This window comes from Microvirga arvi (assembly GCF_016892765.1).
In the GTDB taxonomy this organism is placed as follows: Bacteria; Pseudomonadota; Alphaproteobacteria; order Rhizobiales; family Beijerinckiaceae; genus Microvirga; species Microvirga arvi.
The window spans coordinates 56,740-170,285 of sequence record NZ_JAFEMD010000006.1 but is presented as its reverse complement, the minus strand read 5'-3'; the positions used below and the strand labels follow the sequence as shown (position 1 = coordinate 170,285).

106 protein-coding genes, 2 tRNA genes, 1 other RNA gene and 1 pseudogene (2 of these 110 only partly in view) are annotated in these 113,546 nt (G+C 64.6%); 70 read left to right on the top strand and 40 right to left on the bottom strand.

Going from position 1 to position 113,546, the window contains the following annotated elements; genetic code table 11:
• Positions 1-825, top strand: partial view of a lytic murein transglycosylase gene (locus ILT44_RS05965; RefSeq protein WP_204238649.1) — the 3' portion only. It extends 402 nt beyond the left edge of the window; the window shows 825 of its 1,227 coding nt (coding positions 403-1,227); its start codon lies beyond the left edge, outside the window; it ends in the stop codon at positions 823-825.
• A 56-nt stretch (positions 826-881) separates the two neighbouring features.
• Positions 882-2,135, top strand: coding sequence for an SGNH/GDSL hydrolase family protein (locus ILT44_RS05960; RefSeq protein ID WP_204238648.1), 1,254 nt, complete (start codon positions 882-884; stop codon positions 2,133-2,135).
• Between the two features lie 72 nt (positions 2,136-2,207).
• Here the strand turns inward: ILT44_RS05960 and ILT44_RS05955 are convergent, their stop codons facing one another.
• Both ILT44_RS05955 and gltB read right to left on the bottom strand, forming a co-directional pair.
• Positions 2,208-3,629, bottom strand: coding sequence for a glutamate synthase subunit beta (locus ILT44_RS05955; RefSeq protein ID WP_204238647.1), 1,422 nt, complete (start codon positions 3,627-3,629; stop codon positions 2,208-2,210).
• Between the two features lie 19 nt (positions 3,630-3,648).
• A complete protein-coding gene (gene gltB, locus ILT44_RS05950; protein ID WP_204238646.1) occupies positions 3,649-8,367 on the bottom strand; it encodes a glutamate synthase large subunit in 4,719 nt (1,572 codons plus the stop codon).
• Between the two features lie 614 nt (positions 8,368-8,981).
• Here gltB and ILT44_RS05945 point away from each other — a divergent pair.
• Entirely contained in the window at positions 8,982-10,058 is a 1,077-nt protein-coding gene (locus ILT44_RS05945) for a threonine aldolase family protein (RefSeq protein WP_204238645.1), read from the top strand.
• Positions 10,059-10,290: 232 nt separating this feature from the next.
• Here ILT44_RS05945 and ILT44_RS05940 read toward each other — a convergent pair whose 3' ends face one another.
• Complete coding sequence (locus ILT44_RS05940) at positions 10,291-10,749, bottom strand: Hsp20 family protein (RefSeq protein ID WP_204238644.1); 459 nt, start codon at positions 10,747-10,749, stop codon at positions 10,291-10,293.
• A 201-nt stretch (positions 10,750-10,950) separates the two neighbouring features.
• Here ILT44_RS05940 and ILT44_RS05935 point away from each other — a divergent pair.
• Positions 10,951-11,883: pseudogene (locus ILT44_RS05935) on the top strand (alpha/beta fold hydrolase); the annotation flags it as partial.
• A 48-nt stretch (positions 11,884-11,931) separates the two neighbouring features.
• Here the strand turns inward: ILT44_RS05935 and hisN are convergent.
• A complete protein-coding gene (hisN, locus tag ILT44_RS30715; protein ID WP_307826343.1) occupies positions 11,932-12,714 on the bottom strand; it encodes a histidinol-phosphatase in 783 nt (260 codons plus the stop codon).
• 112 nt (positions 12,715-12,826) lie between these two features.
• Here hisN and ILT44_RS05930 point away from each other — a divergent pair, with 112 nt between their 5' ends.
• The gene (locus tag ILT44_RS05930) at positions 12,827-14,086 is read left to right on the top strand and encodes an MFS transporter (protein WP_204238642.1); all 1,260 of its coding nucleotides are present in this window, start codon (positions 12,827-12,829) and stop codon (positions 14,084-14,086) included.
• Between the two features lie 172 nt (positions 14,087-14,258).
• Here the strand turns inward: ILT44_RS05930 and ILT44_RS05925 are convergent, their stop codons facing one another.
• Positions 14,259-15,149, bottom strand: a complete 891-nt coding sequence (locus ILT44_RS05925) for an N-formylglutamate amidohydrolase (protein ID WP_204238641.1) — start codon at positions 15,147-15,149, stop codon at positions 14,259-14,261.
• A gap of 175 nt (positions 15,150-15,324) precedes the next feature.
• Here ILT44_RS05925 and cpdR point away from each other — a divergent pair, with 175 nt between their 5' ends.
• From cpdR to ILT44_RS05900, 5 genes are all read left to right on the top strand, one after another.
• Entirely contained in the window at positions 15,325-15,681 is a 357-nt protein-coding gene (gene cpdR, locus ILT44_RS05920) for a cell cycle two-component system response regulator CpdR (protein ID WP_099509351.1), read from the top strand.
• A gap of 89 nt (positions 15,682-15,770) precedes the next feature.
• Positions 15,771-15,845 (top strand) — tRNA-Val (locus tag ILT44_RS05915).
• A gap of 44 nt (positions 15,846-15,889) precedes the next feature.
• Positions 15,890-16,015, top strand: a complete 126-nt coding sequence (gene ykgO, locus ILT44_RS05910) for a type B 50S ribosomal protein L36 (protein ID WP_009763379.1) — start codon at positions 15,890-15,892, stop codon at positions 16,013-16,015.
• Between the two features lie 72 nt (positions 16,016-16,087).
• On the top strand, positions 16,088-16,693 hold the full coding sequence (locus ILT44_RS05905) for a tetratricopeptide repeat protein (protein WP_204238640.1): 606 nt from the start codon (positions 16,088-16,090) through the stop codon (positions 16,691-16,693).
• Positions 16,694-16,707: 14 nt separating this feature from the next.
• Positions 16,708-17,823 (top strand): alpha/beta fold hydrolase, encoded by a 1,116-nt coding sequence (locus ILT44_RS05900; protein ID WP_204238639.1) that lies wholly within the window; start codon positions 16,708-16,710, stop codon positions 17,821-17,823.
• On the opposite strand, the gene pyk is transcribed toward ILT44_RS05900, so the two are convergent.
• The 3 genes from pyk to ILT44_RS05885 all read right to left on the bottom strand — a co-directional run bounded on the left by pyk (position 17,732) and on the right by ILT44_RS05885 (position 20,775).
• Positions 17,732-19,168, bottom strand: coding sequence for a pyruvate kinase (pyk, locus tag ILT44_RS05895; RefSeq protein ID WP_204238638.1), 1,437 nt, complete (start codon positions 19,166-19,168; stop codon positions 17,732-17,734). The genes ILT44_RS05900 and pyk overlap by 92 nt on opposite strands.
• Before the next feature lie 2 nt (positions 19,169-19,170).
• The gene (locus ILT44_RS05890) at positions 19,171-19,632 is read right to left on the bottom strand and encodes a DUF1036 domain-containing protein (protein ID WP_239467931.1); all 462 of its coding nucleotides are present in this window, start codon (positions 19,630-19,632) and stop codon (positions 19,171-19,173) included.
• Between the two features lie 204 nt (positions 19,633-19,836).
• Positions 19,837-20,775: a DMT family transporter gene (locus ILT44_RS05885; protein ID WP_204238636.1), complete on the bottom strand. Its 939-nt coding sequence runs from the start codon at positions 20,773-20,775 to the stop codon at positions 19,837-19,839.
• Positions 20,776-20,885: 110 nt separating this feature from the next.
• Here ILT44_RS05885 and ILT44_RS05880 point away from each other — a divergent pair, with 110 nt between their 5' ends.
• The 3 genes from ILT44_RS05880 to ILT44_RS05870 all read left to right on the top strand — a co-directional run bounded on the left by ILT44_RS05880 (position 20,886) and on the right by ILT44_RS05870 (position 22,357).
• A complete protein-coding gene (locus ILT44_RS05880) occupies positions 20,886-21,725 on the top strand; it encodes an N-formylglutamate amidohydrolase (RefSeq protein WP_204238635.1) in 840 nt (279 codons plus the stop codon).
• Between the two features lie 4 nt (positions 21,726-21,729).
• Positions 21,730-22,035, top strand: a complete 306-nt coding sequence (locus ILT44_RS05875) for a DUF1244 domain-containing protein (protein WP_239467930.1) — start codon at positions 21,730-21,732, stop codon at positions 22,033-22,035.
• Positions 22,036-22,096: 61 nt separating this feature from the next.
• A complete protein-coding gene (locus tag ILT44_RS05870) occupies positions 22,097-22,357 on the top strand; it encodes a DUF2312 domain-containing protein (RefSeq protein WP_196265023.1) in 261 nt (86 codons plus the stop codon).
• A 61-nt stretch (positions 22,358-22,418) separates the two neighbouring features.
• Here ILT44_RS05870 and ILT44_RS05865 read toward each other — a convergent pair whose 3' ends face one another.
• The gene (locus tag ILT44_RS05865) at positions 22,419-22,865 is read right to left on the bottom strand and encodes an acyl-CoA thioesterase (RefSeq protein ID WP_204238634.1); all 447 of its coding nucleotides are present in this window, start codon (positions 22,863-22,865) and stop codon (positions 22,419-22,421) included.
• A 160-nt stretch (positions 22,866-23,025) separates the two neighbouring features.
• On the opposite strand from ILT44_RS05865, the gene ILT44_RS05860 reads away from it, so the two are divergent.
• Positions 23,026-23,886: an urea carboxylase-associated family protein gene (locus tag ILT44_RS05860; protein WP_204238633.1), complete on the top strand. Its 861-nt coding sequence runs from the start codon at positions 23,026-23,028 to the stop codon at positions 23,884-23,886.
• 29 nt (positions 23,887-23,915) lie between these two features.
• Here the strand turns inward: ILT44_RS05860 and ILT44_RS05855 are convergent, their stop codons facing one another.
• The 3 genes from ILT44_RS05855 to ILT44_RS05845 all read right to left on the bottom strand — a co-directional run bounded on the left by ILT44_RS05855 (position 23,916) and on the right by ILT44_RS05845 (position 27,959).
• The gene (locus ILT44_RS05855; protein ID WP_204238632.1) at positions 23,916-25,694 is read right to left on the bottom strand and encodes a peptidoglycan L,D-endopeptidase MepK; all 1,779 of its coding nucleotides are present in this window, start codon (positions 25,692-25,694) and stop codon (positions 23,916-23,918) included.
• 134 nt (positions 25,695-25,828) lie between these two features.
• Positions 25,829-27,610, bottom strand: coding sequence for a L,D-transpeptidase family protein (locus ILT44_RS05850; protein WP_204238631.1), 1,782 nt, complete (start codon positions 27,608-27,610; stop codon positions 25,829-25,831).
• Between the two features lie 106 nt (positions 27,611-27,716).
• Positions 27,717-27,959, bottom strand: a complete 243-nt coding sequence (locus ILT44_RS05845) for a helix-turn-helix domain-containing protein (protein WP_204238630.1) — start codon at positions 27,957-27,959, stop codon at positions 27,717-27,719.
• A gap of 237 nt (positions 27,960-28,196) precedes the next feature.
• Between ILT44_RS05845 and ILT44_RS05840 the strand changes: the two genes are divergently transcribed.
• From ILT44_RS05840 to ILT44_RS05795, 10 genes are all read left to right on the top strand, one after another.
• On the top strand, positions 28,197-29,978 hold the full coding sequence (locus tag ILT44_RS05840; RefSeq protein ID WP_239467951.1) for a M3 family oligoendopeptidase: 1,782 nt from the start codon (positions 28,197-28,199) through the stop codon (positions 29,976-29,978).
• Between the two features lie 141 nt (positions 29,979-30,119).
• On the top strand, positions 30,120-32,069 hold the full coding sequence (locus tag ILT44_RS05835) for a PQQ-dependent sugar dehydrogenase (protein ID WP_204238628.1): 1,950 nt from the start codon (positions 30,120-30,122) through the stop codon (positions 32,067-32,069).
• A gap of 161 nt (positions 32,070-32,230) precedes the next feature.
• Positions 32,231-33,553, top strand: coding sequence for an adenylate/guanylate cyclase domain-containing protein (locus ILT44_RS05830; RefSeq protein WP_204238627.1), 1,323 nt, complete (start codon positions 32,231-32,233; stop codon positions 33,551-33,553).
• Between the two features lie 75 nt (positions 33,554-33,628).
• Complete coding sequence (locus ILT44_RS05825) at positions 33,629-34,996, top strand: ABC1 kinase family protein (protein WP_204238626.1); 1,368 nt, start codon at positions 33,629-33,631, stop codon at positions 34,994-34,996.
• A 160-nt stretch (positions 34,997-35,156) separates the two neighbouring features.
• Positions 35,157-36,374 (top strand): glycosyltransferase, encoded by a 1,218-nt coding sequence (locus ILT44_RS05820; protein WP_204238625.1) that lies wholly within the window; start codon positions 35,157-35,159, stop codon positions 36,372-36,374.
• Between the two features lie 114 nt (positions 36,375-36,488).
• Positions 36,489-36,782: an aa3-type cytochrome c oxidase subunit IV gene (locus tag ILT44_RS05815; protein WP_204238624.1), complete on the top strand. Its 294-nt coding sequence runs from the start codon at positions 36,489-36,491 to the stop codon at positions 36,780-36,782.
• Positions 36,783-36,851: 69 nt separating this feature from the next.
• Positions 36,852-37,988, top strand: a complete 1,137-nt coding sequence (locus ILT44_RS05810; RefSeq protein ID WP_204238623.1) for a Re/Si-specific NAD(P)(+) transhydrogenase subunit alpha — start codon at positions 36,852-36,854, stop codon at positions 37,986-37,988.
• 20 nt (positions 37,989-38,008) lie between these two features.
• Entirely contained in the window at positions 38,009-38,458 is a 450-nt protein-coding gene (locus ILT44_RS05805) for a proton-translocating transhydrogenase family protein (RefSeq protein WP_239467929.1), read from the top strand.
• Between the two features lie 4 nt (positions 38,459-38,462).
• The gene (locus tag ILT44_RS05800) at positions 38,463-39,860 is read left to right on the top strand and encodes an NAD(P)(+) transhydrogenase (Re/Si-specific) subunit beta (RefSeq protein ID WP_204238622.1); all 1,398 of its coding nucleotides are present in this window, start codon (positions 38,463-38,465) and stop codon (positions 39,858-39,860) included.
• A 229-nt stretch (positions 39,861-40,089) separates the two neighbouring features.
• Positions 40,090-40,569, top strand: coding sequence for a GNAT family N-acetyltransferase (locus ILT44_RS05795; protein ID WP_204238621.1), 480 nt, complete (start codon positions 40,090-40,092; stop codon positions 40,567-40,569).
• Here the strand turns inward: ILT44_RS05795 and ILT44_RS05790 are convergent.
• From ILT44_RS05790 to ILT44_RS05765, 6 genes are all read right to left on the bottom strand, one after another.
• Positions 40,539-41,162 (bottom strand): nucleotidyltransferase family protein, encoded by a 624-nt coding sequence (locus tag ILT44_RS05790; RefSeq protein ID WP_204238620.1) that lies wholly within the window; start codon positions 41,160-41,162, stop codon positions 40,539-40,541. The two genes, ILT44_RS05795 and ILT44_RS05790, sit on opposite strands and share 31 nt — an antisense overlap.
• A 21-nt stretch (positions 41,163-41,183) precedes the next feature.
• Positions 41,184-42,047, bottom strand: coding sequence for a tetratricopeptide repeat protein (locus tag ILT44_RS05785; RefSeq protein ID WP_204238619.1), 864 nt, complete (start codon positions 42,045-42,047; stop codon positions 41,184-41,186).
• Positions 42,048-42,275: 228 nt separating this feature from the next.
• Complete coding sequence (gene rpsU / locus ILT44_RS31405; RefSeq protein WP_204238618.1) at positions 42,276-42,512, bottom strand: 30S ribosomal protein S21; 237 nt, start codon at positions 42,510-42,512, stop codon at positions 42,276-42,278.
• Between the two features lie 169 nt (positions 42,513-42,681).
• A complete protein-coding gene (locus tag ILT44_RS05775; protein WP_204238617.1) occupies positions 42,682-43,779 on the bottom strand; it encodes a 5-(carboxyamino)imidazole ribonucleotide synthase in 1,098 nt (365 codons plus the stop codon).
• On the bottom strand, positions 43,769-44,260 hold the full coding sequence (gene purE, locus ILT44_RS05770; protein ID WP_204238616.1) for a 5-(carboxyamino)imidazole ribonucleotide mutase: 492 nt from the start codon (positions 44,258-44,260) through the stop codon (positions 43,769-43,771). The genes ILT44_RS05775 and purE overlap by 11 nt, the downstream gene beginning before the upstream one ends.
• A gap of 92 nt (positions 44,261-44,352) precedes the next feature.
• Positions 44,353-44,571: a YdcH family protein gene (locus tag ILT44_RS05765; RefSeq protein ID WP_204238655.1), complete on the bottom strand. Its 219-nt coding sequence runs from the start codon at positions 44,569-44,571 to the stop codon at positions 44,353-44,355.
• Positions 44,572-44,857: 286 nt separating this feature from the next.
• Between ILT44_RS05765 and ILT44_RS05760 the strand changes: the two genes are divergently transcribed.
• Entirely contained in the window at positions 44,858-45,040 is a 183-nt protein-coding gene (locus ILT44_RS05760) for a YdcH family protein (RefSeq protein WP_204238615.1), read from the top strand.
• A 77-nt stretch (positions 45,041-45,117) separates the two neighbouring features.
• Here the strand turns inward: ILT44_RS05760 and ILT44_RS05755 are convergent, their stop codons facing one another.
• Positions 45,118-45,876: a sulfite exporter TauE/SafE family protein gene (locus tag ILT44_RS05755; protein WP_204238614.1), complete on the bottom strand. Its 759-nt coding sequence runs from the start codon at positions 45,874-45,876 to the stop codon at positions 45,118-45,120.
• Positions 45,877-45,990: 114 nt separating this feature from the next.
• Between ILT44_RS05755 and ILT44_RS05750 the strand changes: the two genes are divergently transcribed.
• Complete coding sequence (locus tag ILT44_RS05750) at positions 45,991-47,919, top strand: propionyl-CoA synthetase (protein WP_204238613.1); 1,929 nt, start codon at positions 45,991-45,993, stop codon at positions 47,917-47,919.
• 32 nt (positions 47,920-47,951) lie between these two features.
• On the opposite strand, the gene ILT44_RS05745 is transcribed toward ILT44_RS05750, so the two are convergent.
• The 3 genes from ILT44_RS05745 to ILT44_RS05735 all read right to left on the bottom strand — a co-directional run bounded on the left by ILT44_RS05745 (position 47,952) and on the right by ILT44_RS05735 (position 50,391).
• The gene (locus tag ILT44_RS05745; RefSeq protein ID WP_204238612.1) at positions 47,952-48,260 is read right to left on the bottom strand and encodes a tautomerase family protein; all 309 of its coding nucleotides are present in this window, start codon (positions 48,258-48,260) and stop codon (positions 47,952-47,954) included.
• Between the two features lie 215 nt (positions 48,261-48,475).
• Positions 48,476-49,192 (bottom strand): DUF1013 domain-containing protein, encoded by a 717-nt coding sequence (locus tag ILT44_RS05740; protein ID WP_204238611.1) that lies wholly within the window; start codon positions 49,190-49,192, stop codon positions 48,476-48,478.
• Positions 49,193-49,392: 200 nt separating this feature from the next.
• Complete coding sequence (locus tag ILT44_RS05735) at positions 49,393-50,391, bottom strand: NAD(P)H-quinone oxidoreductase (RefSeq protein ID WP_204238610.1); 999 nt, start codon at positions 50,389-50,391, stop codon at positions 49,393-49,395.
• Between the two features lie 100 nt (positions 50,392-50,491).
• On the opposite strand from ILT44_RS05735, the gene ILT44_RS05730 reads away from it, so the two are divergent.
• Both ILT44_RS05730 and rcdA read left to right on the top strand, forming a co-directional pair.
• Positions 50,492-50,698: a DUF1192 domain-containing protein gene (locus ILT44_RS05730; protein ID WP_204238609.1), complete on the top strand. Its 207-nt coding sequence runs from the start codon at positions 50,492-50,494 to the stop codon at positions 50,696-50,698.
• 385 nt (positions 50,699-51,083) lie between these two features.
• On the top strand, positions 51,084-51,614 hold the full coding sequence (gene rcdA / locus ILT44_RS05725; protein WP_204238608.1) for a protease adaptor protein RcdA: 531 nt from the start codon (positions 51,084-51,086) through the stop codon (positions 51,612-51,614).
• A 74-nt stretch (positions 51,615-51,688) separates the two neighbouring features.
• On the opposite strand, the gene rpmE is transcribed toward rcdA, so the two are convergent.
• A complete protein-coding gene (gene rpmE, locus ILT44_RS05720) occupies positions 51,689-51,928 on the bottom strand; it encodes a 50S ribosomal protein L31 (protein ID WP_204238607.1) in 240 nt (79 codons plus the stop codon).
• Positions 51,929-52,091: 163 nt separating this feature from the next.
• On the opposite strand from rpmE, the gene ILT44_RS05715 reads away from it, so the two are divergent.
• Positions 52,092-53,891, top strand: coding sequence for an ABC transporter transmembrane domain-containing protein (locus ILT44_RS05715; RefSeq protein WP_204238606.1), 1,800 nt, complete (start codon positions 52,092-52,094; stop codon positions 53,889-53,891).
• Positions 53,892-53,988: 97 nt separating this feature from the next.
• Positions 53,989-54,162: a DUF3606 domain-containing protein gene (locus ILT44_RS05710; protein ID WP_204238605.1), complete on the top strand. Its 174-nt coding sequence runs from the start codon at positions 53,989-53,991 to the stop codon at positions 54,160-54,162.
• Positions 54,163-54,165: 3 nt separating this feature from the next.
• Here the strand turns inward: ILT44_RS05710 and ILT44_RS05705 are convergent, their stop codons facing one another.
• From ILT44_RS05705 to tkt, 9 genes are all read right to left on the bottom strand, one after another.
• Entirely contained in the window at positions 54,166-55,194 is a 1,029-nt protein-coding gene (locus ILT44_RS05705; protein ID WP_204238604.1) for a peptidoglycan -binding protein, read from the bottom strand.
• Entirely contained in the window at positions 55,194-56,156 is a 963-nt protein-coding gene (locus tag ILT44_RS05700) for a hypothetical protein (RefSeq protein ID WP_204238603.1), read from the bottom strand. Before ILT44_RS05700 ends, ILT44_RS05705 begins: the two co-directional genes overlap by 1 nt.
• Before the next feature lie 213 nt (positions 56,157-56,369).
• Positions 56,370-57,164 carry an inositol monophosphatase family protein gene (locus ILT44_RS05695; RefSeq protein WP_204238602.1) on the bottom strand — a complete coding sequence of 265 codons (795 nt, stop codon included), beginning with the start codon at positions 57,162-57,164 and terminating at the stop codon, positions 56,370-56,372.
• 247 nt (positions 57,165-57,411) lie between these two features.
• A complete protein-coding gene (locus ILT44_RS05690; RefSeq protein WP_204238601.1) occupies positions 57,412-58,311 on the bottom strand; it encodes a tetratricopeptide repeat protein in 900 nt (299 codons plus the stop codon).
• Positions 58,311-58,961, bottom strand: a complete 651-nt coding sequence (locus ILT44_RS05685; protein WP_204238600.1) for a thiamine phosphate synthase — start codon at positions 58,959-58,961, stop codon at positions 58,311-58,313. The genes ILT44_RS05690 and ILT44_RS05685 overlap by 1 nt, the downstream gene beginning before the upstream one ends.
• A gap of 404 nt (positions 58,962-59,365) precedes the next feature.
• Positions 59,366-60,454 carry a class II fructose-bisphosphate aldolase gene (gene fba, locus ILT44_RS05680; protein ID WP_204238599.1) on the bottom strand — a complete coding sequence of 363 codons (1,089 nt, stop codon included), beginning with the start codon at positions 60,452-60,454 and terminating at the stop codon, positions 59,366-59,368.
• 115 nt (positions 60,455-60,569) lie between these two features.
• Positions 60,570-61,760 (bottom strand): phosphoglycerate kinase, encoded by a 1,191-nt coding sequence (locus tag ILT44_RS05675; RefSeq protein WP_204238598.1) that lies wholly within the window; start codon positions 61,758-61,760, stop codon positions 60,570-60,572.
• Positions 61,761-61,774: 14 nt separating this feature from the next.
• Positions 61,775-62,782 carry a type I glyceraldehyde-3-phosphate dehydrogenase gene (gap, locus tag ILT44_RS05670; protein WP_204238597.1) on the bottom strand — a complete coding sequence of 336 codons (1,008 nt, stop codon included), beginning with the start codon at positions 62,780-62,782 and terminating at the stop codon, positions 61,775-61,777.
• A gap of 45 nt (positions 62,783-62,827) precedes the next feature.
• The gene (gene tkt, locus ILT44_RS05665; RefSeq protein WP_307826334.1) at positions 62,828-64,831 is read right to left on the bottom strand and encodes a transketolase; all 2,004 of its coding nucleotides are present in this window, start codon (positions 64,829-64,831) and stop codon (positions 62,828-62,830) included.
• A 277-nt stretch (positions 64,832-65,108) separates the two neighbouring features.
• Here tkt and ILT44_RS05660 point away from each other — a divergent pair, with 277 nt between their 5' ends.
• The 18 genes from ILT44_RS05660 (at position 65,109) to tolB (ending at position 78,498) form a co-directional block, all read left to right on the top strand.
• Complete coding sequence (locus ILT44_RS05660) at positions 65,109-65,420, top strand: DUF4164 domain-containing protein (RefSeq protein WP_204238596.1); 312 nt, start codon at positions 65,109-65,111, stop codon at positions 65,418-65,420.
• A gap of 4 nt (positions 65,421-65,424) precedes the next feature.
• Positions 65,425-65,793, top strand: coding sequence for a cell division protein ZapA (locus ILT44_RS05655; RefSeq protein WP_204238595.1), 369 nt, complete (start codon positions 65,425-65,427; stop codon positions 65,791-65,793).
• 55 nt (positions 65,794-65,848) lie between these two features.
• Positions 65,849-66,037, top strand: coding sequence for a GNAT family N-acetyltransferase, cg3035/Rv0428c family (locus tag ILT44_RS05650; RefSeq protein WP_204238594.1), 189 nt, complete (start codon positions 65,849-65,851; stop codon positions 66,035-66,037).
• Between the two features lie 368 nt (positions 66,038-66,405).
• Entirely contained in the window at positions 66,406-66,621 is a 216-nt protein-coding gene (locus ILT44_RS31855) for a GNAT family N-acetyltransferase (RefSeq protein ID WP_372441140.1), read from the top strand.
• Between the two features lie 75 nt (positions 66,622-66,696).
• Positions 66,697-66,853: non-coding RNA, 6S RNA (ssrS, locus tag ILT44_RS05640), on the top strand.
• Positions 66,854-66,857: 4 nt separating this feature from the next.
• Positions 66,858-67,442: a 5-formyltetrahydrofolate cyclo-ligase gene (locus tag ILT44_RS05635; RefSeq protein WP_204238593.1), complete on the top strand. Its 585-nt coding sequence runs from the start codon at positions 66,858-66,860 to the stop codon at positions 67,440-67,442.
• A gap of 9 nt (positions 67,443-67,451) precedes the next feature.
• Positions 67,452-68,273: a TIGR00282 family metallophosphoesterase gene (locus ILT44_RS05630; protein WP_204238592.1), complete on the top strand. Its 822-nt coding sequence runs from the start codon at positions 67,452-67,454 to the stop codon at positions 68,271-68,273.
• 104 nt (positions 68,274-68,377) lie between these two features.
• Complete coding sequence (locus ILT44_RS05625) at positions 68,378-69,070, top strand: exopolysaccharide biosynthesis protein (protein ID WP_204238591.1); 693 nt, start codon at positions 68,378-68,380, stop codon at positions 69,068-69,070.
• Between the two features lie 60 nt (positions 69,071-69,130).
• Positions 69,131-70,534, top strand: coding sequence for an HD-GYP domain-containing protein (locus ILT44_RS05620; protein ID WP_307826333.1), 1,404 nt, complete (start codon positions 69,131-69,133; stop codon positions 70,532-70,534).
• Positions 70,535-70,632: 98 nt separating this feature from the next.
• Positions 70,633-71,379 (top strand): YebC/PmpR family DNA-binding transcriptional regulator, encoded by a 747-nt coding sequence (locus ILT44_RS05615; protein WP_204238590.1) that lies wholly within the window; start codon positions 70,633-70,635, stop codon positions 71,377-71,379.
• Positions 71,380-71,524: 145 nt separating this feature from the next.
• Positions 71,525-72,028 carry a crossover junction endodeoxyribonuclease RuvC gene (gene ruvC, locus ILT44_RS05610; RefSeq protein WP_204238589.1) on the top strand — a complete coding sequence of 168 codons (504 nt, stop codon included), beginning with the start codon at positions 71,525-71,527 and terminating at the stop codon, positions 72,026-72,028.
• 254 nt (positions 72,029-72,282) lie between these two features.
• Entirely contained in the window at positions 72,283-72,900 is a 618-nt protein-coding gene (gene ruvA / locus ILT44_RS05605; RefSeq protein ID WP_204238588.1) for a Holliday junction branch migration protein RuvA, read from the top strand.
• Between the two features lie 96 nt (positions 72,901-72,996).
• Positions 72,997-74,043: a Holliday junction branch migration DNA helicase RuvB gene (gene ruvB, locus ILT44_RS05600; RefSeq protein ID WP_204238587.1), complete on the top strand. Its 1,047-nt coding sequence runs from the start codon at positions 72,997-72,999 to the stop codon at positions 74,041-74,043.
• A 46-nt stretch (positions 74,044-74,089) separates the two neighbouring features.
• Entirely contained in the window at positions 74,090-74,497 is a 408-nt protein-coding gene (gene ybgC / locus ILT44_RS05595; RefSeq protein WP_239467945.1) for a tol-pal system-associated acyl-CoA thioesterase, read from the top strand.
• A gap of 301 nt (positions 74,498-74,798) precedes the next feature.
• The gene (tolQ, locus tag ILT44_RS05590; RefSeq protein WP_204238585.1) at positions 74,799-75,539 is read left to right on the top strand and encodes a protein TolQ; all 741 of its coding nucleotides are present in this window, start codon (positions 74,799-74,801) and stop codon (positions 75,537-75,539) included.
• Between the two features lie 12 nt (positions 75,540-75,551).
• Positions 75,552-75,995, top strand: a complete 444-nt coding sequence (locus tag ILT44_RS05585) for an ExbD/TolR family protein (protein ID WP_204238584.1) — start codon at positions 75,552-75,554, stop codon at positions 75,993-75,995.
• 28 nt (positions 75,996-76,023) lie between these two features.
• Positions 76,024-77,145 carry a cell envelope integrity protein TolA gene (tolA, locus tag ILT44_RS05580; RefSeq protein ID WP_204238583.1) on the top strand — a complete coding sequence of 374 codons (1,122 nt, stop codon included), beginning with the start codon at positions 76,024-76,026 and terminating at the stop codon, positions 77,143-77,145.
• Positions 77,146-77,172: 27 nt separating this feature from the next.
• Entirely contained in the window at positions 77,173-78,498 is a 1,326-nt protein-coding gene (tolB, locus tag ILT44_RS05575; protein ID WP_204238582.1) for a Tol-Pal system beta propeller repeat protein TolB, read from the top strand.
• Between the two features lie 205 nt (positions 78,499-78,703).
• Here the strand turns inward: tolB and ILT44_RS05570 are convergent, their stop codons facing one another.
• Positions 78,704-79,321, bottom strand: a complete 618-nt coding sequence (locus ILT44_RS05570; protein WP_204238581.1) for an HdeD family acid-resistance protein — start codon at positions 79,319-79,321, stop codon at positions 78,704-78,706.
• 72 nt (positions 79,322-79,393) lie between these two features.
• A complete protein-coding gene (locus ILT44_RS05565; protein ID WP_204238580.1) occupies positions 79,394-80,911 on the bottom strand; it encodes a phospholipase D-like domain-containing protein in 1,518 nt (505 codons plus the stop codon).
• A 248-nt stretch (positions 80,912-81,159) separates the two neighbouring features.
• Between ILT44_RS05565 and pal the strand changes: the two genes are divergently transcribed.
• The 5 genes from pal to glmM all read left to right on the top strand — a co-directional run bounded on the left by pal (position 81,160) and on the right by glmM (position 87,448).
• Complete coding sequence (pal, locus tag ILT44_RS05560) at positions 81,160-81,660, top strand: peptidoglycan-associated lipoprotein Pal (protein WP_204238579.1); 501 nt, start codon at positions 81,160-81,162, stop codon at positions 81,658-81,660.
• A 109-nt stretch (positions 81,661-81,769) separates the two neighbouring features.
• A complete protein-coding gene (gene ybgF / locus ILT44_RS05555; RefSeq protein WP_204238578.1) occupies positions 81,770-82,750 on the top strand; it encodes a tol-pal system protein YbgF in 981 nt (326 codons plus the stop codon).
• 26 nt (positions 82,751-82,776) lie between these two features.
• Complete coding sequence (gene tilS, locus ILT44_RS05550) at positions 82,777-83,802, top strand: tRNA lysidine(34) synthetase TilS (protein WP_204238577.1); 1,026 nt, start codon at positions 82,777-82,779, stop codon at positions 83,800-83,802.
• Positions 83,803-83,947: 145 nt separating this feature from the next.
• Positions 83,948-85,867: an ATP-dependent zinc metalloprotease FtsH gene (ftsH, locus tag ILT44_RS05545; RefSeq protein WP_204238576.1), complete on the top strand. Its 1,920-nt coding sequence runs from the start codon at positions 83,948-83,950 to the stop codon at positions 85,865-85,867.
• Positions 85,868-86,092: 225 nt separating this feature from the next.
• Complete coding sequence (glmM, locus tag ILT44_RS05540; RefSeq protein ID WP_204238575.1) at positions 86,093-87,448, top strand: phosphoglucosamine mutase; 1,356 nt, start codon at positions 86,093-86,095, stop codon at positions 87,446-87,448.
• Between the two features lie 120 nt (positions 87,449-87,568).
• Here glmM and ILT44_RS05535 read toward each other — a convergent pair whose 3' ends face one another.
• Positions 87,569-90,730: an efflux RND transporter permease subunit gene (locus tag ILT44_RS05535; protein WP_204238574.1), complete on the bottom strand. Its 3,162-nt coding sequence runs from the start codon at positions 90,728-90,730 to the stop codon at positions 87,569-87,571.
• Positions 90,731-90,791: 61 nt separating this feature from the next.
• Complete coding sequence (locus tag ILT44_RS05530; RefSeq protein ID WP_204238573.1) at positions 90,792-92,075, bottom strand: efflux RND transporter periplasmic adaptor subunit; 1,284 nt, start codon at positions 92,073-92,075, stop codon at positions 90,792-90,794.
• A 235-nt stretch (positions 92,076-92,310) separates the two neighbouring features.
• On the opposite strand from ILT44_RS05530, the gene ILT44_RS05525 reads away from it, so the two are divergent.
• The 5 genes from ILT44_RS05525 to purU all read left to right on the top strand — a co-directional run bounded on the left by ILT44_RS05525 (position 92,311) and on the right by purU (position 97,463).
• On the top strand, positions 92,311-93,066 hold the full coding sequence (locus ILT44_RS05525) for a hypothetical protein (RefSeq protein WP_204238572.1): 756 nt from the start codon (positions 92,311-92,313) through the stop codon (positions 93,064-93,066).
• A gap of 35 nt (positions 93,067-93,101) precedes the next feature.
• Positions 93,102-93,449 (top strand): hypothetical protein, encoded by a 348-nt coding sequence (locus tag ILT44_RS05520; RefSeq protein WP_204238571.1) that lies wholly within the window; start codon positions 93,102-93,104, stop codon positions 93,447-93,449.
• Between the two features lie 120 nt (positions 93,450-93,569).
• Complete coding sequence (locus tag ILT44_RS05515) at positions 93,570-94,742, top strand: phosphoserine transaminase (RefSeq protein WP_204238570.1); 1,173 nt, start codon at positions 93,570-93,572, stop codon at positions 94,740-94,742.
• Positions 94,743-94,923: 181 nt separating this feature from the next.
• A complete protein-coding gene (gene serA, locus ILT44_RS05510) occupies positions 94,924-96,516 on the top strand; it encodes a phosphoglycerate dehydrogenase (RefSeq protein WP_204238569.1) in 1,593 nt (530 codons plus the stop codon).
• Between the two features lie 74 nt (positions 96,517-96,590).
• Positions 96,591-97,463, top strand: a complete 873-nt coding sequence (gene purU, locus ILT44_RS05505) for a formyltetrahydrofolate deformylase (protein WP_204238568.1) — start codon at positions 96,591-96,593, stop codon at positions 97,461-97,463.
• A 121-nt stretch (positions 97,464-97,584) separates the two neighbouring features.
• Here purU and ILT44_RS05500 read toward each other — a convergent pair whose 3' ends face one another.
• Complete coding sequence (locus tag ILT44_RS05500) at positions 97,585-98,490, bottom strand: DMT family transporter (RefSeq protein ID WP_204238567.1); 906 nt, start codon at positions 98,488-98,490, stop codon at positions 97,585-97,587.
• A gap of 78 nt (positions 98,491-98,568) precedes the next feature.
• Between ILT44_RS05500 and ILT44_RS05495 the strand changes: the two genes are divergently transcribed.
• The 3 genes from ILT44_RS05495 to ILT44_RS05485 all read left to right on the top strand — a co-directional run bounded on the left by ILT44_RS05495 (position 98,569) and on the right by ILT44_RS05485 (position 102,799).
• Entirely contained in the window at positions 98,569-99,432 is an 864-nt protein-coding gene (locus tag ILT44_RS05495; protein WP_204238566.1) for a type 1 glutamine amidotransferase, read from the top strand.
• Between the two features lie 843 nt (positions 99,433-100,275).
• Positions 100,276-101,568, top strand: coding sequence for an adenylosuccinate synthase (locus tag ILT44_RS05490; RefSeq protein ID WP_204238565.1), 1,293 nt, complete (start codon positions 100,276-100,278; stop codon positions 101,566-101,568).
• A gap of 34 nt (positions 101,569-101,602) precedes the next feature.
• Positions 101,603-102,799, top strand: coding sequence for a hypothetical protein (locus tag ILT44_RS05485; protein ID WP_204238564.1), 1,197 nt, complete (start codon positions 101,603-101,605; stop codon positions 102,797-102,799).
• Positions 102,800-102,989: 190 nt separating this feature from the next.
• Here the strand turns inward: ILT44_RS05485 and rpoH are convergent, their stop codons facing one another.
• A complete protein-coding gene (gene rpoH, locus ILT44_RS05480) occupies positions 102,990-103,880 on the bottom strand; it encodes an RNA polymerase sigma factor RpoH (protein WP_204238563.1) in 891 nt (296 codons plus the stop codon).
• Between the two features lie 186 nt (positions 103,881-104,066).
• Positions 104,067-105,065, bottom strand: coding sequence for an RluA family pseudouridine synthase (locus tag ILT44_RS05475; protein ID WP_204238562.1), 999 nt, complete (start codon positions 105,063-105,065; stop codon positions 104,067-104,069).
• Positions 105,066-105,160: 95 nt separating this feature from the next.
• Here ILT44_RS05475 and ILT44_RS05470 point away from each other — a divergent pair.
• The 8 genes from ILT44_RS05470 (at position 105,161) to ILT44_RS05435 (ending at position 112,348) form a co-directional block, all read left to right on the top strand.
• A tRNA-Glu gene (locus ILT44_RS05470) sits at positions 105,161-105,236 on the top strand.
• A gap of 350 nt (positions 105,237-105,586) precedes the next feature.
• The gene (locus ILT44_RS05465; protein WP_204238561.1) at positions 105,587-105,733 is read left to right on the top strand and encodes a hypothetical protein; all 147 of its coding nucleotides are present in this window, start codon (positions 105,587-105,589) and stop codon (positions 105,731-105,733) included.
• Complete coding sequence (locus ILT44_RS05460) at positions 105,723-106,709, top strand: formylglycine-generating enzyme family protein (RefSeq protein WP_204238560.1); 987 nt, start codon at positions 105,723-105,725, stop codon at positions 106,707-106,709. The genes ILT44_RS05465 and ILT44_RS05460 overlap by 11 nt, the downstream gene beginning before the upstream one ends.
• Positions 106,706-107,209 (top strand): hypothetical protein, encoded by a 504-nt coding sequence (locus ILT44_RS05455; RefSeq protein ID WP_204238559.1) that lies wholly within the window; start codon positions 106,706-106,708, stop codon positions 107,207-107,209. Before ILT44_RS05460 ends, ILT44_RS05455 begins: the two co-directional genes overlap by 4 nt.
• A gap of 6 nt (positions 107,210-107,215) precedes the next feature.
• Positions 107,216-107,689, top strand: a complete 474-nt coding sequence (locus ILT44_RS05450) for a YidH family protein (protein ID WP_204238558.1) — start codon at positions 107,216-107,218, stop codon at positions 107,687-107,689.
• A 51-nt stretch (positions 107,690-107,740) separates the two neighbouring features.
• Complete coding sequence (locus ILT44_RS05445; RefSeq protein WP_204238557.1) at positions 107,741-109,297, top strand: arylsulfatase; 1,557 nt, start codon at positions 107,741-107,743, stop codon at positions 109,295-109,297.
• Between the two features lie 24 nt (positions 109,298-109,321).
• A complete protein-coding gene (locus tag ILT44_RS31685) occupies positions 109,322-109,579 on the top strand; it encodes a hypothetical protein (protein ID WP_204238556.1) in 258 nt (85 codons plus the stop codon).
• Between the two features lie 441 nt (positions 109,580-110,020).
• On the top strand, positions 110,021-112,348 hold the full coding sequence (locus ILT44_RS05435) for a calcium-binding protein (protein ID WP_204238555.1): 2,328 nt from the start codon (positions 110,021-110,023) through the stop codon (positions 112,346-112,348).
• 115 nt (positions 112,349-112,463) lie between these two features.
• Here ILT44_RS05435 and ILT44_RS05430 read toward each other — a convergent pair whose 3' ends face one another.
• Positions 112,464-112,874: a hypothetical protein gene (locus tag ILT44_RS05430; RefSeq protein WP_204238554.1), complete on the bottom strand. Its 411-nt coding sequence runs from the start codon at positions 112,872-112,874 to the stop codon at positions 112,464-112,466.
• 437 nt (positions 112,875-113,311) lie between these two features.
• On the opposite strand from ILT44_RS05430, the gene ILT44_RS05425 reads away from it, so the two are divergent.
• A protein-coding gene (locus ILT44_RS05425; protein WP_204238553.1) for a hypothetical protein crosses the window boundary here: on the top strand, positions 113,312-113,546 show its beginning. 4,034 nt of this gene lie beyond the right edge of the window; only the first 235 of its 4,269 coding nucleotides appear in the window; its start codon is at positions 113,312-113,314; its stop codon lies off the right edge, out of view.

Genomic DNA, 113,546 nt, shown 5'->3' with positions numbered 1-113,546 from the left:
TGGGGAATGGAGACGAATTTCGGCAGCTTCACCGGCTCGATCTATGCCATCCGGGCGCTCTCGACGCTGGCCTATACCGGCTATCGGGGCGACTTCTTCCGGGAGGAACTGCTCACCGCGCTCCAGATCCTGGAGCAGGATCACGTGGACCGCTCCAGGATGCTGGGCTCCTGGGCCGGGGCCATGGGCCAGACCCAGTTCATGCCCTCGAGCTTCATGAAGTATGCGGTCGACGGCAACCGGGATGGAATACGCGACATCTGGTCATCGGTGCCCGATGCCATGGCCTCGACCGCCAACTACCTGCGTCAGCAGGGCTGGGAGCCGGGACTGCCCTGGGGCTTCGAGGTCCAACTGCCGAAGAGCTTCGACTTCCGCTCCCTGAGGCAGAATTTTGCCCAGTGGGGATCCCTGGGCCTGCGCCGGGTCGACGGAAAGGCGCTGCCGCGCTCGGGCGAGGCGAGCCTGTTCCTGCCGGGTGGAGCCAACGGGCCGGCCTTCCTGGTGACCCGCAACTACGATGTGATCAAGACCTACAATTCCTCGGACGCCTATGCCATGGGCGTGGCGCATCTGGGCGACCGCCTCATGGGCGGGGCACCAATCCAGGGGGCTTGGCCCAAGGACCAGCCCATGCTGGACAAGGATCAGCGCCAGGAATTGCAGGAACGCCTCGCCCGCCTCGGTTTCTATGAGGGCGATGCGGACGGCAAGCTCGGCTCCAAGACCCGGGACGCCGTGCGGAACTTCCAGCTCCGGCGTGGTTTGATCCCTGATGGCTATGCCGATTATGCTGTCTTGCGCGAACTGCGTGCGACCCGCTGACGGAGCTGCCTTACGGCTCTATAACCAGGCTGGTCCGGATTAGGATGGAACCGCCTATGAAAATAGTGCCGATTCTTCATCGCATGACCCTCGCCCTGCTCCTCGCAGCGGGTGGGATCGATGCTGCCTTGGCGCAGTCCGGCTATTCTCAGCAGCCGGGCTACCGGGATCCCCGTGCCTATCCGCCCGGCTATTATCCTGGAAAGCTCGTACAGCCGGCCCAGCCTCAGCCGCAGCAGGGCTTCAGCCTCCGTCGTTTGTTCGGTGTTCCGGACGAGCCGCCGCCCCCTGCACGCGCTCCCGTCGCGAGACCCCGCAAACCGGCCGCCCCGCCAGCGGCGGTGGCGAAGCAGGAGAAGCCCAAGGTCGATCCGAGCACCCATGTGGTGGTGTTCGGGGATGCGCTGGCAAGCTATGCCCGGCAGGGACTCGACGCCCATCTTGCGGACAACCAGGATGTCGCGGTTGTCTCCAAGGTCAGGAATGACACGAGCCTCGCCCGCACCGATCCGGCCGACTGGCCCAACTTCATCAAGGCGACTCTCGACGGAGGCCAGAAAGCCTCCGTGGCCGTCGTGATGTTGGGAGCGAACGATCGGCAATCGATCAGGGATGGCGAGGAGGGGATAGAACCGCTCTCCGACCGCTGGAAAGAACTCTACCGCCAGCGGGTCGACGCGATCATGGCCGCCTTCAAGGAGCGCAGAATCCCGGTCGTCTGGATCGGCGTGCCGCCCATGAAGAACAGCAAGATCTCGGAAGATCTGCTCGCCATGAACGAGATCTACAAGGAAAGGGTCCAGCGCAACGGCGGAGTCTATGTGGACATCTGGCCTGGCTTCGTGGACGAGGAGAACCGCTACACGGCCGAGGGGCCCGACGTAGACGGCGAACCCGCCAAGCTGCGCACCAATGAGGGCGTCTTCTTCACCCGAGCCGGTGCGCGCAAGGTTGCCTTCTTCGCCGATACGGAGATCAAGCGGATCCTGGGGCAAGGCGGAACCGCCACGGCGGCTGCCCCCAATCCGGCGGAGATCACGCCTGCGGATGGATCGGGAACCCCGTCCGTCGAGGCTGCGCTGCCCCCGCCGCCGGATGCCGCCACTCCGGTTGTTCTGCCATCGAAGCCGCTGGTCGGTCCGGTTCTGCCGCTGACCCGTCAGGACGTGACGCCGGGAGGCACGCTCGTCTCGGCGCCGCCGAAGCTCGCGGGCGACCATGCCTATCCCGTCCAGCGCGCCCTGCGGGTCGGGATCGCACCCGGCTCCCGTCCCGGTCGGGCGGACGATTTTCGCTGGCCAAACCCGTAACGAGGATTTCGCAATAAAAAGCGGCGGCTCATGTGAGATGAGCCGCCGCTTTCGTTTGTCAGGATGCGAGGCTTACACCGGCAGGGTGCTGGAGCCCATGAGGAAGGTGTCGATGGAGCGGGCGGCCTGGCGGCCTTCGCGGATCGCCCAGACCACCAGCGACTGGCCGCGGCGCATGTCGCCAGCCACGAAGACCTTGTCGTTCGAGGTCCTGTAGCTCCTGTCGTCGGCCACCACATTGCCGCGACGGTCCATGGCGACACCCGATTGCTCAAGCAGACCTTCCTTCACCGAGCCGGCAAAGCCGATGGCGATGAAGACGAGATCGGCCTTCAAAATGAACTCGCTGCCGGGGATCGGCTGGCGTCTTTCGTCGACGCGCGCGCATTGTACGCCGATGACGCGGCCCTTCTTGCCTTCCAGCCCAAGCGTCGCGGCCTGAAACTCGCGCTCCGCGCCTTCGGCTTGCGATGAGGAGGTGCGCATCTTCGTCGGCCAGTAAGGCCACACGGTGAGCTTATCCTCCCGCTCCGGCGGCTTGGGGCGGATGTCGAGCTGGGTCACGGAGAGCGCACCCTGGCGGAACGCCGTGCCGACGCAGTCGGAGGCCGTGTCGCCACCGCCGATCACCACCACATGCTTGCCGCCTGCAAGGATCGGCTCGGCGGTGACGTCCTCCCCATTAACACGCTGGTTCGACTGGGTGAGATACGGCATCGCATAGAACACGCCGGCAAGATCCTGCCCCGGCAGGTTAGGATTGCGCGGATCCTCTGCGCCGCCGGCGAACAGCACCGCATCGAACTCGTTGTGCAGCGAGGCGAAACTGCGGTCGGCGCCGATATTCACGCCGCAATGGAAGATCACGCCCTCGGCCTCCATCTGCTTCACGCGGCGATCGATGTGGTACTTCTCCATCTTGAAGTCCGGGATGCCGTAGCGCAGCAGCCCACCGGGCTTCGCTTGCCGCTCGAACACATGCACCTCGTGGCCTGCGCGGGCGAGCTGCTGCGCAGCCGCCATGCCGGCGGGGCCTGAGCCGATCACGGCCACGCGCTTGCCTGTCTGCACATCGGCCGGTTCCGGCTTCACGAAGCCCATCTCCCAAGCCTTGTCGGCGATGGCCTGCTCGATGGTCTTGATGGTGACCGGCTGGTTTTCGAGATTGAGCGTGCAGGCTTCCTCGCACGGAGCTGGGCAGATGCGGCCCGTGAACTCGGGGAAGTTGTTGGTGGTGTGGAGGTTGCGTGCAGCCTCCTCCCAGTCGTCCTGCCAGACCAGATCGTTCCAGTCCGGGATCTGGTTGTGAACCGGACAGCCCGTCGGCCCATGGCAGAAGGGGATGCCGCAATCCATGCAGCGCCCCGCCTGCTTGCGCAGGTCGTTGGTGTCGAGCGGCAGCGTGAACTCGCGGAAGTGGCGGACGCGCTCACCGGCGAGCTGATATTTCTGCTCCTGCCGGTCGTATTCGAGAAAGCCTGTGACCTTGCCCATGGGTTTGCCCCTTCAATCCTTATTCCGCCGCCTGCAGGTTCCGGAGACGATCCATCTCCTGGAGCGCACGGCGATACTCGACCGGCATGACCTTCACGAACTTGGTGCGGTAGGTCGTCCAGTTGTCGAGGATCTCCTTGGCGCGCGTCGAGCCCGTATAGGTGTGATGGTTGGTGATGAGCTGCATCAGGCGCTCTTCATCGGGGCCAGACATGTTGGCCATGATGTCGATGCGGCCCTTGGTCTCCAGATCGCCGCCGTGATGATGGAGGCGGCGCATCAGATCCTCCTCCTCCTCGACGGGTTCGAGATCGACCATGGACAGGTTGCAGCGCTTGGTGAACGTGCCGTCCTCGTCGAGCACATAGGCGATGCCGCCCGACATCCCCGCCGCGAAGTTGCGGCCGGTCTGCCCCAGCACCACCACGAGGCCGCCGGTCATGTATTCGCAGCCGTGATCGCCGGTGCCCTCGACAACGGCGATGGCGCCCGAGTTGCGCACGGCGAAGCGCTCGCCCGCAACGCCGCGGAAATAGGCCTCGCCAGCAATGGCGCCGTACATCACCGTGTTGCCGACGACGATGGAATTCTCAGGCAGAGCCTTCGAAGCAGATGATGGTGCGATGATGATCTTGCCGCCCGAGAGGCCCTTGCCGACATAATCGTTCGCCTCGCCTTCGAGGTTCAGCGTCACGCCGGCGGCGAGCCAGGCGCCGAAGCTCTGGCCTGCCGTGCCCTTCAGCTTCACGGTGATCGTGTCGTCGGGAAGGCCCTCGTGGCCGTAGCGCTTCGCCACCTCGCCGGAGAGCATGGCACCCACCGTACGGTCGGAGCTTTTCACCTTCGATTCGATGGTGACGGCTTCGCCGTTCTCCAGCGCGGGACCGGCCTGTGCGATGAACGCGCGGTCGAGCACGTTCGCGATCGGGTGAACCTGACGCTCCAAGTGCCGGATCGCGACGTTCGGGCCTGCGTCGGGCTTGTGGAAGAGCTTCGTGAAATCGAGACCCTTCGCCTTCCAGTGGTCGATGGCCGCATTCTTGTCGAGAAGATCGGACTGGCCGATCATCTCGTCGATGGTGGTAAAGCCCATCTCGGCCATCAACTCGCGCACTTCCTCGGCGACGAAGAAGAAGTAGTTGATCACGTGTTCCGGCAGGCCCTTGAAGCGCTTGCGCAGCACCGGATCCTGCGTGGCGACGCCGACCGGGCAGGTGTTGAGATGGCACTTGCGCATCATGATGCAGCCCGCCGCGATCAGAGGCGCGGTCGAGAAGCCGTATTCGTCCGCGCCGAGCAAAGCTGCGATCACCACGTCACGACCCGTGCGCAGCCCGCCGTCGGCCTGCAGCGCCACGCGGCCGCGCAGACGGTTGAGCACCAGGGTCTGCTGGGTTTCGGCGAGGCCGATCTCCCAGGGCGAGCCCGCATGCTTGAGCGAGGTGAGGGGGGACGCGCCCGTGCCGCCCTCGAAGCCCGAGATCGTGATGTGATCGGCGCGCGCCTTGGCGACACCGGCGGCAACGGTACCGACGCCCACTTCCGCCACGAGTTTCACCGACACGTCGGCCGCAGGGTTCACGTTCTTCAGGTCGAAGATCAGCTGCGCCAGATCCTCGATCGAGTAGATGTCGTGGTGCGGCGGCGGCGAGATGAGGCCGACGCCGGGAGTCGAGTGGCGCACGCGGGCGATCTTCGCATCGACCTTGTGGCCAGGCAGCTGGCCGCCTTCGCCGGGCTTGGCGCCTTGAGCGACCTTGATCTGCATCATGTCGGCATTGACGAGATATTCCGTCGTCACGCCGAAGCGGCCTGAGGCCACCTGCTTGATGGCGGAGCGCTTGGACATGCCGTTCGGCAGCGGGCGGAAGCGTTCCGGCTCCTCGCCGCCTTCGCCGGTGTTGGACTTGCCGCCGATGGCGTTCATGGCGAGCGCCAGCGTCTCGTGCGCCTCCTTCGAGATCGAGCCGAACGACATGGCGCCCGTCGAGAAGCGCTTCACGATCTCCTGCGCGGGTTCGACTTCGTTCAGTGGAACAGGCGCGCGTCCCGCCTCCTCCGCCTGCTTGATGCGGAAGAGACCGCGGATGGTCTTCAGCTCGTTGTCCTGCTCGTTCACGAGGCGCGCGAACTCGCGGTAGCGCTCCTGCGCGTTGAGGCGCACGGCATGCTGGAGCGTGGCCACCGTATCCGGGTTCCAGGCATGCACCTCGCCGCGCTGGCGATAGGCGTATTCGCCGCCGACATCGAGCGCATTGCGGTAGATCGGCGCATCGCCGAAGGCGTCGCGGTGACGGCGCACGTTCTCTTCCGCCACCTCGTCCATGCCGATGCCTTCGATGGTGGTCGCGGTGCCGAAGAAGTCACGGGCCACGAAATCGGACTTGAGGCCGATCGCATCGAAGATCTGCGCGCCGCAATAGGACTGGTAGGTGGAGATGCCCATCTTGGACATCACCTTGAGCAGGCCCTTGCCGATCGACTTGATGTAGCGCTTGACCGCCTCGTCCGAATCCACTTCCTGCGGCAGCTCGCCGGCCTCATGCATGGCCGCGATCGACTCGAAGGCGAGATACGGGTTGATGGCTTCTGCGCCGTAGCCGGCCAGGCAGGCGAAGTGATGGATCTCGCGCGGCTCGCCGCTTTCGACCACGAGGCCGACCGAGGTGCGAAGCCCTTTCCGGATGAGGTAGTTGTGCACGGCGGCCGTGGCGAGGAGCGCCGGGATCGGAATGCGGTCCGGACCGACCATGCGGTCCGTGAGGATGATGATGTTGTAGCCGCCGTGGACGGCTGCTTCCGCACGGTCGCAGAGTCGGTCGAGGGCGCCGTCGAGCGCAGAAGCGCCTAGTTCCGCATCATAGGTGATGTCGAGGGTCTTGGTGTCGAAGCGGTCCTCGAAATGGCCGATGCAGCGGATCTTCTCCAGGTCCTCGTTGGTGAGGATCGGCTGGCGCACCTCCAGCCTTTTGCGGCGGGAGGTGCCTTCGAGATCAAGGATGTTCGGACGCGGGCCGATGAACGACACGAGGCTCATGACGAGCTCTTCGCGGATCGGATCGATCGGCGGGTTCGTCACCTGGGCGAAGTTCTGCTTGAAGTAGGTGTAGAGCAGCTTGGCCTTGTCGGAGAGCGCTGAGATCGGTGTGTCCGATCCCATGGAGCCCACCGCCTCCTGGCCTGTGACGGCCATGGGCTGCATGAGCAGCTTCAAGTCCTCGGCCGTGTAGCCGAAGGCCTGCTGACGGTCGAGGAGCGACACGTCCGTGCGCGACTCGCGCGCCTGCACGGGCTTCAAGTCCTCCAGCACGATCTGCGTGCGCTTCAGCCATTCCTTGTAGGGATGAGCGTTGGAGAGCTGCTGCTTGATCTCATCGTCGGAGACGATGCGGCCTTCCTCCAGGTCGATGAGGAGCATCTTACCCGGCTGCAGGCGCCACTTCTCGACGATCTTCTCCTCCGGGATCGGCAGCACGCCCATCTCGGAGGCGAGCACCACGAGACCGTCGTCGGTGACGAGATAGCGCGCGGGGCGAAGGCCGTTGCGGTCAAGCGTCGCGCCGATCTGTTTGCCATCGGTGAAGCACACGGCGGCGGGGCCGTCCCACGGCTCCATGAGAGCGGCATGGTACTCATAGAACGCGCGCCGGTCGTCGTTCATGAGCGGGTTGCCGGCCCAGGCTTCCGGGATCAGCATCATCATGGCGTGCGACAGCGAGTAGCCGCCGCGCACCAGGAACTCGAGGGCGTTGTCGAAGCAGGCGGTGTCGGACTGCCCCTCGTAGGAGATCGGCCAGAGCTTCGAGATGTCGTTGCCGAAAAGCTCCGAGTCGACCGAGGCCTGGCGCGCCGCCATCCAGTTCACGTTGCCGCGAAGCGTGTTGATCTCGCCGTTATGGGCGACCATGCGGTAGGGGTGCGCGAGCTGCCAAGTCGGGAAGGTGTTGGTGGCAAAGCGCTGGTGCACGAGGGCGATGGCGCTCTCGAAGCGCGGATCCTGCAGGTCGAGGTAGTAGTCGCGCAGCTGCGTGACGAGCACCATGCCCTTGTAGACGATGGTGCGCGAGGACAGGCTGACGGGGTAATAGCCCTTCGTGCGCGCGTCCTTCATGTCGTAGACGGCGTTGGAGATGACCTTGCGGGCGATGAAGAGGCGACGCTCGAAGGTCTCGGCATCGTCCATCCCCTTGCCCTTGCCGACGAAGATCTGGCGGTGCAGGGGCTCGGTGGCCTTCACACTCTCGCCGAGATCGCTGGAATCGACGGGCACCTCGCGCCAGCCGAGCACCTGCAGGCCCTCATCGGCGATCGCCTTGGTGACGATCTCCTCGACGAGCCTGAAGCCTTCCGGGTCGCGCGGCATGAACAGGTGGCCGACGCCATACTGGCCTTCCTCGGGCAGCCAGATGCCGACCTTGGCGCATTCGGCGGCGAAGAACTTGTGCGGGATCTGAACGAGAATGCCGCAGCCGTCGCCCATCTTGGGATCCGCGCCCACCGCACCCCGGTGATCGAGGTTGTGCAGGATGGCGAGGCCCTGCTCGACGATCTCATGCGACTTGCGGTTTTTCATGTCGGCGATGAAGCCGACGCCGCAGGAATCCTGTTCGTTCGAGGGGTTGTAGAGGCCCTGAGCGGCAGGCAGGCCGGGATCGCGCACGAGATGGACTTTGTTTCCCGTTGCGGCCGTGCGGCTTGGCACTTCGACTTCCAGGCTCTTGGTCGGCACGTCGCTCATGACAGATCCTTACATCCGAACGGGTCTTCCGAGCATCGGGCCCAAAAGTGGACGCCACTTTCGGGATCAACCCGATGCTCCGTTTCTTACCTGCGCATCGCTGGACGCGGAAAACCAGGTCCACTTGTCCGCACGATGCGCTGTTCTTTGAGGCGGCTTTTGGGCCCGCCGGATGAAGGGATCGTCCGGGAGCCCGCCGCTTCGTCAGGTTTCGAGGGGTGGGTCCGGCAGGGGAGCCCGCTCCTCGCGGGCATCCTTTGGGCTTTTCGAGTTCAGCCCAGAGTCGCCCATCCCGCCCACGCTTTGCGGGCGGCTTTCGTGGTATCTCGTTTCGTTCGCGTGGTGCGAAGCATCAAGAAAACCCCAGGCGTCACAGGAAGGGTGCAGGCACCCCAAAAGGGACAGCATCGCTGTCCTATTGGACTTAACGTGCCAGACTTTGCTGCAGGGCACAAGAGCGTTTAGAAAAAATTTAGACGAAAGTTACAAGCCGACGCCGCAGGATGTAACAAAAGCAGCTTTTCAGTCCTTGAAGACGAAAGTCTCCGCCGATGGGTCAATGATCTTGACATGTTGGCCGCCTTCGCCAGGGTGCGCTCCCAAGGAGACAAGAGATGAACTTTGCGAGCGATAACACCGTGGGCGCCAGCGCCCCCGTTCTCCAGGCGATCATGCAGGCCAATGCCGGAGCCATGGCGGCTTATGGAAACGACGAGATGTCGAAACGGGTCAGGACGCGGTTTTCCGAATTGTTCGACCGTGAGGTCTCCGTGTTCTTCGCCACGACCGGGACCGCCGCCAACGCGCTCGCCCTGTCCTCCGCCGTACCGCCCTATGGCCTGTGCGTCTGCCACCGGGAGGCTCACATCATCGATGACGAGTGCGGGGCCCCGGAATTCTTCATGCATGGCGCCAAGCTCGCCGGCCTGCCGGGTGTCGGCGCCAAGCTGAAGGCGGAGGACGTCGCCTCCTACCTGAAGAGTCTGCCTAAAGCGCCGAAGCAGATGCCTCCGAAGGCGCTTTCGATCTCACAGGTGAGCGAATGCGGTCTCGTCTACGGCCTTGAGGAACTCGCCGCTCTGGGACAGGCCTGCCGCGACCACGGCCTGTCCTTCCATATGGACGGGGCGCGCTTCGCCAATGCGCTCGTGGCGCTCGGCTGCACCCCGGCCGAGATGACCTGGAAGCAGGGTGTCGACATCCTGTCCTTCGGCGCCACCAAGAACGGCGGCCTCATGGCCGAGGCCATCGTGGTGTTCCGGAAGGATCTGGCGGAGGCGCTCGACTACCGATCCAAGCGCGCCGGACAGATCATCTCCAAGGGGCGCCTCATCGCGGCGCAGTTCGAGGGCTATTTCGCGGGCGACCACTGGCTCGCCAATGCCCGCCACGCCAACCGGATGGCCAAGCTTCTATCCGACGGGCTGCTGCAGCTGCCTGGCATACGCCTTGCATGGCCGACCGAGGCCAATGAGGTGTTTCCGATCATTCCGCAGGCTCTGGATCGCGCGTTGAAGGCTGCCGGCATCCTCTACAGTCCATGGACCGTGCTGAGCCTGCCGGAAACCGAGCGGGTTGGAGGGAATGAGGTTCTGATCCGCCTCGTCGCCTCCTGGGCCACCCGTGAGGAGGACGTACGCAAGCTGCTGGAGATTGCCCATTCCGGAGTATCGCGCCAGGCCGCGGAGTGATTGCCCTAACCCTGCCGCATTCTCCCGCGATTGATCATCCCAAGAGACCCTTGACCGACGGGGCAGCCTCCAAGCCCCAGCGGGATTGACCAAGAGACCAGGACGTCAAAACAAAAAAAGCGCCCCGGCATGAACCGGGGCGCTCTTCGTTTGGGCCTTAGCGCATCGTGCAAAAAAGTGGATCCCAAAAGTGCAAATCCACTTTTGGGTCCGATGCTCTATTCAGGGATCGTTACGCAGCCTTCTGCGCCTCGATGGTCTGACGGCCATTCGCGGAAATCGGGATGAGCTTCGGCTTCTTGGCCTCCGGGATCTCGCGCACGAGGTCGAGATGGAGCAGGCCGTTCTCGAGGGCCGCACCCACCACCTGCACGCCGTCGGCGAGCTGGAAGCGCCGGTCGAAGCTGCGGGCGGCGATCCCCTGATGGAGAACGTCGGCCTTGCGCTCTTCCGAAGGCTTGCGTTCACCGCGGACGGAGAGGGTATTTTCCTTCACCTCGATGGTCAGGTCGCGATCGGTGAAGCCGGCCACCGCGATCGAGATGCGATAGGCATTCTCGCCGGTGCGCTCGATGTTGTAGGGCGGGTAGCTCGGGGCCGCATCGACGCTGACGAGCTGGTCGAGCATCGAGAAGAGACGGTCGAAGCCGACCGTATTGCGGTAAAGGGGAGCAAGATCAAACTGTCGCATGGCATATCCTCCGCTTGAAGCGACATGCATAAAATGAAGATCCACCTGTTGAGGCTGGATCCGGTTTCCGTGCCGCCGTCATGGCCGGCACAGCCTCGATGTGGGAATGGATAGGGTTGCTTTCAAGAGGCTCGTTCCTTAAGCCCGAGTGCCCTATAAAGAGGCCAGTTTTCGAGCTGGAACCCCGAGTTGGAACCCCCTGTGGAATTCATCACAACCCGCGACAATCCCGTGCCCGGCGAGCCGACGCTGGTCAGCGTGATCACCCGCGACGGCATCGCTCTGCGGGCAGCCACCTGGATGCCGGAGGCGGAGGAGCCGCGGGGGACGGTCTGCATCCTGCAGGGCAGGGCGGAGTTCATCGAGAAGTATTTCGAGGTCGTGGGCGAGCTGCTCGACCGTGGCTTTGCCGTCGTCGCCTTCGACTGGCGCGGGCAAGGCCTCTCGGGGCGGCAGGTGAGCAATCCACGGAAAGGTCATGTCCGGCGCTTCTCCGATTTCCGGCATGATCTGGAAGCGATCCGCGACCAGATCCTGGTGCCACACATGCCGGAGCCGCATTTCGGTCTCGCCCATTCCATGGGCGGCGCCATCGCCCTGAACGCCGCCTACGAGACCTGGCTGCCCTTCCGCCGTCTCGTGACCACGACGCCGATGATTGCGCTCTGCATCGTCAAGCGCACCCGCACCTCCGCATTTTTCGCGCGGCTCCTGCGGCTTTTCGGCATGGGCAAGATGTTCGTGCCCGGCGGCGGCGAGACCTCCATCTCCACCCTGCCGTTCAAGGGCAACCGCCTGACCAGCGACCCCGTCCGTTACGGCCGCAATGCCGAGGCGTCCCATGCGATTGGCGCAGGTGCAATCGGAGCGCCGACAGTCGCATGGATAGACAGCGCCTTCCGCTTCATGAAGCGCTTCGCCGATCCGCGCTATGCCATCAAGATCCGCCTGCCCACGCTCATCGTGGCGGCCGGCGCCGATCCGGTCTGCGCGACGCCAGCCACCGAGCGCTTCGCCTCCCGGCTCAAGGCGGGCCGCGTGATCGTCCTCCCGGGTGCCCGACACGAGATCCTGATGGAGCGGGATGTGATCCGGGAGCAGTTCTGGGCCGCCTTCGACGCCTTCATTCCGGGCACGCCCGATCCGATCCCGTCAGCGCAGCGGAAACTCGCCGAAATGGGCTTAGCGGCTGAGCAGCTCGATGGCGGCGGCGTGGACCCGACGGTCGCCCGCAGCGACGATGCGCCCGCCCTCGGCAGCCGAGCCGCCGTCCCAGGCAGTGACGATGCCTCCGGCACCCTCGATGATCGGGATCAGGGCCGCGATGTCGTAAGGCTTTAGCCCCGACTCGACCACAAGGTCGATGTGGCCCGCGGCCAGCATGCAATAGGCATAGCAATCGCAGCCATAGCGGGCGAGGCGGGCGACGCTCTCCACCCGGTCATAGGCGCGCAGCTCGTCGCCGGCAAAGAGGCGAGGGCTTGTGGTGGAAATCACCGCATCCTTCAGCGAGGTGCAGCGGCGGACCTTGAGCTTGCGCTCGCCGCCCTGGCCTTGGTAGGTGGCGCTGCCGCCGTCGCCGAAGAAGCGCTCGCCGGTGAAAGGCTGGTGCATCATGCCGAACACCGGCTGCTTCTTGTAGGTCAGGCCGATGAGGGTGCCCCAGGTGGGAAGTCCGGCGATGAAAGCCCGCGTACCGTCGATGGGGTCGAGGACCCACACATAATCTGCATCCGGCCGCTCGGCACCGAATTCCTCGCCGATGATGCCGTGGGTCGGGAAGCTGCGCTTGATGAGATGCCGCATGGTCGCCTCGCTCGCCCGGTCGGCCTCCGTGACCGGGTCGAAGGCGCCGCCGCGGGACTTGTCCTCGGTGGCAATGGCGGTGCGGAAGAAGGGGAGGATCGCCTGTCCTGACTGGGTTGCGAGCTCGTTGACGAAATGCGTGAAGTCGATGAGCCCCATGGCGTTCCAATCCCCTTAAAGAATAACGCGGGCGGCCTTGGCCCGCTTGCGCTGAGCTTTTATCAATCGCTTCGCGCGCGGCAAGAGAGCAGCGACAAAGGACGATGACCCGATGAATTTTGCGCCCAAGCTTGGCACGACCCGTTCTGAGACGGCCCTGTTCCTGATCGCGGCGCTGGTTTCAATCTATGCGATCAGCCAGTTTCTGCGCAATTCCATCGGCGTCATCGCCAGCGACCTCGCCCGGGAGCTCAATCTCTCGGCGACACAGACCGGCCTTCTCTCCAGCGCCTTCTTCTTCTCCTTCGCGGCGGTCCAGATCCCTATCGGCATCCTGATCGACCGCTACGGCCCGAAGCGCACCATGCTGGCAACGGCCGTGCTGACCGTTGCCGGCACAGCCCTTTTCGCCCTCGCCCCATCAGCCTCCCTTCTCATCGCCGCCCGGGTGTTGATGGGGCTCGGCTGCTCCACCTTCTTCATGGCGCCCCTCGTGATCTATGCGAGACGGTTCCCGCCGGAGCGCTTTGCCGGGCTCACCAGCCTTCAGATGGGTCTCGCCAACACGGGCACCCTGGCGGCCACGGCTCCTCTGGCTGCTTCGGCCGCCGCCTTCGGCTGGCGCGCCTCGTTCCTGGCCGTCGCGGCTCTGACGGTGGTGATCGCGCTCGTCGTTGTCGTCGTCGTGCCCAAGGATGCTGTTTCGGGAAAGCCGAAGGAAACCTGGGGCGCTGCTTTCCGGGGTGTCGCCGCCGCCCTGAAAGTACCCTCCTTCTGGCCCGTCTTCTTCATGCACTTGTGCACCTATGGGTGCTTTGCCTCCGTCATCGGCCTCTGGGGCGGGCCATGGCTGTCGGACGTGCACGGGGCCGAACTCGCAACGAGGGGAAATGTCCTGCTGCTCGGGGCGATGGCACAGATCGGCGGCATGCTGATGTGGGGGGCGATGGACCGGTTCTGGGGCAGCTACAAGACCCCCGTCCTGATCGGCAGCACGGCGACGATCGTCCTTCTCGCCATCCTGACGGTTACTCCGCTTGCCCAACCCTGGACTACGCTCTGGTTTCCTCTGTTCGGTCTCTGCGTCGCTTACACGCCGATCCTGGCGAGCCATGGCAAATCGCTGTTCCCATCGACGCTGACGGGCCGGGGCATCACGCTCATGAATATCGGCACCATGGGTGGCGCGTTCCTGTCGCAGAGCGTGACGGGCATGCTAATTGATTCCATGGGGCGCTCCGCCCAGGGAGGATACCGCCCTGAAGGCTACAGCCTCGTCTTCGGCTCCCTGGCGTTGGCTCTTCTGCTCAGCCTGCTCTTCTATGTCAGAGCTATCGATCCTCATCCGAGCAGATATGCAACAAAGTCATGACTAAAAGCGAAATTTCCTGTTGCAAATTGTGCGCTGCGGCGTAATTATTGCAGTGCGATATGGCGATGGCGTCGCCTTATCGTAGCCCTTCTTGGGCGTTTCCTCCCTAAACTTCGGGCCGCTGGCAACAGTGGCCTTTTTTCTTTTTCTGGCTTTGCTCCGCAGCCAAGGATCATTCCGCTGCGATCGGCCGAGTCGTCAGCTCGCCCTCGAGATCGGCGATCACCTGAGCGAAGGCCTGGGTCAGGTCGTCTGCCAGAACCGGGAAGGCCGTTTTCTTCTGCATGTTGCGCTCGTCCATATAGAGCGCGCGGTTAATCTCGATCTGCAGGGCATGCCGTCCTAGGGCAGGCTCCCCGTAATGCTCGGTGATGAAGCCGCCTGCATAGGGCTTGTTCCGCACCACCGTGTAGCCGCGCCCTCGCAGGGCGGCCTCCACGAGATCGATCAGGAGCGTGGCGCAGCTCGTTCCATAACGGTCGCCCAGCACGATGTCGGCCTTGGCGCCGACTTCGCGGCTGACGCTGGAGGAAGGCATGGAATGGCAGTCGATCAGGATGGCATGCCCAAAGAGCTGCGCCGTTTGGCGCACGAGGTGGCGCAGGGTGCGGTGGTAGGGCTTGTAGAGCCACTCGATCCGATGAAGGGCCTCATCCACAGGCAGACGCGAGCGATAGATCTCCTGTCCGTCGGCGACGATGCGCGGGATGGTCCCTAGGCCTCCCGCCACGCGCATGGAACGCGTATTGGCGAAGGAGGGCAGGCGCCCGTCGAACATCCGCGAGTCGAGTTCGTAGGGCTCCCGGTTCAGGTCGAGATAGGCCCGGGGAAAGCGCGCCGTCATGACAGGGGCGCCGAGCTCCGTCGCGGCTCCGAAGAGCTCGTCGACGAAGGCATCCTCCGATCGCCTCAGGGCGACGGCATCGAGCCGTGACGACGCCAAGAAGGAGGCCGGATAGATCGCTCCCGCATGCGGCACGTTGAAGACGAAGGGAATCGTCTGCGTTGCAGGTTCGGTGACGGTGAAGGGGGGATCGAACTCGTCGACGATGGCTGGCCGCATCAGGAAATGAACTGTGTTGGAAGCAAAAAACAGATCTCGAAACTAGTGTAAGGCAGCGCCGTCGCCTGTCCATGACAATATGGTATCAGGACTGCGTCCTTCTTTCACGGCTTGTTTACTCCCGATCCGGCATGAAGGTCTGAACCCTTTCGCCACGATTCGGGGCTGGCAACCGATGAAGATCCTTCTCGCCGAAGACGACAACGACATGCGCCGCTTCCTTGTGAAGGCGCTCGAGAACGCGGGCTACGACGTCGCCTCGTTCGACAACGGCCTCTCGGCCTATAACCGCCTGCGTGAGGAGCCGTTCGAGCTCCTCCTGACGGACATCGTCATGCCGGAAATGGATGGCATCGAGCTGGCCCGCAAGGCCACCGAGCTCGACCCGGACATTAAGGTGATGTTCATCACCGGCTTTGCCGCGGTCGCGCTCAACCCGGATTCCCAGGCTCCACGGGACGCCAAGGTCCTGTCGAAGCCGTTCCACCTGCGCGATCTGGTGAGCGAAGTCGATAAAATGATGGCGGCCTAAAAAAGGCCTCCTCAAGGCTTGCGCCCGCGCCCGCTTGTGGGTATATCGCCCCCACAGCCGAGACGGGACGTCAAACATCACCGTTTCCCGGGCGCGTAGCTCAGCGGGAGAGCACTACGTTGACATCGTAGGGGTCGCTGGTTCGATCCCAGCCGCGCCCACCATTTTCTTTTTTCCGGCCTTCCCGAAGGGCCGCAGGAGACCGGATATGAAGATCCGTAACTCGTTGAAGTCGATCCGCGGCCGCCACCGCGACAACCAGCTGGTTCGTCGCAAGGGCCGAGTCTACATCATCAACAAGACCCAGAAGCGCTACAAGGCTCGCCAGGGCTAAGCTCGCGCTGCGGCAATGCCGCACACGATTTTCTGAATTGACCGCGCATGCCGGGACCCTAAAACTCCCGGCATGCGCTTTTTCGCGTCTATATTGATTCTATCGCTGGGTTTCTCCCATCCTCTTGGGGCTCAGGAGCCTGCGCGTCCCAAGGATCCTAAGGACCAAACCCAGCCGGCCCGGCCCGCGCCCCCGCGGGCCTCCAGTCTGGATGAGCTGTTCGAACGGCTCGGCAAGGCTCAGACCGAACGGGAAGCCGAGGGGATCGCCAACCTGATCGAGCGGCGCTTCTCCCGCTCCGGCTCCGACACGGCCGACCTTCTGCTTAACCGGGCAGCCCAGGCCTTCACCAAGAAGGACTTCCCGCTTGCCATCGAACTGATCGACCGCGCCCTGGTGCTCCAGCCCAACTGGGCGGAGGCCTGGTACAAGCGCGCCACGGTTTTCTACCAGCTCGACGATCCGGTGGGCGCCATGGCCGACCTTCACCGGGCCCTGAAGATCGAGCCACGGCACTTCAACGCCTGGACAGGCCTGGGCCATATCCTGATGGCCTCCGACGACAAGGCGCGCGCGCTCGCGGCTTACGATCGGGTGCTTAAGATCAATCCTCAGATGTCCGACGTCAAAACCATCATCGACCGCCTCAGACCGGAGATTGACGGGCAGGATCTCTGATCCGGCTTGCGGGGATGAGCCTGCTACCCTTCGTCGTTGCCGCGCCGTTCATGCTTCTGACTCTGGGAGCCGCCTTCACCTATCTCTATGCCTGGCTCATCGAAAGACGGTTTCCCCCGACCGGCCGCTTCATCGACGTCGAGGGCTGCAGGATCCATTACCGGGAAGAGGGACCGAAGGGCGCTCCGGCGCGCGGAACCATCGTCCTCCTGCACGGCGCCTCCTCCAATCTCGTCGAGTCCATGCTGGGGCTCGGAACGCACTTATCCGGCAAATATCGGGTCATTGCCATTGATCGCCCGGGACACGGATGGAGCGAGCGCAGGCCGGGCCTGAGCGAGGCTGAGCCTGCCCGGCAGGCGGCGCTTGTCGCCGGTGCTTTGCGTCAGCTCGGCGTCGGCAACGCGGTAGTCGTGGGGCATTCCTGGTCGGGAACCATCGTCCCGCATTTCGCTCTCGACCATGAGGATGTCACGGGCGCGATCGTCGTGCTCTCCGGCATCACGTCCCCCTGGCCCGGCGGCTATAGCGGCTGGTTCGAGCGCTTGGTCGATTCCTGGGCTGGCTGGCTGATGTTCCGCACCCTCGCGGTGCCGATCCTCCTTGTGCTCCGGCCTTGGATGGAGCGAACGACCTTCCGGCCGCAGCCGCCTCCACCGGGCATCCTGACAAGGGCCTTCATCCCGCTGGCCTTCCGGCCGAGGGCGTATGAAGCCAACATGCAGGACTTCGCGGTCATGTATCACGCAGTGCTGCACCAGAGCGCACGCTACCGCGACATCCGCCTGCCGACTCTGGTGATTGCAGGCGACAGCGACGAGATCGTCTGGACCGATCTGCACAGCCGCGCCTTCGCCCGCGACGTACCGGGCGCGGAACTGAACCTGATGCCCGGCATCGGCCACATGCCGCAATATGCCGACCAGAAGACGGTGCTCGCTGCAATTGAAGCCCTGGCCGAGCGGATTGCGCCGGCTAAAGTAGGAGCATCGGACCCAAAAGTGCAAGTTCACTTTTGGGTCCGATGCTCTAGGTCGATCAAGCCTGAGCGGCGTGTTCCTGGCTCACGAAGGCGATGCGCACCATGTTGGTGGCGCCCGGCGTGCCGAAAGGCATGCCTGCCACGATGATGATGCGCTCCCCGATCTTGGAGAAGCCTTCGCGCACGGCGAACTTGCAGGCACGAAACGCCATGTCGTCAATGTCGTTGGCATCCTTCGTACGGATCGAATGCACGCCCCATACGAGAGCGAGACGACGGGCGGTGTCGATGCTGGGCGTGAGCGCGATGACGGTCGAGTTCGGCCGTTCGCGCGCAATCCGGAAGGCCGTAGAGCCCGAGAAGGTCCAGGCGGCCACCGTCTTGAGGTTGAGCGTATCGGCGATCTGGTGGGAAGCGGCCGCGATGGCGTCCGAACCCGTAGCCTCCGGCTCGGCGTTCAGGGTGCGCACGATCGACCAGTAGTTCTGGTCCTGCTCCACCTCCTCGGCGATGCGATTCATGGTGGCGACCGCCTCGACCGGGTAATGCCCTGAGGCGCTCTCGGCCGAGAGCATCACCGCATCGGCCCCGTCATAGACGGCGGTCGCCACATCGGAAACCTCGGCGCGGGTGGGCACCGGGGAGGTGATCATCGATTCCAGCATCTGGGTCGCCACCACCACGGGCTTGCCGAAGCGGCGCGCCGTGCGGACGATGCGCTTCTGGATGCCGGGCACCTTCTCCAGCGGCATCTCGACCCCGAGATCGCCGCGGGCAACCATGACCGCGTCCGAGATCTCGATGATCTCGTCCAGGCGGGTGATGGCCTGGGGCTTCTCGAGCTTGGACATCACGAGAGCCCGTCCGCGCGCCACTTTCTTGACCTCGGCCACGTCCTCGGGGCGCTGCACGAAGGAGAGCGCGATCCAGTCCACGCCGGCATCGAGCGCCGCTTCGAGATCGGAGCGGTCCTTGTCAGTCATGGCCGCAACGGGAATGACCGTGTCGGGCAGGCTCACGCCCTTACGGTTGGAGATCTTGCCGGCGACCTCCACCGAGGTGGTGGCGGAGCCCTGCTTCACGCTTTTCACGCGAAGGCGCAGCTTACCGTCATCGATCAGGATCGTATGGCCGGGTTCGAGCGAAGACAGGATCTCGGGATGCGGCAGGTGCACGCGGCTCTTGGTGCCGGGCGTCGTGTCCGCATCGAGCGTGAACGCCTGGCCCGGCACCAGCATGGCGCTGTCGCCCTCGAAGGCGCCCACGCGCAGCTTGGGGCCCTGCAGGTCGGCGAGAATCGCAATGGGGCGCTTGAACTTGGCCTCGACGGCGCGGATCATCGCGACCCGCTCCTTCAGCTTCTCGCGGGGCAGGTGGCTCATGTTGAGGCGGAAGACGTCGGCCCCCGCCTGGAACAGCTTGGCAATCATCTCCGGGTTCTCGGAGGCAGGCCCCAAGGTTGCTAGAATCTTCGTGCGCCGTGCGCGTCTCATGGTCATTGCCCCCCTGGGCGGTTCGTTTCGGTGAGCTGGATCGTCCAGCTCTTCTGTTCACCGGTGTCGACTTCGAAGAAGCCGCTGCGATCAAAACCTCTGGCGAGGCAATCTTCCGTTCCGCGGATCGTGAATTCCCGCTCCCGCGTGCACATGAAGGAGCGTCCGCTCCACTCACCGCCCCGGTCGTAATCGATGGCATAGATATAGTAGAAGCGCCCGGCGAGCTGACCTTTCAGAAGGGTCTCGCAGGCACGCGCGGTGAGATTCCACCAGCCCTCGGTAATCCACCCTTGAGCATCCCGGTAGCCGAGCGCGATGCCGACGCGGCTCGAGGTCATGTTGCACAGGCGCAGGTCTGCCTTCGCGGGCGATGCCGCCAGAAAACACCCGCTCAAGGCAAATGCTGCAAGTGCAAGGCTTCGCCGCCAGCGAGGAGGCGATGTGAGGTTTAAGGCCTTCATGGATGCGGTATGGTCGAATCGAAAGGAATGAAATCGCACAATGCGGTAAGAACTTTGGCGAATCGTTGTCGGCCAGAAGCGCCCCTGGAGCAAGAGCTTCGAGCAGGAAGCCTTCAGAATTTACCCGCCGCATGGCCTCTTCGACACAGCCTGACGGCTCTCGGGCCACTCGTCCTCTCCATCCGAGGAGGGCCTGATGCCGCACTATCCGGCCTCGGCCTCCGATCTCGGACGTGCCACCCAGATGCCGAAGAGGATGAGGGCACCGCCAAGGCTCTGGATCAGCGTCAGCTCCTCGCCGAGGATCGCCCAGCCGAACACGGCCGCCGCGATGGCTTCCAGGAAGATCACCAGGGACGAGAAGGTCGCCGGCAGGCGCCCGAGGGCAATGGCGAGAAGCCCTTGGCCGCCCGCATGGCTGACATAGGACATGGCCAGCAGCGCCGCGATGCCTTGCCCCGTCTGTGGAAGCACCCGGGAGTCGAACAGAAGGGCGATGACGAGAAGGATGGCGGAGGTGATGAGCCCCGCCTCGAACGTGACCCGCGCCGCGCCCGCCGTCTTGCGCGCGCGGCTCGCGGCCAGGAAATACATGCCGAAGAAGAAGGCCGTCGCGATCCCGTAGAGATCGCCTTCGATTCGTGCCGGATCCGCCCGCAGGCTCTGGCCGATCAGGGCAGCCCCGCCCAAGAGACAGAGGCCGAGGCCGAGGAAGGTGCTCCGCTGCACCTGCTGCCTGAGCACGAGCCAGACGACCAGCACGACGAAGAGCGGCGCCATGGTCGCGAAGAAGGTGGCGTTCGCCACCGTCGTCTTGAGAATCGCCAGGTGCCAGAAGAAAAGGTCCCCCGCAAAGACGATGCCGCCGAGGATGCTCGCTTTGGAAAAGACAACCCTCGGGGCATCGGCGGGTGCCCGCCTCTCCTCGATTCGCATCCAGGCATAGAGAAGGGGCAGGCAGAGCGAGACGCGCCAGAAGGCGCTGGCGAAGGGCCCCACGTCGGCAGGCACCCCGCCCATGTCGGCGGAAGCGAAGCGCACGAAGATCGGTGAAATACCCATGGCGACGGCGCCCAGGCAGAGGGCGGCAAAAGCGGAGGCGAAGCCCGGCTCGAGGCGGACCGTGGTCGAGGCTGAAGGCATGGAGCGTTGGGAACTGTGTTGCGCGGAAAGTCGCGTTGTAAGGGTTCGAGGGGCAGGGTAAGGCTTTTCGTCCGTCATTCAATCCACTCTTCTGAAGTCTATCCCTCGCCATGTCCGCTTCCGCCGCGCTCAAGCTCGACGAGCCTTCTCTTGAGCCCCATCCGGTCGAGATCGTTCCCGGTTCCGCCGAATCGGGGATCCTGATCCTGTGCGACCATGCCTCCAATGCGGTGCCGCCCGATCTCGGGGACCTCGGCCTGCCGGAATCCGAGTTCCAGCGCCACATCGCCTATGACATCGGCGCTGCGGCCGTCACCCGTTCGCTCGCCCGCCGCCTGAGGGCCCCGGCGATCCTGACCCGTTTTTCGCGGCTCGTCATCGATCCCAACCGGGGCCGAGACGATCCGACTCTGGTCATGCGCCTCTCCGACGGCGCGGTGGTGCCGGGGAATGCCAGGGTGGACGAGGCGGAGGTGCAGCAGCGCATCGCGCGCTTCTACGACCCCTACGACCACGCCATTGCGGATGCGATCCACAAGGCCATGGCGGCGGGCCATCCGCCGGTCATCGTAACCGTTCACAGCTTCACGCCGGTCTGGCGCGGCTGGCCCCGGCCCTGGCATGTGGGAATCCTGTGGGATGCCGACGACCGCTTCGCCAAGCCGCTCCTGGAGGGGCTGCAGACCGAGGATGGACTCGTCGTTGGCGACAATGAGCCTTATGATGGAGCGCTGGCGGGCGACACGATCGACCGCCATGCGACGGTCCGGGGGCTCGCCAATGCGCTCATCGAGATCCGGCAGGACTTGATTGCGTCGGACGAGGGGGCCGAAGAATGGGCCGAGCGCTTCGCCCGGCTCCTCAAGCCTCTGGCCGCCCGGGCTGACCTGCGCCTGCCGACGAGCTTCGGCACCCGCACCCGGGACCGCCTGCGCCAGCATGGAGGATAAACCCATGAAGGATATCGACGAGAAGACCCAGGTCGAGCTGGAGGCTGCCGCCTTCCGCAGGCTGGTCGAGCATCTGCGCGAGCGCACCGACGTCCAGAACATCGACCTCATGAACCTGGCGGGCTTCTGCCGCAACTGCCTGTCCAACTGGTTGAAAGATGCCGCCGACGAGCGGGGCGTGGCCCTCTCCAAGGAGGACAGCCGGACCCATGTCTACGGCATGCCTTACGAGGAGTGGAAGCAGCGCCATCAGGGAGAGGCCAGTCCGTCCCAGCTCGCGGATTTTGAGAGATCGAAGCCGGGGCATTAAAACGGCTTCAACCAAATGACCATAACACTGGCATCAACGCCATCAATCAGGGGCTTCATTCATGGATGACGCAGCTTTCAATACCGAATCCGTCGCGGCCGACCAGCTGAAGGCCTTCATCGAGCGCATCGAGCGCCTCGAGGAGGAAAAGGCCGGCATCGCAGGCGACATCAAGGACGTCTACGCCGAGGCCAAGGGCAACGGTTTCGACACCAAGGTCCTGCGCAAGATCATCTCCCTGCGCAAGCGCGACTACGCCGAGCGCCAGGAGGAAGAGGCGATTCTCGAGCTCTACATGCAGGCGCTCGGGATGATCGGCTAGTTCCAGGTCTGTCTTATCCGAGACTTTCAAAGGCCCTGCAGAGTGATCTGTGGGGTCTTTATCATTCCTGGGGTGAGTCTGTGAGGCGCAAGGAATGCAGAATATCAACAGTCTGAAGCGGCAGAGGCGTCGAGCGCCGCGTCTCCTTATCCACCATGACGATGGCGGCCTCTGCCGTCGCCACGAGGCGCCCCTCGTTGAAGATGCCCTGGGCCAGAGTGAACGAACTGCGCCCGATCCTGAGAACGCCCGTGCCGATCTCGACGCTGCCGGGCCAGAAGAGCTCGGCCCGGAAGTCGATCAGCAGCCGGGCGATGACGAAGCTCTTTCCTTCGACCGCAAGCGGCTTGTCCGGATCGTACATGAAGGCGACCCGGCCAGCTTCCGAGAAGGTTGCGAAAACCGCGTTGTTCACGTGGCCCTGCCGGTCGAGGTCCGAATAGCGGATGTCGGCGGAGGTGCGGCTCGGATAAGCCTCCAGAGGACGCAGGGCGTTCGGATCGTTCATCGTCATGCAGCCATAGAATACGAAACGCCAAGCGGCTCAAGCGAAAGGAGCGACAGGGCAAGCCTTTTCCTTTGCGATCATCTGCCATGCGGCTCGCGCGCTCGCTCCCGGCGTTCCGATTCTCTATAGATTCCGAGAGATTCGATCGCGGGAGGGATGGATGAAGCGCGCACGACACGAAGTGACGGAACCCGAGGACGCCGATGCGCGCCGGACAATTAGGCCGGTCATCTGCTATCCCGTCGAGACCTTGCCGCGTCCCGATCTCTCAGCATATCAGGCAGTCCGCGACGGCTGGGATAAGGTGGACGAGGTCTTGGTGCCGCCGCGCGAGGCCAGCTGCTTCCACGTGCCGGCCGGCTCGTTCTTTCGCATCGTCAGCATCGAGGGGCCTCAGGTCGGCGACCTCGATCTGTGGTCGGCCGACGACGTCAACGAGCGCTTCTTCTCCGGCAAGACACGGGCGCTGCACGGCACGCATCTCTCCACCGGCGATCAGCTCTGGTCATGCCTGCCTTACTTGAGGCCCATGGCGACGATCACCCATGACACCCTCGACTGGTACGGCTTCGACGCGTTCGGCGGCTCCGTGCACGACGTGATCGGCACGCGGTGCGATCCCTACACCCACAAGCTCCTCTCGGGCCATGAGTACCACCATTGCTGCCACTCCAACCTCACCCGCGCCCTCAGCGAGCGTCTGGGTCGGTCGAAGGAGGATGTGGAGCCTGCCGTGCACGACGTGCTCAACGTTTTCATGTGCACCGGCTTCACCCGCGATACGGGGCAATACTTCATGAAAGCGAGCCCCGTGCGGCCGGGCGACTACCTCGAGTTCTTCGCCGAGATCGATTTGCTCGGCGCACTCTCTGCCTGTCCGGGCGGCGATTGCAGCTCGGAGCATTCCAGCGATGCGGCCGTCTGTCATCCGCTTCTGGTGGAGGTCTACCGGCCGAAGGCCCCGCCCGCCGGGTGGATCTCGCCGCCCCGCAACGGCTACAGCCGCAGGCACGAGGATTGAAACGAAAAGGGCCCCGACGGGGCCCTTTCTTATTGCACCACTTTCAGCGGCTTGACCGCCGGCCCGGTGAACCGGTTGGTCGCCAGATCGGCCACCGGTTGCTTCGAGAAGCCCATATGCAGGCTCGGCTGCGTCGCCATCAAGGCGGTCAGCGCGGTGGCCGGGGGCTTCGCCGCGGCCGGGGGAGCCTTGGGGGCGGCAGCCGTCTGAGGTTTCGGCTTCGTGTCCTTGGGCGTGGAGCCTGTGGTCGCGACTGGAATATCGACCGGAGCGGCGGCGGCAACCTGGACGGGGCGCAGGTCCGGCCGCGGCGGGGGAAGGGGCGCGGAAGGAGCGCTTGCGGCGCTTGTCGTGCCGCGCAGGTCCGCGAGGACGGGGATCGGGTTCGTAGCCGAGAGCGAGCCGGGGCGGGCCGGCGGCAACGGCGCATAGGCCAGGGCGACGGTGCCCCCGATGGCCCCGATGCCGTCGTCATCCGAATCCGGCCGCCGGGGCGGCACCGGCGCGAAGGCCATGCCCTTGGCGATGGACATCTCCGAGCCGCCGGGGCCCTGCTGCCAGGCCAGGCTCGGACCGGACGCGGTCTGGACCGTGCTCGGGGCTCCGTTGATGCGGGTCGGAGGCGACGGCGGGGCCGGCGGCGTCAGGTCTTCGCGCAGGGCCGGTGCCATGGAAGCCATGACGGCAGGAGCCGGCGGTTCGGGCCGCGGCTGGATCGCCACGGGCGCCCGGCGGGCCACCTGTGCTGGCGCCTGAGCCTGCTGCAGCGCAGCAAAGACGGTCGAGTTCGAGTCGCTGGCATAATAGTCCTGCGGCTGCTGCGGCTGCTGCGGCTGCTGGCGGGAGGCCAGGAGCGCGCGGCCGGGCCGCGAGGCGGTGCGGATCTCCTCCGCATCCTCGTCCTCGTCGTCACCACCGCCGAACAGGGTGGCCCAGAAGCTCTTGCGGCGCGGCTGCGCGGCGACAGCCTCCTCCGCATCGGCGTATGCTGTATAGCCGGACACCGTGCCGCCCTTGGCGAGCACCTCGGCGCGCGCTTCCTCGTAGCCGGGCAGGGGCCTCCCGTCGGCCGGGATGTGAACGGTCTTCCCATCGGGGAAGATGCTGGCGAGCTGCGAGCGGGTCATGCGCGGCCAGGCGCGGACGCTGCCCACATCGAGATGGACGAAGGGCGTGTAGGCGTTGGGATAGTAGCCGACGCCGCCGTTCTGAAGCCGCATGCCGATGGCGCGCAGGCGCGCGGTTGACACATCAGGCAGGTAGAAGTCCATGGCCTTGCCCTGCATGTGCTGGCTGTTCTTGGCCACGGCGCTGGAGCGCCGGCGGAGCATCGAGTTGGTCTGCGGAGAACGGTAGGCCGAGTTCACATGGACCGGCTCGCTCGATCCAACCTCGCGATAGACCTCCCACACCGTATCGAACAGGCGCGGATCCATGCGGGTGGATTCTTCCCGCCGCCAATCGCGCAGGAACCAGTTGAGCTGCTGCAGGGCAGCGGAGTCGTACTGCCCGTTGCGCCTGAAGGTGACCGTGAGGCTTTCCTTGGTGTTGTTGTGATAGAAGGTCAAAGTGCGGGTGTCGCCATTGGCGACAGCATCCTGCGTGCCGCGCACTCCACCCACCATCACGGCCAGAAAGGCCGCAAGACCGATGCCTGCGCGATGCGCCAGAGCATCGGACCCAAAAGTGGAAACCACTTTTGGGAGCCATCCGATGCTCCCGTCCTTGAGAAGCGCATCGTCGGGCACGAAAAACCGTGACCACTTTTTCGCGCGATGCGCGAGGCGGTCCGTACGCAATACTCTCACTGTGATACTCGTCTTTACCGGCCCGCATCCACGGATGCGGAAATCCTTATAGTGAAAGGATCTTTGCCGAAGACGGTTACCTTCCCGTTAAGTGAGGATGAGAAATTGGTTTGAAAAGTTGATTGAGGAGGAGGCTATTCGGAGAGGTTCAGGGCGGCGCGAACCTTGCGGTCGAGACCATAGATATCCTCGAACCTCTTCAGCTCGCCCTTCTCGTCCACAGCAAGCGTGAAATAGGCCAGATGCACCGGCAGGGGAGCGGCCAGGTGCACCGTCCGCTCGCCCTTGCCGATAAGGCCGCGCAGCTTCTCCTCGGTCCACTTGCCGTCCTTGCCCACGATCTCTTCTGCGAGTTCGAAAGGCTTGTCGACGCGCACGCAGCCATGGCTGAAGGTGCGCTTGCTGGCGGAGAAGAGATTGCGGTTCGGCGTGTCGTGCAGATAGACCGCGTGCTGGTTCGGGAACATGAACTTCACGAAGCCCAGCGCATTGCGCTCGCCCGGAGGCTGCTGCACCGAGATCCGGTCGCCGCGGCGGATGATCTTATAGCCCTTGCGCGCGGCGTAATACGGGTCCGCGGCGAGTGCCGGAAGGATCTCCTTCTTCATGATCGAAGGCGGAATCGTCCATGACGGGTTCACCACCAAGTATTTCATGTCCTCGGAGAAGATCGGCGTCTGCGACTGTTCCTTGCCGACGATCACGCGGGTCTCGTGGACCACGTTGCGGCCTTCGGTGAGTCGCAGGCGGAACTCAGGCAGGTTCACCATGATGTGCCTTGCGCCCAGATCCCCTGGAAGCCACCGCCAGCGCTCCATGTTGGCGATGATCTCGGATTCCCGCTGCGCGACGGACAAGCCGGAGAGAGCCGCCACCGTCTGGGCATTCAGCACGCCCGTATCCGGCAGGCCGCGCTCCTTCTGGAAGGCCGCCACCGCGGACGCGACGCGCTCGTCATAGACCGTCTGATTGTCCGTATCCTTGAGGATGTTGAATCGGGCACGGATCAGCGGCACGCGCGGGTCCTTCATGCCCACGCGCAGGATCGGTCCCTTGGGCAGGCGTACGCTCGGCTGAGAGGGATGGCTCTCGCGCAGTTTCGTCAGCCTATCCCTCAAGGCTTTGTAGCCGGCATGGGGCGGATTGTACGCGGCAAGGGCTGCACCCGCCTCCTTCGCCGAGGAGACCTTGCTCAGCACCTCATCGATGTCCGGAATCGCGAGCTTCGGGGTTACGAGAGGGGAGAGGCGGGACAGGTCGATACGGGCTCCGCGGGCGTCGCGGGCATACCGAATCGCGAAGAGGGAGAGCTTCACATCGGCTCGGGCCCATTGCGCAGGGGGGGCATCCTTGCGCAGTCCCATGTCATGAAACACGTAGTCGGCAGGATCGAGGCCGTCCTCGTCCGCAGCCTTCAGACGCTCCATCACCGCGCGGGCCGCCGGCGTCCAGGCCCCATCCTGCGTCCAAACCAGCGGATGTCCGGCCTGCGCGTAATAGGCGGCCAGAGCCTGCCGATCCTTAGCCCCCACGCGCAGTTCGCGCATGGCAGCATCGTCGGCGAACAGGCCCTCCACCGCCATGCGGACGATGTCGGCCTGCATGAGGGCGGTCACGGGGGCTGCGTCAGGCAGTGGGATTTCGATGGCAGGAGCAGGCTTCGCATCGGCCGCTTCCATGGAGACGGGCGCCGCCTCGGGAAGCGGGATGGCCTGGGAGGCGATGTCCCTCTGTGCCGGGGCATCCCGGACCACGACGTCAGGCAAGGACGGTTCAGCAGCGCCCTCGACGATGATGGGCCGAGACGGATAGGTATGGGAAGTGAGGATGATGTCTTCCGCCAGAGCGCCGAGAGGCAGGAGAGAGACGGATCCGATAAGACCCAGCCAAATGGCTGTCTTGCGCAATCCACGCATGACCATGCTCCTCGTCGCAATGCAGGTGGAGGATCTCAGCAATCCTCCGTCAAATGAATTTCGTCAGTGTGCGAGCACACACCTGTTACGCTTAACGCGCAAAACGTCATGCGGCTTCATCCTGTAGGCCAAGTTCTTTCAATTTTCTGTAAAGAGTTGATCGGCCGATTCCGAGATGGCGCGAAATCAAGGACATATGTCCTTGATAATAAAGGAGTGCGAAGCGAATCGCCTGCGCCTCCAGGTCGGCCAGCGTGCGCATTTCGCCGGTGTCGTTAATCAAGGGTAAAGCGTGGGGATCGTGGTTCTCGGGCTTGCGGTCTGCGGCAAGGGGCTCGTTGAGGGGCATGATGGCGCCGGATCGCTGTCGGGAATCGCTCGGGCGATGCTGGGCATGAAGGGTAAAGCGTGTCTTAACAGATACATGCCCCATGGCTTGACGGGTTGATCCCGAGGGCGCGCCGGCCAATATGTGTGCAGAACCTATCCGACCCGATTTCCGAACAGGCTTGCGGCCGTGACCTCACAGAAAGCTTCCCCCGTGCATCACCCCTCGACCTCCGGCGCGGCGCAGACCGAACTCGGCATGCTGCCCGAATGGAACCTGTCCCACCTCTATCCCGGCATGGACAGCGAGGAGTTCAAGCGCGATCTCGCCGAGGCCGAAGGCGAGTGCAAGTCCTTTGCCGCGGCCTACCGCGGCAAGCTCGATGCGATGGTGCGGGGGGACCGGCCGGCGCAGGCCCTGGGCGAGGCCGTGAAGCGCTACGAGGCGCTGGAGGATCTTCTCGGCCGCATCATGTCCTATGCGGGCCTTGTCTATTCCGGCGATACGACCGATCCGGTGCGGGCGAAGTTCTACGGCGACACCCAGGAGCGCCTCACCGCCGCCTCGACAGAACTCCTGTTCTTCGGTCTCGAACTCAATCGTATCGAGGACGAGGTGCTCGACAGGGCAATGAGCGAGGAACCCCTCAGGCATTACCGGCCGTGGATCGAGGATTTGCGCAAGGACAAGCCCTTCCAGCTCGACGACAGGATCGAGCAGCTCTTCCATGAGAAGTCGGTGACCGGCCGTTCCGCCTGGAACCGCCTGTTCGACGAGACGATCGCCTCCCTGCGATTCACCGTGCGCGGCGAGGAGCTGGCCATCGAGCCGACCCTCAACAAGCTGCAGGATCCGGACGAGAGCGTGCGCAAGGACGCTTCCGATGCGCTGGCCAAGACCTTCAAGGCCCATCTTCGCACCTTCACGCTCATCACCAACACGCTGGCCAAGGACAAGGAGATCTCCGACCGCTGGCGCGGCTTCGAAGACGTCGCCGATTCCCGCCATCTGGCGAACCGGGTCGAGCGCGAGGTGGTGGAAGCCATGGTCTCCGCCGTGCGCGAGGCCTATCCGCGCCTGTCGCACCGCTACTATGCGCTGAAGGCCAAGTGGTTCGGCAAGGACAAGCTCGACCATTGGGACCGCAACGCGCCGCTGCCCAAGGTGGAGCAGCGCTCCATCCCCTGGAACGAGGCGAGGGATACGGTGCTTTCCGCCTATTCCGCCTTCTCGCCGCGCATGGCCGACATCGCCCGCCGCTTTTTCGACGAGGGCTGGATCGACGCGCCCACCCGCCCCGGCAAGGCGCCGGGCGCCTTCGCCCATCCAACGGTGCCCTCCGCCCACCCCTACGTGCTTCTGAACTACCAGGGCAAGCCGCGGGACGTGATGACCCTCGCCCACGAGCTTGGCCATGGCGTGCATCAGGTCATGGCCGGGCCCAACGGCGCGCTCATGGCCCCCACGCCCCTGACGCTCGCCGAGACCGCCTCCGTCTTCGGCGAGATGCTCACCTTCCGCCGCCTTCTCGACCAGACCACCAACCCGGTGCAGCGCAAGGCGATGCTCGCGGCGAAGGTCGAGGACATGATCAACACGGTGGTACGCCAGATCGCGTTCTATTCCTTCGAGCGCAAGGTCCATCTGGAGCGCCGCAACGGCGAGCTGACGGCGGACAAGCTCTGCGAGCTCTGGATGTCGGTGCAGGACGAGAGCTTAGGCCCGGCGATCCGCTTGGGCCCGGGCTATGAAAGCTACTGGACCTACATTCCGCATTTCATCCACTCGCCGTTCTACGTCTATGCGTACGCCTTCGGCGACTGCCTCGTGAACTCGCTCTACGGCGTCTACGAGCGCTCCAACGAGGGCTTCGTGGATCGCTACTTCGCGCTCCTTTCGGCGGGAGGCACCAAGCACTACTCGGAGCTCCTCGCTCCCTTCGGCCTCGATGCGAGCGATCCCTCATTCTGGCAGATCGGCCTGTCGATGATCGAGCGGCTGATCGGCGAGCTCGAGGCGATGGAGACGGCATCGGCCTAGGCGCTGTCTCCAAGGCATGGAGCGATAAGGATCGTGAAGGAGGCTGCTTGCCGCCTTGACAAGGGAGGGCGAGAGGACGAACTGTACCGACACAAGATTATATGACGATAACTGTATGGGGGCCGGATCTGGAGGTCGGCCATGGCAGTTCGTATCGGCAGTCCCACAGCGGATCGGCTGGTCGGCACCAATGCCGCAGATTCGATCTACGGATACGATGCCGGCGCTAGAACCCCGGCCACGATCGCGGCCAACATGATCGTGTCTGGTCTGGAAAATCCTCTCTATCTCACCTCGGCGCGGGGCAACGCCAAGCACCTTTTCATTCTCGAAAAGCGTGGGCTGGTGAAGGTCTATGACACCAGCACAGGCCAAACTCTCGGCAGCTCGTTTCTCGACGTGTCGTCCGATGTGACGACCGGTGGAGAACAAGGCCTTCTCGGCCTGGCCTTCGCTCCGGACTTTGCAACGAGCCGGAAGTTCTACGTCTACCTCAGTACACAAGATCAGGACGTACAGATCCGCGAATACAAGACCTCGGCGGCCAATCCCTTAGTTGCCGATCCTGGTACGATGCGGCTCATCACCGAGATCGACTACCCTTCCTCGACGACAAACCATCGTGGCGGATGGATCGGCTTCGGCCCTGACGGCTATCTCTACGTGGCGACCGGCGAAGGCGCGATCGCAGCCAATTCGCAGAGTTTGGGCAACCAGCTCGGCAAAATCCTCCGGATAGACGTGAACGCCGATGCTTTTCCCACCGATGCCAACAAAAATTATGCCCTACCGGCCGACAACCCGACGTCCATTGCCGGCATCGAAGGCAGCGCAGTGGGAACAGGGATCTATGCGGCCGGTCTGCGCAATCCATGGCGGGTGAGCTTCGATCGACTCACCGGCGAAATGTATATAGGGGATGTGGGTGATAACACCCATGAGGAGATCAACCTCGGCAGGCCCGGCGCCAATTATGGATGGAGCGTCACGGAGGGACCTTTTAACCCCGGAATATTCCCCAGCTACACCAATCCGATCTATTCCTATCGGCACGATCAAGGCCAGTCGGTCACGGGAGGGTATGTATACCGGGGCCCCGAGAAAGATTTTCAGGGGACCTACTTCTTCTCCGATTTCGTCAGCCACAAGATCTGGTCTCTGCAGCGGGCGTCAGGCTCCTGGACGTTCACCGATCTGACCGGACAGGTTTCCGTCGGCGGCGGTCCGATCGGCAACGTGCCATCCTGGGGCGAGGATTCATCCGGAAATCTCTACATCGTCGACTTCGGAGGCAAGATCTACCGCCTGGATCTCAGGTCCCGAACAGGCCCCGATCCTGATGCGGATGCCGCCGACTTCCTCGATGGCCGGGGCGGCAACGACAGGATCTATGGCGGTGGCGGCAATGACACGCTGGTTGGCGGCAGCGGCAGCGATATCCTCAGAGGCGGATTCGGGGCCGATCTCCTCTCGGGCGGCAGCGGCTTCGACTATGCCGACTATCGCGACGCCCCGGGACGTGTGGTCATCGACCTCATGAAGAGAACCCAGTCCGGCAGTGATGCCTCGGGCGATCGTCTCTCCAGCATCCAGGGCGTGATCGGCGGTGCGTTCAACGATGTTCTGAAGGGCTCGACGGGAGACAACACGCTGCGCGGAGGAGCGGGGAACGACAGCCTCTCCGGCAATGCCGGCGACGACAGACTCTACGGGGAAGCCGGCCGGGACACCATCATCGGGAGCGCCGGGAAGGATTGGCTCTCCGGCGGGGCGGGGGCCGACATCTTCCGCTGGCAATCCGTCGGCGCTGTTGGCGCTGCCCTCGATCGCGCCGACGTGGTGCGTGACTTCAGCCATAGGGACCATGACCGCTTGGATTTATCCCGGATCGATGCCACAAGCCTTCGCGGTGGCAATCAGGCCTTCTCCTTCATAGGCAAGGAGGCGTTCACGGCGGCAGGCCAGGTTCGGTACGAGATCGCGGGATCCGAGACGCGTGTTTTCCTGAACACCGATGCGGATCATGACGCGGAAGGCATCATTCGCATTTCCGGTCTGCACAGCTTGAACACTGCCGATTTCCTTCTGTAGAGCGGCGGCTTCAAACATTTTGCTTTCGAGGAGGCAGCACGGCCCCCCTGATCCGCCACCTTCGCCGCACAATCTCCTGGTAGCGTTGCCCGGTCCGATCTTCTCACCTGACCGCCGCCTGTTCCTGGGTCGAGGGGGGATCCCGGTTCGGGAGCCGTACCATGCCGATCGACACATATTACGCCAAAAGCGGCGATGTCCGGATCGCCTATCAGGTCATTGGCCAAGGACCTCTCGATCTGGTCTTCGTCCCGGGGTTCATCTCCAACCTCGATCATTACTGGGACGAGCCGAACATGGTTCACTTCCTGTCCCGGTTGAGCGCATTCAGCCGCCTGATCCTGTTCGACAAGCGGGGAACGGGCCTCTCGGACCGTCTTGGGAACCTGCCGTCCCTTGAGGAACGCATGGATGACGTGCGGGCAGTAATGGATGCGGTGGACAGCAAGAAGGCCGCTCTCTTTGGCATCTCCGAGGGAGGCGCGATGAGCATGCTCTTCGCCGCGACCTATCCGGAGAGAACCCAGGCGCTGATCCTTTATGGCACCTATGCCGATTTCCACACCTGGGTTCTGCCGCACGACCGGTTCGAGAAATTCCTGGAGAAGATCGACCAATCCTGGGGGCAGGGCGAGAGCCTGGCCGCCTTCGCGCCGACGAAGGTCGCGGACGAGCGCTTCAAGCAGTGGTGGGCGCGCTTCGAGCGACTGGGAGCCAGTCCTTCGTCCGTCATCGCGCTCATGCGCATGAACAGCCAGATCGACGTTCGCCATATTCTCCCGGCGATCCGCGTCCCGACGCTTGTGCTCCATCGCTCGGGAGACACGCGGGTCAACGTCGAGGGCGGGCGCTATCTTGCGGCCCAAATTCCTGAAGCAAAGTACGTCGAGTTCCCGGGTGTCGACCACGTGCTGTGGGCCAATGACGTGAATCCAGCGGCTGATGAGATCGAGGAGTTTCTCACCGGCACGCACAGCGAGAGCGAGCCCGATCGCGTGCTGGCCACCGTTCTGTTCACGGACATCGTGGACTCAACCGGAAGGGCCGAGCAGATGGGGGACCGGGGCTGGCGGGTTCTCCTGGATCAGCATGACAGGATCGTCCGAGGCGAGATCAGCCGCTTCCGGGGCCGGGAGATCAAGACGCTGGGCGACGGATTCCTGGCGACCTTCGACGGCCCCGCGCGCGCCGTTCGGTGTGCGGGCACCATCATTGAGGCATTGCGTGTCCTTGGCCTGGATGTCCGCTGCGGAGTCCATACGGGCGAGGTCGAGATGAAGGGCGAGGATATCGGTGGGATTGCGGTTCACACTGCGTCCCGCATTGCCGCCCTGGCGGGCGGCTGCGAAGTTCTGGTGTCCCGCACCGTGCGCGATCTCGTTGCCGGCTCAAACCTTCATCTGGAGGATCGGGGCGCCTTCTCCCTCAAGGGTCTGAGCGAGCCGATGGCCCTTTTCGCCGCTATCGGCAGCCAGAGGGCCTGAAGCCGCAGAGGCCTAGCGTTTGGCACGGCCCGCCATATCTTAAGCTCTCCAGTTCAGAGCAAGAGATCTCACGATATGGCTGAGTCCGACCGCGAAGCGAACCGCTTCTCCGCGCGCGCTGCCCGCTATGCCCGGGTCGGCGCCAATATGGGTGGGGTTGCAGCCCGCATGGCAGGATCGCGCCTGTTCGGGGGTGATGACCGCGATGCCTCGAACGCGGCGGTGCTGGCTCAGGCGCTCGGCGGCCTGAAAGGGCCGATTATGAAGGTGGCGCAGCTGCTCGCCACCATCCCCGACCTCATCCCGCCGGAATATGCAGCCGAACTCCAGAAGCTGCAGAGTGAGGCGCCGCCCATGGGCGCGGCCTTCGTGAAAAGGCGCATGCAGGCGGAGCTGGGGCCGCAATGGCAGAGCCGGTTCGGCTCCTTCGATCTCAGCCCCGCCGCAGCCGCATCCCTGGGGCAGGTCCACCGCGCGACCACGAAGGACGGCGAGGCGCTCGCCTGCAAGCTCCAGTACCCGGACATGCAATCCGCCGTGGAGGCGGATCTGAGCCAACTCGAATGGGTTTTCGCCGTTCACCGCCGCATGGATCCCGCCATCGACACCCGGGAGATCGCCAAGGAGATCGGCGAGCGTGTGCGCGAGGAGCTCGATTACGAGCGCGAGGCCAAGCATGCCGCCCTCTATGCCCGAACGCTTTCCGACGTGGGGGAGGTCCGGGTGCCGCGGGTCCACCCGGAGCTGTCCACCAAGCGGCTCCTCGCCCTCCAATGGCTGGAGGGCGAGAAGATCCTGACCTTCACCGAGGCTCCGGTCGAGATCCGCAACCGGCTGGCAGTCGCCATGTTCAAGGCCTGGTGGCATCCCTTCAGCCATGCGGCCGTCATCCACGGCGACCCGCATCTCGGCAACTACACGGTCTTCTCCGAGGACGGGGAGGCGAGGGGCATCAACCTCCTCGATTACGGCTGCGTCCGCATCTTCCATCCCCGCTTCGTCGGCGGCGTGGTCGATCTCTACCGCGGGCTGCAGACTGACGACCGCGCCCGCATTGTCCATGCCTATGAGACCTGGGGCTTCAAGGATCTCTCGAACGAGCTGATCGACATCCTCAACATCTGGGCCCGCTTCATCTATGCCCCGCTCCTCGACGACCGGATCCGCACCGTGGCGGATGGGGTGAAGCCCGGCGAATACGGCCGCCGCCAGGCCTTCGAGGTGCACAAGGCCCTGAAGGAAAAGGGTCCTGTCACCGTGCCCCGTGAGTTCGTCTTCATGGACCGGGCCGCCGTGGGCCTGGGAGCCGTCTTCCTGCACCTGAAGGCCGAGCTGAACTATCACCAGCTCTTCGAAAACGAGATCGAGCGCTTCTCCTTGGAGAACCTGGAGCATAAGCAGGCGGAGGTGCTGGCAGCTTCCGGTTTACCAAATCCTGTGTAATGAGGTTGCATCCCTGGCCGCGAGGCTTTAGGTCATAACGATAGGTAAGAGCATTTCCAGGCGAAGTGGTTTCCGGTTCGCCATCAGGAAATGACCAAAGAAGAAGACTCGAAGTCGCTTGCGGGCCTCAGGGATCGTAAGCGACTTGAGGGGGCAGCCGATGAAGATCGCTTTCGTTCACCAGAATTTCCCGGGCCAGTTCCTGCGCCTGTCCCGGTCCTTTGTCGCCGAGGGGCATGAGGTCGTGGGCCTCGGGATGGTCAAGCAATGCTCCATCCCGGGCGTGAAGTACTTCTCCTACGAAGCCGTTCCCGGACCTGAGGATGCGCCCTACCAGAACCGCTATTCCCCCGTCATTCCACGCCTGCGCCGTGCCTATGGCGTTGCCTATAAGGCGAGGGAGCTCGCCAAGCAGGGCTTCGAGCCGGATGTGGTCGTGGTCAACACGGGCTGGGGCGAAAACCTGTTCTTGAAGGACATCTGGCCGAAGGCCCGCCATGTGGCCTATTTCGAATATTACTACCACTCCAAGGGGCAGGACCTCGATTTCGATTCCGAGTTCCCGGTCACCAACGAGGAGGTGATCTGGCGGCTGCGCGCCAAGAACGCCATGCAGCTCGGGGCCCTGGATGCCGCCGACCTGGCCGTGGCGCCGACCCGCTACCAGCGCGACACCTTCCCAGCCTATCTGCAGGACCGGCTCGCCATCATCCACGACGGCATCGATACTCCAGGGCTTCTTCCGGACCCGAATGTCAGGATCAAGCTCGGCCAGGACGGGCCGCACCTCACCCGCGAGAAGCCAGTCGTCACCTATGTCACCCGCAACATCGAGCCGATGCGGGGCGCCCATATCGTCTTCAAGAGCCTGCCCTACCTGCTCGACATCGATCCCGAGCTCCGGGTGGTGATCATCGGCGGCAAGGGCACCAGCTATTCCGGCTCAGCGCCGAATGGGCAGTCCTGGTTCGACGTGTTCAAGTCCAAGATCGAGCGACCGGTGGACTGGTCGCGGGTCCATTTCGTCGGAAACCTGCCCTACGACCAGTTCGTGAAGGTCCTGCAGGTCTCTTCCGCCCACATCTATATGACCTATCCCTTTGTGCTGTCCTGGTCCTCCATCGAGTCCATGGCGCTGGAGTGCCGGATCGTGGCCTCCGATACGGAGCCGGTGCGCGAGATCATCGAGGATGGGGTCAACGGGCGCCTTTTCCCCTTCTTCGACGAGAAGGCCCTGGCCGAACGGGTGCGCGAAACCCTGACAGACAAGGAAAGGTCCGCGGCCATGGCGGCGGAGGCCCGCCGCATCGCTGTTGCGAAATACGATTACGAGACGGTGTGCCTGCCCCAGTGGCGCGAGTTCCTGGGGATCAAATAATCACGCGAAACATTCATAAAGTTTCCTTCGGGAGCCATTCGAAAGATTGCGGCTCCTCACCGCATGCGTTAAACGCAGCAATTAACACGTGACGCTCAAACAGGGCTCTGAATCATGGCCAATACAAAACATGCGCCGCATGGGGGCTATAGTCCGGATATGGACGGCCGCACTCATGAGGCGACCTACAGCGGATTCATCAAGTTCGCCGAAATCAGCACCGCCGTCGTGATCTGCCACGTTCTCGCGCTGGCTGTCGGCGGCATCAAGCATGCCTGGCTGACTGCAATTTTTGGTGTTGTCCTCTCACTTGCGGCCGGCGCAGTAGGAGCCATGGCTCCCTCGATCGGAGTGCGCGCTCCGGCCGCTGTCGGCGTTCTCCTCCTCCTGGCGCTCATCTTCTACTGAGCAGCGGGAGTCGACCGAAACAGAAAAAGCTTGATCTCAAGTCATTGACCAGATCGCAGGGGGGCTAAAATGCGGATTGCCGTTCTCTCCGAAACCGATGGAGCGGAGACCCGTGTTTCCGCCTCCCCTGAGACGGTCAAGAAATACAAAGCCCTCGGCGCGGATGTGGTTGTCCAGGCCGGGGCGGGCGCCAAGGCCGGCATCCCCGATGCCGAATTCGAGGCCGCAGGCGCCTCGATCGCGGCAGGCGCCGCCGATGCCCTCAAGGATGCCGACGTCGTCCTCCGGGTCCGCCGCCCGGCTGAAGGCGAATTGTCAGGCGCCAAGCCCGGCGCCCTCGTCATCGCCATCATGGATCCCTACGGCCAGGACGAAGCCCTCAAGGGCCTTGCCGATGCCAAGGTCGCTGCCTTCGCCATGGAGCTGATGCCCCGCATCACCCGCGCCCAGGTGATGGACGTGCTCTCCTCCCAGGCCAATCTCGCCGGCTATCGTGCCGTGATCGACGCCACCGCCGAATATGGTCGCGCCCTTCCGATGATGATGACCGCAGCCGGCACCGTGCCGGCCGCCCGCATCTTCGTCATGGGCGCGGGCGTTGCCGGCCTCCAGGCCATCGCCACGGCCCGCCGCCTCGGCGCGGTGGTTACCGCCACCGATGTGCGCCCCGCCGCCAAGGAGCAGGTGGAGAGCCTAGGGGGCAAGTTCATCGCGGTGGAGGACGAGGAGTTCAAGCAGGCCGAGACCTCCGGCGGCTACGCCAAGGAGATGTCGGCCGAATACCGGGCCAAGCAGGCCGAACTCGTCGCCACCCACATCGCCAAGCAGGACATCGTCATCACCACGGCCCTGATCCCCGGCCGCCCGGCGCCCAAGCTCATCACCCGTGCCATGGTCGAATCCATGAAGCCCGGCTCGGTCATCGTCGATCTGGCGGTGGAGCGCGGCGGCAACGTCGAGGTAGCGGTGCCGGGACAGGTGGTGGAACACAACGGCGTGAAGATCGTGGGCCACCTCAACATGCCCGGACGCCTCGCCGCCACGGCCTCCAGCCTCTACGCGAAGAACCTCTACGCCTTCGTCGAGACGCTGGTGAACAAGGAAACCAAGGAACTGGCCGTGAAATGGGACGACGAGCTGGTCAAGGCCACCTGCCTGACCCGCGACGGCGCCATCGTCCACACCGCCTTCCAGCCGACCGCTTAATCCGTCCAGGGGAGGACACCATGGCAACGCTTACGCCCGAACAGGCTGTCGAGCAGGCCCGAGCGGCGGCCGATGCCGCCCGCCGTGCCGCCGATGCGGCCCAGATGATCGCCGACCAGGTGGCGGATGCGGCCGGGAACGCCGCCGCCGCCGTCACCCACGGGGCGGTCGACCCGACGGTGTTTCGGCTGGCCATCTTCGTCCTGGCGATCTTCGTCGGCTACTACGTGGTCTGGCAGGTGACCCCGGCCCTGCACACGCCGCTCATGTCGGTGACCAACGCCATCTCGTCCGTGATCGTGGTCGGCGCCGTCCTGGCGGTGGGCGTCAATGTGGCGCCGGCGCTTGGCGAAGGCCCGATCTGGGCGCGGGCGCTCGGCTTCATCGGCCTCATCCTGGCGTCCATCAACATCTTCGGCGGCTTCCTGGTGACCCAGCGCATGCTCGCCATGTACCGCAAGAAGGGGTGAGGCGATGTCGGCCAATCTAGCCTCGATCCTCTACCTCGTCTCGGGCGTCCTGTTCATCCTGGCCCTGCGGGGCCTGTCGCATCCCACCACCTCCCGGCAGGGCAACCTCTACGGCATGGTGGGCATGGGGATTGCCATCCTCACCACCCTGTTCGTCTCGCCGCCGAGCGGCTTCGGCGGCTGGGCCCTGGTGATCCTGGGCCTTGCCATCGGCGGCGGCATCGGCGCGGTGGTGGCCCGGCGGGTTCCCATGACGGCCATGCCCCAGCTGGTCGCAGCCTTCCACTCCCTTGTGGGTCTCGCGGCGGTGCTGGTGGCGGCAGGCGCGCTCTACGCGCCGCAGGCCTTCGGCATCGGCGCGAAGGGCACCATCCATGGCGGCTCGCTGTTCGAAATGGCCCTGGGCGTGGCCATCGGCGCCATCACCTTCACCGGCTCCGTCATTGCGTTCTTGAAGCTTGACGGGCGCATGTCCGGCAAGCCGATCATGCTGCCGAGCCGGCATCTCATCAACCTCGGCCTCGGGCTGCTGCTGCTGGTGCTGCTCGTGGCCTTCATCCGCACAGAGAGCCATGCGGCCTTCTGGATGATCGTGCTGGTCTCATTCGTGCTGGGCGTCACGCTCATCATTCCCATCGGCGGCGCGGACATGCCGGTCGTGGTGTCGATGCTCAACTCCTATTCGGGCTGGGCGGCGGCGGGCATCGGCTTCACGCTGGGCAACCTCGCGCTCATCATCACCGGTGCGCTGGTGGGCTCCTCGGGCGCGATCCTGTCGTACATCATGTGCAAGGGCATGAACCGCTCCTTCATCTCCGTGATCCTGGGCGGATTCGGCGGCGAGACGGCTGGGGCTGCGGCAGGCGCCGTCGAGACCCGGCCCGTCAAGCAGGGCTCGGCGGATGACGCGGCCTTCATCATGAAGAACGCCTCCAAGGTCATCATCGTGCCGGGCTACGGCATGGCGGTGGCTCAGGCCCAGCATGCCCTGCGCGAGATGGCGGACGAACTGAAGGCCGAGGGCGTCGAGGTGAAGTACGCCATTCACCCGGTGGCGGGCCGCATGCCCGGCCACATGAACGTGCTGCTCGCGGAAGCCAACGTGCCCTACGACGAGGTGTTCGAACTCGAGGACATCAACGGCGAGTTTGCTCAAGCGGATGTCGCCTTCGTCATCGGCGCCAACGACGTGACCAACCCGGCCGCCAAGACCGATCCGGCCTCGCCGATCTTCGGCATGCCGATCCTCGACGTGGAGCGGGCGAAGACCGTGCTGTTCATCAAGCGCGGCATGGGCTCGGGCTATGCGGGCGTGGAGAACGAGCTGTTCTTCCGCGACAACACCATGATGCTCTTCGGCGATGCCAAGAAGGTGGTCGACGAGATCCTCAAGAACCTCTGATCGAACGATCCATAGATGGTCTGATGCCCGGCCTCGTGCCGGGCATTTTGCTGAGAATCCTTTGCTCCTTCGTCATGCCCGCACTTGTTGCGGGTATCCACGTCTTGGAACCGGTTAAAACGTGGATGGCCGGGACAAGCCCGGCCATGACGTCCAGGGGAAGCGATGACGGCAGGCAGGAAATCTGCTTTAAGGCGAGCGCCTGACGCGCACGACCCGGATCCCTCGCATGCCCTCCATCACCCTTCGCACCGCTTTTCCTGCCGACCGGGGTACTGTCGTCGAACTCATCCATCAGCTCAACGTCTTCGAGGCCGATCTGGTGGGCGACCGGCGCCGGGATTACGGCGCGGCCGCGGAGTATTACGACGAGCTGATGCAGCGCCTGTCCCGGCGCAACGGCCGCATCGTCCTGGCGGAAGCGCAAGGGCTGGTCGTCGCCGCGATGGGTTTTTCGCTCGATCAGGATGCCGCCTATGTGACGGACGATGTCCGCAACCACGGCACGGTGACGGACCTGATCGTTCACAACGACTGGCGCGGGCGCGGCATCGGCCAGATGCTGCTGACCAAGGCCGAGCGCCTGACGAAGGAGGCGGGGCTCAGGCGCCTCGTCATCGGCGCCCTCGTGGCCAACGAGCGGGCCGAGCGAACCTACCGCGCCTTCGGCTTCGAGCCCTACGTGTCGATTCTATCGAAGGAGTTGTGAGGTGTCGGGTAAGCCTCCTTCCATGTCATCAGCATCGTCAGCCGCGGCCAGCGAGCGGACCAATCCTTGCTGGCCAACCGCTCGCGATAGACATCCATCTTGTTCTTGAAAGACGGCGTCGGCCTCACGATCAGGCTCAAGAGATCAGTGCTTCCATGGGGCAGCATCACCTCGATCTTGCCATTGCGGGATCGGGCGGCCACGGCCGTCGCGGTCTCCGCCCAATGAGCGATTGCATCGAAGGTGTCATGATACGGCGCGTCGCCGTTGCGCAGGTGCATGCGCGCCTGGTTCTTCACCGACCAGGGAACGTTCGGGGCAAGAGTGCGGAGCCGACGCTCGATGTCAGCTTCGTGCTCCTTTCTTAGATCATCGGGTTCGAAGAACAGCACATCGACATCGTTGAGACGCGATGCGTCGATCTCGCGTCCGTGCAGGACATCCCAGACGCTGTTGCGGATGAAGCCCGCGCCGATCCAGGCATCGGGCAGCTCGAGGATCTCCACATGGACAAGAAGCGCATGCAGGTCCGCATGCGCTTCGAGAAGCCGTTCGATATCGGAAATCGTCTTCAGGGGAGGGGCGGAAGTCATGCCGCCGCGCTCCGGAGGTTTTTAAGAGCGGAACAGGCCCGTGACGCCGCCCTGCAGCTTGGAGCTGCCCTGGCGGGCGACGCTGTTGGTGTTGTCGATGGCCAGAGCACGCTGATAGCTCTCGATGGCCTGGCTCTTGTCGCCCTTGCGCTCAAGAGCCACGCCGCGCCACGCCCAGGAATTGGCGTCCTTGGGATCGACGTTCAGCGCCGCGTTGAAGTCCTCGATGGCCTTGTCGAACTGGTTCGTCGCCACGAAGCTCTGGCCGCGGGCTGCATAGGGGGCGCCGACGAAGGGGTTGCGGTCGATGGTGGCGTCGAAATCGAGGATGGCCTGCTGGTGCATGCCCTGGCGCTGATAGAGCAGGCCGCGGGAATGCAGCGCCTCGGCCGATTCGGGCAGGAGGCGGGTGGCCATGTTCAGGTCGCTGAGAGCTTCCTGGAATTGGTTCTGGGCGCGGTAGAGATTGGCGCGGCCGATATAGGCCGGGCCGTAGTTCGGATCGGCCTGAATCGCGCGGGTGAAGTCGGCGAGCGCCTGATCGTTGCGGTTCGTCTGCCGCAGCGCCAGCGCCCGGTTGGCATAGGCCGGCGCATAGTTCGGATCGAGCTGCACGGCCTTGGCGAAATCCGTCATCGCGCTGCTGTAGTTCCCCACGCGGGCATAGGCCGCGCCGCGGGTGTTGTAGGCGCTGGGATCATTCGGGTTGCGCTGGATCACGTCCGAGAGGGACGAGATGTTGACCGTGCTCGTGCCCTGCGTGTCCTCTTCCACCACGGCGATGCGCTGGGCGGGGCCGCTGCTCATGGTGCCGCAGGCGGACAGGCCGAGGGCGACAAGGGTGAGGCTCAAGGGGGCAAATCGGCGAATCGATGGGGCGAACACCTTCGTCTCCAGCTTCTTACTCAGTACCAAGAGGCGGCACTCTGGCGGGGAAATCTTAACAGCCGTGAAACAAGGCATCAAAAAGGCGTGCTGCCGGAGAATTGGCTGAATGGTGCATTGGGTCGCGGCAGGGGATGGCTCAGACATGCAAACAGCGCCCCGCTTCACGCGTCGGGCGCTGGTTCACAACCGATAGGTCAGGCCCTGAAAGAGCCTGTTCAGAACAGCTTAGCGGCCTGTCGTGGGGCGCGGCTTCGAGGGCAGCAGGCCTTCGCGCTGCATGCGCTTGCGGATCAGCTTACGGGCGCGGCGAACGGCCTCAGCCTTCTCGCGGGCCTTCTTCTCGGACGGCTTCTCGTAATGGCCGCGAAGCTTCATCTCGCGGAAGATACCTTCACGCTGCATCTTCTTCTTGAGAGCGCGGAGCGCCTGATCGACGTTGTTATCCCGGACAAGAACCTGCACGCGAATTCCTCGTATTTGAACCGTTTCGATTGTGATAAAAAACAAAGGAGGCGCGTCAGGCGCACCTCTATCTGGCCGGCGTCGATATCAGAAGAAGCCTTGCCTGTCCAGGCTTGCTTCCCAAGAAAAGCGCCGGGCCAGAGAGATAACGGCCTCGGTTCAGGAAGGTTCAGGCCTGCTCCGGAAAAACCCGCGTCACGTGCCCCATCTTGCGGCCCGCACGGGCCTCGGACTTGCCGTAGAGGTGGAGATGCGTGCCCGGCTCGCCCAGGATCTCCTCCCAGGCATCCGCATCGTGGCCGATCAGGTTCTTCATCTCGACCCGGCCGAGGCGAGCCGTCTCGCCCAGAGGCCAGCCGCACACGGCTCGCACATGCTGCTCGAACTGCGAGGTCACGGCGCCGCCCAAGGTCCAATGACCCGAATTGTGCACCCGGGGAGCGATCTCGTTCACCACGAGGCGTTCGCGGCCGCCTTCGGTGACGAGAAACATCTCGACGGCCAGGACACCCACGTAGTCCAGGGCCTCGGCGATGGAGCGGGCGATGCGCACCGCGTGCTCCTCGGTCTCCCGCGAGACGCCGGCCGGAACCCGCGTGGTGTCCAGGATATGGTGGCGGTGCTCATTGGCGCACAGATCATAGGCCGCGAAGGCGCCAGAGGCGGTGCGGGCCGCGACCACGGAGACCTCCCGCTCGAAGGGCACGAAGCCCTCGATGATGGAGGAGGCGCGCCCGATCTCCGCCCAGGCGGCGGCGGGATCGGCATCGGACCCGATCATCACCTGCCCCTTGCCGTCATAGCCGAAGCGCCGAGTCTTGAGCACGGCGGGCCGGCCGATGCGCTCCAGCGCCTGGACGAGCTCGGCCTCGTCCGTAAAGGCGGCAAAGGGGGCAACATCGATGCCGAGGCCTGCGATGAAGCTCTTCTCCAGGAACCGGTCCTGCGACACGGCCAATGCCTGCGCATTCGGGGCGAGCAGGGTATGAGCGCTCAACGTGGCGGCAGTCTCGCTCGGCACGTTCTCGAATTCGTAGGTGACCACATCCACGGCCTTGGCGAAGCGCACCAGATTCGCTTCGTCCTCATAGGCGGCGGTGGTGACCTCAGCCGCCACCTCGAAGGCCGGGCTGTTCTCTTCCGGCGCATAGATGTGGGTCCTCAGACCCAGCTGCGCCGCCGCCATGGCGATCATGCGGCCGAGTTGTCCGCCACCGAGGATACCGAGGGTGCAGCCGGGGCGGATCATCGAATTGTCAGCTCTCATCGGAAGGGCGCTCGGCCACGCTCTCGCTCTGGCGCGTCCGCCAATCGTCGAGGCGCTGGGCGAGGGCTGAATCGTGCAGGGCGAGCACGGCGGCTGCAAGCAGGGCGGCATTCACCGCGCCGGCCCGGCCGATGGCCAGCGTCCCGACCGGAACGCCGGCGGGCATCTGCACGATAGAGAGCAGGCTGTCCTGGCCTGAGAGCGCCTTGGATTCCACCGGCACGCCGAAGACCGGCAGGGGCGTCATGGCGGCGGTCATGCCGGGAAGGTGCGCCGCCCCTCCAGCACCCGCGATGATGACCTGGAAGCCGTCCGCTTTGGCGTCCCTGGCGAAGGAGTAGAGCCGGTCCGGGGTACGGTGGGCGGAGACGATGCGGGCATCATAGGCAATGCCCAGAGCCTCAAGCGTCTCGGCGGCGTGACGCATGGTGGCCCAGTCGGACTGGCTGCCCATGATGATGGCAATGGGGGGTCCCGCCATGGCGTGGCTCCGGCTTCAGGGCCTTTGATGTCCTGCGGGAATAGCGAAGGCTCCCCTCACAGGCAAGGGGTACGGGCGCTAAGGCGAAATTCTCAGGCGATGATGTCCGGGGTCAGCTGGTCTTCCAGCCGGATGATCTGGTCCTTCAGGGCGAGCTTGCGTTTTTTCAGGCGCTGGACCTGCAGCTGGTCGCCCGCGACCATGCTCTCGAGGGCATCGATCGCCATGTCGAGATCGCGGTGTTCCTGCTTGAGGCGGGCCAATTCCGCTTCCAGTTCAGCCAATTCGGTCATTAAAAAAATCCAGAGCATCGGACCCATAAGTGGTCTCCACTTGAGGGACTGATCCGATGCTCAATCCCTCAAGCGGCGCATCGTTCGCTGCGGAAAGCAGGGTCCACATTTCCGCACGATGCGCTAGATGCCAAGCCGCCTATGGGTGCCGGGCCACGAGGGGGCAAAGTATGCTCTCGAGGCCTGTGGAGAGCAAGATCATTACAGCATCTTCTCCTCTCGATTCTTTGAATTTCGCCTTCGACTCGCCACACTCTGTCTGCCACAATGTTCCGGTCAGTAGATCACAATAGGAGGAACTGACATGCCGCTGCAGAATCACCTGACGGAACTGGAACGGAAGCATCGGGCTCTCGAGCGTGAAATCCAGGATACTCTCAACAGACCCTCCGCAGATGACATGAGGCTGGCAGAACTCAAACGAAGGAAGCTTCAGCTCAAGGACGAGATCACACGGCTGAGAAGCTCCGAATCGGCGGTGCATTAGCCGCCCGGTTCCGCACCAATCCCACCCCCAGGAAGCCGTCGCTTCATACCGAAGCGGCGGCTTTTGCTTTGAGCCCTTCAGAAAAGCGCGTTGGCTCCGTCATAGACAAGCTTGGCGCCCACGAAGACCAGCAGGACGTAGACCGCCGTATAGAAGAGCTGGCCGGAGACGCGCCGCACCAGCAGCACCCCGGCCCAAGTGGAGGCGATCGCCACGGGAAACAGGGCCCCGGCGGTCGCCATGTTCTCGACCGTCATCTGGCCCAGCGCCAGATAGGGCGGCACCTTGATCCAGTTGATGAGCGCGAACACGACGGCGCCCGTGCCGACGAAGACGTCGCGCGGCAGGCGCTGCGGCATCACATAGATCTGGAAGGGCGGCCCGCCCGCGTGGGCGATCATGCTGGTGAAGCCCGTCACCCAGCCCCAGAACATACCCCGCGGCACGTCGGCGGGGGTCGCTTTCGGCTCCCGTCCGCCCCGCTCCAGCACCAGGCGGCGAGCGGCGAAGGCGATGGAGATGAGGCCGACCGCGAGCTTGATCGCCGCGTCCGAGACCTGGGCTGCCAGGAGATAGCCCGTGAGAATGCCCGAGGTGGCGCCCACGACCAGGATGACGACATTGCGCCGGTCCCAGGTGTACCGGTAGGCCCAAACCGACACCACGTCCTGTACGATCAGCGTCGGCAGCATGATCGCGGCCGCCTGCACGGGCGAGACCACTAGCGCCATGAGGGGTAGGGAGAGCATCCCGAGGCCTGAGAAGCCGCCCTTGGCGAGACCTAAGAGCGTCACGGCCGGGATGGCAGCGGCATAGAACAGTGGATCTGTAATCACGCAGGAACTCGCCCAAAGTCGGATCGCCGAAAGTCTCCGCTGACCACGACGTTAACGCCTGCTACCACAGCAGCCGCTTCAAGTCTCATGCAGTGAACGCAACGGGGAAACGCCATGTCATCGACCCAAAGCCGCTATCATGAGGTCTATGCCCGCTGGAAAGCCGATCCGGAAGGCTTCTGGGCGGAGGCCGCACGCGAAATCGACTGGATCAAGCCTGCCGACAGGATCTTCGATGCCACGGCCGGCGCGTATGGCCGTTGGTTCGCCGGAGCGGTCTGCAACACCTGCTACAACGCCGTCGACCGGCATGCGGCCACCCGCGGCGATCAGGCCGCGATCATCTACGACAGCCCCGTCACGAACTCCAAGCGCAGCATCTCCTATGCCGAGCTGAAGGACGAGGTGGCGACACTCGCCGCCGTGCTGCAGGACATGGGCGTCCGACAAGGCGACCGGGTCATCATCTACATGCCTATGATCCCGGAGGCGGCGTTCGCCATGCTGGCTTGCGCCCGCATCGGCGCCATCCACTCGGTGGTGTTCGGCGGCTTCGCCGCAAAGGAGCTCGCCACCCGCATCGACGATGCCAAGCCGAAGGCGATCCTCTCCGCCTCCTGCGGCATCGAGGGCGCCCGCACCATTCCCTACAAGCCGCTCATGGACGAAGCGATCACGCTCTCGATTTCGAAGCCTGATGCGTGCCTCGTCTATCAGCGGCCCCAATGCGCGGCGTCTTTCGTCGAGGGCCGGGACCAGGATTGGCAGGAGGCGGTCGCAAAGGCCCGGCAGGCCGGCAAACAGGCCGAATGCGTGCCGGTGGCGGCGACCGATCCGCTTTACGTGCTCTACACCTCGGGCACGACCGGCAAGCCCAAGGGCGTCGTGCGCGACAACGGCGGCCACATGGTCGCGCTGAAATGGTCGATGGGGAATTTCTTCGGCGTCGCGCCGGGCGAGGTGTTCTGGGCCGCTTCCGACGTGGGCTGGGTGGTCGGCCATTCCTACATCGTCTACGGCCCGCTGCTGCACGGCTGCACGGCGATCCTCTATGAAGGCAAGCCGGTGGGCACACCCGATGCCGGCGCCTATTGGCGGGTCATTGCGGAGCACGGGGTCGTGACGCTGTTCACGGCGCCGACTGCCTTCCGGGCAATCAGGAAGGAGGATCCCGGTGCGGATCTCCTGACAAAGTACGATCTCTCAGCCTTCCGCGCCCTGTTCCTCGCCGGGGAGCGGGCGGATCCCGATACGGTCAAATGGGCCGAGGACATCCTCAAGGTTCCGGTCATCGACCATTGGTGGCAGACGGAGACGGGCTGGCCGGTCGTCGGCAATCCGCTGGGCTTAGGTAGGCTTCCGGTCAAGCATGGCTCGCCTACCGTGCAGCTCCCGGGCTATACGGTGGAGGTCTTGGACGAAGCTGGGAAGCCGGTTACCCCCGGCACCATGGGTGCCATCGTCATCAAGCTGCCGCTCCCCCCAGGGGCGCTCCCAACCCTGTGGCATGCCGAGGAGCGGTTCAGGCAAGCTTATCTCTCCGTCTATCCCGGCTACTACAACACCTCGGATGCGGGCTATACCGACGAGGACGGCTATGTCTGGGTCATGGGCCGCACGGACGACATCATCAACGTCGCGGGCCATCGCCTTTCGACGGGCGGCATGGAGGAGGTCCTGGCCTCCCATCCGGCGGTTGCTGAATGCGCCGTCATCGGCGTGAAGGACGCTCTCAAGGGCGAGATCCCCTGCGGCTTCGTGGTCCTGAAATCCGGTGTTCAGAAGATGCCGGAGGAAGTGGAGAAGGAACTCGTCGGCCTCGTGCGCGAGAAGATCGGCCCCGTTGCCGCCTTCAAGCTCGCCATCACCGTGCCGCGGCTGCCGAAGACACGCTCGGGCAAGATCCTGCGCGGAACCATGAAGAAGATCGCCGACGGTGACCCGTGGACCACCCCCGCCACTATCGACGATCCGATCATTCTCGAGGAGATCGGGGAGGTGCTGAAGGCGAGGGGGCTTGTCGGGGCACCCGATCGGGCCTGAGCCGCGGCATTGATGTGAGACGCCGATTTATCTCATCGTCCGATTTCGCTGGCAGGGATGCCCTGGAGACCCCAATTCACCGGCGCAACCTCGATCAGGACCGTCTGGATGTCGCTTGCAGGCACTCCGAATGCGCTGAGCTCTTCCACGAGGGCTGCATAGAGGCGTCGCTTGATGTCCAGTGAGCGGCCAGGGAAGAGGGTGATTTCCACCATTAGATACGACGGCCCCTTGCCCGGCGGAGCGATCATGGCGCTGTCATCGTATTCCACCAGCCGGATGCATCCATGATCGGGAATCTCGAGGCCGGTTTGCAAAGCGCGTTGCACCGCTTCGACCACCTCACGTCGGCGAGGCCCAATCCAACCGCGGCGTGTGTCAATTCGAGTTGCTGGCATAGGGTCGAAACCTAAAAACAGAGCTGTTCCACTCGTGAACATCCGACACGGCAAGAGCATTGGACCCAAAAGTGGCATCCACTTTTTGAAGCATCATGCTCTGGACGGCCACACAAATGAAAAAGGCCCGGAGGAGACCCGGGCCTTTTGCGGAAAGCTTATTCCTCGTCGTCGTCGCGCTTGAGCTGCTTGAGCTTGGCGAAGACCGAGTTGACGTCGATGGCATCCTCCTGAACCGGCTTCGGGCGGCTCATGTCGGCGAATGGGTCGGCGGGCCGCTCCGGTGCCGTGGAGACTTCCGCCGGCATCAGGGTGCCGCCATGCTCCTGGGGCTCGACCTGAGGGCGGTCCTTGGCAGCGCGCTGCACCTCGAAGTCCAGGTCGATCTGCGAGCACAGGCCCAGCGTGACCGGATCCATGGGCGAGAGGCTGGCCGAGTTCCAGTGGGTGCGGTCGCGAACCTGCTGGATCGTGGTCTTGGTGGTGCCCACGAGGCGCATGATCTGCGCATCCTTGAGTTCCGGATGGTTGCGCACGAGCCAGAGGATCGCGTTCGGGCGGTCGTGGCGGCGGGAGACGGGGGTATAGCGCGGCCCCTTCTTGACCCGCTTCTGCTCCGGCAGCTTCACACGCGACTCGGCGAGCCGAAGGCGATGATTCGGGTCGGCTTGCGCCTTCTCGATCTCTTCACGGGTCAGCTGGCCCATGGTGATCGGGTCCGAGCCCTTGATGCCCGCGGCCACCTCACCGTCGGCAATGCCCTTCACCTCGAGAGGGTGAAGCTTGCAGAAATCGGCGATCTGATCGAACGACAGCGATGTATTCTCGACGAGCCAAACGGCTGTCGCCTTAGGCATCAGCGGTCCCTGGGACATGTAAGCGAACCTCCTTCAGGCCGGGCGCCGGATGTTCGGCGCCGCACGGCAAAACTCTCTTGCGCTCCGAACCGGTGCGGACCGGAGCATCTCGTCTCACGATGTGAGGGAAACGAGATGATTATAGGGATCGTGCCGCGATGTTGCAAATATTAGAGCATCGGACCAGAAAGTCGGTTTCACTTGTTCAGTCCGGTGCCCTAGAGGGTCAGCACGATCTTCCCGATATGCTCGCCCCCATCCATGCGGGCATGGGCCTTGGCCACATCCTCGAAGGCAAAGGTTGAATCCATCACCGGTCGGCAGCGCCCTTGGGCGAGCAGTGGCCAAACCTTGTCCTCCAGTGCGCGGGCGATGACCGCCTTTTCCGCCGGCGAACGGGGGCGCAGGGTCGAACCTGTATGGGTCAGACGCTTGACCATGAGGCGACGGAAATCGACCTCGACCTTGGGGCTCTGGAGAAAGGCGATCTGCACGATCCGTCCGTCCTGGGCGGCCGCGTCGTAGTTCCGCGGGATGTAGTCGCCGCCCACCATGTCGAGGATCAGGTCCGCGCCCCGGCCGACGGTGGCCTCCTTTGTGGCCGCCACGAAGTCCTCCTGACGGTAGTTGACCGCTACGTCGGCGCCGAGCCGCAGGCAGGCCTCGCATTTCTCCTTCGATCCGGCGGTGGCGATGACCTTCGCCCCGAAAGCCTTGGCGAGCTGGATCGCCGTGGTGCCGATGCCGGAGGTGCCGCCATGGACGAGGAAGGTCTCGCCGGCCTGCAGGCGGCCACGGTCGAACACGTTGGTCCAGACGGTGAAATAGGTCTCCGGGATGGCGCCCGCTTCCTCGAGGGAAAGGCCGGGGGGAATGGGCAGGGCATTGTGCTCATGGACGACCGCGTAGTCCGCATAGCCGCCGCCGGGCACCAGGGCCATGACGGGCTGGCCGATGGAGAAACGCCCGGCGCTGGGGCCTGCGGCCACCACCTCGCCCGCGATTTCAAGACCAAGGATGTCCGACGCCCCGGGCGGCGGCGGATAGCCGCCCTGGCGCTGGATGACATCGGGGCGATTCACGCCCGCGACCTTCACGCGCACTAGGATTTCACCGACTCCGGGCCGGGGAACGGGGCGCTGCACCACCCTGAGGACTTCGGGTCCGCCGCTTCCTTCCGCAACGACCGCGCGCATCATCTCCGGATTCTGCCCCATTTTTCCCTCCTTTGGTCAACACTCTCCCGGGATATAGGCTCCGTTGGCAAGGAATGCATGCCGGATTAACGTCACGACCAAACCTGAAGAGGAGAATGCCATGGCCCTCGATCCTTTCGCCGATGAACCCCGCCCTCTCTTGAGCGGATATGAGATCGGCCAGGACCTGTCGATGCTCTCCATCGACGAACTCGACGAACGCGTCGAGATGCTCGAACGGGAGATCGCCCGCCTCAAGGAGGCGAGGGCCAAGAAGGAAAGCTCTCTTGCCGCCGCGAGCGCCTTCTTCAAGCTCGGTCAAGGATGAGGGAAATGGCCTGACAACATGCTTAACGGCGCGTTAACCATTTGAGCTCATAAAAGGGCATCCAGGTCTCTCCCTGGGTGCCGAGTGGCTTTCGAGCCCACTCTGTTTGACGCTTCCCTGTTAGACTTGAAGAGCCGCCACGAGCGGCTCGATTTTTGTGGAGCCTCGGACCCAAAAGTGGACACCACTTTTGGGATCTATGCGATGCTCATCTTTTAATCTGCGCATCGTTCAGCGCGGAAAACCGGGGCCACTTTTCCGCCTGATGCGCTGGCTTAACCTTAAGAAGAGGTTACCGAGGCAAGACTTCCCGTAACGTCCTATAATCGTCTCATGAGTTGAAGCCCTCCGCCCAGGCGGGGAGCGGGTCTTTGGGAGACGACGCGTGAACGAACCCGACGTGATCCAGATTGGCGTCGACCCTGTCCGGTTCGGGCAGAGCTTCGTGGGGTCCGACGCCTTCAGGGCCCTGTTCCAGGAAGGCATGGAGCTCATTGAAGAAACGGCGGCTTATCTCGACGGCCCCGGACGGGAGGAATCCCGCAACCTGCAGCGCCAGGCGAGCCTCGTCTATGCCAGCGAGAGCATGCGGCTCACCACCCGCCTGATGCAGGTCGCCTCATGGCTCCTGGTGCAGCGGGCCGTGGCCGAAGGAGAGATTTCTCCCGATCAGGCCCAGAGCGAGAAGAACCGGGTCCGCCTGTCCTCGCATGACACCCCGACGACCATTGCCGAATATGAGGAACTGCCGGCCCGCCTGCGCGAACTCATGGGCCTCGCAACCCGGCTCCATGCGCGGATCCTGCATCTGGAGCGGCTGATCTCCGAGGCCGGACCTGCTCCCCGTCCGGCGGCGCACAATGCGGTCGCGGACCAGCTCGGGATGCTGCAGAAAGCCTTCGGACCAGCCAACTGAAACGCCAAGAAAAAGCCCCGCCGAAGCGGGGCTTTTCGCATTCCGGTTTGAAGCAACCAGCGCGAGGCGCCCGGTTACTTCTTGGCGCCGAGGCCCAGGCCGCCGAACTTCGAGTTGAAGCGCGACACGCGGCCGCCGCGGTCGAGCAGCTGCTGCGTACCGCCGGTCCAGGCCGGATGGGTGTTCGGGTCGATGTCGAGGTTGAGGGTGTCGCCCTCTTTGCCGTAGGTCGAGCGGGTGGTGTACTCGGTGCCGTTGGTCATGACCACTTTGATGAAGTGGTAGTCGGGATGATCGGTGTCTTTGCGCGCCATTGCCATAGTCCTTCTTGCGGCCAGCCAAGTCTGGTCAGCCCGCAATGTGAGATCGAGCCTGAATTGATGAATGCGCGCCTATACCTCACTTAAGACCTTGAAACAAGCCGGCGCAAAGGTGCTAAACCATCCCACGACCAGATTTCGGATGACGAAGGGTAACATGGCCGATCAATCCCAGGAGCAGAACCGCCCCAAGGCTGCTCTGAGCGCCCTGAGGCCGCTCGTTCCCTACGGCCTCGCTTACAAGGGCAGGATCGCCGCGGCGCTGGCGGCTCTCGTCATGGCATCTGCTGCCACGCTCGTCGTTCCCATCGCCGTGCGCCGGGTGATCGATTTCGGCTTCTCGGACGAGGGCAGGGCCTACATCAATGCCTATTTCGTTGTCCTGATCATGGTGGTCGGCGTCCTGGCCCTGGCCAGCGCCCTGCGCTATTACTGCGTCATCACCCTCGGCGAGCGGGTGGTGGCGGACTTGCGCTCCGCCGTGTTCCGGCACTTGACCTCCCTCGATCCGGCCTTCTTCGACCAGACCAGGAGCGGCGAGATCGTCTCGCGGCTCACCGCCGATACCACCCAGGTCAAGGCGGCCTTTGGGGTCAGCATCTCGATCGCGCTGCGGAATCTCTTTCTGTTCCTGGGTGCAACGGTGCTCATGATCATCACGAGCCCGAAGCTTTCGGCCCTCGTGCTTCTCGCCATACCCGTCATCGTCCTGCCTCTCGTCTTTTCGGGCAGAGCCGTGCGGCGGCGGTCGCGGGCCGCGCAGGATCGTCTGGCCGACGCCGCGGCGTATGCGGCGGAGGCCATCGGCGCCGTGCGCACCATGCAGGCCTTCGGCATGGAGAGCGCCACCGCGTCCCGCTTCGCGGCAGCCGCCGAGGAGGCGTTCGGCGCGGCACGGCTCTCCACCACCATGCGGGCCTTTTTGACGGGCGCGGGCATCTTCCTGGTCTCGGCGAGCGTCGTGGGCGTGCTCTGGTATGGGGCTCAGGACGTGCTGGCGGGCACCATGACGGGTGGGCGCCTGTCGCAGTTCGTGCTCTACGCGGTCTTTGCCGCAAGCTCCCTCGGCCAGCTGTCCGAGGTCTATGGCGAACTCGCCCAGGCCGCCGGCGCTGCAGAGCGCTTAGGGGAAATTCTTGCCGCCAAGCCTGCCGTCGAAGCGCCGCGCGATCCAAAGCCCCTGCCGGAGCCGCCGCTCGGCACGGTGGCTTTCGAAAATGTGCATTTCGCCTATCCGACCCGCTCGGAGCAGCGAGCCCTCCACGGCTTGAGCTTTACGGTGGCGTCCGGCGAGCGGGTTGCCATCGTCGGGCCCTCGGGTGCGGGCAAGAGCACCATCCTCCAGCTTCTACTTCGCTTCTACGACCCGCAAAGCGGCGCGATCCGGGTCGATGGCGTCGCCATCACCGAAGCGGACCCGTTTGCAGTTCGCGCCCGCATGGCCCTCGTGCCGCAGGAGCCGACGATCTTCGCCGCGAGCGTCCTCGACAACATCCGCTACGGCCGCCCCGAGGCGACGGAGGAGGAGGTACGGCGCGCGGCCGAGCTTGCCTCCGCCGAGGGCTTCATTCAGGCCCTGCCCAAGGGCTACGGGACCCTGATCGGCGAACGCGGCGTGACTCTCTCCGGCGGCCAGCGCCAGCGCCTCGCCATCGCCCGCGCCATCCTCAAGGACGCGCCGATCCTGCTCCTCGACGAGGCGACTTCGGCGCTCGATGCGGAGAGCGAACGCAAGGTGCAGACGGCCCTCGACCGGCTGATGGAGAGCCGCACCACCCTGGTCATTGCCCATCGCTTGGCCACCGTCCGCTCCGCCGACAGGATCTTGGTCATGGACCAGGGGCAGATTGCGGAGGAGGGGACCCACGAGACTTTGCTCGCTCAGGGCGGTCTTTATGCCCGCCTGGCGCGGCTGCAGTTCACAGGTGCGCAGGAGCACAGCGAGGCTGCGGAATAAGTGGTTTTCGTCGAAAGAGATTGCCGGGGTGGCTGACATTCGATCACCCGCCCCCATCTGATCAGGTTCAAGCCTTAGGATCGGTCGGGAGGACGGCATGGCCGTCAGCAAGAGACATCCGCAGGATTCGTCCCGCATCAACGTCCACGAACCCTGGGATCTCCAGTACTGGTCCAACCGCTGGAACGTCCCCCGCCATCACGTGGTGGAGGCGATCCGGCGCGTCGGCGATCAGGTCCAGGATGTGGCGCAGGCGCTGGGGAAGGCCTGAGACTTACCGCTCCGTCAGCTTCAGCTCGATGCGCCGGTTGCGGGCGTAAGATTCTTCCGTCGTGCCGTTATCCAGCGGCTGGAATTCGCCGAAGCCGGCGGCGACGAGGTGCTGGGGCTGGATGCCCCGGGCGACCAGGGCCTGCACCACGGCGATGGCGCGGGCGGACGAGAGGGCCCAGTTCGACGGGAATTGCGATGTCGCGATGGGACGCTGGTCGGTGTGGCCGTCGACGCGGATCACCCAGGGAATGTCGGGCGGAACCTGACGTTCCAGCTCGATCAGGGCGCTGGCGATGCGGTCGATCTCGCCGGAGGCCTCGGGGCGCAGCGTCGCCTGGCCGCCGGGGAAGAGCACCTCCGACTGGAAGACGAAGCGGTCGCCGACGATGCGCACGTCCGGGCGGTTGCCGAGAATCTGCCTCAGGCGCCCGAAGAAGTCGGAGCGGTAGCGGGCCAGTTCCTGCACCCGCTGGGCCAGCGCCACATTGAGGCGGCTACCGAGATCGGCGATGCGGGCCTGGCTCTCCTTGTCCCGGTTCTCCGAGGCTGCGAGCGCATCCTCCAGCGCCGCCAGCTGGCGGCGCATGGCGGCGATCTGCTGGTTGAGGATCTCGACCTGGCTTAAGGCGCGCCCTGTGGCCTGGCGTTCGGTTTCGAGCTGCGTGCCCAGTTGCTGCGCCTGGGCCTGCGCTGCGCCGCCGCTGTCGAGAAGGCTCTGGAGGCGCGCCCGCTCGGCCTCGTTGGCGCGCAGCGTGGTCTGCAGGGAGGTGACCGTATCCTCGATGGTGCGCCGGCTCGAACGCTCCAGGGAGAGAAGGTCGGTGAGTTCGGAAATCTGGCGGTTGAGGCGGTCGAGCACCGTGTCGCGGCCCGACAGCTCGCGCGACAGGAAGAACTGTCCGACCGTGAAGACGGAGATCAGGAAGATGATGGCCAGCAGCAGGGTGGACAGGGCATCCACGAAGCCCGGCCAGTAATTGATCTGGCCGCCGCGCCCGCGCCGCCGTCCGCCCGCGCTCGAGATCGGCATCAGGGCAGCCTTTCACGGGAGAGGCGGTCGAGCACCTGCTTCAGCTCCTTCTCGCGGGTAGCCTGGGCCTCCACCCAGTCGCGGATCATCTGCTGCTCGGCCCGCATGTGCTGGACGAGACCCTGAACGCCCTCCGCCAGATTGGCCATGGCCTGCGTCGCCGCGCGGCCGCCGCCGCCGTCATTGACGGCAGCAGTCAGCCGGTTGAGGGCGATCGCCAGGTCCGGGCTGGCGCCGGGGCGCAGGGAGGGCTCGGAGGGCGTGTCCATGGTGGAAGTGGCGAGCCAGTCCTCCAGCTCAGTGTAGAAGCGGTTCTGGGCCTGACCGGCCTGGAGATCGAGAAACCCGAGGACGAGGGAGCCTGCCAGGCCGAAGAGAGAAGCCGAGAAGGAGAGGCCCATGCCCTGCAGGGGGCCGGCGAGCGAGTTCTTGAGTTCGTCGAACAGAACCGCCGAATCCTGGCCGGTGCGCAGCGAGGAGATGATGCGCCCGACCGAGCCGACCGTGTCGATGAGGCCCCAGAAGGTGCCGAGCAGGCCAAGGAAGACCAGGAGGCCGGCCAGATAGCGCACGATCTCGCGGCTCTCATCGAGGCGGGCGCCGATGGAATCGAGGACCGAGCGGGTCGCGGCGACGGAGAAGCCGGACTGGCCCGGCCGGTTGCCGAGAAGGGCGGAGAGGGGAGCGAGCAGCACCGGCTGCTCGGGAGCCACCAGTCCTTCCTCGGTTCGCTGGAGGGTATTGACCCAGCGAACCTCGGGAAACAGGCGCCAGACCTGGCGGATCGCCAGCACGATGCCGATGAACATCACGCCCAGAATCAGGGCATTGAGCCCGGGATTGGCCTGGAAGGCCTCCCAGATCTGCCGGTACAGGATGAAGGCGACAAACCCTGCCAGAACCAGAAAGACCGCCATGCGGATGAGATAGATCCGCGGTGGGGTAAGGGGTTGGTCCGCCATCGTTATCCTGTGCATTCGTGCTTCGGGACTGACCTGGAGCCTCGGCCCAAAAGTGGAAACCACTTTTGGGATCGATCCGATGCTCCCTTAAGGGGTGCATCGCTCGGCGCGGAAAACCTGGGCCACTTTTCCGCACGATGCACTAATGTGACCGCGCCCGCTCAAAGGATCAAGCGCGAGCATGGTTGGCTTGAACCGGCACGAACAGAAATATCAACCCTTCGCCTTCTTCAGGAGCTTGAGAAGCTCCCGGTGCATGATCTCGTTGCCGCAGGCGATCGAACCCTTGGCCATCGGATCGCTGCCGCCATCGGCATCGGAGACGAAGCCGCCTGCCTCGCGGATCATGAGGATGCCGGCGGCAATGTCCCAGGAATTCAGGCCCCGCTCCCAATAGGCGTCGAAGCGGCCGCAGGCCACATAGGCGAGATCGAGGGCCGCCGCGCCCCAGCGGCGCATGCCGCCCACATAGCCCATGACGGTGGCGGTCTCGCGCAGGAAAAGGCCATGATCGCCTTTGCCGATATGGGGCAGGCCGCAGGCCACCACCGCATCGGCGAGGTCGCCGCGGGCCGCCACGCGGATGCGCCGGTTGTTGAGATAGGCGCCCTTGCCGCGCTCGGCAATGAAGAGCTCGTCCTTGGCCGGATCGTAGATCACGCCGGCGACGATCTGGCCGTCGCGCTCCAGGCCGACGGAGATCGCGAATTGCGGCAGGCCGTGCAGGAAGTTGGTGGTGCCGTCGAGCGGGTCGATGTGCCAGCGGTGGCTCGTGTCCGTGCCCTCGATGACGCCCCCCTCCTCCATGACGAAACCATAGCCGGGACGGGACTTCTCGAGCGACTCGCGCAGGATCGTCTCGGCCTTGCGGTCGGCTGCCGAGACGAAGTCGCCCGGACCCTTGCGGGAGACCTGCAGGTTCTCGACCTCGCCGAAATCGCGCTTCAGGGAGCGCGAGGCCTTCATCACGGCATCGGTCATGACGGTCATGAGGGGCGAGCGGATCATCGTACAGGTCCTGGCAAAGAGCGGTTTTCAAAGAAGATGTGGTCGATGGACCACGGATGGGTTCGCGTCAAGCGGTGGATAACCGGGCGGGAGGCCCGATTGATCCGTCGCCGTGCAGTTTTGTGCGGTTTGCCATCTGTTTCTCGTCATGGCCGGGCTTGTCCCGGCCATCCCGATAAGAAGAGCATTGCGCTCAGAATATTCGAGATCACCGGCACAAGGCCGGTGATGACGGTAAGAGCAATTTTTACCGCATCCCGAGGCGCTCGGCCGCCAGACGCTCGGCGCGGGTGCGCTCGTCGGCGGTCAAATTCTTGAGCGCATTGTCGAGCCAGGGGTCGCTGAGTCCCTGGGCCGCCGCCAAGATATGCCAGGCGGCTGCATCGATCTTGTTGGCGGGAACTCCGCGACCTGCCACGAGCAGGCGGGCGAGGCGGTTCTGGGCGATGGCGCTGCCCTTGGCGGCGGCGCGGCGGAAATAGCGGGCGGCCTGGGACTCGCTCGCTGGGACCCCATCGCCGTTGAAGAGCAGGATGGCATATTCCACCTCGCCGACCGAACTGCCGTTGCGGGCCGCGCGCTCGAACAGGCGGGCGGCCTCGGTGGCATTGCGTTCGACACCGCGACCCTTGAGGTAGAGCACACCGAGCGCATGCTGCGCGTCGGGGATCTCCGCATCCGAGGCCTTCTTCAGGAGTTCGACCGCCCTCTGCAGGTCCGTGTTCGTCTCGCTCGTGAGCAGGAGCAGGGCAAGGTTGTGGCTGGCGAGCGCGTTGCCCTTGGCGGCCGCTTCCTCAAGCCAGGCTTTTCCTTGAGCCGTGTTCCTTGCCATGCCGCGTCCGTCGAGGGCCATCAGGCCAAGGGCTGCCAGCGCATGGGCATCGCCGCGCTGAGCGGCGAGGCGGTACCACTCGGAGGCCTTCTTCGGGTCCACGGGGATGCCGAGGCCCTGGTTATAGAGTTCGCCCAAAAGGGTCATGGCGGCGGCGTCGTTGTTGTTCTTCTCCAGCCGCAAGGTCGCCTCGCGAAAGGCCATCTGATACAGGCCGCGCTGGTAGGCGCCATAGGCGAGATCGGGTTGCGCCGCATGGCCTGCCGTGGCGGTCGCCGCGAGAAACACACCACCGATGATACATGAGAGACGCATCAGCGCGACGCCCCCTCGCGCTCGAGGATCTCGGCCGCCGCCTTCACGCCAGCCCCTGCGCCATCAGGGTGGTACCAGACCGCGTCGCCGAGGGCGATGAATTCAGCGTTCGTGGCGGCCAAGGGTTCGACGGCCTCAAGGCTCGGTGCATAGGCCGCGCAGGGCGTCTCGAAGATCTCGGCCCACCAGGCAGCCCGCTCAACCACGCTCTCCAGGGAGGGAAGGGACCCGTCCGGTCGCGGCTCGCCGAAGAGCAGGTAGTCGGCTCCGGCCTCGCCGAAAGACATGGCATCGTCCTTGGTGCGGATGCCGCCGACCCCGATGGCGCGCTCGGATTTCAGCCGGTCGCGCATTTCCCGCAGGAGGGCGGGACCGCCCGTGAGATGGACGCCGTCTGCTCCGCCCCGCGCCGCGATGGCAGCGAGATCGGCCTTGGCTTCCGTGGTGACGATCACGGCCGCGCCGTGCTCCTGGGCGACCGGGGCCAGCGCCTTCACCTGATTGATCAGGGTGCGCTCGTCGGCGGGAGCCAGTCGCAGCAGGATTGCGGCCACGGCTTTGGTCGCGCAGGCCTCGGCGAGCTGCGGCGCGAAGGAGGCGTCCTCCAGGACAGGGGTGATGAGGTAGAGGCGGGCGGCGGTATCGGCCATGGATCCAGGTCACGAGAAAGGAAAGACAGCGTTCCCATAACGAAAACGGGGCCATCTTGCGAGGCCCCGCTTGTCGATCATGATTGAGGCGAAAGCCAGATCGATGAAATGCTTTGTGCAACTGCCTTTTCCCTCCCCCTTGCGGGGAGGGGCAGGGATGGGGGTCGGACGACCGGGTGAGACCGCCCCGTTACACCTGCACGTCATGGCCGGTTGTGCCGGCCATCCCGATGCTGTGAGGCTCAGCGCTTCAATCAATCGGGATCACCGGCCCAAGGCCGGTGATGACGGGGCGGGGAGAGTGGCGCCTAAACATCCAGCATAGCGCTTTGACTTTGCGACCCCCACCCTCAATCCCTCCCCGCAAGGGGGAGGGAAGAGAGAGCGGTGTCTGAAGGCCCTCTTTACTCCGCTGCTTGGCGGGTCGCCCCGAAGGTCGGATCGAGCTCGCCGGAGGCGTAGCGCTTGGCCATCTCGGCCAGCGTATAGACGCGCTTGATCTTCGAGGCCTGGCCGGCGGTGTTGAACTCCTGCAGGCGCTGCTTGCAGAGCTTCGTCATCGCCTCCATGGCGGGCTTCAGATACTTGCGCGGATCGAACTCGCCCGGGTTCTCCTGGAGAACCTTGCGGATCTGGCCGGTCATGGCCATGCGGTTGTCGGTGTCGATGTTGATCTTGCGCACGCCGTGCTTGATGCCGCGCTGGATCTCCTCCACCGGAACGCCCCAGGTCGGCTTCATCTGGCCGCCGTACTGGTTGATGATGTCCTGCAGATCCTGCGGCACCGAGGACGAGCCGTGCATCACCAGGTGCATGTTCGGAAGCTTCTTGTGGATCTCCTCGATGATGTGCATCGCAAGGATCGCGCCGTCGGGCTTGCGGGTGAACTTGTAGGCGCCGTGCGAGGTGCCCATGGCGATGGCGAGCGCATCGACCTTGGTCTCGGCCACGAACTTCACGGCCTCGTCGGGATTCGTCAGGAGCTGGTCGTGGGAGAGCTTGCCCTCGGCGCCGTGGCCGTCCTCGGCCTCGCCTTCGCCGCTCTCGAGAGAGCCCAGCACGCCGAGCTCGCCCTCCACCGAGATGCCGCCGAGATGGGCCATCTCGACCACCTTCTTGGTGACGCCGACATTGTAGTCCCAGTCGCCCGGGGTCTTGCCGTCAGCCTTGAGAGAGCCGTCCATCATCACCGAGGTGAAGCCGGCCTGGATGGCAGTCATGCAGGTGGCGGGCTCGTTGCCGTGATCGAGATGCACGCAGACAGGAATCTGCGGATAGATCTCGGTCACCGCGTCCATCATGTGCTTGAGCATGACGTCGTTGGCATAGGAGCGCGCGCCGCGGGACGCCTGGATGATCACCGGCGCATCGACCTCACCTGCCGCCGCCATGATCGCGAGCGCCTGCTCCATGTTGTTGATGTTGAAGGCAGGCACGCCATAGCCGTGCTCGGCTGCGTGATCCAGAAGCTGCCTCATGGTGATGCGGGCCATTCTCATCCTCCGATTGGTTTTGCTTTTAAACAGCGCAGAAGCTGAACCTCAGCTTAAGCCATCTAGGCCATGTTTGCGTTCGGCAAAGTGGTTACCCACTTTGCCGTGACTGCCTTCAGGCTCTCAGGGCTTCCACGCCGGGGAGCGACTTGCCCTCGAGCCATTCGAGGAAGGCGCCGCCTGCCGTCGAGACATAGGTGAAGCTGTCCGCAACGCCGGCATGGTTGAGGGCCGCCACCGTGTCGCCGCCGCCGGCGACGGAGACCAGCTTGCCGTCCTTGGTGCGCTGGGCCGCGTGGCGGGCCGCCGCCACAGTGCCCTGGTCGAAGGGCGCGATCTCGAACGCGCCGAGCGGGCCGTTCCACACCAGCGTCGCCGCATCGTTGATTGCGGAATTGATGCGCTCGACCGATTGCGAGCCGACATCGAGAATCATCTGATCCTCGGGGATCGCGTCGATGCCGTAGGTGTGGTTGTGCGCGCCCGCCTTGAACTCATAGGCGCAGACGCCGTCGACCGGCAGGATGATGGCGCAGTTGGATTCCCGCGCCTTCTCGATGATGCGCATGGCCGTCGCCGCCAGGTCCTTTTCCGCCAGGGACCTGCCGATGCCGAGGCCCGTGGCGTGCACGAAGGTATTGGCCATGCCGCCGCCGATCACGAGGGCGTCTACCTTGGCGACGAGGTTTTCGAGCAGGTCGATCTTGGTCGAGACCTTGGCGCCGCCGACAATCGCGACGACCGGGCGCTTCGGTGCTTCCAGGCCCTTGGTGAGGGCGTCGAGCTCCGCCTGCATGGCGCGGCCGGCATAAGCCGGCAGCCTGCGAGCGAGGCCTTCGGTGGAGGCATGGGCCCGGTGGGCTGCCGAGAAGGCGTCATTGACGTAGAGGTCGCCGAGCTTCGCCAATTCCTGGACGAAAGCCGGATCGTTCTTCTCCTCGCCCGCATGGAAGCGGGTGTTTTCGAGGAGGATCACGTCGCCGTCCTTCAGGGCGTTGACGGCGCTGCTTGCACCTTCGCCGATGCAGTCATCGGCGAAGGCCACGGGTTTGCCGAGGTGCTGCGAGACCGCTTCCGCGACAGGCTTCAGGGACTCTTTGGGATCGCGTCCCTTCGGGCGGCCGAAATGGGCGAGAAGGATCACCTTCCCGCCCTTGTCGGAGATTTCCCTGAGGGTGGGCAGGACGCGCTCGATGCGCGTCGCGTCCGTAATCCGGCCGTTCTCCATCGGGACGTTGAGGTCCACCCGGACGAGAACGCGTTTGCCCTTGACGTCGGCCTGGTCGAGCGTGCGGAAGGCGGTCATTCGCGAGCCTCCCTTTAGATGAGCTTCGCCATGGCGACGGCGGTGTCCGCCATGCGGTTCGAGAAACCCCACTCGTTGTCGTACCAGGACAGCACGCGCACGAAGTTGCCCTCCATCACCTTGGTCTGGTCCAGGTGGAACACGGAGGAGTGCGGATCGTGGTTGAAGTCCGAGGAGACGTTAGGCTGGTCCGTGACGCCCAGGATGCCCTTCAGCTCCTGCGCGGCGGCGCGCTTGATCGCCTCGTTGATCTCCTCCTTCGTGGTCGCCTTCTTAGCCACGAACTTGAAGTCGACCACGGAGACGTTCGGGGTCGGCACGCGGATCGACGAGCCGTCGAGCTTGCCGTTGAGGTCGGGCAGCACGAGGCCCACCGCCTTGGCGGCGCCGGTCGAGGTCGGGATCATGTTCAGGGCCGCCGCGCGGGCGCGGTAGAGGTCCTTGTGCATCTGATCGAGGGTCGGCTGGTCGTTGGTGTAGGAGTGGATCGTGGTCATGAACCCCTTCTCTATGCCGACCGCATCGTGAAGCACCTTGGCCACTGGGGCGAGGCAGTTCGTGGTGCAGGAAGCGTTCGAGATGACGACATGGTCCTTCGTCAGCTTGTCGTGGTTGACGCCGTAGACGACCGTGAGGTCGGCGCCGTCGGCGGGAGCCGAGACGATGACGCGCTTGGCGCCGGCGGTCAGGTGAGCCGAGGCCTTCTCCTTCGAGGTGAAGATGCCGGTGCACTCCATGGCGATGTCGACGCCGAGCTCCCGGTGCGGCAGGGTCGCCGGATCCTTGATCGCCGTCACGCGGATCTTCTTGCCGTTGATGACGAGGAACTCGCCATCGACCTGCACATCCGCCGGGAAGCGGCCATGGACGGAGTCGAAGCGGAGCAGGTGAGCGTTCGTCTCGACCGGGCCGAGGTCGTTGATCGCAACCACCTCGATGTCCTTGCGGCCGCTTTCCACGATGCCGCGAAGGATGTTGCGTCCGATGCGACCGAATCCGTTGATCGCGACCTTCACCGTCATAGTCTTAGCTCCCTTGTATAACGAGGCCTGAGGGGTTCCCGAGCCTCAGAGATTGTGTGTCCGGAGAACCTTTTCGGCGACCGCTTCGGCGGTGATGCCGAAGTGCTTGTAAAGGTCCTTGTAGGGCGCGCTGGCGCCAAACCCATGCATCCCGACGAAAATTCCGTCCGGGCCGATGACCGAATCCCACCCGAAGCGCACGGCCGCCTCGACCGCAACCTTGATCGGCGCATCGCCGATGATGCGGGCGCGGACGGATTCGGGCTGAGCGAGGAACAGGTCGAGCGAGGGCACCGACACAACGCGTACGGCGAAGCTCTGGTCTTCCAGAAGCTTCTGGGCCGCGAGCGCGATCTCGACCTCCGAGCCCGAGGCGAAGAGGGTGGCGCGGGCCTTAGCCGAAGCGGGCGACAGCTCGTAGGCGCCCGTGGCCGAGAGGTTGCCCTGGCCAGCTTCCTTGCGGACCTGCGGCAGGTTCTGGCGCGTGAGCGCCAGCGTCGAAGGGCCGTCGGTGCGCTCGAGCGCCATCTGCCAGCATTCGGCCGTCTCGATGGCATCGGCCGGGCGGAAGACGCGCATCTTCGGCATGGCGCGAAGCGCCGCCAGATGCTCCACCGGCTGGTGGGTCGGGCCGTCCTCGCCGAGGCCGATCGAGTCGTGGGTCATCACGTAGACCGTCGGAATGCCGGCGAGCGCCGCGATGCGCATGGCGGGACGGGCATAGTCCGTGAAGACCAGGAAGGTCGCGCCGGCCGGCACATAGCCGCCATGGAGCGCGATGCCGTTCATGGCAGCCGCCATGCCGTGCTCGCGGATGCCGTAATGGATGTAGCGGCCGGCATAGTTGCCCGGCGAGATCGCGGTGAGGTTCTTGGTCTTGGTGTTGTTGGAGGGCGTCAGGTCCGCCGAGCCGAGCACCAGTTCCGGCACGGCCTCGGTGAGGACCTCAAGGGCGATCTCGCTGGCCTTGCGGGTGGCAACGGCCTGCGGCTCGGCCACAAGCCGGTTCTTCAGCTTGGCGACGGCATCGGCCAGACCCTGCGGGCGCACGCCCTTGACGCGGCGCTCGAACTCGGCGCGCTTGTCGGCGGGAAGAGCCTTGAGGCGGTCCGTCCAGGCCTTGCGCAGGCGGCGTCCCTTCTTGCCGGCCTTGGCCCAGGCGTCGCGGATGGTGTCCGGGACCTCGAAGGGGCCATGGCCCCAGCCGTAAGCGGCCTTGGCGCCGGCGAGTTCCTCGGCGCCGAGCGGCTCGCCGTGGGCCTTGGAGGTGCCGGCCTTCTTCGGAGCGCCGTAGCCGATGGTGGTCTTGCAGGCAATAAGGGTCGGGCGGTCCGACTTCTGGGCGCGGGCAATGGCGCGCTGGATCGCCTTCGGGTCATGGCCGTCGACGCGGACCGCATTCCAGCCGCAGGCCTGGAAACGCTTCACCTGGTCGACGGAGTCGGAGAGCGACAGGGGGCCATCGATGGAAATCTCGTTGTCATCCCAGAGGACGATCATGCGGTTGAGCTTCAGGTGGCCGGCCAGCGCGATGGCCTCGTGGCTGATGCCCTCCATCAGGTCGCCGTCGGAGGCCAGCACATAGGTATGGTGGTCGACGAGGTCGTTACCGTATTCGGCATTGAGCATGCGCTCGGCGAGGGCGAAGCCCACCGCCGTGGCGATGCCCTGGCCGAGCGGGCCGGTGGTGGTCTCGACGCCCGGCGTCATGAAGTTTTCGGGGTGGCCCGGGGTCTTGGAATCGAGCTTGCGGAAATTCCTCAGCTCGTCGACCGTCATGCCCTTCACGCCCGTCAGGTGCAGGAGCGAATAGAGCAGCATCGAGCCGTGGCCGGCCGACAGGATGAACCGGTCGCGGTCGGGCCAGGTCGGGTCGGCGGCATCGTATTTCAGGAACTTGGTGAACAGCACCGTGGCGATATCGGCGGCGCCCATGGGCAGGCCCGGATGGCCGGATTTGGCTTGTTCGACGGCATCCATGGCGAGGACGCGCACGGCGTTCGCCAGATCGGAATGGGTGACGCGATCGGCGGGGGCGATATTCAGCACGGCGTGATCCACAAGTCTTGAGGCCCCGCAACGGGGCGGTCTGTCTGGAAAAGGCGTGGGCTCCTTATCACGCGGCTAAGGCGAGTCAAAGGCTCGAAGGGGCATAATCCCCTTGAGGACCGTTGCTCCCCAAGGTCCGATGCTCCTTCTTTGATGGGTGCATCGTTCTTCGCGGTCCCGAAGGGCCACGCTCGTGACCCGCAGGGCCGCGTTAGCGAAAACCGGGTCCACTTTTCCGCACGATGCGCTAGTCTCGTGCCCGATTCCCGGAGGCATGATGGCGCCCACACTCGACGAAGCGATGAAGCGGCTGGACATGGCCCTGGGCCTCCTCGAGGCGTCCGTATCGCGCCGCATGGAGGCCGACAGGAGGCGTGGCGGCCTGGAAACCGAACTCCAGCTCATGCAGGACGACAGGGCCCGCCTCGCGGTGGAGCTCGACGGGGCGCTCACCCGCCTGCACCGCTTCGAGGCTGCCACCGATGACGTGAGCCGGCGGGTGCGCCAGGCGATCGGGGCCGTCGAGTCCGTTTTGGCCGAGGCCGGCCAACTGGCCCAAGCCGGGCAGCTCGAACCCGAGGAAGGCTAGAGGCATGTCCCAGGTGACGGTGACCATTGCCGGCAGAACTTACCGGATCGCCTGCGCCGAGGGCGAGGAGCGGCATCTCGAAGGGCTGGCCGCCGCCTATAACACCCGGATCGAGGAGATGCGCGCCACCTTTGGCCAAGTCGACGACCTGCGCCTTCACGTCATGGCGGCCATCTCCCAGGCCGACGAACTGCACGAAACGAAAAAGCGGATCGCTGCGCTTGCGGAGGAAGTGGCGTTGCTCAACAGCGTCAACGTCTCCCGGGACGAGCGCCTCGAACGGATCGAGGCAAGGCTCGCCGATGGCCTCCAGCGGGCAGCCGAGCGCATCGAGGAACTGGCCCGGAACCTGAACGGGGTGGGGCAGGTTTAGACGGACCCCAGGTGATCCTGTTGCGATGGCGCAGGTGTTCTGCTCTCATCCAAGAATGAACTCTCTCCCGGACATTCGCCTTGCCAAACGAATCGAGGAGGCCTGCCTGAACGGCTGGCCGGCACTGCGCGAGGTGGTGTTCGACGGCTGGCTGATCCGATTGGCCGACGGCCATACCCGGAGGGCGAACTCCGTCAACCTTCTCTCCTCCGGTACGCTGCCGCTCGATCACAAGATCGCCTAGTGCGAGGCTCTTTATACCTCCCAGGGACTGCCGCCGATCTTCTGCATCCCCACCACCGCCGACCCTGCCCTGAGCCGGGCTCTCGACCGGGGAGGACACGACCCGCCGGAGGATGAAAGCTGCGTCCTTTTCGCGGATTTCGCCGAAACCTCGCCTCACTCGGCTGCCGATGTCGTGCTGGAAGAAGGTTTTCCAGGGGAGGTTTGGTTGGGAGCCTTGGCCCGGCTCCATGAGCAGAGCGCGCCCGCGCAGGATGCGCACCGGAAGATCCTGAAAAGCCTGTCGGTTCCCGCTGTCTTCGCGGCCGTCCCGCTCGATGGCGGGCGCTTGGGTGCCCTTGCCTTTGGGGCGGTCCACGACGGGCTCGTCTGCGTGAATTCCGTCGTGACCGATCCCGCCTTCAGACGGCAGGGCCTGGCGCGAAGGCCGTCGCCGCCGTTCTGGCATGGGCGCAGGAGCGCTGCGGCGCCACCGGAGCCTGCCTGGCGGTGGTGGCGAGCAACGCTCCCGCACGATCCCTGTACCAGGCTCTCGGCTTCCGACGCGAGGTGTACCGCTATCATTATCGACGCCGGGAGTTCTGATGCTGCCGGTCGGTCCTTGCCGATTTCCCGAACTTTCCCCTTCCCCCCGCGCGTCCCAATCCCTACATAGGAAAGGCGGGGCTGCGGGGCGCGTTAGGAGTTCATATTCCCCGGGGCCTTATCGATCCCAACGGGAGCTGTCCCTGCCCGGTCCGTGGACCGGAACATACGGCGCCCACCTACTTTGTAGGTTCCCGGGATCGCTTCTCCGACGGCTTTTCGTGGCTCCGCACCTGATGACCTCCCTACCCCCTCCCGAACTGAAAGAGCGCCTCCGCCAGGAGAGCTTTGCGCGCCGTGACGCGCTCGAGAAACAGTTTCGCGAGGAGGCCGCGCAGCGTATCGCGGCCCAAGCCCTCGACTGTCCCGATTTCAAGGATGTGACCCCGGTGGGCGGCTACTGGCCGATCCGAAGCGAGGTCGATCCGCGTCCCCTGATGGAGGCGCTGCTCGATCGCGGACAGGACGTGGCGCTCTCCCAGATTCTCCACCCCCATCTGAGTTGGCGCCTCTGGCAGCCCGGCGACATGCTGATCAAGGGCGGCTTCGGCGTGCGTGAGCCCGGCCCCGACGCGCCCGAGGTCTTTCCGAAGGCGCTTCTCGTTCCCCTCGTCGTTTTCGACCGCCGGGGAGGGCGCATCGGCTACGGCAAGGGCCATTTCGACCGCGCCATCGCGGCGCTGGAGGAAAAACATTCCGTCTTGACCATTGGGCTTGCTTATGCGGTTCAGGAGATCGACGAGGTTCCGGTCGAGCCCCATGACCGGCTTCTCGACATTGTCATCACCGAAGCCGAACTCATTCGGACGAAATCCGCGTAAGGACTCATCATGCGTCTTCTTTTCCTCGGCGACATCGTCGGGCGGCCCGGCCGCAATGCGGTGATCGAGCGCCTGCCGGGTCTTCGCGACCGCTGGCAGCTCGACTGCGTGGTCATCAACGGCGAGAACTCCGCCGGGGGCTTCGGCATCAACGAGGCGATCTGCGACGAGATCTTAGGTGCGGGCGCCGATGCGATCACGCTCGGCAACCACACCTGGGACCAGCGTGAGACCCTGGTCTTCATCGAGCGCCAGCCGCGGCTCCTGCGCCCCGTGAACTACCCGCCGGGAACGCCGGGGCGGGGTGCGAACCTCATCGATACCCGCTCGGGGGCCCGCGTCCTCGTGGTGAACGTCATGGGCCGCCTGTACATGGATCCGCTGGACGATCCATTCGCCGCCGTCGACCGGGAGCTCGAAACCTGCCCCATGGGTCAGGTGGCGGATGCCGTCATCATTGACGTGCATGCGGAGGCCACGAGCGAGAAGGAGGCCATGGGCTACCATCTCGACGGGCGGGCGAGCCTGGTCGTGGGCACCCACACCCATGTGCCGACCGCCGACCACCGGATCCTCCCCGCTGGTACGGCCTACATGACCGATGCGGGCATGTGCGGCGACTACGATTCCGTGCTCGGGATGCAGAAAGAGGAATCGATCCGCCGCTTCCTCCAGAAGACGCCGGGGATCCGCATGGAGCCGGCCTTGGGCGAGGGCACGCTCTCCGGCATCGCGGTCGAGACCGACGACCGCACTGGCTTGGCCAGGCGCGTGGCGGCGGTGCGGCTCGGGCCGAATCTGGAAGAGACTTGGCCTCTGTTCTGGGATTGAGGCGCAATTCTCCCTCTCCCCTTAGCGGGAGAGGGCGACGCTCCATGGCCATCCCTTGGCGTGGAGCGTTGCCGTTCCCATCTCTCCTGCCACGGAGGAGATCGGTGGAAGCCAACACGAAGTCGACCAGATCCAGGATCAACGTCTACCGCCAGGAGAGCGAGTTCCATCGGGCGCATGAGCACCAGAGCGCCTCGGCCGTCCTGCGCGCCGTGATCGACGAGGCCGAGGGCGAGACGATCTCGATCCGTGAGATTATCGAGGCCTTCGGCGAGCGCGCCTTCGGCTTCGTGCTGATCCTGTTTTCCCTGCCGAACTGCGTGCCGAACGTTCCCGGCATTGCCGGCATCGTCGGCACTCCGGTCCTGATCTTCGGCATCCAGATGATGCTGGGCCACAAGCGCCCCTGGCTGCCGGGCTTCATCCTGCGGCAGACCGTCTCCGTCGCGAAGTTCAAGCGTCTCATCGACGTGGCGGAACCCAAGCTTCAGAAGCTCGAAAGCTACTGCAAGCCGCGCCTGCTCCAACTCTTCGGTCCACTCGGAGACCGGGTGGTCGGGTTTTTCGCGTTCCTGGTCGCCGTGTCGGTCCTGATCCCGTTCCCGGGCACCAACTTCCCGCCCTCCATCGCCCTCGTCATCGCCTCCATCGCCATCATGGAGGAGGACGGCTATCTTCTCATCGTCGGCTATCTCATCGGCTTGGCCGGGCTGGCCTATACGGCCACGGTGCTCGGCGCCTCCTACCACCTCATCCTGGCGGCCTTCCACAATCTGCCCGGATGGCTCGGGTTCTAAGCACGATCTTTTAAGCGGCGTCGTCTTATCCTGCTCCGGGAAGAAACCGAGGGGCAGCGGGTGGGCGTACAGTCACGCGAATGGAGCAGCGCGTCTGCCGAAGGGGTTCAGGCCGTTCGCCTGTCGGAGGTGCTGGGAGCGCTGAGCCATGCGTTGGACCTGACGGAGGGCCAGCCCGCGGGCCATTGCGTGCGGGCCTGCTGGATCGGGGTTCATGTGGGACGGGAGCTGGGCCTGAGCGAAACTGCTCTGTGGGAGCTCTACTACACGCTTCTCCTGAAGGATCTCGGCTGCAGCAGCAACGCGGCCCGCATCTGTCAGCTCTACCTCACCGACGATCTGGCCTTCAAACGGGACTTCAAGTCCGTCGGCGACCGCCTCCCGCAGGTCCTGGGCTTCGTGCTGTCTCATACCGGGTTGAAGGCCGGGCTGGCGGAGCGCTTCCGTGCGGTCGTCAACATCGTCCAGAACGGCGGCGAGATCGCCCGCGAACTCATCGAGACACGATGCCAGCGCGGCGCCGAGATCGCCCGCCAGCTCCGCTTTCCCGAAGGCGTGGCACAGGGCATCCAGGCCCTTGACGAGCACTGGAATGGCGGCGGCAAGCCGCTGGGTATCGCCAGGGCCGAAATCTCGATCTATTCGCGCATCGCGCTCTTGGCTCAGGTGGTCGATGTGTTCCACACGGGAGCCGGAGAGGCGGCGGCCCGGCGGGAGGTGCGGGCGCGGTCGGGAACCTGGTTCGATCCCCAGGTTGTCGAGGCCTTCGAGCGCATCGCCGGAAGCCGTTCCTTCTGGGACACCCTGGCGTCGGAGGAGGTGGAGAACGCCATCTTCGCCCTGGAGCCTGCCCTGCGCATCGAGATCGCCGATGAGGATTATCTCGACGACATCGCGGCGGCCTTCGCGCGAGTCGTGGATTCCAAAAGCCCCTATACCAGCGGCCACAGCGACCGGGTCGCGTTCTTTGCTGATCTGATCGCAGGGGAGATGGGGTTCGACGAGGCGGGACGGCGGCGGCTGCGGCGGGCAGCCCTTCTCCACGACATCGGGAAGCTCGGGGTCAGCAACGAGATCCTCGACAAGCCCGGCAAACTGGATGAGGCGGAGTTTGCCGCCATGCGCCATCACGCCCTCTACAGCGAGACCATCCTGTCCCGGATCGGGGCTTTCGAGGAATTGGCCCGCATCGGCGGAGCTCATCACGAGCGCCTCGACGGCAAGGGCTATCCCAGGGGGCTCACAGGAGACGAGATCGGCCGGGAGACGCGGATCATCTCGGTGGCCGACGTCTTCGACGCCCTCACCGCCGATCGGCCCTACCGCGCCGCCATGCCGGTCTCGAAGGCCATGGGGATCCTCGAAGCGGAGATCGGGACGGCCTTCGATCCGGTCTGCGTGGATGCGCTTCGGCGGGCTCTGGACCGGATCGAGGGCGGGCAAGTCCAAAGGGGCTTTGCCTGAAACCGTTCGCCGCCTTATAAGCCTGCCATCGTCAACTTCTCCGGCCTGACGGGCGCTTCCCAATGAGGCGGCTCTCGGCCGAAAATCCGGAGGCCCCCATGGCCGGGCATTCACAGTTCAAGAATATCATGCACCGCAAGGGCAAGGTGGACGCGGTGCGGTCCAAGGTGTTTTCCAAGCTTGCCCGCGAAATCACCGTGGCCGCCAAGATGGGCATGCCCGATCCCAACATGAACCCGCGCCTGCGCGCCGCGATCCTCGCCGCCCGCGCCGAGAACATGCCCAAGGACAACATCCAGCGCGCCATCAACAAGGCCTCCGGCGGCGACGCGGAGAGCTACGACGAGATCCGCTATGAGGGCTACGGCCCAGGCGGCGCGGCGATCATCGTCGAGGCCATGACCGACAACCGCAACCGCACGGCCTCCGACATCCGCTCCTATTTCACCAAGAGCGGCGGCAACCTCGCCGAGACCGGCGCCGTCTCCTTCATGTTCGACCGGGTCGGCTACATCGAGTTCGGTCCCGAAGTGGCGGATGCCGACGCCATGCTGGAGGCCGCCATCGACGCGGGCGCGGACGACGTGGCCTCCTCCGAGAACGGCCATGAGGTCTATTGCGATCAGGGCAATCTCAACGAGGTGACCAAGGCGCTCGAGGACAAGTTCGGCGAACCCAAGGCCTCCAAGCTGGTCTGGAAGCCCCAGACCCCCGTCGCCGTGGACGACGAGACCGGCGAGAAGCTGATGAAGCTGATGGAATCGCTGGAGGAGCACGACGACGTCCAGAACGTCTACGGCAATTTCGAGCTGTCCGACGCGCTCATGCAGAAGATGGCTGGGTGATTCTTAACCCTCTCCCCGTAGCGGGAGAGGGTGGCGAACGTCAGTGAGCCGGGAGAGGGGGGAGTCGTGGGCCGAGAACGGCCCCTCTCCCGACCCCTGCTATCGCAGTGGTCCCCCTCTCCCGCAGAGGGGAGAGGGTTAGAAGTTGAGCCAATCTATTCGCATCCTCGGCCTCGATCCCGGCCTGCGCAACACCGGCTGGGGGGTCATCACCGTCGAGGGGACGAAGCTCTCGTACGTCGCCTGCGGGGTCGTGACCTCCGACGGCGACCTTGAACTGGCTTTGCGCCTCAAGCAGCTCCACGACCGGCTGACGGACGTGATCAGGACCTGGACCCCCGACGAGGTTTCCGTCGAAGAGACCTTCGTCAACAAGGACGCGCAGGCGACCCTGAAACTTGGCCAGGCCCGCGCCATGTCCCTGCTCGTTCCGGCCCTGCATGGGCTGCCGGTGGCGGAATACGGCGCCAACCAGGTGAAGAAGACCGTGGTGGGCGTCGGGCATGCCGACAAGGATCAGGTGCAGGCCATGGTCAGGATCCTCCTGCCCAAGGCGGACTTCAAGAAGGCCGACGCGGCGGATGCGCTGGCCATCGCCATCGCCCACGCCCACCACCGCAAGGCTCGCGCTTTGGCGGCGAGCTATTAGGGTGTTACAGAAAAGCACAGCGTCATCCCGGACGGCGTCAGCCGATCCGGGATCGTTGGACGAGTGAAGCGTCTCCTCCCTCCCCCCTGCGGGGAGGGGTAGGGGTGGGGGTGGTTCGACTGGGTGAGTGGTCAGGTAAGAACGGCGCTGTATTGACCTCAATGCTTGGATGATGAGGCGCAGCGTCCCGACTTTTCGACCCCCACCCTCAATCCCTCCCCGCAAGGGGGAGGGAAGCAGGAGCGACAAAGAACGTGATCGGCAAACTCAAGGGCGTGGTGGATTCTTACGGCGAGGATTTCGTGATTCTCGACGTGCATGGGGTCGGCTACGTGGTCCACTGCTCCTCCCGCACCCTCCAGAACCTGCCGCCCACCGGCGAGGCGGCGGTGCTCTCCATCGAGACTCATGTGCGCGAGGACATGATCCGGCTCTTCGGCTTCCGCTCGGATTCGGAGCGCGAGTGGTTCCGCCTGCTCCAGTCGGTCCAGGGCGTGGGCTCCAAGGTGGCGCTCGGCATCCTCTCGGTGCTCGACCCTGGCAGCCTCGCCACGGCGATTGCCACCGGCGACAAGGCCTCCGTCGCCCGCGGCCCCGGCGTCGGCCCCAAGCTCGCCCAGCGCATCGTGTCGGAACTCAAGGACAAGGCCCCGGCCTTCGCCTCCGTGGATCCGGCCCTCATCCGCCTCACCGGCGCGGTGGAGGACAGGAGCGCGCCCGCTCCGGTGACGGACGCCATCTCGGCCCTGGTCAATCTCGGCTATCCCCAGGTCCAGGCCTCCGCCGCCGTCGCCGCCGCCATGAAGCAGGCCGGCGATGAGGCCGAGGCGAAGACCCTGATCCGGTTAGGGTTGCGGGAGCTGGCGCGATAGGCGAACCGCAGGGACGAATGTTCCTGTTTTGATCTTGTTGAAGATGGCGTATGACACGCAAAACGCCTATATGAAGCCTTTGGAAGGTAAGCCTCTTTGACCGATTCCCGCCGCCTGATCAGCCCCGAAAAGCGCGAGGACGATGTCGATGCATCGATCCGGCCGCTGTCGCTCGACGATTTCACGGGCCAGAAGGCCGCGCGGGCTAATCTTCAGATCTTCATCAATGCCGCCAAGTCCCGTGGGGACGCCCTCGACCACGTGCTCTTCGTGGGCCCTCCGGGCCTCGGCAAGACCACACTCGCTCAGATCGTCGCCCGCGAGCTGGGCGTCAATTTCCGCTCGACCTCGGGCCCGGTGATCGCCAAGGCCGGCGACCTGGCGGCGCAGCTCACCAACTTGGAAGAGCGCGACGTGCTCTTCATCGACGAGATCCACCGCCTGAATCCTGCGGTCGAGGAAATCCTCTATCCGGCCATGGAGGATTACCAGCTCGACCTCATCATCGGCGAGGGTCCGGCGGCCCGCTCGGTGAAGATCGAGCTGCCGAAGTTCACGCTTGTCGGCGCGACCACCCGCGCAGGCCTGCTCACCACCCCCTTGCGCGACCGCTTCGGCATTCCGATCCGGCTCGAATTCTACACCGTCGACGAGCTGGAGCTCATCGTCCGCCGCGGCGCCCGGGTGCTGGGCCTCGGCATGAGCGAGGAGGGCGCCAACGAGATCGCCCGCCGCTCCCGCGGCACGCCCCGCATCGCCGGGCGCCTCCTGCGCCGGGTGCGGGACTTCGCCATCGTGGAAGGGATGCAGACCGTCACCCGCGACCTCGCCGACCGGTCGCTGCGCCTCCTCGACGTGGACCCGATCGGCCTCGATCTGATGGACCGCAAGTACCTGACTATGATCGCCAGTTCCTTCGGCGGCGGCCCGGTCGGCATCGAGACCATCGCGGCGGCCCTTTCCGAGCCGCGCGACGCCATCGAGGACATCATCGAGCCCTACCTGATCCAGAAGGGCTTCGTGCAGCGCACCCCCCGCGGGCGCATCCTCACGCCCCACGCCTTCAAGCACCTCGGCATCCCCGAGCCCACCCGCGAGACGGTGGCGCAGTTCGGGCTGTTCGGCGGGGATGCGGATGAGTGAGAAGCGGGACCAGGGAGGTGTGGTCGGCTCCCATCTCTCCGGCTTCATGCAGGACGGCGCCCACGTCCTCCCCATCCGCGTCTACTACGAAGACACGGATTTTTCGGCGCGCGTGTATCACGCGAGCTACCTGCGCTTCATGGAGCGCGGCCGCACGGAGCTGCTGCGGGCGGTCGAGGTGGCGCAGTCCGATCTTCACGCGAGGATGGACGGGTTGGCCTTCGTGGTCCGCAAGATGAATATCGATTTCCGCGGCGCCGCCGTCATGGACGACGTGCTCACCATCGTGACCCGGCCCAAGGAGATGCGCGGCGCGTCGATGACGCTCGCTCAGGAGGTTCGGCGCGGAGACGAGGTGCTGGTGACAGCCGATGTCATGGTCGCGGCCGTCAGGGGAGGGCGGGCCGTGCGAATCCCGGACGAGCTGCGGGCGGCGCTGAGCGTGAATCCGTAGGACCGGACTTACCCTATGGTCAGGGTGCGCGGGAGCCCTGCCTCCAGCGCATACTAGCCGGAATTTCCATATCAATTTCAGACAATTCGCCTCTGCGGGGCCGCACTTAAACCAGACCTTAACCTTACTCTGTGCCTAACAGGGTACGGTCTGGGACGATTGTGCGTCTGACTGCCCGGTGCCCTTATTTTCGACAGATTCGGGGGCGAACGAGCAGTAATACAAGAACAAATCTTTCCAAACCAATCTGCGGTGGGTCTCAGGCATCCCTGGGGCTGCTCGAAGAGCGAGGACGAGTTTCATGAATCCGGCTGATGTGGCCCAGGCCGCTCCTGTGGCCCACGACCTGTCCCTCCTGGGCCTGTTCTGGCAGGCGCATTTCGTCGTCAAGCTCGTGATGATCGGCCTGCTGGCGGCTTCGGTCTGGTGCTGGGCCATCATCGTCGACAAGACCCTGCTCTACAGCCGCACCAAGCGCGCCATGGACCGGTTCGAGGACGTGTTCTGGTCGGGCCAGTCGCTGGAGGAGCTCTTCCGCAACCTCCAGAGCCGTCCGGCCACGGGCTTGGCCGCCGTGTTCGTCGCCGCCATGCGCGAGTGGAAGCGCTCCTTCGAGGGCTCGGGCCGCTCGTTCCAGACCCTGCCGCAGCGCATCGACAAGGTGCTCGACGTCACCATCCAGCGCGAGGTGGAGCGGCTCAATGCCCGCCTGACGGTTCTCGCCTCCATCGGCTCGGCGGGTCCGTATATCGGCCTCTTCGGCACGGTGGTGGGCATCATGAATTCCTTCACGTCGATCGCCGCCTCCAAGAACACGAGCCTCGCGGTCGTCGCCCCCGGCATTGCGGAGGCGCTGTTCGCCACCGCCATCGGCCTTTTCGCGGCCATTCCGGCGGTGCTCGCCTACAACAAGCTGAACTCGGAAGTCGGCAAGCTGCAGTCGCGGCTCGAGGGCTTCGCCGACGAGTTCTCGGCCATCCTGTCCCGTCAGGTGGACGAGCGCATCGGCCATGCGGGCCGCTCTCCGGCCAACGCGGCTTAAGGGAGATCCGGCATGGCGATGATGGCAGGATCGGCAGGAGGCGGACGCCGCCGCAGGCGCGCCCGGCACTCGGGCGTGATCAACGAGATCAATATGACGCCGTTCATCGACGTCATGCTGGTGCTGCTCATCATCTTCATGGTGGCGGCGCCCATGATGACGGCGGGCGTGCCGCTCGATCTGCCGCAGACCAAGGCCGCGCCGCTCAATTCCGATGCGACGCCGGTGACCTTGTCGATCAAGGCCAACGGCCAGGTGTTCCTCGGCGAAGCCGAGCTGACGGACGAGGCCATCGTCGGCAAGCTCGCGGAAGTGTCGAAGACGGGCTTCGACGAGCGCATCTTCGTGCGCGGCGACAAAAAGGTGGATTACGGGCGGGTCGCCCAGGTGATGTCGATCGTGACGACCGCCGGCTACAAGCGCGTCGCCCTCGTGACCGAGGTCGATCAGCGCTGAGCCGGATGAGAGCAGGGGGCAAACACACGTGGCGTTGACATGGAAGTTCAACACCTCCGAGCCGGGCTTCTGGGTCTCGGGCGTCGCGCATGCGGCGTTGTTGGCGGCCGCCATGGTGGGATTGTCCTCCGTCGCCGAGTTTCCCGAGGCGCAGGAAGGCATCCCGGTTGAGGTCATCACCGACGCTCAGCTCTCGCAGATCACCAGGGGCGAGACGAACGCCAAGGCGCCGCAGCCCAAGCCCCGCGCCGAGCGCGTTGCCGACAAGGCCGAGCTGAAGGATCCCGGCGAGGACAAGCGCGATGCGCCCGCGCCGCCGAAGCGCCCGGCCGAGATGAAGGTCGCCGACAAGGAAGAGCCCGTCGCCGCCCAGCCTCCGCCGCCCGCGCCGCCGACCCGCTCGCAGGAGGACAAGGCCGCCGAAGCCAAGGCCGAGGCGGAAAAGAAGATGATCGAGAAGGCCGAAGCCGAGGCCATCGAAAAGGCGAAGGCCGCCGAAAAGGCCAAGGTCGAGGCTGAAGCAAAGGCCAAGACCGAAGCGGAGGCGAAAGCCAAGGCCGAGGCCGAGGCCAAGAAGATTGCGGAAGCCAAGGCGAAGGCCGAGGCGGAAGCGAAGGCAAAGGCTGAAGCCGAGGCGAAGAAGCTCGCGGAAGCGAAAGTCAAGGAAGAGGCCGAGGCCAAGGCGCGCAAGGAGGCCCAGGTCGCCAAGAAGCTCGACATGGGCGACCTGAAGCAGTTCCTCGACACCAAGGACAAGCACCAATCCACTGGCTCGACGGGCGCGGAGGTCCAGAAGACCGCCTCGCTCGGCACCGCGACGGGATCGGCCGCGAAGCTCACCCCGAGCCTGCGCGACGCCCTTATCGGCCTTCTCGTGTCGCAGATCGAGCGCTGCTACAGTGCGCCGATCGCGGCTTCGGGCGGACAGGTCACAGCCCCGATTCTCGATATCCGCCTGAACCAGGACGGTTCGCTCAGCACCGACCCGCGGATTCTTCAGGCGGGAAGCACTTCGACCGACCGTGCCGTTGCCGATGCCGCCGTCAGGGCCATCCGCAAGTGCCGCCAGTTCGAAATCCCGGCGAAATTCGTCCCCTATTACGCGGACTGGAAGGTTTTGAACGTCCAGTTCGATCCTCCTCTCTCTTAAAGCCCTTCAAGCTTGAGACAGCATCCCATGATCACTCGTTTCGTTTCCCGTCTTCTCATTGCGCTGGCTGTCGTCCTGCCCATAATGGCGCTCGCTCCCGCGGCCCAGGCGCAGCTCTCGTTCCGCGTCGGCCCGGGCGGGCAGTTCCAGCCCATGCCCATCGCCGTCGCCGACTTCTCCGGCGAAGGCGACATGGGGCAGCGCGTCTCCGGCATCATCAACAACAACCTGCTGCGCTCGGGCTATTTCGCGCCCCTCGACAAGTCCCGCTTCCCCGAGCGGCCGTCCTTCGACGCCGCCCCGCGCTTCGACGCCTGGAAGATGGCGGGCGCCCAGGCGCTGGTGACGGGCCGCGTCTCGCGCGATCCGTCGGGACGGCTTCGGGCCGAGTTCCGCCTGTGGGACATTGAGACGGGCCAGCAGCTCACGGGCCAGCAATATGTCACGGATGCCAATTTCTGGCGCCGGGTCGGCCACATCATCTCGGACGCGGTCTACACCAAGATCACCGGCTTCGGCGGCTTCTTCGACACGCGCATGGTGTTCGTCGATGAATCGGGCCCGAAGGAAAACCGCCGCAAGCGCCTCGCCATCATGGATCAGGACGGCGCGAACGTGCGCTACCTGACTCAAGGAGACACCTCCGTCGTGGCGCCGCGCTATTCGCCGGCGACCCAGGACATCACCTACATGTCCCAGGTCGAAGGCCAGCAGCCGCGCGTTCAGGTGATCAATCTCGAGACCGGCTCGCGCCAGGTTCTCGGCAACTTCCCCGACATGGCGTCCTCGCCGCGCTTCGGACCCGAGGGGCAGCGCATCGTCATGAGCCTGCAGCAGGGCGGCAATGCCAACATTTTCATGATGAACCTGGGGTCGCAGGCCACCACGCGCCTGACCTCGACGGGCGCCATCGACACGTCGCCGTCCTTCTCGCCGGACGGCAAGCAGATCGTGTTCGAGAGCGACCGCGGCGGCAAGCAGCAGATCTACGTCATGAACGTGGACGGCTCGGACCAGCGCCGCATCTCCTTCGGCGACGGCTCCTATTCGCAGCCGGCCTGGTCGCCGCGCGGTGACTACATCGCCTTCACCAAGCAGCGCGCCGGGGGCTTTGCCATCGGCATCATGAAGCCGGACGGCTCGGGCGAGCGCATCCTCACCGAGGGATTCCACAACGAAAGCCCGACCTGGGCGCCCAACGGCCAGTACATCCTGTTCTTCCGCGATCCGGGCGGACAGGCCGGCGGCAAGCTCTACATGGTCGACATCACCGGCCGCGTCGAGCAGCCCGTGCCGACCCCGTCCTTCGCCTCGGACCCGACCTGGTCGCCGCTCTTGAGCGAGGCGCGGTGAACGAGCGATCTCTCATTCTCCCTCCCCCTTGCGGGGAGGGCAGGGGTGGGGGTGTTATGACCGGGTGAGTGATCGCTGAGTTGGGCGCTGTAGCTGCCTCGTGCATTCATCAAGAAGCGCTGCGCCTCGACTTTGCAACCCCCACCCCTACCCCTCCCCGCAAGGGGGAGGGAAGATAGGGCGCCCGAGGCGCCCTTTTCGTTGGTCAGGCCTTCAGCGTGCCTGCGCTATCGGTGGAACTGTCCTTCCGCCCCTTGAGCTTGAAGGCGAGCACAAGAAGGCCGATGCCGAAGATCAGCGCATAGGCGCCGAGCCACCAGGTCAGCACCACGGCGCCGACGAGCGGGGCGATCAGCAGCGCGACTCCGAAGAGCACCGATACGACGCCGCTGAAGATCAGCCAGCCTCGGCCGAAATCCGGGTTGAGCTTGAAGGCGGCTACGACCATCAGGATTCCGGTGATCAGCGACCACACGGCCATGAGGGTGACGAAGAACAAGACCGTCAGTCCCGGCATGATGAAGGCGATGATGCCGACCAGGATGTTGAGGATGCCTTCCAGGATCAGAAGGCCCCAGCGCTGGTTGTTGGACGCGGCCCTGATGCCTGAGACGATGCCGAAGACCCCGTCGACCAGCATGTAGGCCGAGAAGAACAGCACGAGGGAAAGGATCGTCGCGCCCGGTGAGAAGAGAGCGATGAGCGCGAAGATGATGGCGAAGACCCCGCGCAGGGCCACAGCCCACCAGTTCTGCGCCAGAAGCGAACTCATGGCGTGGGTGCGGTCGAAGAGTTCGGATGAACCGGAGGTGCCTGATGCCATGGGAGTCTCCTCGCAAAAGGGACGCGTCTGCCCTGCATGACGTCAACGCCAAGCTTGGCCTCCGGTTTCCTTTTACTCTCCGGGCGAGGTTTCGCCCTGCCTGGTCCTGGCGAGCTTGCGCCGCAGGGCGAGCTTGCGGCGTCTCAGGCGCACGCGCCGCTTGAGACGGAAGGCGCGGATGAGGAGTGCGAGGCCGAGCCAGACCAGGACGATGACCACCGGAGAGATGACGAGGACCGGGAAGTACGTGACCAGCGCTGCCAGCGCCAGAAGCGTGAAGCCGATGATGGCGACGCTGCTGGCTTCCGTTGCCGTGAGCGAGCGCGATCCTGAGCCGACCGCCTTGCCCACCGTGCTCGAGAGAGCCAGGGCACCGGCAGCGAGCCTTCGGACGCCACCCCTCGTGTAGCGGTGTCCCCGGCGGGAGCGCATGTTCCTCGCCTGCCGGCGGCGGGACTGCCAGCCGGGAACGATCTCCGTGGCATTGGCGAGATCCTCCAGATACATCGCCTCCATGGCCTCGGCGAAGCCCGCATCCTCGACTACGACGTCGAGCTCCCAGTTGGTCGCCCAGCTCGCCAGGTTGAGGTTGGTGGAGCCGACCCGCGCCCAGCGTCCGTCCGCGACGGCGGTCTTGGCGTGGAGCATCGTGCCGTTCCACTCGAACACGCGGACCCCGGCCTCGATCAGCGAGCGATAGCCCGCCCGCACCACCGGCTGCAACGCCAACACGTCGCTCGATCCGGGCACGAGGAGGCGTACATCCACGCCGTCCCGGGCAGCCTCCCCAAGGGCCTGCACATAAGAGGTGGTGGCGACGAAATAGGCGTCGGTGAGCCAGAGATTACGCTGCGCGGTCGCCGCGATGAACTGATCGACCCGGTAGGTGCGGAACATGCCCGGCTCGCCGCTGATGACCCGAGCTGCGATGGAGCCCGCATGCGGGATCAGGTCGGCATGGGACAGCTCCGATTTCGGGATCGCCTTCATGCCGGCGAGGCTCCAGCTCTCGGCGAAGGCGGCGTCGAGGTCCGCGACCAGCGGGCCTTCGACGGAGAGGCCCGTGTCGCGCCAGGGCTCAAGGCCACCCTTGCCGACCCAGTTGTCGGAGATGCAGAGCCCCGAGACGAAGCCGATGCGCCCGTCGACGGTGATCAGCTTGCGGTGGTTGCGACGGATCCAGAACGGGTCTGTCAGCCGGGGAGGGTTGAAGACCTTCGTCTCAACGCCCGCTTCGCGCAGCCGCCGCCAGTAATGGGGCAGGGCACGCATGGAGGAGCCGAGCCAGTCGTAGAGCACCCGAACCCGCACGCCGGCCTGCGCACGCTCGATCAGGGCGTCGGCGAATTCGCGTCCGGTCTCGTCGTCGGCGATGATGAAGTTCTCGAAATGAACCACCGTTTGAGCCGAGCGGATCGCCGTCAGCCAGGCCGGGTAGTTCTCGCGCGAGTCCCTCAGCAGGGCCATGGCGTTGCCGTGACGCAGATCGCTGTCGGCAATGCGTGCGAAAGCCCGCTCCAGACGGAGGTCGTCGAGAGCTTTGCGATAGGGCTGTCCGAGGCTTCCGGGCGGGGTCGTCACGATGTTCATGACCTCTCAACGCTTGAGACGGGCAATCGGCAGCAGCTCAGCTTGGTTCCGGTTCCCAAACGGCATGGATCCTAGGATCACCGGAAGTTCATTTACGGTCGATTAACCCTGACGCCAACTTCCACAACTTGGCCGTAATTCACCTTAATCCCAGGTCTCTCCTCTCGGTTGACGGAACTCTCCCTTAACCATCCTCCCGATATGAAAGACACAACGTTCGGCAAACGTATGTGTAAGGAGTATTGCCCATGATGACGCTGCGCGCCGTCAAATTCGCCGCTGCCCTCGTCCTCGCCCTCGGGGCGGCGGCGTGTTCGTCCAACAAAGATGAGATGGCCGGCGGGGCCGGCGGCTTCGGCGCCGGTGGTGCTGCCACCCCCGGCAGCGCCCAGGACTTCGTCGTCAATGTGGGCGACCGCGTGTTCTTCGAGACCGACTCCACGGACCTGACCCCCACCGCCGTCGCGACCCTGGACAAGCAGGCCCAGTGGCTGCAGCGCTATCCGCAATACACCTTCCTTCTCGAAGGTCATGCGGACGAGCGCGGCACCCGCGAGTACAACTTCTCGCTCTCCGCCCGCCGGTCCCAGGTCGTCCGCGACTACCTGATCTCCCGCGGCATTCCGGGCAACCGCTTCCGCACCGTGTCCTACGGCAAGGAGCGTCCGGTGGCGGTCTGCAACGACATCTCCTGCTGGTCGCAGAACCGCCGCGCGGTGACGGTGCTCGGCGGCGCTGCCGGGGCATAAAGCCTCATCGGGCTCAAGTCCTGTGAAATCGCAAAGCGCCGCCACATTCTCGCCGTGGCGGCGCTTTTGTGTTATCGGCCCCTCATTCGAGGATCTCACGGTATCCAGCATGTTACGACGTTTGTTTGTCTTTTTCGCCTTTGCCCTGGCTGCCACGTCGGCTCTCCCTGCCGCCGCGCAGGATGCGGCCGACGCGATCGTGCGCCTGAACCGGCTCGAGAGCCAGTTCCGGCAGCTGTCGGGGCAGATGGAGCAGCTCCAGTACGAGAACCGCCAGCTGAAGGACCAGCTGCGCAAGTTCCAGGAGGACGTGGAGTTCCGCTTCCAGGAGGGGCGTGGCGGCAGCGGCTCCAGGCCCGCTCCTGCACCGTCCACCGCAGCGCCCTCGCGTCCGGCCCAGCCACCCGCACAACCGACGCCGGCTCAGCCCCAGCGCCGCAGCGACGTGTTCGATCCGTCTGAGACGCCGGGTGCTCCCGGCGCGCCCCGGCCGCTCGGCTCCACGCCGCCATCGGCACCGCTGGCCGATGCGAGCCGGCCGATGCCGCTTCCGGGCGGGCAGCTGGCCGGAATCGGCGAGCTGATCGAGCAGGACGATGCCGAGGGCGCTCCGCTCGACTATGGCGAAAGCGGCCGGGCAGCAGCCATGCCCCAGGGCGCCATCGTCGAGCGCCCCGGCCCGAGCGTGGCGGCGACCAGCGTCGGCAGCCCGCGCTCGGACTTCGACTCGGCTTATGCCTCCTTCACGCAGAAGCAGTACGATCAGGCCGAAATGGGCTTTCGCCGCTTCCTGCAGTCCAACCCGCGCGACAAGCTCGTGCCGGAAGCCACGTTCTGGCTCGGCGAGACCTATCTCCAGCGCAGCCGCTATCGCGAGGCCGCGGAGCAGTTTTTGAACGTCTCCGCCGAGCATCCCGATGCGGCCAAGGCGCCCGACGCCCTGCTGCGGCTCGGCATCTCCCTGAACGGACTGGGCGCCAAGGATCGTGCCTGCGCCGTCTTCGCCGAGCTCGACCGCAAGTATCCGCAGGCGTCGGCCCCCGTCCGTCAGTCCTCCGAGCGCGAGCAGAAGCGGATCAAGTGCAGCTGATCCGCTGAGCTTTAAGGCCCGCTGCCGTGGCCCCGTCCTCGCCCCCCGATGATCCGCTCTCGAATGAGGGGCTCGATTGTCTTTTTTCCCCGCTGAACCAAGCCTCGGGTATTCTCGCCGCCGTGTCGGGCGGGCCGGACTCGATCGCCTTGATGCATTGTCTCGCCCGCTGGGCTTCGACAGGGCGGCATCCTCCCATCTTCGTCGCGACGATCGATCACGGCCTGCGGCCTGAGGCCGCCGATGAGGCTGCCTTCGTGGCAGCCGAGGCGTCTGCCTTGAACCTGCCGCACCGGACGCTCCCCTGGACTGGGGAAAAACCGAAGGCGGGGATCCAGGAAGCTGCCCGCGAGGCACGCTACCGCCTCCTCGTCGCCCACGCCCGCGAGGCCGGAGCCTCCCATCTCGTCACGGCCCATACCCTGAACGACCAGGCCGAGACGGTGCTGATGCGCCTCTCGCGGGGCTCGGGCCTGTCGGGCCTTTCCGGCATGCGCCGCGAAACGGACAGGCAGGGGATCCGCCACGTGCGGCCGCTGCTCGATCTGCCGAAGTCGCTTCTTGTCGAAAGCTGCAGGGTGCGGGGCTGGCGCTTCGTCGTCGATCCCTCGAACGCGGACGAGCGCTATGCCCGCGTCCGCTGGCGCAGGCTCATGCCTCTCCTCGCCGAGGAAGGGCTCACCGCCGGGCGACTGGCCCGTCTTGCGGAGAGGGCCGCGCAGGCCGATGAGGCCCTCGCCATCAAGGCCAGGGAAGCTCTGGCCCGCGGCGAGCCGCATCTTGAGCGCGAGGGCCTGTCGTTCCAGGCTGCGATCCTTGCGGAGGAGCCTTTCGAGATCGCCCTGCGGGTGCTGGAGCAGGCCCTGTACCAGGTTGGCCTTGGGCTGGAGAACATCCGTCTTCACCGCCTGGAAGCCTGCGTAGAGCGCCTGCGGCAGGCCGCCGGAGCAGGGGAGGCGTTGAGTCTCACCATTGCCGGCGCCCTCGTACGCCTCGACCGGTCGGGACGGGTGTCCGTCGGGCCGGAACCGCCACGCCGACGCGGCCGTTAGCCTAATCTCGCAGCTAAGGCTATCGGATGATGCCGCACGGGCGCCGCATTCCCTTGGCAAGGCGAGACGGTGTGCCTACATTGAGTTTAGCCGCGCGGGGAGATCTCCTCACGCTTCATCTCCCTCTGGGGCAGAACCTGATCAGATGAATTCAAATTTCCGCAACTTCGCCCTGTGGGTGGTTATCTTCCTCCTGGTGCTGGCGCTCGTGACCCTTTTCCAGAGCCCTGGCCAGAGGGGTGGAGGCAGCGATATCGCCTACAGCCAGCTCCTCAGCGAGGCGGATGCGGGCCGCATCACCAGCGTCGTCATCTCCGGTCCGGAGATCAGCGGCACCTATACGGACGGCCGCACCTTCACGACCTACTCGCCGAGCGACCCGATGCTGGTCACGAAGCTGCAGCAGAAGGGCGTGCAGATCACAGCCCGTCCGCAGTCGGATTCGACTCCCTGGTTCATCGCGGTTCTCATGAACATCCTTCCCATCGCGCTCTTCATCGGCGCCTGGGTGTTTCTGTCGCGGCAGATGCAGAGCGGCGCCGGCCGGGCCATGGGCTTCGGCAAGTCGAAGGCGAAGCTTCTCACCGAAGCGCATGGCCGCGTCACGTTTGACGATGTCGCCGGCATCGACGAGGCCAAGGAAGATCTGCAGGAGGTCGTGGAGTTCCTGCGCGATCCCCAAAAATTCCAGCGACTCGGCGGCCGCATTCCCCGCGGCGTGCTGCTCGTCGGCCCTCCCGGCACCGGCAAGACCCTGACCGCCCGTGCGGTGGCAGGCGAGGCCAATGTGCCCTTCTTCACCATCTCGGGCTCCGACTTCGTCGAGATGTTCGTGGGCGTCGGCGCCTCCCGTGTGCGCGATATGTTCGAGCAGGCGAAGAAGAACGCCCCCTGCATCATCTTCATCGACGAGATCGACGCGGTCGGCCGTCATCGCGGCGCCGGCCTCGGCGGCGGCAACGACGAACGCGAGCAGACCCTCAACCAGCTGCTCGTCGAGATGGACGGCTTCGAGGCCAACGAGGGCGTGATCATCATCGCTGCCACCAACCGTCCCGACGTGCTCGATCCGGCGCTCCTGCGTCCGGGCCGCTTCGACCGCCAGATCGTGGTGCCCAACCCCGACGTGGTCGGCCGCGAGAAGATCCTGCGCGTTCACGTGCGCAAGGTGCCGCTGGCTCCCGACGTGGACCTGAAGGTCATCGCCCGCGGCACCCCCGGCTTCTCGGGCGCCGACCTGATGAACCTCGTCAACGAGGCGGCGCTGCTCGCGGCGCGGCGCGGCAAGCGCATCGTGACGATGAAAGAGTTCGAGGACGCCAAGGACAAGGTGATGATGGGCGCCGAGCGCCGCACCCTGGTCATGACCGACGACGAGAAGCGCCTGACCGCCTATCACGAGGCCGGCCACGCGGTGGTGGCGCTCAACGTCCCGGCCACCGATCCGGTCCACAAGGCCACGATCATTCCGCGCGGCCGGGCGCTGGGCATGGTCATGCAGCTGCCGGAGCGGGACAAGCTGTCCATGAGCTACGAGCAGATGACCTCGCGGCTCGCTATCATGATGGGCGGGCGCATCGCCGAGGAGATGATTTTCGGCAAGGACAAGGTCACCTCCGGTGCCCAGTCGGACATCGAGCAGGCCACGCGCCTGGCCCGCATGATGGTCACCAAGTGGGGCTTCTCGCCCGAACTCGGCACCGTGGCCTATGGCGACAACAATGACGAGGTGTTCCTCGGCATGCAGATGGGCCGGCAGCAGAACGTGTCCGAGGCGACCGCCCAGAAGATCGATTCGGAAGTCCGGCGCCTCGTGGAGGGCGGCCTCAACGACGCCCGCCGCATTCTCACCGAGAAGGAGCACGAGCTCGAGGCGCTGGCCCGCGGCCTTCTGGAATACGAGACCCTCACAGGTGAGGAGATCCGCAACCTCCTCGACGGCCAGCCCCCGGTTCGCGATACCGGCGATCCCGTCACCCCGAACCGCGGCTCGGCTGTCCCGACCACGCGCCCGGGCCGTCCGCGGGAGACCGACGGGGGCATGGAGCCCCAGCCGCAGGCTTAAAACGTCAGTATTTGTGAAATTCAAGAACGCCCGCTTTCCCAGCGGGCGTTCTTTTTTGTTTACCTCAAAGTACTAATACTACACATGAACTAGGCGTAAGGGTTGTAACAATCGCTTATCACTTGTGATGCGCGGATCGGCCTCCATGCCTTGACCGAAGTGGGGGAGGTTGCTTTGAAAAAGCAAAGGCGCGGATCGGCGCATCGGAATGCGGAGACAAAGCACGTGCGGAAATACTTTGGGACCGATGGCATTCGCGGCCGCGCCAACGGGATCATCACGCCGGACCTCGCCCTGCGGGTGGGGCAGGCGGCCGGGCTCATGTTCCAGCAGCGCGGCGATTACCGCCACCGGGTGGTCATCGGCAAGGACACGCGGCTGTCCGGCTATATGATCGAATCCGCGCTCCAGGCGGGCTTCACCTCGGTCGGCATGGACGTGCTGCTGCTCGGCCCGATCCCGACCCCGGCGGTCGCCATGCTCACCCGCTCCATGCGCTGCGACCTCGGCGTGATGATTTCCGCCTCTCACAACCCTTATGAGGACAACGGCATCAAGCTGTTCGGCCCCGACGGATTCAAGCTCAGCGACGACATGGAGCTTCAGATCGAGGCCCTGATCGATTCCGACCTGACGCGGCGTCTGGCCGATTCCGCCACGCTCGGCCGCGCCAAGCGCATCGAGAGCGTCCAGGCGCGCTATATCGAGTTCGCCAAGCGCACCCTGCCGCGTCAGATCGACCTGGAGGGCATGCGTGTCGTGATCGATTGCGCCAACGGCGCCGGCTACAAGGTGGCGCCCGAAGCCCTGTGGGAGCTCGGCGCCGAGGTCGTCTCGATCGGCGTGGAGCCCAACGGCTTCAACATCAACCACGATGTCGGCTCCACCGCGCCCGACGCCCTGATCCACAAGGTGCGGGAGCTGCGGGCCGACGTGGGCATCGCCCTCGACGGCGATGCGGACCGCGTCCTGATCGTCGACGAGAAGGGCCACAAGGTCGATGGCGATCAGCTCATGGCCGTTGTCGCCCGCTCCTGGAAGGAGGACGGCCGCCTGTCTCAGCCCGGGGTCGTCGCCACGATCATGTCGAATCTCGGCCTGGAGCGTTTCTTGGGCGGCATGGGTCTCGGCCTCGTGCGCACCGCGGTCGGCGACCGCTACGTGCTCGAGCACATGCGGGCCAACGGCTTCAACCTCGGCGGCGAGCAGTCCGGCCATATCATCATGTCCGACTACACCACCACCGGCGACGGCCTGATTGCAGCCCTCCAGCTTCTCGCGGTGGTGAAGAGCCTCGGGAAATCGGTCTCCGAGGTCTGCCACTGCTTCGATCCCCTGCCGCAGGTGCTCAAGAACGTGCGCTACAAGGCCGGCAAGCCCCTGCAGGAAGCCTCGGTCATCAAGGCCATCGAGGCCGGCCGCGAAACCCTCGGCAATGCGGGACGCCTCGTGATCCGCCCCTCCGGCACGGAGCCCGTCATCCGCGTGATGGGCGAGGGCGACAACGAGGATCTGGTCAATCGCGTCGTGGACGACGTGGTGGCCGCCGTGACGCAGGCGGCTTCGAAGGTGGCTGCTTAAGACACGACGATTCTATCTACTTCAAACGAAAGCCCCGGCGAGATGATCGCCGGGCTTTTTGTTTCGCACATCTCCCTCTCCCGGATGGGAGAGGGGAAACGCATTCTGCCTCTCGCCCATTCACTCCGCCGCCTGGGCCGGAGGAACCTCCTTCGTGCGCGACGGCAGGTCCTCGCCATGGGCGCGCAGGCCCGTCTGCGCGCGGAGCCTGTCGATCATCTCGCCCACGTAGGTGGCGGGCTTGGTGAAGCCTCCGATCAGCAGGTAGATCGAGGGGACCACCAGCATGGTGAGCATGGTCGACACCGTCACGCCGCCGACGATCACCGAGCCGATGGCGTTGCGCGCCTCGGCGCCCGCGCCGGTCGACCAGGCGAGCGGAACGGCGCCGCCGATCATGGCGATCGAGGTCATCAGGATCGGCCGCAGGCGCATCACGGAGGCTTCGACCACCGCGTCCCGCACCGAGTAGCCGCGTTCGCGCAGCTGGTTCGAGAACTCGACGATCAGGATGCCGTTCTTCGTCATCAGGCCGATGAGCAGGATCATGCCGATCTGGCTGTAGATGTTGAGCGTCTGTCCGGTGACGAACAGGGCCAGCAGGCCACCTGTGACTGCGAGCGGCACCGTGAGCATGATGATGAACGGGTTGATCCAGCTCTCGAACTGCGCCGCCAGCACCAGGAACACCACGAGCAGCGCCATGGCGAAGGTCACGTAGATCGCGCCGGTCGAGTCGAGGAAGTCTTTCGATTGCCCATTATAGCCGATGCGCACCTCCGCCGGCAGGTTGTCGCGCACGATCTGCTGGAGGATCTCCAGGCCTTCGCCGATGGAGACGCCCGGCGCCAGCGAGGACTGGATCGTGATCGACCGCAGGCGGTCGAACCGGTTCAGGGCCTGAGGAGCCGCCGATTCCGTCAGGGTCACGAAGGAGGAGAGAGGCACCAGTTCGCCGTTGGCGGCGCGGATGAAGGTGTTGGTGAGGTCGTTCGGCGTCGCGCGGTCCTGGGCGCGGGCGCGCATGATCACCGGATATTCGTCGCCGCGGCTGACGAAGGTCGAGACCTCGGTCTCGCCGAACATCAGCTGGAGCGTGCGACCGATATCCTCCACCGAGACGCCGAGATCGGCGGCGCGCTGGCGATCGATCTGCACCCGGATGTCCGGCTGCGACTCGCGGTAGTTCGAATCCATGTTGACGAACTTGCCCGTCTCCTGGGCCTTCTGCATGACGGTGTCGCGCCAGCCGCGGATCGTGTCGTAATCGGGGCCGCCGAGCACGAACTGGATCGGCTGGCCGAAGCCGCCGGCGCCGCCGAAGGCCGGCGGATTGACCACGGATACGCGCGCGCCGGGGAAGTTCGACACCTTCGGCGTCAGCTGGCGAACGATGTCCTGCTGGTTCTGGGTCCTCTCCTCCCAGGGGACGAGGCGCACGATCACGATGCCCTCGTTGACTGGGGAGGGACGGGCAAAGCCGGGGGCCACCTGGCTCAGCATGGAGGAGACAAGGCCCTGCTCCTGCAGGGGCATGATGGCCCGCTCGACCTCCTTCACCCGATCGCGGGTGTAGTCGAGGCTCGCGCCTTCCGGCGCCTGGAGACGGACGATGATGGCGCCCCGGTCCTCCTGCGGCGCGAACTCTTTCGGCAGGGACTGGAACAGTCCATAGGCCGAGAGCGACACCAGGAAGCCGATGAAGAGAATGACGACCGGGATCCTCAAGGCACGCGATAGGAGCCAGCGGTAGCCCTTGTTCATGCCCTCGAAGAGCGGCTCCGTCATGCGCTGGATCCGGCCGTGAGCCGGGACCATCAGCTTGGAGCAGAGCATCGGGGTGAGCGTGCGCGCCACTACGCCCGAGAAGAAGATTGAAGCCGCGAGGGTGATGCCGAATTCGCGGAAGAGCTTGCCGGTATTGCCGGTCATGAAGGCAAGCGGCACGAAGACCGCCATGAGCGTGGCGGTGGTGGCGATCACCGCGAAGCCGATCTCGCGGGCGCCGTCGAAGGAGGCAAGCAGCGGCGGCTGCCCTTCCTCGATGCGCCGGTGCACGTTCTCGATCTCCACGATGGCATCGTCCACCACGATGCCGATGGCAAGCACGATGGCGAGCAGGGTCAGCACGTTGATGGACGCGCCGAAGAAGGCCATCACCATGAAGGCCGCGATGATCGAGACCGGAATCGCCACCATGGCCACGATGGTCGAGCGCCAGTCGCGCAGGAAGACCAGGATCACCAGGATGACGAGCGCGACACCTTCCACGAGCGTGCGCAGCACGCCTTCGATGGAGGCGCGGATGAACTGGCTCTCATCATAGGACACTTCCGCCGTGGTGCCGGGCGGCAGGGAATTCTTGAGCTCCTCGAGTTCGTTGCGCACCCCGTCGACGACCGAGAGGGTGTTGGCGGTCGACTGGCGTACGACGCCCATGCCGATGGCGGTTTCACCCGATTGGTAGAATTCGAAGCGCGTGTCCTCCGGGCCCACCTCGACCTGAGCGACCTCGCCGAGCCGGACCAGATAACCGCTCTTGTTGGTGACGATCACCTGCGCGAATTCCTCGGGCGTCGCAAGCCGGGAATCGGTCTTGACGGTGAACTCGCGCTGGCTGGACTCGATCCGGCCGCCGGGCAGTTCGACGTTCTGGCGCTTGATGGCCGTCTCGAGGTCCTGCACGGTCAGGCCGCGGGCGGCGAGCGCCGGCCGGTCGACCCAGATGCGCATGGCAAAGCGCCGCTCACCGCTCAAGTTCACGTTGGCGACGCCGGGCACGGTGGACAGGCGGTCCACATAGACGCGCTTGAGGAAGTCGCTGAGCTCGAGGGCATCGAGGGTCGTGGAGGTGACGCCGATCCACAGGATGGCTGAGGCGTTCGCATCGACTTTTCGCACCACCGGCGTATCGGCGCCGTCCGGCAGGCGGCCGGTGATGCGGGAGACGGCGTCGCGCACGTCCGAGGTCGCAGCTTCCGGCTCGCGGGACACCTCGAACTCGATCGAGACCGACGAGCGGTCGTTCTGGCTCTGAGAGGTGATCTGGCGAATGCCTTCGATGCCGGCGATTGCGCCCTCCACGATCTCCGTCACCCGGCTTTCGATGACCTCGTTCGAGGCGCCGCGATAGACGGTGGAAACCGAGACGACGGGCCGGTCGACCTGCGGGTACTCGCGAACCGGCAGGTTCATGAGCGCTGCAAGGCCGCCCACGATCAGCAGCAGGCTGACGACGACGGCGAAGACGGGGCGGCGGATGAAGAGGTCTGAAACCTGCATGACGGTTCGGCTCTGGTCCTGTCGGTCAAATGAAAACCTCCCGCCAGGGCGGGAGAGAAAACTACTTGCGCTCGGCAGCCTGCGCGCTGCCGATGGCCTGCGGCACGTTCAGGGAGGAGCGGGAGGGCTGCTCCCGATTGGCTGCGGGAACAGGGGCGGCAGGGGCGCCGGATCCCGCTGGGCGGGCGATGACCTCGGCGCCGGGCCGCACGCGCTGGACGCCGAGCACCACGATGGTCTCGCCGGCCTTCAGGCCTTCCAGCACCTCCACCTTGCCGCCCTGGCGCTGGCCGATGGTGATGACGCGGCGTTCCACCTTGCTGTCCTTCACCGGATAGACGATGTGGCGCAGGCCTTCGCTGACGACGGCCTCCTCCGGCACCACGACGGCGTCGTCCTTGGTGGAAACCTCCAGGGCCACGGACAGGAACATGCCGGGCTTCAAGGCTTCATCCTGGTTTTCGAACTCAGCCGTCAGGCGCGCCGTGCGGGTCGTCTGATCGACGCGTGTATCGATGGTCGCAACGGTGCCCTTGAAGGTGCGGCCGCGATAGGCCGCAGAGACGGCGTTGACCGTCTGGCCCGGCTTGAGGCGGCCCAGCAGGTTTTCCGGCACGGCAAAGTCGAGACGCACCTTGGACAGGTCGTCGAGGGACGTGATGCGGGTGCCCGGAGCCACATAGGCGCCGAGCGACACGGAACGGGTGCCGACGCGGCCGGCGAAGGGCGCACGGATCGTCAGTTCCTCGAGCCGGGCCTCGGCGGCCTTGCGCTGGGCCTGGGCGGAAGCGATCGAGCCTTCGAGCGATTTCATCTGGGCCGTCAGATCCTCGACCTGGGCGCCAGTGCCGGCGCCGGTCCGGCTCAGGGCCTGGGCGCGCTCGAGCTTGATCGCGATCTCGTTCCGGAGCGCGGTCGCGCGGTTGGCCTCGGCGACGGCCTGCTCGATGGCGGCGCGGCGCTCGGCGGCATCGAACTGGACCAGCGTGTCGCCGGCCTTGACCTTCTGGCCTTCCTCGAAGCCGATCTCGCCGATGATCCCTGCCACCTTGGCGGTCACCATGATCGATTCAAAGGCACGCACGGTGCCCACCGACTCCCGCACCTCGACGATGCGCCCGGTCTTGACCGTATCGACGTCGACGGCCGCCGGACCCGCAGGGCCGCCACGGCCGCCGGGACCCCCAGGACCTCTTGGAGCGCCGGCCTGCTGACCGGAAGGCTGGCTCACATAGGCGCCGATCACGGGCACATTGGCCAAGTGGCCGCCCTTATAGGCGTACCAGCCGCCAAAGCCTGCTGCCCCCAGCACGGCGATGACAGCGAGTTGACCGGACACACGCATGCTTGCTCCTTAACACATCAGTCTTTGTCGTTTGGAATACAGGAACTTGTCCTAGCACAGTATATGCCAATTACCTCGAAGAGGTCCCTGTGAACACGATGTTTTGTATTACGATTTCGTAATCTGTCCCTCCCTCTAAAAAGGGAGGTTCCTTTGTGAAGCCTCAACCCACGGCAAGCTTGACAATGTTCTCTTTTTGTTCTAGGAAAACATCCATATTTTGATGGATTGTTTTATGGGATTGTCAATTTCGCAGGAGCGGGAATGGAGGGCAGTTCGCCAAGCCTTAGCCCGCGCTCAATTCGAGCTCCGGCATCTGCGCCTCTCCCTCAGCCTCAAACGTTTCAATCCAAGCCAGCCGCGCGTGCCGGCAGGACATTCCGATGGCGGACAATGGACGGATGGTGGAGGGGGCGGGCATCCGCGCGCCACCTTCGTGTCGGCGCGATCTCGCGGGGGCGGCACACGCAACATTGGTGGACGGAACTACGCGACCACGCCCGCCCAGGAGGTCCGTCTCGACGTCGCAGCGGCACGGGCGCGTGCTTTGACGCGGGAGGTGCAGCGGCACGATCCGAACTGGCGCCCGACACCGAGCATGTATGAAGGCGTGGAAGGCGCGATCCTGGCCAGCGAGTCGCAGGCATTGCAGGCTGCAGCTCGGTTGCGGGAGTTGCAGAGGCGGGAGCCGGTTAGCGGTCCGATGGAGGAGATCTTCCAGCCGAATGGGCAGCATGTCGGTATCCGGCACAGAGGCACAGATGAACGGACGCGTACGGTGACACCTTCCGAATTCAACAACCTGCTTGAGTCCCTAACACCGGGCTCACAGATTGTTCAGTCCCCTCTAGGATATCGCGGTTTCTGGTATCGGCGCCCAGATGGATCAATTTTTGGCGTCAGGCGAAGTGAACGAAATGGAGTCACGGTTGATGTCATTCAAAATAATCATCCTGACATTCGTAACGGATACAAGGTACATCAGAAATGAGTATGGAACCTAGACATCTGCGATATGACTACCCTATGAGCGAATGGATCAAAATGGTGGCCAACGAATTGCCGGACGATGCTGTCGGCATGTGGCAGATCGTTCCCGGTGGGCGCCATGGCTTCGGTCTGGAGGGCGATGCGCTGACCGACTGCGTCCGCCGCTGCATCGCCGAGCTTCTGTCGCGTGGTGCCGTTCCGGTCGTCGGCGGTGGACTCGAGGGCGAGCACGACTGGATCGCGCAGCCGCAATACGGCTCGGAGCCGGGCGAGATCATAGAGAACGTGGTGCGCGAATGGCTTGCCAACGGCGGCAAGGACGAGGATCCCGGCGGGCTTTGGTTTGCCTTGCGGGAGTATACCTGGTTCCCTCCGGGCTCCTGAGCGGCAGTCCCCGGCCAGGTGAGCGGCGAATCCTGTTGACCGTCGCCCGGGGCTCCGGCATACCGGTCGGCGGGACACCTCTCCCCACCGAGAGGCGCCCATCTGTAAGGATGGATTACAATGACAAATCTGCCCGCCGCGCGTCCGCGCGCGCCCTTCTTTTCATCCGGCCCCTGCGCCAAGCGCCCCGGATGGTCTCTCCAGAACCTGAAAACCGACAGTCTCGGCCGCTCGCACCGCGCCAAGCTCGGCAAGTCGCGCCTGAAGCTCGCCATCGACCTCACCCGCGAGGTGCTGGAGGTGCCGGCCAATTACCGCATCGGGATCGTGCCCGCCTCCGACACCGGCGCCGTGGAGATGGTGCTATGGTCGATGCTGGGCGCTAAGCCAGTCGACATGCTGGCCTGGGAGAGCTTCGGCGAGGGCTGGGTCACGGACGTGGTCAAGCAGCTCAAGCTCGCGGACGCCCGGGTGATCAGCGCGCCCTACGGCGAGCTTCCCGATCTCACCCAGGTCGACACGAAAAATCGCGACGTGGTCTTCACCTGGAACGGCACCACCTCGGGCGTACGGGTACAGAGCGCTGACTGGATCGCGGCCGACCGCGAGGGCCTGACCATCTGCGACGCCACCTCGGCGGCCTTCGCGCAGAAGATGGACTTCTCCAAGCTCGACGTGGTCACCTTCTCCTGGCAGAAGGTTTTGGGCGGTGAGGCGGCCCACGGCATGCTCATCCTCTCGCCGCGCGCGGTGGAGCGGCTCGAGAGCTACAAGCCCGCCTGGCCGCTGCCGAAAATCTTCCGCATGACCAAGGGCGGCAAGCTCATCGAGGGCATCTTCGAGGGCGAGACCATCAACACCCCGTCCATGCTCGCGGTCGAGGACTACATCGATGCGCTGGAATGGGCGAAGTCCATCGGTGGCCTGAACGCCCTCGTTGCCAAGGCCGATGCCAACGCGAAGGTCATCACCGATTGGGCTGCCAAGACCCCGTGGATCGCCAACCTCGCCAAGGTGCCGGCGACGGCTTCGAACACCAGCGTCTGCCTCGTCATCGCCGATCCTGATGTCGTCGCAAAGGGGCCCGAGGCCGTGGCGCAGGTCGCCAAGGGCATCACGACGGCGCTCGAGAAGGAGAATGTGGCCCTCGACATCGGCGCCTATCGCGATGCCCCTCCCGGCCTTCGCATCTGGTGCGGCGCCACCGTCGAGCAATCCGATCTCGAAGCCCTGACGCCCTGGCTCGACTGGGCCTTCGCGCAGGAAAAGGCGAACCTCGCGAAAGCGGCGTAACCTCTCATCCCTCTCCCCTTTAGCGGGAGAGGGTGCCCTGCAAAGCAGGGCGGAAGAGGGGCCGTCCTTGTCACGAGCGTCGCCCCTCTCGTTAAGCTCTCAACAGTTCTTCCCCTCTCCCGACCTCGCTCCGCGAGGCCACCCTCTCCCGCAGAGGGGAGAGGGATTTCAGAGGTGCACCATGCCCGCTCCCCGCGTTCTCATTTCCGACGCTCTCTCTCCCGCCGCCGTGCAGATCTTCAAGGATCGCGGCATCGATGTCGATTTCCAGCCCGACCTCGGCAAGGACAAGGACAAGCTCGCCGCCATCATCGGCGAGTATGACGGCCTCGCCATCCGCTCCGCCACCAAGGTCACGGCAAAGATCCTCGAACAGGCCAAGAACCTGAAGGTGATCGGCCGCGCCGGCATCGGCGTCGACAATGTCGAGATCCCCGCCGCCACGGCGCGGGGCATCATCGTCATGAACACGCCCTTCGGCAATTCCATCACCACCGCCGAGCATGCCATCGCCATGATGTTCGCGCTCGCGCGCCAGATCCCGCAGGCCGATGCCTCGACACAGGCGGGCAAGTGGGAGAAGAACCGCTTCATGGGCGTCGAGCTCACGGGCAAGGTTCTCGGCGTCATCGGCTGCGGCAATATCGGTTCCATCGTGGCCGACCGCGCCATCGGGCTGCGCATGAAGGTCATCGCCTACGATCCCTTCCTGTCGCCCGAGCGCGCGCTCGAGCTCGGCGTCGAGAAGGTGGAGCTCGAGGAGCTGCTGCGCCGCGCCGACATCATCACGCTGCACGTGCCGATGACGGAGAAGACGAAGAACGTTCTCTCCGCGGAAAACATCGCCAAGACCAGGAAGGGCGTGCGCATCATCAACTGCGCCCGCGGCGGCCTCGTCGACGAGGCGGCTTTGCGCGCGGCGCTCGATTCCGGCCATGTGGCGGGAGCTGCCTTCGACGTGTTCATCGAGGAACCGGCGACCAGCAATCCGCTCTTCGGCCATCCCAACGTGGTCTGCACGCCGCATCTGGGCGCCGCCACCACCGAGGCGCAGGAGAACGTGGCGCTGCAGGTGGCCGAGCAGATGTCGGATTATCTCCTGCAGGGCGCGATCCAGAATGCGGTGAACTTCCCGTCGATCACCGCGGAAGAAGCGCCGCGCCTGAGACCCTTCGTGGCGCTCGCCGAGAAGCTCGGCTCCTTCCTAGGCCAGCTCACGGAAGCTCCGATCAAGGGCATCCGCATCGAGTACGAGGGCGCGGTCGCCGAGATGAACACCCGCGCGCTCACTTCTGCGGCAGTGACAGGCGTCCTGCGTCCTTTCCTGCAGGACATCAACATGGTGTCGGCGCCGCTCGTCGCGCGCGATCGCGGCATCATGGTGGAGGAGGTCAAGCGCGAGAACGCGGCGCGCGACTACGAGAGCTTCATCCGCATCGTCGTCGATGCCGAGGACATGGCGCGCCACGCCGGCGGCACCGTGTTCCAGGACGGCAAGCCCCGCGTCATCGAGATCCGCGACATCGCGGTCGATGCCGAGTTCGCGCCGCACATGATCTATGTGAGGAACGACGACAAGCCCGGCTTCATCGGCCGCTTCGGGACGCTGCTCGGCGAATCCGGCGTGAACGTCGCAACCTTCGCACTCGGCCGCGACAAGCCCGGCGGCGATGCGATCTGCTTCGTCTCGGTGGACGAACCGGTGTCAGACGACCTCCTGCGCAGGATCGAGGAGATCCCGCAGGTGAAGCGCGCCCGCGCCGTGCGGTTTTAAAAGCATCTTCCGGAGAAGTGGATACCGGTTCTCCGATCAGAAGATGCGACATGCTAGAAGTTGAGGAACCCATCATGGCTTCGCCCCTGCGACAGCGCTTCGTCCTGACGCTCGCCTGTCCGAACCGCCCCGGCATCGTAGCAGCGGTGGCAGGGCACCTGTCGGATGCGGGCCTCAACATCCTCGACGCCCAGCAATACGACGACACGCAGACCGATCGCTTCTTCATGCGTGTCGTCTTCAATCCGGTTGCGGGAGAGGGTGATCTCGATGCACTCAAGATCGGCTTCGCGCCGCTTGGCGAGCGCCTGGGTATGACGTGGAATCTGCGTGATCCCAGCGAGAAGCGCCGGGTCATGCTGCTGGTCTCGAAGTTCGATCACTGCCTGGCCGATCTTCTCTACCGCTGGCGCATCGACGAGCTCGCCTTCGAGCCCGCCGGCGTGATCGCCAACCATCCGGTGGAGACCTACAGCCATGTGGATCTGGGCAACGTCCCGTTCCATTACCTGCCCGTCACCAGGGACACGAAGCTCGAGCAGGAGGCGAAGGTCTGGGAGATCATCCGCGACTCCAAGGCCGACCTCGTGGTGCTCGCCCGCTACATGCAGGTGCTCTCGGACGGATTGGCCGCGAAGCTCTCGGGCCGCTGCATCAACATCCATCACTCGTTCCTGCCGAGCTTCAAGGGCGCCAAGCCCTATCATCAGGCCCATGCCCGCGGCGTGAAGCTGATCGGCGCCACGGCGCATTATGTGACCTCCGATCTCGACGAGGGTCCGATCATCGCGCAGGACGTGGAATCGATCACGCACCGGGACACGGCGGAAGACCTCGTGCGCAAGGGCCGCGACATCGAACGCCGCGTGCTGGCGCGCGCCGTGCGCCAGCACCTGGAGGATCGCATCCTGCTCAACGGCCGCAAGACGGTGGTGTTCGCGGATTAACAATCACAACCGTCATGGCCGGGCTTGTCCCGGCCATCCACGTCTTCAATGGCGGCAAGACGTGGATGCCCGCAACAAGTGCGGGCATGACGGGCAGAGAAGGGCATCTGAAGAACAGCTCCTACCGCTGCCGCTCGGCGAGCCAGATGCCGCCGAGCACCAGCACGAGGCCGAGGGCGTGATAGGTGGCGAACGGCTCGCCGAGCAGCACCACCGCGAGCAGGGCGCCGAAGACTGGCACGAGATTGACGAACAGGCCTGCCCGCGCCGGGCCGATGAGCTCCACGCCGCGCATGAAGAAGACCTGCGAGAGCAGCGACGGCAGCAAGCTCACATAGAGCAGGATCAGCCAGCCTTTCGGGGTTGGGAATTGCAGGCTGCCCTGGGCGGCCTCGATCCAGAGAAGGGGCAGCGAGGTCAGGAAGGCCACCGCCGCCAGGGCCGCGAAGAAGATGAGGCCCGGAATGGCCGGGCGATGGCGCAAGCCCAGCGTGTAGCCGGCGTAGAACACGCAGGCGATCAGCGTCCAGACGTCGCCGATGTTGAGCGCCAGCGTTCTCAGGATCTCGAAGTCGGCCTTCACCGAGATCAGGATCACGCCGAGGATCGTGATGGCCATGCCGATGACCTGGAGCGGGATCACGCGGGCCTTGAAGAACAGGGCGGTGCCCAGAAGCACGAGAACCGGGATCGCGCCCTGGAAGATCGTGAGGTTCACGGCGGTCGTGTAATGCGCAGCCGCATAAAAGAGCGCATTGAAGCCGGTGAAGCCGAAGGCTCCCATGAGGATCGTGAAGACCCAGCGTTCCCTGATCTGCGGCCATGCCGCAACCACCTGCCGGCCGACCAGCGGCAGCAGCACGATCACGACGATGACCCAGCGCAGGCAGGTGAGCATCATGGGCGACACCTCGCCCACGGCCAGCCGCCCGGCGATGGCATTGCCGCCCCACATCAGCGTGGTAAGGGTCAGGAGCACATAGGCCTGCCCCCAGACTCCCTTCCAAAGCGCGTGCAGGATTTTCATCGGAGGCCGGACCTTATTGCACTTGTGCCGCTGCGTGCGGTTTGGCTAAACCGACACGAAAGCAAGCGGGTGGCATGCATGGCCTTAAGGTTTCTGGTGGTTGAGGGCAATACGCGGGGCGCAAGGCAGGCTCACAGGCAAGCCTATGGACTCACGCTCTCCGAGTCCTATGCGGAGGTGATCCAGGGGATCGCCCGGGATGCCGTCTGCGACATCGCCTTTCCCACGGACGAGGGCGCCAACCTGCCGGATGCGGCGGGGCTCGAATCCTATGACGGCATCGTGCTCACCGGCTCGCATCTCAACATCTACGACCGCACGCCGGATATCTTGAGCCAGATCGATCTGATGCGGGCGGTCTATGCCTCGCAAACGCCGTCCTTCGGCTCCTGCTGGGGGCTGCAGATCGCCGCGGTCGCGGCGGACGGAGACGTGCGGCCCAACCCCCTCGGCCGCGAGGTAGGCATCGCCCGCAGGCTCGTGCCGACGGAGGCCGGCCGCTCGCATCCGCTTCTCGAAGGCCGCCCCGCCGCCTACGACGCGCCCGCCATCCATCTCGACATGGTGACAGTCGTGCCGGAGGAGTGCACGGTCCTGGCGAGCAATGCGGTCTCCCCGGTTCAGGCGGCCGAGATCCGTCGCGACGGCGGCACGTTCTGGGGCGTGCAATATCACCCGGAATTCTCCTTAAGCGAACTCGCCGCGATCCTGAGCCGCCGCACCGACATCCTCGTGCGGGAAGGCTTCTGCCGCACGCCGGAGGAAGCCCTCTCCTATGCGGAGGATCTGGCTGCCCTGGACAAGGAGCCGAGCCGCTTCGATCTCGCCTGGCGCCACGGCATCGACGCGGAGGTTCTCGAACCCGCCCGCCGCACCCGCGAGATCCGCAATTTCATCGAGCATCGGGTGCGGACGGAAAAGAGTGCACGCGGCCGGGCTTGAGCGCTGCGGCGTTTGGAATGCCACCTGCCGCGTCATCCCCGGACTTGGTCCGGGGATCCACGTCTTGTGTTCCTCAACCCTCATCCTGAGGAGCAGACGAAGTCTGCGTCTCGAAGGACGGTCCAGTGGTCTCTCCCTCCCCCCTGTGCGGGGGAGGGTGGCGAACGAAAGTGAGCCGGGAGAGGGGGGTGTCATCGGTCTCGCACGGCCCCTCTCCCGACCTGCTGCGCAGGTCACCCTCTCCCGCACAGGGGAGAGGGCAGGTTATTCGTTCTCATTTTGTTCTTGACAATCATCCTAAGCTGGGCTATATCGTTGTCTTAGATCTGGTCCTGTCGAGGGGCGCGCTCGCGAGGCGTCGCAGTGCGGGAGCAGACACGGTCCTGTGCACGCGCTTGACGCAGGCGGGTGTGACAGGAGGCCCAGGCTGTGTGCCGGTGGTCGGAATCGGTTCAAGGCCCCCGTCGAGCAGACGGACCCCGCCTTAAACGGTCACCGGGCTGGCACCGCTTGTCCGCCTAAAGAAACCGTGCGCGAAGAGGCATCTCGGCTCTTCCATCTCACACCATCCATCATCGAGCCGGGCTGCCCGTCGCGCCACCCTCGATCACCCATCAGGCTCGCAGCGCAACGCTGCGGGCCCCAAGGTGCTGGCCCTTTGATCAATCGTACATGAGGCCGAATTTGCAAAACCACATTCCCGCCTTTCACGAAGCCTATCATGCAGGGGAGCAGGGCTCATTCCGCCTTGACCTGAGGCGCATGATCCACCATGAGGGTTTGCAAGGTTTTTAACCCAGCCCTGGCCTTGCGCCGGGGCTTTTTCATGTGAGGGTTTGAGCGATGGCGAACGTGGTTGTCGTGGGCGCCCAATGGGGCGACGAGGGCAAGGGCAAGATCGTCGACTGGCTGTCCGAACAGGCGGACGTGGTCGTGCGGTTCCAGGGCGGACACAATGCCGGCCATACCCTCGTGATCGGCGACAAGGTCTACAAGCTCTCGCTCCTGCCCTCCGGCGTCGTGCGCCCGAACAAGCTGTCCGTGATCGGCAACGGCGTCGTGCTCGATCCGCATGCCTTGGCCGGCGAGGTGGAGCGTCTGGCCGAGCAGGGCGTCTCGATCAGCCGCGAGAACCTTCGCGTCGCCGAGAATGCCACGCTGATTCTCTCCATTCACCGCGAGCTCGACGCCCTGCGCGAGAGCGGCAGCGCCGGCACCAAGATCGGCACCACCAAGCGCGGCATCGGCCCGGCTTACGAAGACAAGGCAGGCCGCCGTGCCATCCGCCTCATGGACCTTGCCGATCTCTCGGCGCTCCCCGAGAAGATCGACCGGCTGCTCACGCACCACAATGCGCTGCGCCGCGGCTTCGGCCTCGAGGAATTCGAGCCGAAGGCCATCTACGAGGAGCTGGCTTCCGTCGCGCCGAAGGTGCTGCCTTACATGGACGCCGTGTGGCGCCTCCTCGACGAGCAGCGCCGGGCCGGCAAGCGCATCCTGTTCGAGGGCGCTCAAGGGGCGCTGCTCGACGTGGATCACGGCACCTATCCCTTCGTTACCTCCTCCAACACGGTGGCGGGCCAGGCGGCGACCGGTTCGGGCATGGGGCCGGGCAGCGTCGGCTATGTGCTCGGAATCGCCAAGGCCTATACGACCCGCGTGGGCGAGGGGCCGTTCCCGACCGAACTCTTCGACGAGACTGGCGAACTGATCGGCCAGAAGGGCAAGGAGTTCGGCGTGGTGACGGGCCGTAAGCGCCGCTGCGGCTGGTTCGACGCGACGCTCGTGCGCCAGATGGTGCGCACCTCCGGCATCGACGGCATCGCGCTCACAAAGCTCGACATCCTCGACGGCTTCGAGACGATCAGGATCGGCGTCGGATACAGGCTCGATGGCCAGATTATCGACTACTTCCCGGCGAGCCAGGGCGCACAGGCCCGCGTAGAGCCGGTCTACGAGGATTTCGAGGGCTGGAGCGGCTCGACCGCAGGCGCGCGCTCCTGGGCCGATCTGCCGGCGCAGGCCATCAAATATGTCCGCCGCATCGAGGAACTGATCGGCGCGCCCGTGGCGGTGCTGTCCACCTCGCCGGAGCGTGACGACACAATCCTGATGAAGAACCCCTTTGAGGGTTGACGGCGAAGCCTCATCGGGTCATTCCGAAGGGCAAATGGCAGATTATTACCCTCTCATCGCTCGGGCCGTCGAAGGTCTGCCCGAGCAGACCCCCGACAGGCGGCACGCCGTCTATGAGCGCGCCCGCACGGCTCTGATCGCCCAGCTGCGCTCGCTCAACCCGCCCCTGTCCGAGACGGAGATCCAGCAGGAGAGCCGCTCCCTCGACGAGGCCATCACGAGGGTCGAGGCGGATCATGCCCCGCCGCCCACCGGGTTCGATGCCGATGCCTTCCCAACCATGCTGGCCGATGAGCCGCCTGCCCGCGGGTCCGAGGCCCAGCGCGGCACAGGATCGGTTCACGGCCTGCGGGCGCCGGCTCCTCCGCCGGCCCAGGACGATGAGGGTGAGGATGCCTATGCCGAGCCTGCGGTGTCCCGGCCCAAGATCGACAGCCGGCCCCACCCGGCCATGCAGAACAAGGGGCGCACGCGCACCATCATCTTCGGATCGGTGCTCGCTCTGGTGATTGCGGCCATCGCGGCCTTCGCCTTTCTGTGGCGCGACAAGCCTGAGGATCTGGCCCCCGAGACGCCCGTCGCGCAGGCGCCGCAGCCGGCGCCGGCGGATTCCAAGATCAACGAACGCGTCGGGGGCCAGGCTCCTCCGGCCGCCTCCCCAGCCAATCCGGCTCCCCGCCAGGAGACCGGCGTCGTCCAGCGAGCGGTCTTCTACGAGGAGGATCCCTCCAATCCCCAGGCTCCAAAGGCGCAGGTCGGGCGCGTGACGTGGCGCCTCGAGAACGTCAATCCGGGGCAGGGCCAGCCGCTGGAGCGGGCGGTCATCGCCAATGTGGAGGTTCCCGATGCCGGGCTCTCCATGAGAATGGTGCTCCGGCGCAATCTCGACACGACGCTGCCGGCGTCGCACACGGTCGAACTCACCTTCACGACCCGCGAAGGCGACACCGCCCGGGTGATCCGGGATGTGGGCCTCCTGCAGTTCAAGAGCGAGGAGGCGGCCCGCGGCACGCCGGTCGCGGGCCTGCCGGTGCCGGTGCGCGAGAACCTGTTCCTGATCGGTCTCTCCAACCTGCAGGCCGACATAGCGCGCAACACGCAATTGTTCGTGCGCCGCAACTGGATCGACCTTCCCGTGCGCATGGCCTCGGGCCAGCGCGCCATTCTCAGCTTCGAGAAGGGCGGCTCCGGCGAGCAGATCATCAACGACGCCTTCAGCCAGTGGCAGTAGGCTGACAAAGGTCCAACCAGCAAAAAGCCGCGCATCGAGCGCGGCTTTTTTCATGGCTTCGATGTCGATGGAATTTTAGAGCATCGGACCCAAAAGTGGATTTGCACTTTTGGGATCAACCCGATGCTCCAACTCTTGGCTGGCGCATCGTTGAGCGCAGAAAACCGGGTCCACTTTTCTGCACGATGCGCTAGGCTTCGGCCGACGAGGTCTCGATCTGGGTCAGGTTCTTCTTGACCGCATCCTGGATCTTCTCGAAGGCGCGCACCTCGATCTGGCGGACGCGTTCGCGCGAGACGCCGAACTCCGTCGAGAGCTCCTCCAGGGTGATCGGGTCGTCCGAGAGCCGCCGCGCCTCAAAGATGCGGCGCTCGCGCGGGTTGAGGACCGAGAGCGCGTTGCGCAGGGCCTTCAGCCGGTTCTGGCCTTCCTCCTCCTCGACGAGCACCTGCTCCTGGCTCTGGCCCTGATCGACGAGCCAGTCCTGCCACTCGCCGCCGCCTTCGCCTTCATCGCGTAAGGGGGCATTGAGGGAGGAGTCGCCGCCGAGCCGGCGGTTCATGTCCACCACGTCCTGCTCGTTCACCCCGAGCTGGGTGGCGATCTGCTTGACATGGTCGGGGTGCAGGTCGCCCTCCTCGAAGGCGGAGATGCGGCCCTTGGCCTTGCGCAGGTTGAAGAACAGCTTCTTCTGGTTCGCGGTGGTGCCCATCTTCACGAGGGACCAGGACCGCAGGATGTATTCTTGAATCGCCGCCTTGATCCACCACATGGCATATGTGGCGAGGCGGAAGCCCTTGTCGGGCTCGAAGCGCTTGACGGCCTGCATCAGGCCGACATTGCCCTCGGAGACCACCTCGCTGATCGGCAGGCCGTAGCCGCGATAGCCCATGGCGATCTTGGCGACCAGGCGCAGGTGGGATGTGACGAGCTTGTGGGCCGCTTCGCGATCTCCATGCTCACGCCAGCTCTTGGCGAGCATGTACTCCTCATGCGGCTCAAGCATGGGGAAACGACGGATCTCGTCGAGATAGCGCGAAAGGCCCCCTTCATTGGCAAGCACAGGAAGCGCTGCAGCCATATTATCTCCTCCTTTGGCTCCCTCACCACGAGGCAAGCCTGAGGCGGCCCCCAGCATGGCCGGCCGCCTTCACAACACTATAAGCGGTTCAACCCTGTCCGAATAGAGGCGTCAGGCTTCAAGACGTGGTGAACGCATCAGCCTGCTAAGGGTGCCAGCGTGGCTGAATTTTGCGACCGATTGACGCTAAATTCCCGCCTGTAACGCCTGAAGGAGGGCGGCCATGTCAGCCGGCAGGGCACTCTCGAACCGCAGGAACTCACCGCTGCGCGGATGCTCGAAACCGAGGATCGCGGCGTGCAGGGCCTGCCGGTCCAGGGCATTCAGCGCTTCCCTCTGCGGCTCCGACAGGCGGTTCGCCTTGGTCTTGAAGCCGGAGCCATAGGTTGCATCGCCCAGCAGCGGATGGCCGAGATGGGCCATGTGAACCCGGATCTGGTGCGTGCGCCCGGTTTCCAGCTCGCATCGGACGAGGCTTGCGAGCGGCAGGGCAGGAGGCAGGCTCTCCAGGAGCTCATAATGGGTGATGGCGTAGCGGCCGCGCTCCTCTCCCACCACGACGATCTTCTCGCGGTTGTGCGTGGAGCGGGCCAACGCCGCCTCGACGGTTCCGCGCCGCCGCTCGGGCACGCCCCAGACAATCGCGAGATAGGCGCGCTCCAGCGGGCCTGTGCGGCCATGATCGGCGAACTGCGCCGAGAGGGCCTGATGGGCGAGGTCGTTCTTGGCCACCACGAGCAGGCCCGACGTGTCCTTGTCGAGCCGGTGAACGATGCCCGGCCGCTTCACGCCGCCGATGCCCGAAAGGCTCTCGCCGCAATGAGCGATGAGGGCGTTCACCAGGGTGCCGGAATCGTGTCCTGCCGCCGGGTGGACCACGAGGCCGGGCGGCTTGTCGATGACGATGACGTCCTCGTCCTCATAGACGACGCTGAGCGCCATCGCTTCGCCTGCCGGCTCCGCCGGCACCGGCGGCGGGATGTTCAGCCCGACGCTGGCTCCACCGGCCACCTTGCGGTTGGGGTCCAGGACCGGCGTACCATCGACGGTGACCTGACCGTCGCGGATCAGTGCCTGCAGGCGGCTTCGCGACAGATCGCCCTGAAGCCGTGCCAGCACCCGGTCGAGCCGCTCGGGCGCCAGGCCATCCTCTAACGTCCATTCCTGCCGGGTCGCGTCGTTCACCGCATCCTCATTTCCAAACGGCCCTTCGCTTTTTTGGGCAAAAGGACTTGAAGCAAATCAGAAGGGTGGTTATACGAGCGGCCTCCACCTTGCTAGCTCCCTTCGTCTAGCGGTCTAGGACGTCGCCCTCTCACGGCGAAAACAGGGGTTCGAGTCCCCTAGGGAGCGCCATTGGTTGCAATGGCTTACAGGTTCTAGCCCATCAATCTCACAGAACCGTGTCGGATGCTCGAACGTGAAGAGCTTGCATCCGGGTGGGGTGAACGCTGCTTGGCATCATACCATTAGATTCCCTGTTAAACCGAGCCCTGCCGGTGCCCGACAATCCGTTGTGATCGTTCCTGCGGGAACGTTGTCCCGCCCCCCCTTCTCCACCTGCCGCCGCCGCCCTAGGTCATGTTTCGTTAACATAGATCAATCGTCCTGCGTCGAACCTAGGTCCCGGCGGGCCTCTTTTGATCGGCAACGCTGCCGACGTCGCTTCCTGACCATGTGACGGGCTTGTCCGTCGGAGGGGGCACATGAATCCGCGCGAGATGCCGGCATGGCTGATCCTGCGATGGCCGTTCAGATGTTACCCTGAGCGGAACTCGGGGAAACACCCGATGGCCTTCGTCCGGCTTGTGACGATGATGCGCCGGCAAGGGGGCAGCACCGATGCCGCGTGAGCTTCATACGGACGGCGTCAATCCCGTTCTCGACACGGAACCTGTGTCCGGCATGATCCAGATTGCAGGCGGCACGTTCCGGATGGGCTCGGAGGAGCATTATCCTGAGGAGGCTCCAGTCCACCGGGTGACCGTCGGCGACTTCTGGATCGACCGCACACCGGTCACCAACAGACAGTTCCGAGAATTCGTACAGGCGACGGGCCACGTCACCGTGGCCGAGAAGGTGCCGGACCCGAGGGACTATCCGGGAGCCCTGCCGCACATGCTGAAGGCGGGCTCGCTCGTGTTCGACCCTCCACCGCATCCGGTTGATCTCCAGGATTGGAGCCAGTGGTGGGCCTTCACCTTCGGGGCAACCTGGCGTCGGCCCTACGGTCCCAAGTCGTCGATCAAGGGCCTCGACGACCACCCGGTGGTCCATGTCGCTTACGAGGACGCGAAGGCCTATGCGGCATGGGCCGGCAAGGATCTGCCCACGGAAGCGGAGTGGGAGTTCGCCGCCCGCGGCGGCCTGGACGGCGCCGAGTATGCCTGGGGCGACGAGCTCACGCCGGACGGGCGGCACATGGCCAACACCTGGCAGGGATCCTTCCCGTTCCAGAACAAGCGCGAGGACGGATTTGATCGCACCTCGCCCGTCACCGCTTTCCCGCCGAACGGCTACGGCCTGCACGACATGATCGGCAACGTCTGGGAGTGGACCTCGGACTGGTACGCGCCCAAGCATCCGGCCGATGCGCCCAAGGCCTGCTGCATCCCCGAGAACCCGCGCGGTGGCCGCGAGGCCGACAGCTACGACCCACGCCAGCCGCAGATCCGAATCCCGCGCAAGGTGCTGAAAGGAGGCTCGCATCTGTGCGCGCCGAACTACTGCCGCCGCTACCGCCCCGCCGCCCGGCATGCGCAGCCCGTCGACACGTCGTCGAGCCACATCGGCTTCCGGTGCGTGTCCAGACAGGGGCCGGAGGCATGAACGTGCAGACGGCGCCACCGGGAGCCCAGGTCATGGCTTGGCTCGTGGTGGTGCTCGCGGCCGCTCTGATCGTGCTCGGGGCGGCTTGGTACGGCTTCTCGGCCGAGGTGCACCACCGTATCTGGCGCGACATCGCCGAGCGGCCCGGCGGCCCGATGTCGTTCCGTTTTCTGCTCCAGCCGACCATGGCTTTCGTCGCTGCGCTGCACGACGGCTTCCGGGACGCACGGATGGGCCGGGCACCGTATTTCTGGACCGTCCTCAGCAGCCCCTCCGAGCGTGAGGGCCGTCTCCGCGAAGGGCTGCTCGCGACGTCGCGCCTCGTCCTGATCGGCCTCGTAATGGACGTGGTCTACCAGTGGCGCGTGCTCGGCACCTTCTATCCCGGGGAGGCGCTGCTCGTCGCGCTGCTGCTTGCCGTCCTGCCGTACTTCCTGCTTCGCGGTCCGATCTGCCGGATCGCCCGTCGCTTCGTCCATTCCTCCGACGGCACGAGGTAACGCGTCATGGCCACCGACAACAGTGCCCCGGTCACAGCAGGGTCCGACGCCGATCGGATCTCGGTCGAGCTGTCGTCGCGCCGCACGGGGATGTCGTTCCAACGCACGCGCATGAGCGCCGATCGCACGCTGATGTCGGTGATCCGCACCTCGCTGTCGCTGATCAGCTTCGGCTTCACGATCTACCAGGTGTTCGACAAGCTGCGGCAGGCGGGAACCATCGCCCATGCCGCCGCGCCCCGAAATTTCGGTGTCGCCCTGGTGGCGCTCGGCATCGCGATGCTCGTCATCGGCATCGTCTACCACGTGCAGTTCATGATCGGCCTGCGCCACGAGCGCGAGGCGATGAAGGCCGCCGGACTTGTGCACGGCGAGAGCCGTTTTCCCGTCTCGCTCACGCTGATCACCGCCGCCGTCCTGCTCGCCATCGGCGTCGCGGCCATCGTGAGTATGGTCTTCCAGGTCGGGCCATTCGGTTGAGGAGGCGCCAGCCCGTCCACTTGCAACGCCTTCACGTCCAGGGAGCCAGACATGGCACAGCAGCCTAGGAAGCAGAACGGCAAGCCCAACATCCTCGTCATCTGGGGCGACGACATCGGCATCTCGAACCTGAGCTGCTACTCACAGGGGTTGATGGGCTACCGCACGCCCAACATCGACCGGCTCGCCAAGGAAGGCATGATGTTCACCGACTCCTACGGCGAGCAATCCTGCACCGCCGGACGCGCGGCCTTCATCACCGGGCAGAGCGTCTACCGCACCGGACTCTCGAAGGTCGGGCTCCCCGGCGCGCCTGTCGGCATGTCGGAAAAGATCGTGACCATCGCGGCGCTGCTCAAGGAGCAGGGCTACGCCACGGGCCAGTTCGGCAAGAACCACCTCGGCGACCTCAACCACATGCTGCCGACCAACCACGGCTTCGACGAGTTCTTCGGCAACCTCTATCACCTCAACGCCGAGGAGGAGCCGGAGATGGACGACTATCCCTCGTCCAAGGATTTTCCCCATTTCCGGGACAAGTTCGGCCCCCGCGGCGTCATGCATTCCTGGGCAACGGACACGGACGATCCGACCGAGATGCCGCGCTGGGGCCGTGTCGGCAAGCAGAAGATCGAGGACACCGGACCGCTCAACCGAAAGCGCATGGAAACCTGCGACGATGACTTCGTCGCCGCGGCGCAGGATTTCATCAAGCGGCAGGAAGAGGCCGGCAAGCCCTGGTTCGTGTGGCTGAACACGACCCACATGCACCTCTACACGCACACCAAACCCGAGAGCCGCGGCCAGGCGGGACGTTGGCAATCACCCTACCATGACACCATGATCGACCACGACAAGAACGTCGGCCAGATGCTCGACTTCCTCGACGAGCTCGGCATCGCCGACGACACCTTCGTGCAGTACTCGACCGACAACGGCCCGCACCGCAACTCATGGCCGGATGGCGGCACCACCCCGTTCCGGAGCGAGAAGAATACTAACTGGGAAGGCGCCTTCCGCGTGCCGCTGCTGGTGCGCTGGCCGGGGAAGATCGAGGCCGGCTCGGTCAGCAACGAGATCGTCCAGCACCATGACTGGATGCCGACCTTCCTGGCCATGGCAGGCGCCCCGGACGTGGTCGACAAGCTTAAGCAGGGGTATCAGGCCATCGGGCGCACCTACAAGAACCATATCGATGGCTACGACCTGCTGCCGTACCTGACCGGAGAGGAAGAGAAGAGCCCGCGCAACTTCTTCGTCTATTTCAGCGACGACGGCGACGTGCTGGCCATTCGCATGGACAACTGGAAGATCACGTTCATGGAGCAGCGGACTCCGGGCACGCTGGCCGTCTGGCGCGAGCCGTTCACGCGGCTGCGGGCCCCAGTCATCTACAATCTCCGCACCGATCCGTATGAATTCGCGACCGTCACGTCGAACACCTACAACGACTGGATGATGAATCACGCCTACCTCATCTACGCAGTGCAGGCGGTCGCGGGGAAGTTCGCGGAAACCTTCAGAGACTTCCCTGCCGTGCAGAAGCCGAACAGCTTCACCATCGACGACGCGATGGCGAAGATGTCGGAGGCCGCAGGCGGCGATTGAACGCGACCTGCCGGGCGGTGGGCGATGGCTCTCCGCCCGGTTGAATCATCCAGGCACCCGGAGGGTACGGCATGGACGCGATGTGCTTCCGTCCTGGAACGATGGGGCCGCCAGGTAGGCGATCATCAAATTCGTCCCCGTCGCTTCACGAGCATCGTCCATCATACCGATGCCGAGCGCGAGTGGGCCTACGGCTACCAGTCCCATATCGGCCGGCTCGATAAGGCATGGGACAAGCCGACGGCCACGGGCCGGACCCTCTTCGACATGAAGCGGGATTGAAAGGTAGTATTCAACGCCGGACCCAGGGCCCCATGACCCAGCCATGAACCCAGGGACAGGAGGAGGCAGATGAGCAGATCGGGTTTGTCTGCATGCATTTTTGCCATGCCCATGGCCGTCCTCTCGACGGTACCTGCCGCGGCGCGGGCACCGCCGCGTGCGGGGCTTTTTGCATTTGGTCCTATATTCTGTCGTGAATGCGGGGCGAGCGTGACCGCCCAGCATCGGATGCCAGCATAATGCCCTATATAATCCTAACCCGGATTCAATATAGGGAAAGTATGCTCACATTTAATATGAGTCATTATCAGCATTCATGCTCGATGATGCGTCGAGGTTGTCGCACAAGATCTAAATATACTTATGTGCGATACCCCCGATGCGCATTCGATCGGGAATCTGCAATTGCTATGCTGCACAGCCTTCAAGGGGAGAGCAGAAATGGCAGCAGAGCCCATTCTTGTTGCGCCGCCCTCGACCAATGCTCGAGCAAACACAGATGCCATTAATGCCGCGATCAAGGCAGCGAACGCAGCTTACCTGAAGAACCCATCCGCCGGCCCGGTCACCGTTATGCTGGCCAAGGGCACGTACCTCGTGACCGGCGATCCAAACAACCCGTCGACGGGTGCCGTCGAACTGATGTCGGGCGTTGCGCTCGTCGGTTCCGGGGCCGCTGGTGCGCGTGAATCGACCATCAAGCTGGTCGACCACTTCGACGCCAGAATAAACGGCATTGTGCGCACCAAGTTGGAAAATGTCGACAACGTGACGGTCTCTAACCTTGTCATTGATGGTAACCGCGCCAACAACACGGGGCATCAGGCCGGGTTCATCTGCGGCATCAAAGAGGACGGCTCCGGTCGCACGCAGACGAACATCACTCTCGACAACGTAGAAGTCCAGAATTGCACGGCCTATGGGTTCAACCCACATGAACTGACCTACAACATGACGATCAAGAACTCCGTCTCCCACCACAACGGCCTCGACGGCTTCGTGGCAGACGCAGTGGTGGGTGGAGTCTACGAGAACAACAAAGCCTACGAGAACGACCGTCACGGCTTCAATATCCAGAACGAGACCAAGAACCTCGTCCTGAAGGACAACGAAGCCTACAACAACGGCTTTCGTTACATGTACAACGGCGCCTGGGCCGGTGGAGCCGGAATCACCATTCAGCGCGGAAACATTCCTCCCGCGAACTCGACGGAGATCCCTTGGGTCACCGACGTCCAGATCATTGGCGGCTCCTATCACAACAACGGCAAGGAAGGTGTCCTGGTCAAGCTGTCCGATCACGTCACGATTGATCAGGTCAACATCTATGGAAACATGCGTCAAGGCGTGAAGATCGAAGGCTCGACCTACACCATCGTTCAGAACAGCCGCGTCTCCAACAACTCGCAGGAAGCCGATAATATCTATGACGAGATCAACATCCGCCTGCGCTTCGATGACGATTACAGCCAGAAGACCTACTACTCCACCGATACACAGATCCTGAACAACACGATTTTCTCCGACGGTGCCATCAACGCCCGCTACGGCATCCGGGAGGAGGGGACCAACGACGATGGAGGTCCCACCAGAACGGCGCTCTCCAACAACACCATCACCGGGATGGAAACAGGATCGATTTCGGTTCCGAACTACAGCAACGTTTGGATAGGCGACGCAGGCGACAACCGCATTGATGGCAGCACCGGCGGTGACGACATGCGCGGCGCCGGCGGCAACGACACCTACACTGTCAACCATTCCGGCGATCTCGTCACTGAGAAACCCGGAGAAGGCTCCGCCGATCACGTTCTCTCCTCGATCACCTATACGCTGACGGCCAATGTGGAGAATTTGACCCTGACGGGGACCCGCGCCATCAACGGCTACGGCAACGAACTTGCCAATATTCTCACCGGCAATGCCCTTGTGAATGTGCTCAAGAGCGCCGGCGGCAACGATACCCTCGATGGAAAGGAGGGGGCAGACAGCATGGACGGCGGGGACGGCAACGATACCTACTTCGTCGACAACGCGAGTGACATCATCGTGGAGAAGGCCAACAGCGGCCTCGGCGGAACCGACACGGTCTACAGCAGTGTCAGCTTCACCCTATCCGACCAAGTCGAAAACCTGTTCCTGACGGGAGCGGCTGCCAATGGGATCGGCAATTCCAGCAGCAACACCTTGACCGGGAACGATCAGAACAATCTTCTCGATGGCATGTTGGGGAATGATCGCCTTGAGGGCAGGGGTGGCGACGACATCTACGGGGTGAACACCACCAGCGATGTGGTTATCGAGGTTGGAAATGCGGGCACCGATCAGATCCGTACTACGGTCAGCTATACGCTTTCCGCCAATGTAGAGAACCTCACCCTGGAAGGAACAGGCGCCATCAACGGCACTGGAAACGACCTCGGCAACAAGCTGCTGGGCAATAGCGCTGCCAACATCCTCAAGGGCGGTGTCGGTGCCGATGTTCTCAACGGGGCCGCAGGCACGGATACTCTGACGGGAGGTAGCGAATTCGATACCTTTGTGTTCAAGAAAGGCGAGATCAGCGGCGATATTGTCACTGACTTTATCGGCAATGGTGCAAACGCCGGGGACCGTCTCATCTTTCAAGGCTTCACAGCCGGCTCTCTCAAGAACTCGGGCGATATTTGGACCGTGACCGACGGGGCCTACACCGCAACCTTTCAATTGAAAGGGATCACAAGCCTTCACGCGACTGATTATGAATTTAGAAATGACCTCATCCTCTGATGCGTGATTGTGTGCGGGAGAGGTCCAGCGACACGTGAGGGAGGGCGCGCGCCCTCCCTTTCGTTCGCTTATGACCTGAATCGGACGGCTCTACGATTTACTTGCCCTGATAGTTCTATTCTGCCGGCGTCAGATGAGCCGTTGGACTTGGAGCGAGATCCCGCGCTGGGCGGAAGACGAAGTAGGCGAACAGGATCATGGCAGCCAGGACGATCAGGGAGGCCAGCGCGGCGACCGGATCGGCGGCGGTATAGCCGAGATGGATGGCCGCGACGGCGATCGTGAGCACGACGGTGCCGAGCGACCACAGGACGACTTGGATCGTGGCCAGACGGCTCGAATCGATGGTAGGGCGGCGCTCATAATAGATGCCGAACAGGAACAGCGAGACCCATCCCAGCAGGTTGAGATGGGCATGGGCCGGCATGATCGCGTGGTTCTGTGTCGCAGCCATGCCAATCCCCATGGCCATTCCGGCGATGACGAACAGAACGGCCAATCGGAAGCTGAGTGAAGAAGCGCGCATATTGAAGTCCTCTGAAAAGTATTCCCTGGCTGATTGATGCTTTTAATTACAGCCAAGGTCAGAATGAAGGATGTGCGTAAAATCACAACTGCTAATTCTGCGCTCATCGTGCTGTGATAACATTTCTTTACTGATCTTCATAAAATTCAAACCTGATTTCTTATTGATCTGCATTATCTTCGACCGGCTTTTTTCATTGGAATAGTTCGGATTCGGCATCCAGAAATCATAATCACTGTAAGATATTTGAAGCAGACGACGAATGTCTTAGCTTCGTGAGAGCCGGTAAGCTGAGACATTCCTCTTTGGTGGGACTTGTTCGCGGCCTTCAATTCTGGATAAATTCCTTCAAACAACAAATTTCGACCGGTGCCGGAAAGGTATTCCTGCGTTTTGATCGGCTCGAAGGTTAGCTGGGCAATTTAGAGGGGCAATCCATGGCCATATTCAACATCTACAACAACGCTGCTTTGTCTGCGGAAGGCTTCTTCCCGGTTGGCGTTACCGTTATCCAAACCCCGAACGGGGACACCGGCCGGGATTACACATTCACCCTCGGCGGTGAGACCCGCATCGTCCGGGTGTTCTGGGATTCAGAGACTCTCAATATCTATGCCATCGGCCTTTACCTTTCCGATGAGGATCCGCAAAGCGGGGACGAGGAACCGATCG

What these genes read in the sequence shown, in the direction of transcription:
- ILT44_RS05750 (WP_204238613.1), top strand. Translation starts at nt 45,991, where the DNA reads ATGTCATCGACCCAAAGCCGCTATCATGAGGTCTATGCCCGCTGGAAA.
- ILT44_RS05700 (WP_204238603.1), bottom strand. Translation starts at nt 56,156, where the DNA reads ATGGCGGACCAACCCCTTACCCCACCGCGGATCTATCTCATCCGCATG.
- hisN (WP_307826343.1), bottom strand. Translation starts at nt 12,714, where the DNA reads ATGGGGCTCATCGACTTCACGCATTTCGTCAACGAGCTCGCAACCCAG.
- ILT44_RS05455 (WP_204238559.1), top strand. Translation starts at nt 106,706, where the DNA reads ATGAACGTGCAGACGGCGCCACCGGGAGCCCAGGTCATGGCTTGGCTC.
- ILT44_RS05875 (WP_239467930.1), top strand. Translation starts at nt 21,730, where the DNA reads ATGAAGGATATCGACGAGAAGACCCAGGTCGAGCTGGAGGCTGCCGCC.
- ILT44_RS05465 (WP_204238561.1), top strand. Translation starts at nt 105,587, where the DNA reads ATGAATCCGCGCGAGATGCCGGCATGGCTGATCCTGCGATGGCCGTTC.
- ILT44_RS05925 (WP_204238641.1), bottom strand. Translation starts at nt 15,149, where the DNA reads ATGCGGCCAGCCATCGTCGACGAGTTCGATCCCCCCTTCACCGTCACC.
- ILT44_RS05960 (WP_204238648.1), top strand. Translation starts at nt 882, where the DNA reads ATGAAAATAGTGCCGATTCTTCATCGCATGACCCTCGCCCTGCTCCTC.
- ILT44_RS05500 (WP_204238567.1), bottom strand. Translation starts at nt 98,490, where the DNA reads ATGAAAATCCTGCACGCGCTTTGGAAGGGAGTCTGGGGGCAGGCCTAT.
- ILT44_RS05685 (WP_204238600.1), bottom strand. Translation starts at nt 58,961, where the DNA reads ATGGCCGATACCGCCGCCCGCCTCTACCTCATCACCCCTGTCCTGGAG.
- ILT44_RS05865 (WP_204238634.1), bottom strand. Translation starts at nt 22,865, where the DNA reads ATGAACGATCCGAACGCCCTGCGTCCTCTGGAGGCTTATCCGAGCCGC.
- gltB (WP_204238646.1), bottom strand. Translation starts at nt 8,367, where the DNA reads ATGAGCGACGTGCCGACCAAGAGCCTGGAAGTCGAAGTGCCAAGCCGC.
- ILT44_RS05490 (WP_204238565.1), top strand. Translation starts at nt 100,276, where the DNA reads ATGGCGAACGTGGTTGTCGTGGGCGCCCAATGGGGCGACGAGGGCAAG.
- ILT44_RS05860 (WP_204238633.1), top strand. Translation starts at nt 23,026, where the DNA reads ATGAAGCGCGCACGACACGAAGTGACGGAACCCGAGGACGCCGATGCG.
- ILT44_RS05690 (WP_204238601.1), bottom strand. Translation starts at nt 58,311, where the DNA reads ATGCGTCTCTCATGTATCATCGGTGGTGTGTTTCTCGCGGCGACCGCC.
- ILT44_RS05790 (WP_204238620.1), bottom strand. Translation starts at nt 41,162, where the DNA reads ATGACTTCCGCCCCTCCCCTGAAGACGATTTCCGATATCGAACGGCTT.
- serA (WP_204238569.1), top strand. Translation starts at nt 94,924, where the DNA reads ATGCCCGCTCCCCGCGTTCTCATTTCCGACGCTCTCTCTCCCGCCGCC.
- ILT44_RS05570 (WP_204238581.1), bottom strand. Translation starts at nt 79,321, where the DNA reads ATGGCATCAGGCACCTCCGGTTCATCCGAACTCTTCGACCGCACCCAC.
- ILT44_RS05535 (WP_204238574.1), bottom strand. Translation starts at nt 90,730, where the DNA reads ATGCAGGTTTCAGACCTCTTCATCCGCCGCCCCGTCTTCGCCGTCGTC.
- pal (WP_204238579.1), top strand. Translation starts at nt 81,160, where the DNA reads ATGATGACGCTGCGCGCCGTCAAATTCGCCGCTGCCCTCGTCCTCGCC.
- ILT44_RS05715 (WP_204238606.1), top strand. Translation starts at nt 52,092, where the DNA reads ATGGCCGATCAATCCCAGGAGCAGAACCGCCCCAAGGCTGCTCTGAGC.
- ILT44_RS05945 (WP_204238645.1), top strand. Translation starts at nt 8,982, where the DNA reads ATGAACTTTGCGAGCGATAACACCGTGGGCGCCAGCGCCCCCGTTCTC.
- ILT44_RS05730 (WP_204238609.1), top strand. Translation starts at nt 50,492, where the DNA reads ATGGCCCTCGATCCTTTCGCCGATGAACCCCGCCCTCTCTTGAGCGGA.
- ILT44_RS05615 (WP_204238590.1), top strand. Translation starts at nt 70,633, where the DNA reads ATGGCCGGGCATTCACAGTTCAAGAATATCATGCACCGCAAGGGCAAG.
- ILT44_RS05530 (WP_204238573.1), bottom strand. Translation starts at nt 92,075, where the DNA reads ATGCGTGTGTCCGGTCAACTCGCTGTCATCGCCGTGCTGGGGGCAGCA.
- ILT44_RS31685 (WP_204238556.1), top strand. Translation starts at nt 109,322, where the DNA reads ATGGCTCTCCGCCCGGTTGAATCATCCAGGCACCCGGAGGGTACGGCA.
- ILT44_RS05445 (WP_204238557.1), top strand. Translation starts at nt 107,741, where the DNA reads ATGGCACAGCAGCCTAGGAAGCAGAACGGCAAGCCCAACATCCTCGTC.
- ILT44_RS05765 (WP_204238655.1), bottom strand. Translation starts at nt 44,571, where the DNA reads ATGCTCTGGATTTTTTTAATGACCGAATTGGCTGAACTGGAAGCGGAA.
- ybgC (WP_239467945.1), top strand. Translation starts at nt 74,090, where the DNA reads ATGCAGGACGGCGCCCACGTCCTCCCCATCCGCGTCTACTACGAAGAC.
- rpoH (WP_204238563.1), bottom strand. Translation starts at nt 103,880, where the DNA reads ATGGCTGCAGCGCTTCCTGTGCTTGCCAATGAAGGGGGCCTTTCGCGC.
- rpmE (WP_204238607.1), bottom strand. Translation starts at nt 51,928, where the DNA reads ATGGCGCGCAAAGACACCGATCATCCCGACTACCACTTCATCAAAGTG.
- ILT44_RS05890 (WP_239467931.1), bottom strand. Translation starts at nt 19,632, where the DNA reads ATGAAGGCCTTAAACCTCACATCGCCTCCTCGCTGGCGGCGAAGCCTT.
- pyk (WP_204238638.1), bottom strand. Translation starts at nt 19,168, where the DNA reads ATGAGACGCGCACGGCGCACGAAGATTCTAGCAACCTTGGGGCCTGCC.
- ILT44_RS05810 (WP_204238623.1), top strand. Translation starts at nt 36,852, where the DNA reads ATGCGGATTGCCGTTCTCTCCGAAACCGATGGAGCGGAGACCCGTGTT.
- ILT44_RS05795 (WP_204238621.1), top strand. Translation starts at nt 40,090, where the DNA reads ATGCCCTCCATCACCCTTCGCACCGCTTTTCCTGCCGACCGGGGTACT.
- ILT44_RS05655 (WP_204238595.1), top strand. Translation starts at nt 65,425, where the DNA reads ATGTCCCAGGTGACGGTGACCATTGCCGGCAGAACTTACCGGATCGCC.
- ykgO (WP_009763379.1), top strand. Translation starts at nt 15,890, where the DNA reads ATGAAGATCCGTAACTCGTTGAAGTCGATCCGCGGCCGCCACCGCGAC.
- ILT44_RS05850 (WP_204238631.1), bottom strand. Translation starts at nt 27,610, where the DNA reads ATGCGTGGATTGCGCAAGACAGCCATTTGGCTGGGTCTTATCGGATCC.
- ILT44_RS05815 (WP_204238624.1), top strand. Translation starts at nt 36,489, where the DNA reads ATGGCCAATACAAAACATGCGCCGCATGGGGGCTATAGTCCGGATATG.
- ILT44_RS05515 (WP_204238570.1), top strand. Translation starts at nt 93,570, where the DNA reads ATGACAAATCTGCCCGCCGCGCGTCCGCGCGCGCCCTTCTTTTCATCC.
- ILT44_RS05805 (WP_239467929.1), top strand. Translation starts at nt 38,009, where the DNA reads ATGGCAACGCTTACGCCCGAACAGGCTGTCGAGCAGGCCCGAGCGGCG.
- ILT44_RS05565 (WP_204238580.1), bottom strand. Translation starts at nt 80,911, where the DNA reads ATGAACATCGTGACGACCCCGCCCGGAAGCCTCGGACAGCCCTATCGC.
- ILT44_RS05635 (WP_204238593.1), top strand. Translation starts at nt 66,858, where the DNA reads ATGACCTCCCTACCCCCTCCCGAACTGAAAGAGCGCCTCCGCCAGGAG.
- ILT44_RS05585 (WP_204238584.1), top strand. Translation starts at nt 75,552, where the DNA reads ATGGCGATGATGGCAGGATCGGCAGGAGGCGGACGCCGCCGCAGGCGC.
- purU (WP_204238568.1), top strand. Translation starts at nt 96,591, where the DNA reads ATGGCTTCGCCCCTGCGACAGCGCTTCGTCCTGACGCTCGCCTGTCCG.
- ILT44_RS05520 (WP_204238571.1), top strand. Translation starts at nt 93,102, where the DNA reads ATGAGCGAATGGATCAAAATGGTGGCCAACGAATTGCCGGACGATGCT.
- ILT44_RS05695 (WP_204238602.1), bottom strand. Translation starts at nt 57,164, where the DNA reads ATGATCCGCTCGCCCCTCATGACCGTCATGACCGATGCCGTGATGAAG.
- ILT44_RS05830 (WP_204238627.1), top strand. Translation starts at nt 32,231, where the DNA reads ATGCCGATCGACACATATTACGCCAAAAGCGGCGATGTCCGGATCGCC.
- ILT44_RS05775 (WP_204238617.1), bottom strand. Translation starts at nt 43,779, where the DNA reads ATGAGAGCTGACAATTCGATGATCCGCCCCGGCTGCACCCTCGGTATC.
- ILT44_RS05940 (WP_204238644.1), bottom strand. Translation starts at nt 10,749, where the DNA reads ATGCGACAGTTTGATCTTGCTCCCCTTTACCGCAATACGGTCGGCTTC.
- ILT44_RS05450 (WP_204238558.1), top strand. Translation starts at nt 107,216, where the DNA reads ATGGCCACCGACAACAGTGCCCCGGTCACAGCAGGGTCCGACGCCGAT.
- ILT44_RS05825 (WP_204238626.1), top strand. Translation starts at nt 33,629, where the DNA reads ATGGCTGAGTCCGACCGCGAAGCGAACCGCTTCTCCGCGCGCGCTGCC.
- ILT44_RS05430 (WP_204238554.1), bottom strand. Translation starts at nt 112,874, where the DNA reads ATGCGCGCTTCTTCACTCAGCTTCCGATTGGCCGTTCTGTTCGTCATC.
- ILT44_RS05735 (WP_204238610.1), bottom strand. Translation starts at nt 50,391, where the DNA reads ATGGGGCAGAATCCGGAGATGATGCGCGCGGTCGTTGCGGAAGGAAGC.
- ILT44_RS05870 (WP_196265023.1), top strand. Translation starts at nt 22,097, where the DNA reads ATGGATGACGCAGCTTTCAATACCGAATCCGTCGCGGCCGACCAGCTG.
- ILT44_RS05930 (WP_204238642.1), top strand. Translation starts at nt 12,827, where the DNA reads ATGAATTTTGCGCCCAAGCTTGGCACGACCCGTTCTGAGACGGCCCTG.
- ILT44_RS05800 (WP_204238622.1), top strand. Translation starts at nt 38,463, where the DNA reads ATGTCGGCCAATCTAGCCTCGATCCTCTACCTCGTCTCGGGCGTCCTG.
- ILT44_RS05740 (WP_204238611.1), bottom strand. Translation starts at nt 49,192, where the DNA reads ATGTCCCAGGGACCGCTGATGCCTAAGGCGACAGCCGTTTGGCTCGTC.
- ILT44_RS05460 (WP_204238560.1), top strand. Translation starts at nt 105,723, where the DNA reads ATGCCGCGTGAGCTTCATACGGACGGCGTCAATCCCGTTCTCGACACG.
- ILT44_RS05905 (WP_204238640.1), top strand. Translation starts at nt 16,088, where the DNA reads ATGCGCTTTTTCGCGTCTATATTGATTCTATCGCTGGGTTTCTCCCAT.
- tolQ (WP_204238585.1), top strand. Translation starts at nt 74,799, where the DNA reads ATGAATCCGGCTGATGTGGCCCAGGCCGCTCCTGTGGCCCACGACCTG.
- ILT44_RS05835 (WP_204238628.1), top strand. Translation starts at nt 30,120, where the DNA reads ATGGCAGTTCGTATCGGCAGTCCCACAGCGGATCGGCTGGTCGGCACC.
- ILT44_RS05675 (WP_204238598.1), bottom strand. Translation starts at nt 61,760, where the DNA reads ATGACCGCCTTCCGCACGCTCGACCAGGCCGACGTCAAGGGCAAACGC.
- purE (WP_204238616.1), bottom strand. Translation starts at nt 44,260, where the DNA reads ATGGCGGGACCCCCCATTGCCATCATCATGGGCAGCCAGTCCGACTGG.
- ILT44_RS05710 (WP_204238605.1), top strand. Translation starts at nt 53,989, where the DNA reads ATGGCCGTCAGCAAGAGACATCCGCAGGATTCGTCCCGCATCAACGTC.
- ILT44_RS05705 (WP_204238604.1), bottom strand. Translation starts at nt 55,194, where the DNA reads ATGCCGATCTCGAGCGCGGGCGGACGGCGGCGCGGGCGCGGCGGCCAG.
- ILT44_RS05495 (WP_204238566.1), top strand. Translation starts at nt 98,569, where the DNA reads ATGGCCTTAAGGTTTCTGGTGGTTGAGGGCAATACGCGGGGCGCAAGG.
- ILT44_RS05900 (WP_204238639.1), top strand. Translation starts at nt 16,708, where the DNA reads ATGAGCCTGCTACCCTTCGTCGTTGCCGCGCCGTTCATGCTTCTGACT.
- tolB (WP_204238582.1), top strand. Translation starts at nt 77,173, where the DNA reads ATGATCACTCGTTTCGTTTCCCGTCTTCTCATTGCGCTGGCTGTCGTC.
- cpdR (WP_099509351.1), top strand. Translation starts at nt 15,325, where the DNA reads ATGAAGATCCTTCTCGCCGAAGACGACAACGACATGCGCCGCTTCCTT.
- ILT44_RS05650 (WP_204238594.1), top strand. Translation starts at nt 65,849, where the DNA reads ATGAACTCTCTCCCGGACATTCGCCTTGCCAAACGAATCGAGGAGGCC.
- ILT44_RS05525 (WP_204238572.1), top strand. Translation starts at nt 92,311, where the DNA reads ATGGGATTGTCAATTTCGCAGGAGCGGGAATGGAGGGCAGTTCGCCAA.
- ybgF (WP_204238578.1), top strand. Translation starts at nt 81,770, where the DNA reads ATGTTACGACGTTTGTTTGTCTTTTTCGCCTTTGCCCTGGCTGCCACG.
- ILT44_RS05485 (WP_204238564.1), top strand. Translation starts at nt 101,603, where the DNA reads ATGGCAGATTATTACCCTCTCATCGCTCGGGCCGTCGAAGGTCTGCCC.
- ILT44_RS05435 (WP_204238555.1), top strand. Translation starts at nt 110,021, where the DNA reads ATGGCAGCAGAGCCCATTCTTGTTGCGCCGCCCTCGACCAATGCTCGA.
- gap (WP_204238597.1), bottom strand. Translation starts at nt 62,782, where the DNA reads ATGACGGTGAAGGTCGCGATCAACGGATTCGGTCGCATCGGACGCAAC.
- fba (WP_204238599.1), bottom strand. Translation starts at nt 60,454, where the DNA reads ATGGCCCGCATCACCATGAGGCAGCTTCTGGATCACGCAGCCGAGCAC.
- ftsH (WP_204238576.1), top strand. Translation starts at nt 83,948, where the DNA reads ATGAATTCAAATTTCCGCAACTTCGCCCTGTGGGTGGTTATCTTCCTC.
- ILT44_RS05840 (WP_239467951.1), top strand. Translation starts at nt 28,197, where the DNA reads ATGCTGCCCGAATGGAACCTGTCCCACCTCTATCCCGGCATGGACAGC.
- ILT44_RS05660 (WP_204238596.1), top strand. Translation starts at nt 65,109, where the DNA reads ATGGCGCCCACACTCGACGAAGCGATGAAGCGGCTGGACATGGCCCTG.
- ILT44_RS05880 (WP_204238635.1), top strand. Translation starts at nt 20,886, where the DNA reads ATGTCCGCTTCCGCCGCGCTCAAGCTCGACGAGCCTTCTCTTGAGCCC.
- ILT44_RS05845 (WP_204238630.1), bottom strand. Translation starts at nt 27,959, where the DNA reads ATGCCCCTCAACGAGCCCCTTGCCGCAGACCGCAAGCCCGAGAACCAC.
- ILT44_RS05820 (WP_204238625.1), top strand. Translation starts at nt 35,157, where the DNA reads ATGAAGATCGCTTTCGTTCACCAGAATTTCCCGGGCCAGTTCCTGCGC.
- ILT44_RS05955 (WP_204238647.1), bottom strand. Translation starts at nt 3,629, where the DNA reads ATGGGCAAGGTCACAGGCTTTCTCGAATACGACCGGCAGGAGCAGAAA.
- ILT44_RS05630 (WP_204238592.1), top strand. Translation starts at nt 67,452, where the DNA reads ATGCGTCTTCTTTTCCTCGGCGACATCGTCGGGCGGCCCGGCCGCAAT.
- ILT44_RS05885 (WP_204238636.1), bottom strand. Translation starts at nt 20,775, where the DNA reads ATGCCTTCAGCCTCGACCACGGTCCGCCTCGAGCCGGGCTTCGCCTCC.
- ILT44_RS05760 (WP_204238615.1), top strand. Translation starts at nt 44,858, where the DNA reads ATGCCGCTGCAGAATCACCTGACGGAACTGGAACGGAAGCATCGGGCT.